Origin of the sequence: Acinetobacter sp. Q186-3 (genome assembly GCF_013420655.1) — a bacterium.
Classification (GTDB): Bacteria; Pseudomonadota; Gammaproteobacteria; order Pseudomonadales; family Moraxellaceae; genus Acinetobacter; species Acinetobacter indicus.
The window spans coordinates 1-115,343 of the sequence record NZ_VOXS01000008.1 but is presented as its reverse complement, the minus strand read 5'-3'; the positions used below and the strand labels follow the sequence as shown (position 1 = coordinate 115,343).

General features: G+C 46.4%; 102 protein-coding genes, 6 tRNA genes, 1 other RNA gene and 2 pseudogenes. 60 read left to right on the top strand and 51 right to left on the bottom strand.

Annotated features, from left to right (window positions below; genetic code table 11):
• Window positions 1-80: 80 nt before the first annotated feature.
• Entirely contained in the window at window positions 81-986 is a 906-nt protein-coding gene (locus FTT64_RS09250) for a neutral zinc metallopeptidase (protein WP_016659937.1), read from the bottom strand.
• Between the two features lie 47 nt (window positions 987-1,033).
• Window positions 1,034-1,960, bottom strand: coding sequence for a DUF808 domain-containing protein (locus FTT64_RS09245; protein WP_104487924.1), 927 nt, complete (start codon window positions 1,958-1,960; stop codon window positions 1,034-1,036).
• Window positions 1,961-2,163: 203 nt separating this feature from the next.
• On the opposite strand from FTT64_RS09245, the gene trpS reads away from it, so the two are divergent.
• The 3 genes from trpS to FTT64_RS09230 all read left to right on the top strand — a co-directional run bounded on the left by trpS (window position 2,164) and on the right by FTT64_RS09230 (window position 5,986).
• The gene (trpS, locus tag FTT64_RS09240) at window positions 2,164-3,177 is read left to right on the top strand and encodes a tryptophan--tRNA ligase (RefSeq protein ID WP_180182293.1); all 1,014 of its coding nucleotides are present in this window, start codon (window positions 2,164-2,166) and stop codon (window positions 3,175-3,177) included.
• A gap of 405 nt (window positions 3,178-3,582) precedes the next feature.
• Window positions 3,583-4,230: a YqiJ family protein gene (locus FTT64_RS09235; RefSeq protein WP_180182294.1), complete on the top strand. Its 648-nt coding sequence runs from the start codon at window positions 3,583-3,585 to the stop codon at window positions 4,228-4,230.
• A 25-nt stretch (window positions 4,231-4,255) separates the two neighbouring features.
• Window positions 4,256-5,986 (top strand): flotillin family protein, encoded by a 1,731-nt coding sequence (locus FTT64_RS09230; protein ID WP_127798958.1) that lies wholly within the window; start codon window positions 4,256-4,258, stop codon window positions 5,984-5,986.
• A gap of 62 nt (window positions 5,987-6,048) precedes the next feature.
• Here the strand turns inward: FTT64_RS09230 and pgaD are convergent, their stop codons facing one another.
• The 14 genes from pgaD to sdhC all read right to left on the bottom strand — a co-directional run bounded on the left by pgaD (window position 6,049) and on the right by sdhC (window position 24,322).
• A complete protein-coding gene (pgaD, locus tag FTT64_RS09225; protein WP_168396323.1) occupies window positions 6,049-6,534 on the bottom strand; it encodes a poly-beta-1,6-N-acetyl-D-glucosamine biosynthesis protein PgaD in 486 nt (161 codons plus the stop codon).
• Window positions 6,527-7,795, bottom strand: a complete 1,269-nt coding sequence (gene pgaC, locus FTT64_RS09220; RefSeq protein WP_171260915.1) for a poly-beta-1,6-N-acetyl-D-glucosamine synthase — start codon at window positions 7,793-7,795, stop codon at window positions 6,527-6,529. Before pgaC ends, pgaD begins: the two co-directional genes overlap by 8 nt.
• The gene (gene pgaB, locus FTT64_RS09215; protein ID WP_180182295.1) at window positions 7,795-9,645 is read right to left on the bottom strand and encodes a poly-beta-1,6-N-acetyl-D-glucosamine N-deacetylase PgaB; all 1,851 of its coding nucleotides are present in this window, start codon (window positions 9,643-9,645) and stop codon (window positions 7,795-7,797) included. Before pgaB ends, pgaC begins: the two co-directional genes overlap by 1 nt.
• A complete protein-coding gene (gene pgaA / locus FTT64_RS09210) occupies window positions 9,645-11,873 on the bottom strand; it encodes a poly-beta-1,6 N-acetyl-D-glucosamine export porin PgaA (RefSeq protein ID WP_227554586.1) in 2,229 nt (742 codons plus the stop codon). The genes pgaB and pgaA overlap by 1 nt, the downstream gene beginning before the upstream one ends.
• Window positions 11,824-12,093 carry a hypothetical protein gene (locus tag FTT64_RS14455; RefSeq protein WP_227554587.1) on the bottom strand — a complete coding sequence of 90 codons (270 nt, stop codon included), beginning with the start codon at window positions 12,091-12,093 and terminating at the stop codon, window positions 11,824-11,826. Before FTT64_RS14455 ends, pgaA begins: the two co-directional genes overlap by 50 nt.
• A 188-nt stretch (window positions 12,094-12,281) precedes the next feature.
• Window positions 12,282-13,172 (bottom strand): succinate--CoA ligase subunit alpha, encoded by an 891-nt coding sequence (sucD, locus tag FTT64_RS09205; protein ID WP_104471739.1) that lies wholly within the window; start codon window positions 13,170-13,172, stop codon window positions 12,282-12,284.
• An 11-nt stretch (window positions 13,173-13,183) separates the two neighbouring features.
• The gene (gene sucC / locus FTT64_RS09200) at window positions 13,184-14,350 is read right to left on the bottom strand and encodes an ADP-forming succinate--CoA ligase subunit beta (protein WP_005176263.1); all 1,167 of its coding nucleotides are present in this window, start codon (window positions 14,348-14,350) and stop codon (window positions 13,184-13,186) included.
• A gap of 170 nt (window positions 14,351-14,520) precedes the next feature.
• The gene (gene lpdA, locus FTT64_RS09195; RefSeq protein ID WP_180182296.1) at window positions 14,521-15,954 is read right to left on the bottom strand and encodes a dihydrolipoyl dehydrogenase; all 1,434 of its coding nucleotides are present in this window, start codon (window positions 15,952-15,954) and stop codon (window positions 14,521-14,523) included.
• 99 nt (window positions 15,955-16,053) lie between these two features.
• Complete coding sequence (odhB, locus tag FTT64_RS09190) at window positions 16,054-17,262, bottom strand: 2-oxoglutarate dehydrogenase complex dihydrolipoyllysine-residue succinyltransferase (RefSeq protein ID WP_005176259.1); 1,209 nt, start codon at window positions 17,260-17,262, stop codon at window positions 16,054-16,056.
• Window positions 17,263-17,278: 16 nt separating this feature from the next.
• The gene (locus FTT64_RS09185; protein ID WP_005176258.1) at window positions 17,279-20,104 is read right to left on the bottom strand and encodes a 2-oxoglutarate dehydrogenase E1 component; all 2,826 of its coding nucleotides are present in this window, start codon (window positions 20,102-20,104) and stop codon (window positions 17,279-17,281) included.
• An 818-nt stretch (window positions 20,105-20,922) separates the two neighbouring features.
• Window positions 20,923-21,633, bottom strand: coding sequence for a succinate dehydrogenase iron-sulfur subunit (locus FTT64_RS09180; protein ID WP_005176256.1), 711 nt, complete (start codon window positions 21,631-21,633; stop codon window positions 20,923-20,925).
• Window positions 21,634-21,647: 14 nt separating this feature from the next.
• Entirely contained in the window at window positions 21,648-23,546 is a 1,899-nt protein-coding gene (locus FTT64_RS09175) for an FAD-binding protein (RefSeq protein WP_005176254.1), read from the bottom strand.
• Between the two features lie 12 nt (window positions 23,547-23,558).
• Entirely contained in the window at window positions 23,559-23,924 is a 366-nt protein-coding gene (gene sdhD / locus FTT64_RS09170) for a succinate dehydrogenase, hydrophobic membrane anchor protein (protein WP_005176252.1), read from the bottom strand.
• Window positions 23,924-24,322 (bottom strand): succinate dehydrogenase, cytochrome b556 subunit, encoded by a 399-nt coding sequence (gene sdhC / locus FTT64_RS09165; RefSeq protein ID WP_005176242.1) that lies wholly within the window; start codon window positions 24,320-24,322, stop codon window positions 23,924-23,926. The genes sdhD and sdhC overlap by 1 nt, the downstream gene beginning before the upstream one ends.
• Before the next feature lie 1,020 nt (window positions 24,323-25,342).
• Here sdhC and gltA point away from each other — a divergent pair.
• A complete protein-coding gene (gene gltA / locus FTT64_RS09160) occupies window positions 25,343-26,617 on the top strand; it encodes a citrate synthase (RefSeq protein ID WP_005176240.1) in 1,275 nt (424 codons plus the stop codon).
• A 119-nt stretch (window positions 26,618-26,736) separates the two neighbouring features.
• On the opposite strand, the gene FTT64_RS09155 is transcribed toward gltA, so the two are convergent.
• From FTT64_RS09155 to FTT64_RS09135, 5 genes are all read right to left on the bottom strand, one after another.
• Window positions 26,737-28,191, bottom strand: coding sequence for an NAD(P)/FAD-dependent oxidoreductase (locus FTT64_RS09155; RefSeq protein ID WP_164844939.1), 1,455 nt, complete (start codon window positions 28,189-28,191; stop codon window positions 26,737-26,739).
• 174 nt (window positions 28,192-28,365) lie between these two features.
• Entirely contained in the window at window positions 28,366-29,217 is an 852-nt protein-coding gene (locus tag FTT64_RS09150) for an SDR family oxidoreductase (RefSeq protein WP_180104071.1), read from the bottom strand.
• 15 nt (window positions 29,218-29,232) lie between these two features.
• Window positions 29,233-30,189: a metal-dependent hydrolase gene (locus FTT64_RS09145; protein WP_016659915.1), complete on the bottom strand. Its 957-nt coding sequence runs from the start codon at window positions 30,187-30,189 to the stop codon at window positions 29,233-29,235.
• A gap of 209 nt (window positions 30,190-30,398) precedes the next feature.
• Window positions 30,399-31,862, bottom strand: a complete 1,464-nt coding sequence (locus FTT64_RS09140) for a VWA domain-containing protein (protein WP_180104063.1) — start codon at window positions 31,860-31,862, stop codon at window positions 30,399-30,401.
• Complete coding sequence (locus FTT64_RS09135) at window positions 31,850-33,352, bottom strand: AAA family ATPase (protein WP_180104064.1); 1,503 nt, start codon at window positions 33,350-33,352, stop codon at window positions 31,850-31,852. The genes FTT64_RS09140 and FTT64_RS09135 overlap by 13 nt, the downstream gene beginning before the upstream one ends.
• Window positions 33,353-33,506: 154 nt before the next feature.
• Between FTT64_RS09135 and FTT64_RS09130 the strand changes: the two genes are divergently transcribed.
• The 3 genes from FTT64_RS09130 (at window position 33,507) to FTT64_RS09120 (ending at window position 36,533) form a co-directional block, all read left to right on the top strand.
• A complete protein-coding gene (locus FTT64_RS09130; protein ID WP_016659914.1) occupies window positions 33,507-34,007 on the top strand; it encodes a hypothetical protein in 501 nt (166 codons plus the stop codon).
• 374 nt (window positions 34,008-34,381) lie between these two features.
• Window positions 34,382-36,007: an NAD+ synthase gene (locus FTT64_RS09125; RefSeq protein WP_005176221.1), complete on the top strand. Its 1,626-nt coding sequence runs from the start codon at window positions 34,382-34,384 to the stop codon at window positions 36,005-36,007.
• Between the two features lie 253 nt (window positions 36,008-36,260).
• Window positions 36,261-36,533, top strand: coding sequence for a hypothetical protein (locus FTT64_RS09120; RefSeq protein ID WP_016659913.1), 273 nt, complete (start codon window positions 36,261-36,263; stop codon window positions 36,531-36,533).
• Window positions 36,534-36,649: 116 nt separating this feature from the next.
• Here FTT64_RS09120 and FTT64_RS09115 read toward each other — a convergent pair.
• Window positions 36,650-36,726, bottom strand: a tRNA-Met gene (locus FTT64_RS09115).
• A gap of 186 nt (window positions 36,727-36,912) precedes the next feature.
• On the opposite strand from FTT64_RS09115, the gene FTT64_RS09110 reads away from it, so the two are divergent.
• The gene (locus tag FTT64_RS09110) at window positions 36,913-37,326 is read left to right on the top strand and encodes a hypothetical protein (protein ID WP_227554588.1); all 414 of its coding nucleotides are present in this window, start codon (window positions 36,913-36,915) and stop codon (window positions 37,324-37,326) included.
• Between the two features lie 41 nt (window positions 37,327-37,367).
• On the opposite strand, the gene FTT64_RS09105 is transcribed toward FTT64_RS09110, so the two are convergent.
• From FTT64_RS09105 to coaD, 4 genes are all read right to left on the bottom strand, one after another.
• Window positions 37,368-37,444: transfer RNA gene (locus tag FTT64_RS09105), tRNA-Met, on the bottom strand.
• Window positions 37,445-37,517: 73 nt separating this feature from the next.
• An RNA gene (gene rnpB / locus FTT64_RS09100) (RNase P RNA component class A) lies at window positions 37,518-37,896 on the bottom strand.
• Window positions 37,897-37,923: 27 nt separating this feature from the next.
• Window positions 37,924-38,187, bottom strand: a complete 264-nt coding sequence (locus FTT64_RS09095) for a YfhL family 4Fe-4S dicluster ferredoxin (protein ID WP_034597403.1) — start codon at window positions 38,185-38,187, stop codon at window positions 37,924-37,926.
• A gap of 1 nt (window position 38,188) precedes the next feature.
• Window positions 38,189-38,680: a pantetheine-phosphate adenylyltransferase gene (gene coaD / locus FTT64_RS09090; RefSeq protein ID WP_005176208.1), complete on the bottom strand. Its 492-nt coding sequence runs from the start codon at window positions 38,678-38,680 to the stop codon at window positions 38,189-38,191.
• Window positions 38,681-38,861: 181 nt separating this feature from the next.
• Here coaD and smpB point away from each other — a divergent pair, with 181 nt between their 5' ends.
• On the top strand, window positions 38,862-39,338 hold the full coding sequence (gene smpB, locus FTT64_RS09085) for an SsrA-binding protein SmpB (RefSeq protein ID WP_005176206.1): 477 nt from the start codon (window positions 38,862-38,864) through the stop codon (window positions 39,336-39,338).
• 80 nt (window positions 39,339-39,418) lie between these two features.
• On the opposite strand, the gene FTT64_RS09080 is transcribed toward smpB, so the two are convergent.
• The 3 genes from FTT64_RS09080 to rluD all read right to left on the bottom strand — a co-directional run bounded on the left by FTT64_RS09080 (window position 39,419) and on the right by rluD (window position 41,882).
• Window positions 39,419-39,982: a flavodoxin family protein gene (locus tag FTT64_RS09080; RefSeq protein ID WP_104500249.1), complete on the bottom strand. Its 564-nt coding sequence runs from the start codon at window positions 39,980-39,982 to the stop codon at window positions 39,419-39,421.
• Between the two features lie 33 nt (window positions 39,983-40,015).
• Window positions 40,016-40,765: a peptidoglycan editing factor PgeF gene (pgeF, locus tag FTT64_RS09075; protein ID WP_168383258.1), complete on the bottom strand. Its 750-nt coding sequence runs from the start codon at window positions 40,763-40,765 to the stop codon at window positions 40,016-40,018.
• A gap of 64 nt (window positions 40,766-40,829) precedes the next feature.
• The gene (gene rluD, locus FTT64_RS09070) at window positions 40,830-41,882 is read right to left on the bottom strand and encodes a 23S rRNA pseudouridine(1911/1915/1917) synthase RluD (RefSeq protein WP_045796449.1); all 1,053 of its coding nucleotides are present in this window, start codon (window positions 41,880-41,882) and stop codon (window positions 40,830-40,832) included.
• A gap of 71 nt (window positions 41,883-41,953) precedes the next feature.
• Between rluD and FTT64_RS09065 the strand changes: the two genes are divergently transcribed.
• Together FTT64_RS09065 and FTT64_RS09060 are read left to right on the top strand one after the other, a co-directional pair.
• Window positions 41,954-42,937, top strand: a complete 984-nt coding sequence (locus tag FTT64_RS09065) for an outer membrane protein assembly factor BamD (RefSeq protein ID WP_005176190.1) — start codon at window positions 41,954-41,956, stop codon at window positions 42,935-42,937.
• 460 nt (window positions 42,938-43,397) lie between these two features.
• Window positions 43,398-45,296 carry a DNA primase gene (locus FTT64_RS09060; protein WP_180103918.1) on the top strand — a complete coding sequence of 633 codons (1,899 nt, stop codon included), beginning with the start codon at window positions 43,398-43,400 and terminating at the stop codon, window positions 45,294-45,296.
• 36 nt (window positions 45,297-45,332) lie between these two features.
• Here FTT64_RS09060 and hemA read toward each other — a convergent pair whose 3' ends face one another.
• Entirely contained in the window at window positions 45,333-46,616 is a 1,284-nt protein-coding gene (hemA, locus tag FTT64_RS09055) for a glutamyl-tRNA reductase (protein ID WP_168396332.1), read from the bottom strand.
• Between the two features lie 78 nt (window positions 46,617-46,694).
• Between hemA and FTT64_RS09050 the strand changes: the two genes are divergently transcribed.
• From FTT64_RS09050 to panD, 11 genes are all read left to right on the top strand, one after another.
• A complete protein-coding gene (locus FTT64_RS09050; RefSeq protein ID WP_180103919.1) occupies window positions 46,695-48,407 on the top strand; it encodes a tetratricopeptide repeat protein in 1,713 nt (570 codons plus the stop codon).
• 5 nt (window positions 48,408-48,412) lie between these two features.
• Window positions 48,413-48,991 (top strand): lipoprotein insertase outer membrane protein LolB, encoded by a 579-nt coding sequence (gene lolB / locus FTT64_RS09045; protein WP_016659907.1) that lies wholly within the window; start codon window positions 48,413-48,415, stop codon window positions 48,989-48,991.
• Between the two features lie 12 nt (window positions 48,992-49,003).
• Window positions 49,004-49,834 (top strand): 4-(cytidine 5'-diphospho)-2-C-methyl-D-erythritol kinase, encoded by an 831-nt coding sequence (gene ispE, locus FTT64_RS09040; protein ID WP_180103920.1) that lies wholly within the window; start codon window positions 49,004-49,006, stop codon window positions 49,832-49,834.
• Window positions 49,833-49,907 (top strand) — tRNA-Gln (locus FTT64_RS09035). The genes ispE and FTT64_RS09035 overlap by 2 nt, the downstream gene beginning before the upstream one ends.
• 26 nt (window positions 49,908-49,933) lie before the next feature.
• Window positions 49,934-50,008: transfer RNA gene (locus FTT64_RS09030), tRNA-Gln, on the top strand.
• A 19-nt stretch (window positions 50,009-50,027) separates the two neighbouring features.
• Window positions 50,028-50,102: transfer RNA gene (locus FTT64_RS09025), tRNA-Gln, on the top strand.
• A 91-nt stretch (window positions 50,103-50,193) separates the two neighbouring features.
• Window positions 50,194-50,268: transfer RNA gene (locus FTT64_RS09020), tRNA-Gln, on the top strand.
• A 36-nt stretch (window positions 50,269-50,304) separates the two neighbouring features.
• Window positions 50,305-51,258: a ribose-phosphate pyrophosphokinase gene (locus tag FTT64_RS09015; protein WP_005176171.1), complete on the top strand. Its 954-nt coding sequence runs from the start codon at window positions 50,305-50,307 to the stop codon at window positions 51,256-51,258.
• Window positions 51,259-51,357: 99 nt separating this feature from the next.
• Window positions 51,358-51,654, top strand: a complete 297-nt coding sequence (gene rplY, locus FTT64_RS09010; protein ID WP_005176167.1) for a 50S ribosomal protein L25 — start codon at window positions 51,358-51,360, stop codon at window positions 51,652-51,654.
• A gap of 19 nt (window positions 51,655-51,673) precedes the next feature.
• On the top strand, window positions 51,674-52,258 hold the full coding sequence (pth, locus tag FTT64_RS09005; RefSeq protein ID WP_016659905.1) for an aminoacyl-tRNA hydrolase: 585 nt from the start codon (window positions 51,674-51,676) through the stop codon (window positions 52,256-52,258).
• A 134-nt stretch (window positions 52,259-52,392) separates the two neighbouring features.
• Window positions 52,393-52,773, top strand: a complete 381-nt coding sequence (panD, locus tag FTT64_RS09000) for an aspartate 1-decarboxylase (protein WP_005176160.1) — start codon at window positions 52,393-52,395, stop codon at window positions 52,771-52,773.
• A 74-nt stretch (window positions 52,774-52,847) separates the two neighbouring features.
• On the opposite strand, the gene FTT64_RS08995 is transcribed toward panD, so the two are convergent.
• Together FTT64_RS08995 and FTT64_RS08990 are read right to left on the bottom strand one after the other, a co-directional pair.
• Window positions 52,848-53,465, bottom strand: coding sequence for a LysE family translocator (locus FTT64_RS08995; RefSeq protein ID WP_171521967.1), 618 nt, complete (start codon window positions 53,463-53,465; stop codon window positions 52,848-52,850).
• 49 nt (window positions 53,466-53,514) lie between these two features.
• A complete protein-coding gene (locus tag FTT64_RS08990; protein WP_160241541.1) occupies window positions 53,515-54,006 on the bottom strand; it encodes a DUF1289 domain-containing protein in 492 nt (163 codons plus the stop codon).
• 199 nt (window positions 54,007-54,205) lie between these two features.
• Between FTT64_RS08990 and FTT64_RS08985 the strand changes: the two genes are divergently transcribed.
• The 5 genes from FTT64_RS08985 to FTT64_RS08965 all read left to right on the top strand — a co-directional run bounded on the left by FTT64_RS08985 (window position 54,206) and on the right by FTT64_RS08965 (window position 57,629).
• Complete coding sequence (locus FTT64_RS08985; RefSeq protein WP_005176153.1) at window positions 54,206-55,138, top strand: rhodanese-related sulfurtransferase; 933 nt, start codon at window positions 54,206-54,208, stop codon at window positions 55,136-55,138.
• Between the two features lie 209 nt (window positions 55,139-55,347).
• The gene (locus FTT64_RS08980) at window positions 55,348-55,650 is read left to right on the top strand and encodes a hypothetical protein (protein ID WP_005176151.1); all 303 of its coding nucleotides are present in this window, start codon (window positions 55,348-55,350) and stop codon (window positions 55,648-55,650) included.
• A 74-nt stretch (window positions 55,651-55,724) separates the two neighbouring features.
• The gene (locus tag FTT64_RS08975) at window positions 55,725-56,339 is read left to right on the top strand and encodes a DedA family protein (protein ID WP_005176142.1); all 615 of its coding nucleotides are present in this window, start codon (window positions 55,725-55,727) and stop codon (window positions 56,337-56,339) included.
• Between the two features lie 39 nt (window positions 56,340-56,378).
• Entirely contained in the window at window positions 56,379-56,786 is a 408-nt protein-coding gene (locus FTT64_RS08970; RefSeq protein WP_180103921.1) for an ABZJ_00895 family protein, read from the top strand.
• Window positions 56,787-57,068: 282 nt separating this feature from the next.
• Window positions 57,069-57,629, top strand: coding sequence for a glycine zipper domain-containing protein (locus tag FTT64_RS08965; protein ID WP_168397297.1), 561 nt, complete (start codon window positions 57,069-57,071; stop codon window positions 57,627-57,629).
• A gap of 60 nt (window positions 57,630-57,689) precedes the next feature.
• Here FTT64_RS08965 and FTT64_RS08960 read toward each other — a convergent pair whose 3' ends face one another.
• Window positions 57,690-58,214, bottom strand: a complete 525-nt coding sequence (locus FTT64_RS08960) for a YecA family protein (protein ID WP_005176137.1) — start codon at window positions 58,212-58,214, stop codon at window positions 57,690-57,692.
• Between the two features lie 69 nt (window positions 58,215-58,283).
• The gene (locus tag FTT64_RS08955) at window positions 58,284-58,490 is read right to left on the bottom strand and encodes a PA3496 family putative envelope integrity protein (RefSeq protein ID WP_005176134.1); all 207 of its coding nucleotides are present in this window, start codon (window positions 58,488-58,490) and stop codon (window positions 58,284-58,286) included.
• Between the two features lie 374 nt (window positions 58,491-58,864).
• Here FTT64_RS08955 and rpoD point away from each other — a divergent pair, with 374 nt between their 5' ends.
• The 6 genes from rpoD (at window position 58,865) to FTT64_RS08925 (ending at window position 65,405) form a co-directional block, all read left to right on the top strand.
• Entirely contained in the window at window positions 58,865-60,751 is a 1,887-nt protein-coding gene (gene rpoD / locus FTT64_RS08950; protein ID WP_163142590.1) for an RNA polymerase sigma factor RpoD, read from the top strand.
• Window positions 60,752-60,849: 98 nt separating this feature from the next.
• Window positions 60,850-61,137, top strand: coding sequence for a YbeD family protein (locus FTT64_RS08945; protein WP_180182297.1), 288 nt, complete (start codon window positions 60,850-60,852; stop codon window positions 61,135-61,137).
• Between the two features lie 139 nt (window positions 61,138-61,276).
• Window positions 61,277-61,936 carry a lipoyl(octanoyl) transferase LipB gene (lipB, locus tag FTT64_RS08940; protein ID WP_005176127.1) on the top strand — a complete coding sequence of 220 codons (660 nt, stop codon included), beginning with the start codon at window positions 61,277-61,279 and terminating at the stop codon, window positions 61,934-61,936.
• A gap of 81 nt (window positions 61,937-62,017) precedes the next feature.
• Complete coding sequence (locus FTT64_RS08935; protein ID WP_160241544.1) at window positions 62,018-62,551, top strand: hypothetical protein; 534 nt, start codon at window positions 62,018-62,020, stop codon at window positions 62,549-62,551.
• A gap of 1 nt (window position 62,552) precedes the next feature.
• Window positions 62,553-63,737, top strand: coding sequence for an iron-containing alcohol dehydrogenase (locus tag FTT64_RS08930; RefSeq protein ID WP_005176121.1), 1,185 nt, complete (start codon window positions 62,553-62,555; stop codon window positions 63,735-63,737).
• Between the two features lie 270 nt (window positions 63,738-64,007).
• Complete coding sequence (locus FTT64_RS08925; protein WP_160243474.1) at window positions 64,008-65,405, top strand: APC family permease; 1,398 nt, start codon at window positions 64,008-64,010, stop codon at window positions 65,403-65,405.
• A 154-nt stretch (window positions 65,406-65,559) separates the two neighbouring features.
• Here FTT64_RS08925 and FTT64_RS08920 read toward each other — a convergent pair whose 3' ends face one another.
• The 7 genes from FTT64_RS08920 to rplU all read right to left on the bottom strand — a co-directional run bounded on the left by FTT64_RS08920 (window position 65,560) and on the right by rplU (window position 72,075).
• Window positions 65,560-66,039 carry a tRNA (cytidine(34)-2'-O)-methyltransferase gene (locus FTT64_RS08920; RefSeq protein ID WP_045796434.1) on the bottom strand — a complete coding sequence of 160 codons (480 nt, stop codon included), beginning with the start codon at window positions 66,037-66,039 and terminating at the stop codon, window positions 65,560-65,562.
• Window positions 66,040-66,337: 298 nt separating this feature from the next.
• On the bottom strand, window positions 66,338-67,720 hold the full coding sequence (gene cysG / locus FTT64_RS08915) for a siroheme synthase CysG (protein WP_168396339.1): 1,383 nt from the start codon (window positions 67,718-67,720) through the stop codon (window positions 66,338-66,340).
• Window positions 67,721-67,801: 81 nt separating this feature from the next.
• Complete coding sequence (gene serS / locus FTT64_RS08910; protein ID WP_016659896.1) at window positions 67,802-69,073, bottom strand: serine--tRNA ligase; 1,272 nt, start codon at window positions 69,071-69,073, stop codon at window positions 67,802-67,804.
• A 119-nt stretch (window positions 69,074-69,192) separates the two neighbouring features.
• Entirely contained in the window at window positions 69,193-70,002 is an 810-nt protein-coding gene (locus tag FTT64_RS08905; protein WP_168396340.1) for a DUF3298 domain-containing protein, read from the bottom strand.
• Between the two features lie 579 nt (window positions 70,003-70,581).
• On the bottom strand, window positions 70,582-71,274 hold the full coding sequence (lolA, locus tag FTT64_RS08900; RefSeq protein WP_168381633.1) for an outer membrane lipoprotein chaperone LolA: 693 nt from the start codon (window positions 71,272-71,274) through the stop codon (window positions 70,582-70,584).
• 218 nt (window positions 71,275-71,492) lie between these two features.
• Complete coding sequence (rpmA, locus tag FTT64_RS08895) at window positions 71,493-71,744, bottom strand: 50S ribosomal protein L27 (RefSeq protein ID WP_005176106.1); 252 nt, start codon at window positions 71,742-71,744, stop codon at window positions 71,493-71,495.
• A 19-nt stretch (window positions 71,745-71,763) separates the two neighbouring features.
• Window positions 71,764-72,075 (bottom strand): 50S ribosomal protein L21, encoded by a 312-nt coding sequence (gene rplU, locus FTT64_RS08890; protein ID WP_005176105.1) that lies wholly within the window; start codon window positions 72,073-72,075, stop codon window positions 71,764-71,766.
• A 443-nt stretch (window positions 72,076-72,518) separates the two neighbouring features.
• Here rplU and sdsA point away from each other — a divergent pair, with 443 nt between their 5' ends.
• The 6 genes from sdsA to adeK all read left to right on the top strand — a co-directional run bounded on the left by sdsA (window position 72,519) and on the right by adeK (window position 82,277).
• A complete protein-coding gene (gene sdsA / locus FTT64_RS08885) occupies window positions 72,519-73,496 on the top strand; it encodes an All-trans-nonaprenyl-diphosphate synthase (protein WP_168381632.1) in 978 nt (325 codons plus the stop codon).
• An 18-nt stretch (window positions 73,497-73,514) separates the two neighbouring features.
• Window positions 73,515-75,566 carry a site-specific recombinase gene (locus tag FTT64_RS08880; protein WP_168396341.1) on the top strand — a complete coding sequence of 684 codons (2,052 nt, stop codon included), beginning with the start codon at window positions 73,515-73,517 and terminating at the stop codon, window positions 75,564-75,566.
• Between the two features lie 152 nt (window positions 75,567-75,718).
• Complete coding sequence (locus FTT64_RS08875) at window positions 75,719-76,333, top strand: phosphatase PAP2 family protein (RefSeq protein ID WP_127799652.1); 615 nt, start codon at window positions 75,719-75,721, stop codon at window positions 76,331-76,333.
• A gap of 28 nt (window positions 76,334-76,361) precedes the next feature.
• A complete protein-coding gene (locus FTT64_RS08870; RefSeq protein ID WP_005176086.1) occupies window positions 76,362-77,627 on the top strand; it encodes an efflux RND transporter periplasmic adaptor subunit in 1,266 nt (421 codons plus the stop codon).
• 13 nt (window positions 77,628-77,640) lie between these two features.
• Window positions 77,641-80,820 carry an efflux RND transporter permease subunit gene (locus FTT64_RS08865; protein ID WP_168396342.1) on the top strand — a complete coding sequence of 1,060 codons (3,180 nt, stop codon included), beginning with the start codon at window positions 77,641-77,643 and terminating at the stop codon, window positions 80,818-80,820.
• Window positions 80,820-82,277: a multidrug efflux RND transporter AdeIJK outer membrane channel subunit AdeK gene (adeK, locus tag FTT64_RS08860; protein ID WP_005176082.1), complete on the top strand. Its 1,458-nt coding sequence runs from the start codon at window positions 80,820-80,822 to the stop codon at window positions 82,275-82,277. Before FTT64_RS08865 ends, adeK begins: the two co-directional genes overlap by 1 nt.
• Before the next feature lie 26 nt (window positions 82,278-82,303).
• Here adeK and FTT64_RS08855 read toward each other — a convergent pair whose 3' ends face one another.
• Window positions 82,304-82,576: a hypothetical protein gene (locus FTT64_RS08855; RefSeq protein WP_168396343.1), complete on the bottom strand. Its 273-nt coding sequence runs from the start codon at window positions 82,574-82,576 to the stop codon at window positions 82,304-82,306.
• Between the two features lie 3 nt (window positions 82,577-82,579).
• On the opposite strand from FTT64_RS08855, the gene FTT64_RS08850 reads away from it, so the two are divergent.
• Both FTT64_RS08850 and FTT64_RS08845 read left to right on the top strand, forming a co-directional pair.
• The gene (locus tag FTT64_RS08850) at window positions 82,580-82,936 is read left to right on the top strand and encodes a YbjQ family protein (RefSeq protein WP_005176080.1); all 357 of its coding nucleotides are present in this window, start codon (window positions 82,580-82,582) and stop codon (window positions 82,934-82,936) included.
• A gap of 3 nt (window positions 82,937-82,939) precedes the next feature.
• Window positions 82,940-83,374 (top strand): YbjQ family protein, encoded by a 435-nt coding sequence (locus FTT64_RS08845; protein ID WP_005176078.1) that lies wholly within the window; start codon window positions 82,940-82,942, stop codon window positions 83,372-83,374.
• 47 nt (window positions 83,375-83,421) lie between these two features.
• Here FTT64_RS08845 and FTT64_RS08840 read toward each other — a convergent pair whose 3' ends face one another.
• Together FTT64_RS08840 and FTT64_RS08835 are read right to left on the bottom strand one after the other, a co-directional pair.
• Window positions 83,422-84,225 (bottom strand): SDR family NAD(P)-dependent oxidoreductase, encoded by an 804-nt coding sequence (locus FTT64_RS08840; RefSeq protein ID WP_168396344.1) that lies wholly within the window; start codon window positions 84,223-84,225, stop codon window positions 83,422-83,424.
• Window positions 84,226-84,245: 20 nt separating this feature from the next.
• On the bottom strand, window positions 84,246-84,941 hold the full coding sequence (locus tag FTT64_RS08835) for a hypothetical protein (protein ID WP_005176074.1): 696 nt from the start codon (window positions 84,939-84,941) through the stop codon (window positions 84,246-84,248).
• Window positions 84,942-85,125: 184 nt separating this feature from the next.
• On the opposite strand from FTT64_RS08835, the gene FTT64_RS08830 reads away from it, so the two are divergent.
• From FTT64_RS08830 to FTT64_RS08820, 3 genes are all read left to right on the top strand, one after another.
• Window positions 85,126-88,020 carry a valine--tRNA ligase gene (locus tag FTT64_RS08830; RefSeq protein WP_168396345.1) on the top strand — a complete coding sequence of 965 codons (2,895 nt, stop codon included), beginning with the start codon at window positions 85,126-85,128 and terminating at the stop codon, window positions 88,018-88,020.
• 241 nt (window positions 88,021-88,261) lie between these two features.
• Entirely contained in the window at window positions 88,262-89,086 is an 825-nt protein-coding gene (locus FTT64_RS08825) for a PAAR domain-containing protein (protein ID WP_127799662.1), read from the top strand.
• A 7-nt stretch (window positions 89,087-89,093) separates the two neighbouring features.
• Complete coding sequence (locus FTT64_RS08820; RefSeq protein ID WP_127799664.1) at window positions 89,094-89,777, top strand: hypothetical protein; 684 nt, start codon at window positions 89,094-89,096, stop codon at window positions 89,775-89,777.
• A gap of 45 nt (window positions 89,778-89,822) precedes the next feature.
• On the opposite strand, the pseudogene FTT64_RS08815 reads toward FTT64_RS08820, so the two are convergent.
• The 3 genes and pseudogenes from FTT64_RS08815 to FTT64_RS08805 form a co-directional block, all read right to left on the bottom strand.
• Window positions 89,823-89,927, bottom strand: a pseudogene (locus tag FTT64_RS08815) (DUF559 domain-containing protein); the annotation flags it as partial.
• A gap of 71 nt (window positions 89,928-89,998) precedes the next feature.
• Complete coding sequence (locus tag FTT64_RS08810) at window positions 89,999-91,132, bottom strand: molecular chaperone DnaJ (protein WP_168396346.1); 1,134 nt, start codon at window positions 91,130-91,132, stop codon at window positions 89,999-90,001.
• Between the two features lie 93 nt (window positions 91,133-91,225).
• Complete coding sequence (locus FTT64_RS08805; RefSeq protein WP_168396347.1) at window positions 91,226-92,257, bottom strand: molecular chaperone DnaJ; 1,032 nt, start codon at window positions 92,255-92,257, stop codon at window positions 91,226-91,228.
• A 254-nt stretch (window positions 92,258-92,511) separates the two neighbouring features.
• Between FTT64_RS08805 and FTT64_RS08800 the strand changes: the two genes are divergently transcribed.
• The 5 genes from FTT64_RS08800 (at window position 92,512) to FTT64_RS08780 (ending at window position 96,725) form a co-directional block, all read left to right on the top strand.
• Window positions 92,512-93,189 carry a DUF421 domain-containing protein gene (locus FTT64_RS08800; protein WP_005176055.1) on the top strand — a complete coding sequence of 226 codons (678 nt, stop codon included), beginning with the start codon at window positions 92,512-92,514 and terminating at the stop codon, window positions 93,187-93,189.
• Window positions 93,190-93,550: 361 nt separating this feature from the next.
• The gene (locus tag FTT64_RS08795; RefSeq protein ID WP_016659882.1) at window positions 93,551-94,495 is read left to right on the top strand and encodes a transporter substrate-binding domain-containing protein; all 945 of its coding nucleotides are present in this window, start codon (window positions 93,551-93,553) and stop codon (window positions 94,493-94,495) included.
• A 63-nt stretch (window positions 94,496-94,558) separates the two neighbouring features.
• The gene (locus FTT64_RS08790) at window positions 94,559-95,302 is read left to right on the top strand and encodes an amino acid ABC transporter permease (RefSeq protein WP_005176049.1); all 744 of its coding nucleotides are present in this window, start codon (window positions 94,559-94,561) and stop codon (window positions 95,300-95,302) included.
• Window positions 95,302-95,985 (top strand): ABC transporter permease subunit, encoded by a 684-nt coding sequence (locus FTT64_RS08785; protein WP_005176046.1) that lies wholly within the window; start codon window positions 95,302-95,304, stop codon window positions 95,983-95,985. The genes FTT64_RS08790 and FTT64_RS08785 overlap by 1 nt, the downstream gene beginning before the upstream one ends.
• Window positions 95,986-95,999: 14 nt before the next feature.
• Complete coding sequence (locus tag FTT64_RS08780) at window positions 96,000-96,725, top strand: amino acid ABC transporter ATP-binding protein (protein WP_171457064.1); 726 nt, start codon at window positions 96,000-96,002, stop codon at window positions 96,723-96,725.
• A gap of 65 nt (window positions 96,726-96,790) precedes the next feature.
• Here the strand turns inward: FTT64_RS08780 and FTT64_RS08775 are convergent, their stop codons facing one another.
• A complete protein-coding gene (locus FTT64_RS08775; protein WP_127798721.1) occupies window positions 96,791-97,528 on the bottom strand; it encodes a carbonic anhydrase in 738 nt (245 codons plus the stop codon).
• Window positions 97,529-98,450: 922 nt separating this feature from the next.
• The gene (locus tag FTT64_RS08770) at window positions 98,451-99,707 is read right to left on the bottom strand and encodes an MFS transporter (RefSeq protein ID WP_180182298.1); all 1,257 of its coding nucleotides are present in this window, start codon (window positions 99,705-99,707) and stop codon (window positions 98,451-98,453) included.
• A 153-nt stretch (window positions 99,708-99,860) separates the two neighbouring features.
• On the opposite strand from FTT64_RS08770, the gene FTT64_RS08765 reads away from it, so the two are divergent.
• From FTT64_RS08765 to putP, 5 genes are all read left to right on the top strand, one after another.
• The gene (locus tag FTT64_RS08765) at window positions 99,861-100,487 is read left to right on the top strand and encodes a lysophospholipid acyltransferase family protein (RefSeq protein WP_163146071.1); all 627 of its coding nucleotides are present in this window, start codon (window positions 99,861-99,863) and stop codon (window positions 100,485-100,487) included.
• Window positions 100,488-100,550: 63 nt separating this feature from the next.
• Window positions 100,551-101,468, top strand: a complete 918-nt coding sequence (locus tag FTT64_RS08760; RefSeq protein WP_168396349.1) for a patatin-like phospholipase family protein — start codon at window positions 100,551-100,553, stop codon at window positions 101,466-101,468.
• Between the two features lie 110 nt (window positions 101,469-101,578).
• On the top strand, window positions 101,579-102,058 hold the full coding sequence (locus tag FTT64_RS08755; RefSeq protein WP_005176030.1) for an NfeD family protein: 480 nt from the start codon (window positions 101,579-101,581) through the stop codon (window positions 102,056-102,058).
• A gap of 10 nt (window positions 102,059-102,068) precedes the next feature.
• Entirely contained in the window at window positions 102,069-102,923 is an 855-nt protein-coding gene (locus tag FTT64_RS08750) for an SPFH domain-containing protein (RefSeq protein ID WP_005176027.1), read from the top strand.
• A gap of 204 nt (window positions 102,924-103,127) precedes the next feature.
• Window positions 103,128-104,621, top strand: a complete 1,494-nt coding sequence (putP, locus tag FTT64_RS08745; RefSeq protein WP_075167564.1) for a sodium/proline symporter PutP — start codon at window positions 103,128-103,130, stop codon at window positions 104,619-104,621.
• Window positions 104,622-104,828: 207 nt separating this feature from the next.
• Here the strand turns inward: putP and bfmS are convergent, their stop codons facing one another.
• Together bfmS and bfmR are read right to left on the bottom strand one after the other, a co-directional pair.
• Window positions 104,829-106,484, bottom strand: coding sequence for a sensor histidine kinase BfmS (bfmS, locus tag FTT64_RS08740; RefSeq protein WP_163146073.1), 1,656 nt, complete (start codon window positions 106,482-106,484; stop codon window positions 104,829-104,831).
• A 33-nt stretch (window positions 106,485-106,517) separates the two neighbouring features.
• Entirely contained in the window at window positions 106,518-107,234 is a 717-nt protein-coding gene (gene bfmR / locus FTT64_RS08735) for a response regulator transcription factor BfmR (RefSeq protein WP_005176018.1), read from the bottom strand.
• A 595-nt stretch (window positions 107,235-107,829) separates the two neighbouring features.
• Here bfmR and FTT64_RS08730 point away from each other — a divergent pair.
• From FTT64_RS08730 to FTT64_RS08715, 6 genes and pseudogenes are all read left to right on the top strand, one after another.
• Complete coding sequence (locus FTT64_RS08730; protein ID WP_016659875.1) at window positions 107,830-110,664, top strand: ribonucleoside-diphosphate reductase subunit alpha; 2,835 nt, start codon at window positions 107,830-107,832, stop codon at window positions 110,662-110,664.
• A 148-nt stretch (window positions 110,665-110,812) separates the two neighbouring features.
• Window positions 110,813-110,944 carry a preprotein translocase subunit YajC gene (locus FTT64_RS14445; protein ID WP_081407111.1) on the top strand — a complete coding sequence of 44 codons (132 nt, stop codon included), beginning with the start codon at window positions 110,813-110,815 and terminating at the stop codon, window positions 110,942-110,944.
• Between the two features lie 141 nt (window positions 110,945-111,085).
• A complete protein-coding gene (locus tag FTT64_RS08725; protein ID WP_005175999.1) occupies window positions 111,086-112,369 on the top strand; it encodes a ribonucleotide-diphosphate reductase subunit beta in 1,284 nt (427 codons plus the stop codon).
• A 227-nt stretch (window positions 112,370-112,596) separates the two neighbouring features.
• Window positions 112,597-114,303 carry a P-loop NTPase fold protein gene (locus FTT64_RS08720; RefSeq protein WP_227554589.1) on the top strand — a complete coding sequence of 569 codons (1,707 nt, stop codon included), beginning with the start codon at window positions 112,597-112,599 and terminating at the stop codon, window positions 114,301-114,303.
• A gap of 30 nt (window positions 114,304-114,333) precedes the next feature.
• Window positions 114,334-114,888, top strand: coding sequence for a hypothetical protein (locus tag FTT64_RS14440; RefSeq protein WP_227554590.1), 555 nt, complete (start codon window positions 114,334-114,336; stop codon window positions 114,886-114,888).
• Between the two features lie 66 nt (window positions 114,889-114,954).
• A pseudogene (locus FTT64_RS08715) lies at window positions 114,955-115,343 on the top strand (transposase); the annotation flags it as partial.

Genomic DNA, 115,343 nt, shown 5'->3' with positions numbered 1-115,343 from the left:
AGCTAGGCTTAAAAAACTAGAGGACATGCAGTTGCACATCCTCCTGTATTCACCTTGAGTTAAAAAGCGGATGCAACGCTTTAGATGGCTTGTCCAAAGGTATCGCAATCATTCATATTGCCCGACTTCAGACCAGTATTAAACCATTGCACGCGCTGGGCACTGGTACCATGGGTAAAGCTATCCGGCACTACTTGTCCACTCGAACGTTTCTGCAAATAGTCATCACCAATTTTATGTGCGGCATCCATCGCTTCCTGTACATCGCCCTGTTCCAGGAATTGAGTACGCTGATGGTTATGATGCGCCCAGACACCGGCCAGACAATCGGCCTGAAGTTCCTGACGAACCGATAACTGGTTGCCTTCGACCTGACTGGCACGCTGACGCATCTGCTGTACCTGTCCGGAAATCCCCAGAATGGTCTGAATATGATGGCCGACTTCATGTGCAATCACATAAGCCTGGGCAAAATCTCCAGCCTGATCCTGACGCGATAATTCGGTCTGGTTCTGCTCGCCGGAAATTCCCATCTGGGTGCGCATATCTTTAAAGAAACCAGTATCTAAATAGACTTTCTGATCGGCCGGGCAATAAAACGGCCCCATGGCAGCGCTGGCATTGCCACAGGCGGAACTGACCGCGCCATTAAACATCACCAGTTTGGGCGGCACATATTGCTGATTCAGCTGCTCGGCAAACACCTGCGTCCAGGTATCTTCGGTATCGGCCAGAATAGTGCCAATAAACTCCATCGATTCCTGCTGCTCCGGCGTCGGATTTTCCAGACCTCGTGTTTCCGCGCTCTGCCCCTGATTGGTCACCTGCTTGGTGGCCTGATAGGCTGTTTGCGGATCGACCCCAAAAAACTTCCAGGCCACAAAAGCCACCACCAGACCCAGAATACTGATCCCGCCGGCTTTGGCACCGCCACCACCGCGACGATCTTCTACATTGCTACTGACGCGACGACCTTTCCAACGCATAGCAATCTCCTTATTATCTTTATCTCTTGGCTAGAATTTTACATAGTTTAAGAGGCTTTGGAACGTGGCCAGACCTTTTTCACCAGACCAATTAGCGCCACCACAATCAAACCGGCAATAAAGCCCACAGCAAAATTGATCAAGGTTGGAGTAAGCGCACCAAAAATACTGCCGATATTGGGAATTTCCTGCACGTATTCCACACTGTCTTCGGTAAAGTGATGTACCAATGGAATAGCGTGGTTGATAATCCCGCCGCCCACCAGGAACATGGCCAGAGTCCCGACAATCGACAGGATTTTCATCAAGATTGGCGCAAAGGCCAACAAGCCGCGCCCGACCGACTGTTTAAAATTAGAAGCCTGTTCCGAGAGATGCAGCCCAATATCATCAATCTTGACAATAAATGCCACTAACCCATAGACCCCAATGGTCATGGCGATGGCAATAATACTCAGCACTGTGACTTTTACACCAAAGGCCGCGGTAGCTACAGTACCCAAGGAAATGACAATAATCTCTGCCGAGAGAATAAAGTCGGTCCGGACTGCCCCTTTGATTTTTTCAGTTTCAAACGTGGCCAGATCGGTTTCGGTTTTAATTAATTCCTGCTGCGCTTCTTCGGCAGTTTTGGCTTTTTTCTTGTGCAAGGAATGCAGGACTTTTTCAACCCCTTCATAACATAAGAATAAACCGCCCACGACCAGTAACGGGTTAATCAGCCACGGCGCCACCACGCTAATCAGTAGAGCTAGAGGCACCAGAATCAGTTTATTGACAAAAGAACCTTTGGCCACGCGCCAGACCACCGGCAGTTCCCGCTCCGAACGTACACCGCTGACCTGCTGGGCATTCAGGGCCAGATCATCACCGAGTACACCGGCCGTTTTCTTTGCGGCCATTTTACTCATGACCGCCACATCATCTAAAACAGTGGCAATATCATCTAATAATAGTAATAAGCTACTCGCCATAATTTTTATCCTTATCGTGTTCTAGGCTTATTCTAAGGAGAAATCTTCCAAAACTCTGTATTTACTTCATTAATAAATCTTTAAAATTTCCAGACAATTGTTGATTCTGTTCGGCTTATCCCGTGACATTCAAAAATATTATGCCGTACAATGTAGCCCAATCATCGGTATAGAAATGTCGTAACAACGACTTGGAAGAGATAATGAGTAATCAAGATAATCGTCCTGTTATTTTGACTGGCGACCGTCCAACCGGACAACTTCACCTCGGTCATTTTGTAGGTTCTTTACGTTCACGTGTAGGTTTACAGGATTCTCACCATCAACATCTTTTACTTGCCGATGCTCAAGCCCTGACTGATAACGCCGACAACTTTGAAAAAGTACGTCGTAATATTATTGAAGTGGCGACCGATTACCTGGCCGTGGGCATTGACCCGACCAAAACCACCATTTGTGTTCAGTCTTGCCTGCCGGCCTTGAATGAACTGACCATGCTGTATTTAAACTTTGTCACTGTGGCACGTTTAGAGCGCAACCCGACCATTAAATCTGAAATTCAGATGCGTGGTTTTGAACGTGATATTCCAGCTGGTTTCCTGTGCTATCCAGTTGCCCAAGCGGCCGATATTACCGCGTTTAAAGCGACTGTAGTGCCCGTGGGTGAAGATCAGATTCCTATGATCGAACAGACCAACGAAATTGTACGCCGCATTAACCGTCAGGTAGGTCAGGACCTGCTGCCTGAATGTAAAGCACTGCTGTCGAATGTTGGCCGTTTACCTGGTTTTGATGGTAAAGCCAAAATGTCAAAATCATTGGGCAATACCATTGTGCTCGATGCTACTGACAAAGACATTAAAAAAGCAGTAAATGCCATGTACACCGACCCGAACCACCTCCGCATTGAAGATCCGGGCCAGGTTGAAGGCAACGTGGTATTTACCTACCTAGATGCTTTCGATCCGAACAAAGAAGAACTGGAAGAATTAAAAGCCCATTATCGCCGTGGTGGTCTGGGTGATGGTACCGTGAAAAAACGTCTGGAAGTCATTTTAAAAGAGCTGATTGGTCCAATCCGTGAACGCCGTTTAGAACTGGCCAAAGATCCGGATTACATCATGGATATCTTAAAGACCGGTACCGATAAGTGCCGTGACATTACTCAAGCCACTTTAGATGAAGTTAAAGCCGGTTTAGGGGTGTTCCGCTTCTAAGCCCCATGCTGATCTTGAAAAGCCTTTCCTCGCGAAAGGCTTTTTTATGCTACGTTTACAATGATGGAGAAAATATGGAGAGAAATGTCACACAATTTTTATAGAAGCAACAATCTTTAACATGAATTTACCTGAACGCTGCTGAACCCTGCCTCATGCCGGCGTATTCTAGTCATATGTTCTAGGAGCAATCCTAATTCATAACATTTCTCCTTTACCGAAACTGTGCAAGCAGATTCGTTGTTCTACGCAATGATCACCCCAATCATTGCGTATTTTTTTACCTAAAATATGCAGGTTTTTTAGACAAAAACGCGGCCTAATGCTATGCTAGGCGCATTCAATAATAATATATATTTTGAATATCAATAATTTAAACACAACAGAACAATAGAGTATTCAGTTATGTGGGATTTGCTCACTCACCCTTCCAATCTGATTTTTAGTGTCTGTATCTGCCTGCTGTTTTTCTTTGCCCTGCTGGAAGTGTTTCTGTTACTGGCTGGTGGCAGCAGTCAGGGCATTCTGGATCAGTTTCTGCCGGATGACTTAATTCCGCATAAAGATGTAGAAGTGAATATTGATGGTTCTAGTGGCCTGTTGGTCCAGTTTCTGGACTGGCTGTACATTGGCCGGGTACCGCTGCTGATCTGGCTGATTATTTTCCTGACCTTATATGGTCTGTCTGGCCTGATTTTACAATCGGTACTGTTTCAATGGACTGGACAATATATTACAGCCTGGATAATGGCACCGGCCTGTCTGTTTCTGAGCATGCCCCTAGTGCGTTATAGCGCCATGCTGATTGCCCGCATTTTACCGCAAGATGAAACCACCGCCATTTATAGTGACGAGCTGATTGGCCGCACAGCCACCATTATTTTAGGTGTGGCTACTCCCAATTCTCCGGCAGAAGCCAAAGTGCAGGATCAGCATGGTCTGACCCACTATATTCTGGTAGAACCGGAACAGGACGAAAGTTTTCAACAGGGTCAATCCGTAATTTTAACGGGGAGAACCAAAATTGGCTTTTATGCCATGCATTTAAATTAACAACTGAAAAACACAAGAGATAACAATGTTAAGTTCAAATATGTATAACGTCTTGATTATTGCCGGAATTATTTTCCTGGCCTTATTTGTGATTGGTTTAATCCTGGCCCGCCTGTATCGCCGCTCTAGCAAGGAAATTTCCTTTGTACGTACCGGTTTTGGCGGTGAGCATGTCATTCTCGGCGGGGGGGCGATTGTGTTACCGGTGCTGCATGAAATTATTCCGGTCAATATGAATACCCTGCGTCTGGAAGTGCGCCGTGCTGAAGATCAGGCCCTGATTACCCGCGACCGTATGCGTGTCGATGTCATGGCCGAATTTTATGTGCGGGTTAAACCGACCGCTGAATCTATTGCCACCGCAGCACAAACGCTGGGGCAAAAAACCATGTCACCGAATGAATTAAAAAATCTGGTCGAAGGTAAATTTGTTGATTCGTTACGTGCCGTAGCCGCAGAAATGGCGATGGAAGAACTACATGAAAAACGCGTCGACTTCGTGCAGAAAGTGCAGCAGGTGGTATCGGAAGATCTGTTTAAAAACGGTCTGGAACTGGAAACTGTATCTTTAACCGGACTGGATCAGACCAGTTTCCGCTACTTTAACCCGCAAAATGCTTTCGATGCCGAAGGTCTGACCAAACTGACCGAAACCATTGAAGACCGTCGTCGTAAACGTAACGACATTGAACAGGATGCCGACTTAGCCATTAAAGCCAAAAACCTGGAAGCCGAACAGGCGCGCCTGCAAATTCTACGTGAAGAAGAATATGCCAAGTTACAGCAAGAACGTGAAATTTCAGTACGCCGTGCTGAACAGTTGGCTGAAATTGCAGCGCAGGAAGCAGCTAAAAAACGTGAAGCGGAAGAAGCCCGAATTGCTGCTGAACGTGAAATTGAACTGAAACGGATTGGTTCGGCACGTGATGTCGCCAATGAGAATATTTTAAAAGAACAGCTGGTTCAAAAAGCTCAGGTTGAACAGAAGAAAACCATTGAACTGGCCGAACAGGACCGCGCCATTGCCATTGCGGAAAAATCCCGTGCCGAATCTGAAGCCAAAGCGCAGGCCGATTTAGCCCGTGCTCAAGCGGTAAAAGCAGAAGAAGAAGTGATTACCGTACGTGAAACCCAGCGCGCAGAACGTGCCAAGGCAGTCGAGCTGGTGGCTGCCAAGCAGGCCGCTGAAAAAGATGCGATTGCCATTACCGTTGCTGCTGAAGCCGGCAAACAGGCGGCGGTCGATGAAGCGGAAGCGGTGCGGATTACCGCAGAAGCCAATGCAGAACAGCTGCGTTTAAAAGCGCGTGGTGAAGCCGATGCCAAAGTCCTGCTGGCACAAGCGATGGAAAAACAGTATCAGGTTGATGCTGAAGGTACCCGTGCAGTCAACGAAGCCAATAACATCCTGTCGACGGAACAGGTCGAAATGCAGGTACGTCTGGCCATGCTGAAATACCTGCCAGAAATTATCCGTGAAAGCGTCAAGCCAATGGAAAATATTGATGACATCAAGATTCTGCACGTCAATGGTTTAAATGGGATGGGCAGCGCACATGTCGATGGCAGCGAACACGGTCATGGTCAGGTGGCCTTGTCCGATCAGGTGGTGAACAGTGCCCTGCGCTATCGTTCGCAAGCGCCGTTAATTGACAGCCTGATGAGTGAATTGGGTATTCACGGTGGTGATATTAACGGTCTGACCCAAAGCCTGAAATCTCAGCCGAAAATCAATCAGGAAACTTCATCAACTTAAATAAGGTGAATAAAAAAACGCAGCTAAGGCTGCGTTTTTTATGGCTGTTTTTCAATACTCAACTATGAAGATAACGGCTGATGAACTTCAAATTTTTCCAGCTGTCCATCTTCATCATAATGTAAGGTCAAATTTTTAGCCTGCTGCAAATGTGCCATTTCAGTTGTGTCGACCTGAAAACTTTCCGCCAGCTGCTCAGTCTGAATATGCTCCGGAAAAGCCCGGCGCTCATTATCACGAAAACGTAACCAGTTATACACAGCCCAGATCAGCAGAATCAGAATAAACACCATAATCGCCAGCCCCAGATAAAACAGGCTGAACGAGCTTTGCGGTGCCGACATCACAAACAGCTGCTCATACACGGTATAGCCCTGAAACAGCCACAACAATACGGTGATCAGAGGCAGGAATAACCAGATCCAGGCCAACCAGCCCAGAAAGAATAGTCCATAGCCTGCGGCCTTGTTGCGTACATAGCGCGGCTCATCAATATATTCCGGCAGCTCCAGCTGAGCTTCATCCTCAATCATTTTAAATTTAGCCATGCTCGTGCTCCTTGGTAAAACCACGGTCCGGACTGACCCAGCGTGCCCGTTTCTGCTTTTTCAGCAAAGTTTTTGGTACAGACACCACCGTGGTCAGCGCGGTAATCAGCCAGAAAAACAGCGGATACCAGATCACCCAGAAATAGGTTCTCAAGGTACGGTTTTTATCATATTGATGATCAATCATTAAGCTGACCAAAAACTGCAGCAAACAGGTCAGGCCCAAAATCACCCCGTACCACTGCGGCAGAATCGATTGAATTGCCCACTCGCCCGGCAAGGGGAAAAACAGCCCATAAAAATACAGCACAAATATGCCCATAATCACATAGGCCCACAGCACGCTGATGATCGATTCAATTACAATCGGCCACATCCGTCTAAGGCGCCATTTAAACAGTTTTGGCACATAGGCAATCAGCACTTCAATCCCGCCTTGTGCCCAGCGCAAGCGCTGTTTCCAGAGACCTTTAAACGTTTCCGGCATATAGATATAACACAGGGCTTTGGGCACATACTGCAAATCCCAGTGATCGAACTGCAAACGCCACGAAACATCAATATCTTCAGTAATCATGTCATCACGCCAGTAGCCAATCCGGTCCAGCGCAGTTTTACGAAAACCGGCAATCGCACCTGATACGGTAAAAATCCGGCCATAGGTGCGCTGCGCGCGTTTAATCAGTCCAATAATCGAGGAAAACTCACCAACCTGAATTTTGCCCAGCACGCTAGAACGGTTAATAATCCGTGGATTACCGGTAACCGCCCCGACACGCGGAAAGCTGGTCAGCTGATGCATCATCCAGAATACTGCGTGTGGATGCAGCAGCGCATCACCATCAATACAGACCAGAAATTCATAGCGACTAACCATTGCCCCGGCTCTTAAGGCATAGGCTTTGCCCTGGTTTTCTGCCAGATGGACCACCCGTAGCTTCGGATATTGCGTGGCCAGCTCATCCAGAATTGCTGCAGTCCGGTCCTGACTGCCATCATTGACTGCAATCACTTCAAATTCCGGATACTGGCTTTGCATGGCAAACTTGATGGTACGTCTGACCTGCTCTTCTTCATTGAAGCAAGGAATGATAATACTGCAGCCTTCATCGCTCGGTTCAGGGAAATGATCCTGACGGTATTCCCGTTTAAAATAAAACCAGATCCCGCCTGCAATCCACAGCCAGGCCATCAGCAAGGGATATAAAAATGCAAAACCAAAATAAAAATCGTTAAAACTCAATTTCGAGAACACTTCCATCATTGCGGCTCTCCCTGTTCCAGGACATAGGGATCACGATAACTCAGCGGACTTGCATTCAGGCTCAACGCCCGGTACAGGTGCTGATGCACGGCCTGCCCATGGGTCGGCTGATAATTATCAATACCAATTTTTTGAATGCCCTGACGTCTCAGCTGCTGATATATTTGCTGATAATGTCGCCAGTCTGTTGCAGTGCTATCCGAATTGATCTGCAAGTTAATCATCAAATGCTGCTTTTCACGATCATTTAACTGGTTTAAAGCCTGATGCAGATTTTTGATGGCTTGGGGGGATGCCAACGGATCGACAGCCAGATACAGGAAATCGGCATGATCCGGCAGTTGCTGCAGCAGTTTTTTCAGTCCGTCAAGTGGCTGATTCTGAATCTCCAGCTTTAATGCAATCTGATAGTTGTTACTGATATTGGCATAGTATTTACCCTGGCTTTTGGTCCGGTTCTTGATGCTCAATACCTGTTGCAGCTGTGCCTGACAGCTTGCATTCCATTCGGCCTGAAATACGGCGCAATGTAACGCATCGCCGGTTTCAATCATCAGCCCTTCAATCGAGCTGTTGTTTTTCACCAGATCTGCGGTCAATTCTGCCAGATCATAACCTTGCCGGGTTTCCAGACTCAGCGGCATTTCTGCATATACCCGATTAGCAATCCGGGTCCGGGCCTGCCATACCACCCGGTTCAGCAAATCCTGAGCCACTGGCAAGCTTCGATTCGGAAAATAAGCTACATCAATTTTGCCATCGGCATTCTGATCGGCCACCGCATTCAGGACCAGCGTATTGGATTGAAAGGCATTGACCTGATTGAGCAGCTGGCTCAGATGTGCTTCTGATGCGGTGATATTGCTCCCCGCCAGATCTGCCAGGTTAATGCGTAATAAACTTTTACGCTGCTTATGCGGCGCCCGGCTATTCATTAAGAAGTCTTTAATTTCACCAAACACTTCTTCAGGTGATGGGTTTTCCGTAATCAGGGCACGCTGATAGGTGGTATCGGCATCGGCCAATGTCAGTACGCTGCCCAGACTAAACGACATTGGTAGACCGGCTTCACGGGCCAGCGCTTCAGTTTCCTTGGTCACCGCACCATACGGCCAGAAAATAGCACGGGTATTAATTCCTAATTCACGATCTAGAATCTGCTTCGATTGACGTAAATCTTTCACCACCCGCGTCGCATAGGCGCGATCAGATTCATAACGCTGCTGGGCCGGGAAATATTCACGGGTAATCGCGGCCGGCTGCTGGTTCAGCTGCGGATTGGCAATAATCCCGTGATGCAGGTCATCACTATGTGAGGCAAACTCGACCAGACCGGATTGCTGCATTTCACGCATCTGCGGCCAGTTCATCAGGTTGCCCTCTCCATAGGCTTCATAGGCATCTTTGGTATTGCCATTAATCCAGCTGGTCGGAATAGCAAAAACAGCCGGAACCTGATGCAGTTTTAATAAGGGGAAAATATGGCTATAGCTGCTGAGCGCGCCATCATCAATAGTTATTAATACTGCTTTTTCCGGTAAGGCTGTCTTATGCTGACGGGCCTGCCAGACATCTTCTAACCGAATAGGCTGCCAGCCATGTTCCCTGATCCATTGCAGGAACTGGGCAAAGTTATGGGTGCTGATGGCGTATAGATCACGGTCACCCTGTTTGGCAACGTCATCACGCACATCATGAAAAGTTAAGGTAACAAATTCATAGGCCTGCGCATCAAGCGGCGCTGTAGTTGCTGCTGGCGCTGTGCTGGTCTCGGCCTGCACGGTCAAAGGAGAATAAACACATGCAGCGATACAGGCACTCAGGAGTAAAGCGGGTTTCATTTGCATTAGAATCGTCCTTCAAAGCCGAATACTGCATAGGTTTTTTCTTCTGTTTTGCCATCGTACGGATGGCTGCCCCAACCAATGCCATAGTGCAGTTTCCAGGTTCGTGACACACGCCAGTCATGGCGATAAAACAGGTTATATATCGGCTCATTGGAATAATCTTTCTGTCCAAATGTGCCCAGCGTCAGTTCAAAATGCTGATTAAAATGTTGCTCATAACGACGCCAGGTCATCCAGTCATGTTCCAGTTTCAGCTCTAAACTATGGCTGGATTCAGGATTAAAATAATCCACGGCGACGGGCTTATTTTTTCCATAATAGCCGCTGAGCGTGGCACGACTCAGATGATGCGGGGCCTGATAAAACTGCTGGCTAAAATAGGCCTGATATTCCTGACGGGTGTTGCCATCATCAATATCGGTCAATTGAAATTGTGCACCGGCTTTACGCGACTCGTTGGCCTGCCAGTTGAGGCCAGCCCGATACGACTGTCCTTCATGTGCTTTGGCCACTGCCTGCAACGGAATATCGGCCTGGGTATTCACCGCCAGATGATATTGCCAATGGTCATTTAACCAGTGCGACCAGTCCAGTGCAGCACCTACACGGTCTTCATCTAAAGATTGAGACAGCAACAGGCTGGCATACTTGCGATCTTTGGACCAGGCCACACCCAGACCTAAACGCGGATCATCCAGGGTGCCATCTTCATAACGCCCCTGCCGATGCTGATGGTCAATAAAAACCTGATAATGCTCATTTAGCCACGGGCTGTTAAGACGGGTCCAATGGGTACGCTCTTCTGAACCTTTTAAACGGTTCAGCAACTGTTCCTGATCGGAACGACTTTCAGAAAAATAACTTTCATGCTGAATGCTGAAATGATCGCGATCCTTTAATTCTTTGCGGCTTAATTGCACACCGGTATCATCTGCAGCCGTCTGTAACAAGGCCTGATTCAGCTGACGCCAGCCCCTAATATCATTCAGGGCTTGGGCATTTTGCATCTGGTTAATCTGGGTGATTTGACTGACCTGATCCAGGCCATTCCACTGCTCCAGCGTTTGTTGGGAAGTCAGTGGTTTTTCACGCCAGCGCTGAATTTGTGCCAGATTGTTCTGATAGGCCAGATTATTCGGTGCAATTGAAACCAGGGTTTCAAAATACTGCTCGGCTTTGGCATGTTCGTTGCGGTAGGCATAGTTCAGCCCTTTTAAAGCCAGATACTGCTCCCGGTCTTCATGGGTACTGCGGTCCACGCCTTTGGCCTCGCTATAACGATAACGCGGTAACTGACGGTCCATGTCCTGAATCAGCTGATCAGCCTGCTTGAATTTTTCCTGGTCGATATAGGCATAATACAAACCGGCATACACCGTATAGTCTGCATAGTTCTTTTCCTGAAACAGGCTTAAATACACCGGTTCAGCCAGTTCCGGTTGTCGGGTGGCCAGATAGGCATCGGCAATGGCATGGCGTACATAAGCCGGCCAGTTTGCAATTGGCTGATGCTGCTGTTGCACAATTTTCAAGACCTGCTGATGACGCTTACGCTGTCCCAAGGCATACAGATAATCGGCATAGAATGCGCGCTGCAGTTCGGCGTCAGCTGCCACCTGTGGTTCATGTGCAGCCATATCGGCCAGTACCGCATCCAGCTCGGTATAGGCTGTTGCATATTCACTGCGCAGTTGTGCCGTTTTATAGGCCTGTACTGCATTCTGAATCCGGGTAGAAAACTGGTGCTGTTTGACTTGCAATAATAAACGAGTATGGCTCTGTGCTAACTGTTGTTGCAGCAGATAGTTCTCTGCTGCATGATGCTTGCCATTAAGCATCAGCGACAGTACATATTGTTCATGGCCTGCAATGCTGCTTTGCTTTTTTAATCCGGCTTCGGCTGCCTGCAAGGCTTGTACCGGCATATTCAGGATACGATAGGTATAAGACAATAAAATCAGGTCATCGGCACTAAGCTGTTGCCATTGCAGGTTTTTCAGCAACGTTTTAGCGGCTGCTGCCTGACCCGACTCGGCTTCCAGTACCGCGTGCCAGACTTTGCCGCTGGCCTGGGTATTTAAAGGCTGAAACCGGGCCAGATACGCTTTGGCCTGAGCGTACTGCTTGGCATCACGGAGCACCTTGATAGCGCTGACCTGGGCATAGGCAGGAAAGGTTTTAGGTTGAATCTGCTGCGTTAGGCGGTATAAATCCTGTGGATGTACCACAGGCCAAAACTAGATAATCCGCAATTAACTTTTGATCTGTGGGAAATTGAGCTAATAACGCCTGCAAGCGATTGAGTCCAGAGACCACCTGCCCGGACCGAACCATCTCCACCGCGTGCTCACGTTGCTGATCAAGCGTATTGGCATGAGCAGAAGAAAAAAATAAAAAAGAGCAAAGCGACAGACACTGAATCGGCATGATCGTTGTTATTTTGATCATATAAATTCTCAAGTTTCTGATAATTATTGTTCGATATTCTATTAAAGTGTGATGTAAATCACAATTACTAAAACAATCATTTTATTTGTTTTGTATGCTTTACTTTTTCCTCAATAGAAGCGTCATCATTATCTATATTCTTTGCCATAAAAAACCCCAAGAACTGGGGTTTTTTAGTCAGGTAGGTTTTACACCAAACCTTTGGCCTGCAATACTTTCAGCATGGTTGAACCGAGCTCGGCCGGGCTACGGGTATAAGCCATTCCGGCACGTTCAAAGGCAGCAAATTTCTCCTCTGCGGTTCCTTTACCACCAGAAATAATCGCGCCAGCATGGCCCATGCGTTTGCCTTTTGGTGCGGTTACACCGGCAATATAGCCCACCACAGGCTTGGTCACATGCGCCTGAATGTATTCGGCTGCTTCTTCTTCGGCTGTGCCGCCAATCTCACCAATCATGATAATGGCTTCAGTTTGAGGATCGTCCTGGAACAGCTTCAGACAGTCAATCTGGTTCATGCCCGGAATCGGATCACCGCCGATGCCGATACAGGTCGACTGGCCCAGACCCAATTTGGTGGTTTGCGCAACCGCTTCATAAGTCAGCGTTCCTGAACGCGAGATAATCCCGATTTTCCCTGGCTGATGAATATGACCTGGCATAATCCCGATCTTACATTCGCCCGGGGTGATAATACCCGGACAGTTCGGGCCAATCAGGCGTGTACCATTACCATTGGTTTCCAGATAGCGTTTGGCTTTTAGCATATCTAGGGTCGGTACACCTTCAGTAATTACTACAATCAGTTCAATACCGGCATCGACCGCTTCAACAATCGAGTCCAGTACAAAAGGTGCGGGTACATAAATCACCGAAGCGTCAGCCTGAGTTTCACGGACCGCCTGCTTCATGGTGTTAAATACTGGCAGGTCTAAATGGGTTTGACCACCTTTACCTGGAGTTACACCGCCGACAACACGCGTGCCATAATCCAGCGCCTGGGCCGAATGGAAGGTTCCGTTTTTACCGGTGAAGCCCTGAACCAATACTTTTGTGTCTTTATTTACTAATACGCTCATGATGCATCTCCTTAAGCTTTTACCGCAGCAACAATTTTTTCTGCAGCATCGGCCAGGCCATTTGCAGAAATTAAGGTCAGGCCAGATTCATCTAGTAATTTAGCCCCCAGCTCAGCATTGTTTCCTTCCAGACGTACCACCACCGGCACGCTGACATTGACTTCCTGAACTGCTGCAATAATCGCTTCCGCAATCATGTCACAACGTACAATCCCACCAAAAATATTGATTAATACTCCCTGAACCGAATTGTCGGCCAGAATAATTTTAAATGCTTCAATCACGCGCTCTTTGGTTGCACCGCCACCGACATCAAGGAAGTTGGCCGGTTGACCACCATACAATTTGATGATGTCCATGGTTGCCATGGCAAGACCGGCACCATTGACCATACAGCCAATATTGCCTTCTAGCGCTACATAGTTCAGATCGAACTCAGAGGCTTTCAGTTCGCGCTCATTTTCCTGGCTCTTGTCACGCAGTGCCGCCACTTCCGGCAAACGGTACAGCGCATTGGAATCAATGCCAACTTTGGCATCGACACATAAAATTTCGCCGTTTTCACGTACAGACAGCGGGTTAATTTCAAACAGGGCAAAATCATTTTCAATAAAGGCCTGATACGCCGCAGTCATGATTTTAACAAACTGGTTGATTTGTCCATCTTTTAAGTTCAGGGCAAACGCAACTTCACGTGCCTGAAATGGCAATAAGCCGACTAGTGGATCAACTTCGACTTTAATAATTTTTTCTGGGGTTTCTTCTGCGACTTTTTCAATTTCGACCCCACCTTCGGTTGAGGCCATAAAAGTGACGCGACGGCTAGAACGATCCACCACGGCACCCAAATATAATTCGCGCTCTACCGGATAGACATCCTGGGCCACCAGAATACTGTTCACCGGCTGGCCATTGGCATCGGTCTGATAAGTGACCAGTCGAGTACCGATCAGCTGATTGGCATACTCTGCCGCTTCTTCAGCCGATTTCACCACTTTCACACCACCCGCCTTACCACGGCCACCCGCATGCACCTGGGCTTTCATGACAGCGAATTTGCCACCGAGCTGTTCAAATGCCTGTACTGCTTCATCTGCATTGGTTGCAAGCAGACCTTCCTGCACCGGCATACCATATTTTTTTAATAGCGCTTTGGCTTGGTACTCATGTAGATTCATTTATTTACCTTTTACTACTTTTCACGTTTTTTTATGACTCGCTAAAACTCCAACATCCATCGTCGTGAGTATTAACATTTATACAGTTTTATCGTTTTAGTTTTAGATGATTATTCAAACAAAAACAACCACCAAATGAAAAAGAGCGGTCGAAACCGCTCTTTTTTTATTTATTTACGCTTACGCTGAATCGCGTGGATGGCACGTCCATCGACGGCCAGTGCCGCTTCGTGCACCACCTCAGAGAAGGTTGGGTGACCGAATGTCATTAATTGTAAATCTTCAACTGAAGATACAAATTCAAGCGCGATCATACCTTGGTGAACAATGTCAGACGCCGCAGGTCCAATCACGTGCATACCCAGTAAACGATCTGTTTTAGCATCGGCAACGAACTTCACGAAACCAGCACCTTCACCGGCAGCTAAAGCCCGGCCGTTGACTGCGAAACCGAATTGACCGGTTTTCACTTCATGACCTTTTTCTTTGGCCTGCTCTTCTGTTAAACCTACCCACGCCGCTTCAGGGTGTGTATAGATGACAGAGATGATGGTGTCATAGTTCACTTGAGCAGCATGACCGTGAATACGTTCAACTGCCATTACGCCTTCTTCCATGGCTTTGTGTGCCAGCATTGGACCGCGTACCAAGTCACCAATTGCGTATACGCCTTCAACAGAAGTCGCACACCAGTCGTTCACTTCAACCAGACCACGTTCAGTCAGTTTGATACCGCAGTCATCTGCCAATAAACCTTCAGCATAAGCACGACGACCTACACAAACGATCAATTTATCGAAAGTTTGTTCTTTGTCTTCGCCGCCTTGGGTATATTTAACAGTCACTTCACGACCATTAACTTCAGTACCTGAAACTTTCGCACCGATACGGATATCCATACCTTGCTTGGTCAATAGTTTTTGGTAGTCTTTTGCCAAAGCTTTGTCAGCCATTGGTAAGAATGCATCCATTGCTTCAAATACAACAACTTCAGCACCTAGACGACGCCATACTGAACCAAGCTCCAGACCGATCACGCCGGCACCAATCACACCTAAACGCTTCGGTACTTCAGGGAACTCAAGCGCGCCAGTAGAATCAACAATAATGTCTTGATCAACAGGAGCAACCGGAATGTTCACAGGTACAGAACCAGACGCAAGAATTACATATTTTGGTTCTAGAATCTGAGTTTCACCTTCGTGAGGAACAAACTCAACTTTCTTACCCGCCAGTAATTTACCAGTACCTTTTAACCATTCGATACCATTGCCTTTCAGCAACTGGTCAATACCGCCAGTCAACTGGTCAACAATCTTGTCTTTACGTGCCAGTAATTTAGACAGGTCAAAGTTTACTTCACCTGTCGTAATACCATGATCAGCCAGGTGATGAACGGTATCTTCATAACGGTGTGAAGAATCAAGCAGTGCTTTAGACGGGATACAGCCCACGTTTAAGCAGGTACCACCTAAAGATGGTTTACCTTTGTGGATGCGTTTTTCGATACATGCCACTTTAAAACCAAGCTGAGCCGCACGAATGGCTGCTTCATAACCGCCTGGACCACCGCCAATAACAACTAAATCAAATTGTTGAGACATTTTTATCTCCAATCAATCTCTCTAAATCCCCCCTTTTGCTCAAGAGGGAACCTTTCCCCTCTTTTTTAGAGGGGTTAGGAGAGATTTTTAATTAATAAATTATAAGTCAAGGATAAGTTTAGCTGGCTCTTCTAACAATTCTTTGATTGTTACAAGGAAACCTACCGCTTCTTTACCATCGATTAAACGGTGGTCATAAGACAGCGCTAAATACATCATTGGCAAGATTTCAACCTGACCATTGACTGCCATAGGACGTTCCTGGATTTTGTGCATACCCAGAATAGCCGTTTGTGGTGTATTCAGAATTGGCGTAGACAGCAGTGAACCGAAAGTACCACCGTTAGTAATGGTGAATGTACCGCCAGTCATGTCTTCAATCGCAAGTTTGCCTTCACGCGCTTTCGCAGCATAAGCACCAATGCCAGATTCAACTTCAGCGTAGTTCATACGGTCTGTATCACGTAATACAGGAACCACCAGACCACGGTCAGAAGATACAGCTACACCGATGTCATAGTAACCGTGATAAACGATATCGTCGCCATCAATTGATGCATTTACTGCTGGGTAGCGTTTTAGCGCTTCAGTCGCAGCTTTTACGAAGAATGACATGAAGCCAAGACGCGCACCGTGGCGTTTTTCAAATGCGTCTTTATATTGCTTACGCATTTCCATGATTGGTTTCATGTTCACTTCGTTGAACGTCGTCAACATTGCAGTTTCTTGAGTCGCTGCAAGTAAACGTTCAGCTACACGCTTACGTAAACGCGTCATAGGAACACGTTTCTCGATACGCTCGCCTACTGCTGCAGTTAAAGGCGCAGCTGCTGGTTTCGCCTGGTGGTTGGCCACATCTTCTTTAGTGATGCGACCGCCACGGCCTGTACCTTGTACGTCAGCAGCGTTGATACCGGTTTCAGTCAATGCTTTACGCACTGCTGGTGCCTGGTCCGCAACAGGTTGAGCACGCTCAACTACAGGTGCTGCACCTGCTTCAGTTTTCGCAGCCGCCTGTTCAACTTTCTCTTCAGACTGAACTGCTTGAGTTTGCGCAGCGCCAGATGCAGCACCTTCTTCAAACTGTGCAATCACTTCATTTGAAAGTACAGTATCGCCTTCATTTTTAATGATTTGAGCAATCGTACCGTCTGCAGGAGCTACAACTTCCAGAACAACTTTGTCAGTTTCGATGTCACAGATCACTTCATCACGTGATACTGCTTCACCTGGTTGTTTGTGCCAAGTCGCGATTGTTCCATCTGCAACTGACTCTGGAAATACCGGTGCTTTAATTTCGGTTGCCATTACTTCGAATCTCCTGTTATTCAGCTACGATCGCAAGCGCGTCATTGATGAGCTGAGCTTGTTGTTTTGCATGCAAATATGGTGAACCACACGCTGGAGCGGCAGAAGCCTCACGACCAGCAAAGCTGATACGAACCTGTTTACCAGCTTTCATCACGTCATCATATAGACGCGGCGCGATGAACAACCAAGCACCTTGGTTCTTCGGTTCTTCCTGAGTCCAAACCAGTTCTTTCACGTTTGGATAAGCTTCAAGAATTTCCGCAATGCGTTGTTCTGGGTATGGATACAACTGTTCAATACGAACAATTGCCGTGTTGTTCAATTCTTTTTCACGACGTTTTTCAAGCAGGTCGTAATACACTTTACCACCACAAAGTACCAGACGGGTCACGTCGGCCTTGTTGATGTTGCTGTCGATTTCGTCAATCACAGTCTGGAAAGTACCAGTTGCCAGCTCATCAAGAGATGAAGTTGCCAGTTTGTGACGCAGCAATGATTTCGGTGACATCACAATCATTGGCTTACGGATTGGACGAATTGCCTGACGACGTAAAGCGTGGAAAATCTGTGCTGGTGTAGTCGGAGTAATCACTTGCATGTTATCTTCAGCACACAGCTGTAAGAAACGTTCTAAACGTGCAGATGAGTGTTCCGGACCCTGACCTTCAAAGCCGTGTGGCAGCAACATGGTTAAACCACATACACGTTCCCACTTGGTTTCACCTGAGGCGATGAACTGGTCAATCACCACTTGCGCACAGTTAGCGAAGTCACCAAATTGTGCTTCCCAAATGATCAGACCGTGTGGAATCGTGGTCGCATAACCATATTCAAATGCCAGTACCGCCATTTCAGACAATAGCGAGTCATATAAAGCAAAACGCGGCTGGTTTTCTTTCACATGGCACAATGGAATATAAGTTTCGCCATCAACCTGGTTATGCAGTTTGGCATGACGGTGCGAGAAGGTACCACGACCTACGTCTTCACCAGTAATACGTACCAGGTAACCCTGATCTAGCAGTGTTGCATAGGCTAGAGTTTCAGCAGCACCCCAGTTCAGCGGCATTTCGCCGGTCTGCATTTTCAGACGTTCGTCAATCACTTTAGACACCTGACGCTGCATCACGAAACCTTCTGGAAGTTTACGCATGCCTTCACCAAGCTCTTTTAAGCGCTCAGCCGGGAAAGTGGTATCCCATTCGTCAGTGTATTCATGGCCCAGGTACGGCGTCCAGTCCACAAACATTTTCTTATTCGGTTCAAGAACCAGCGCATTGGCAACGTGATTACCTGCTTCAAGATCGGCACGGTAGTCTTCAACCATTTGGTCTGCAGCAGCGCGATCTAATACGCCCTGTTGTACCAGTTGGTCTGCATACAAAGTACGTGTAGTGGCTTTCTTGTTGATCACCTGATACATTAGTGGCTGGGTTGCAGATGGCTCATCCGCTTCGTTGTGACCACGACGACGGTAACAGAACAGGTCAATCACTACGTCTTTACGGAAAGTATGACGGAAGTCGTGTGCCAATTGCGTTACGAAGATTACCGCTTCAGGATCATCACCATTCACGTGGAATACTGGCGCCTGAACCATTTTCGCGATGTCGGTACAGTATTCTGTAGAACGCGCATCACGTGGATCAGAGGTAGTGAAACCAACCTGGTTGTTAATTACGATGTGCACAGTACCACCCACGGTATAACCGCGTGTTTGTGACATCTGGAAAGTTTCCTGGTTCACGCCCTGACCTGCAAATGCAGCATCACCGTGTACGATTAATGGCAATACGTCATCGCCACCAATGTCTTTACGACGTACTTGACGGGCACGTACCGAACCTTCAACCACAGGTCCAACAATTTCAAGGTGCGACGGGTTAAACGCCAATGCCAAGTGAACTTCGCCACCTGGGGTCATTACGTTAGATGAGAAACCTTGGTGGTACTTAACGTCACCCGAACCTTTCTTGTGTAAAGATTTACCTTCGAACTCGCCAAACAGGTCAGCCGGGTTTTTACCCATGATGTTAACCAGCAAGTTCAGACGGCCACGGTGTGGCATACCAATCACGACTTCTTTACAACCAACCGCACCGGCCCGTTGAATTAGTTCGTTAACCATTGGAATGAAAGATTCACCACCTTCCACACCAAAGCGTTTTGCACCAACGTATTTATTACCTAAATATTTTTCCAGACCTTCAGCGGCAGTTAAACGCTCAAGGAAGTGTTTTTTCTGTTCTGCATTGAAGCCATACTGACCACGAGCACTTTCAAGGCGCTGTTGAATCCAGCGTTTCTCTTTGGTGTCAACAATGTGCATGTACTCTGCACCAATTGAACCGCAGTAAGTTGCTTCCATCGCTTCAACCATTTCGCCCAGCGTGGTATCTGTTTTACCAATCGCCAGGTTGCCTGTGTTGAATACGGTATCTAAATCAGATTTGGTTAAACCGTGCGCAGCAAGATCAAGATCTGGCACTTCTTCGCGTTTTGCCAAACCTAGCGGATCTAATTTTGCTTTTTGGTGACCACGATTACGATACGCTGCGATCAGTTGCAGGACGCCTATTTGACGACGTTCATGCTCAGAGCTTACCGCGCTTTGAGCCACAGACTGAATACGATTTGAGTTGCGACCCAATAAAAGGAATTGCTCACGTACATTGCTATGAGGTTGATCACCTTTTGGGAATTTATCGAAGTACACTCTCCAGTCTTCACCAACTGACTCTGGAGACGTTAAATACTGCTCATAAAGTTCTTCAATATACGCTGCACTATCAGCGGAAAGTTCAGTGTCAAGACGCAGAGCGTCAGCAACTTCTTGCATTTGTGGACCCATTTCCTATTGCAAAAACATTTTTCAGGATGCTTTTTAAGCAAAACCCATGATTGATAATGTCAAATTGGTAACATGACATTCGTCCCCATTCGACAACTGTCATGAGGCGTTATCACTACATTAGGACTACCCAATGTGAATAATGAATCATAACGCCCTGATTGGCATCATCACTCATTTTATACTCGGCCAAAACCGAGCAATTTTTTTGCAAATCGACTTAGAAAAATTAATTCGGCAAATTAGCTTTTCTAAATAGGTTTACTCTAATTTCTGGCTTTCTACATCTCTTTAAATGTTGAAAAAATGTACATAAATTCAACCTCAATTTTTAAATATAGAAGTTTATTAATCGTAACATGATCTCCAACTCTCAATTGATTTTTTTGACGTATACCTCCTATAAATTGGCGAAATACAAGAAACATATTTTGCTCTAACATATGGTGCTTTATTTAATAATTAGAAGCAATTAAGACCAAAGTCCAACGGCTTCTTTATTCCATAAAACAAAAGAGAGCACATCTTTCAATCTGCCCTCTTCAACTTGCGTTATATAATAACATCTTGCACCACTTTTTGCAGTCTCATGCCCCATTTCTGGGCGTATTAAAACAAAATACCATCACTCTATTACACTTTTGTAGAGGATTGATTTAAAACTATTCACCTGCACTTTTCATACCCAGTTTGTATGCAGCAATGCATCTCATCAGACCAACCCCACTCAAGTGTTCAATAAAGCAGCATAAAAAAAAGCACATCCGGAGATGTGCTTTTTTGAGTTCACCAAACTGGCGTTCAGATTAACCTGCAGTATCCAGAAGCATGTTACGGATGTGACCGATTGCTTTGGTTGGGTTCAGACCTTTCGGACAAACTGACACACAGTTCATGATGCCTTTACAACGGAACAGCGAGAACGGGTCGTCAAGACGCGCCAGACGCTCTTGAGTTGCAGTATCACGTGAATCGATGATGAAGCGGTAAGCATTCAACAGCGCTGAAGGACCCAGGAATTTGTCCGGGTTCCACCAGAATGATGGGCATGAAGTTGAACAGCATGCACATAAAATACATTCATACAGGCCATCCAGGTGCTCACGGTCTTCCTGAGACTGTAAACGCTCTTTTGGTGGCGCAGGCTGGTTGTTGATCAAGAATGGCTGAATCTTGTTGTACTGGTCGTAGAACTGATTCATATCAACAACCAGGTCTTTGATCACTGGCAGACCTGGTAATGGACGAATGGTGATTTCATTTGGTAAATCGTTCAGGTTCCAAAGACACGCCAAACCGTTTTTACCATTGATGTTTACACCATCAGAACCACAAATACCTTCGCGGCAAGAACGACGGAACGTTAAAGTTTCGTCTTGTACTTTCAACGCCAAAAGTGCGTCAAGCAACATACGATGCTTATCAGTCAATTCCAGCTTGAATGTTTGCATGTACGGTGCTTTATCCTTATCAGGATCATAGCGGTAGATATGAAATGTACGAGTACCTCTACTCATCTTGTTTCTCCTGATTAGAATGTACGTGGTTTAGGTGGAATAGCTGCAACAGAAAGCGGCTTGTAACGTACTGGTTTGTACTCAAGACGGTTGTCTGCAGAGAACCACAGAGTGTGCTTCATCCACTCATCATCACGACGACCATAAGAATAAGTCGGGTGATCTGGTGGTAATTCAAAGTCTACAACAGTGTGCGCACCACGACACTCTTTACGCGCAGCAGCAGAAATCAAGGTTGCTTTTGCGACTTCGTATAGGTTTTCAACTTCTAATGCTTCTACACGTGCAGTGTTAAAGACTTTAGATTTGTCTTTCAGGTGGATATTGCGAACACGTGGTTCAAGCGCAAGAATCTGTTTCACACCTTCTTCAAGCAATGCTGAAGTACGGAATACACCTGCGTGATCCTGAACGATGTTACGAATTGCATCCGCAACTTCTTGAGCGTTTTCACCTGAAGTTGATTCGTCAAGTTTACGAATACGGTTCAGCGTGTTTTCAAGTACAGTTGTAGGTAGTGGTTCGTACTCGCCATCGTGCTGTTTAGTTACATACTCAATGATATGTTGACCAGCCGCTTTACCAAATACCACCAGGTCAAGCAGTGAGTTAGTACCTAAACGGTTTGCACCGTGTACAGATACACATGAACATTCACCAATTGCATAGAAACCTTTTACAGGTTTCGCAAAGTCACGGCCTTCTGCATTTGTAGAATATGTGTCAGTGTCTTTGTCGTAGTTGGCAACCAGTGGAGTCGTTTCACGAGATTCTGGAACAACAACCTGACCATGAATGTTGGTCGGAATACCACCCATTTGGTAATGGATTGTTGGTACAACCGGAATTGGCTCTTTAGTACAGTCAACGTTCGCGAATTTCTTGCCAATCTCGAATACAGATGGCAGACGTTTCATGATCGTGTCAGCACCCAGGTGCGTCATATCCAGCAAGATGTAGTCTTTGTTCGGACCACAACCACGGCCTTCTTTAATTTCCTGGTCCATAGAACGTGATACGAAGTCACGTGGCGCCAAGTCTTTTAAAGTTGGAGCATAACGTTCCATGAACGGTTCGCCAGAATCGTTACGAAGGATACCACCCTCACCACGACAGCCTTCCGTTAACAATACGCCTGCGCCCGCAACACCTGTTGGGTGGAATTGCCAGAATTCCATATCCTGTAATGGAATACCTGCACGAGCAGCCATACCAAGACCGTCACCCGTGTTGATATACGCGTTAGTAGAGGCACGGTAAACACGACCTGCACCACCAGTAGCGAATAGCGTCGCTTTAGCTTGGAATACCGCAATTTTACCTGTTTCCTGGTCAATTGCAGTTACACCCAGTACGTCGCCTGCTTCGTTACGGATTAAGTCAAGTGCAATCCATTCAACGAAAAATTGAGTCCCCATTTTCACGTTGCTTTGATAAAGCGTGTGAAGCAGCGCGTGGCCTGTACGGTCAGCAGCAGCACATGCACGTGGCACAGCTTTTTCACCGTAGTTTGCAGAGTGACCACCGAATGGACGCTGGTAAATTGTACCGTCTGCGTTACGGTCAAATGGCATACCCAAGTGTTCTAATTCATAAACCACTTGTGGCGCTTCACGCGTCATGAATTCGATCGCGTCTTGGTCGCCTAACCAGTCAGAACCTTTAACCGTGTCATAGAAGTGGTAGTGCCAGTTATCTTCTTGCATGTTACCAAGAGATGCACCAATACCACCTTGCGCCGCAACCGTGTGCGAACGTGTTGGGAATACTTTGGTCAGTACTGCAACTTTCAAACCCGCTTGAGCAAGTTGGTAAGATGCACGCATACCTGAACCACCACCACCAACGATGACTGCGTCAAAAAATTGGTGTGGAATGTTTGAATAATCTTCTTTAGGGTTAATCGCGCCCATGATATCTTCCTATCAATTCGCCCAGAAAATCTGGATTGCCCAGATTGCATATGCAAAAACAGCAATAATCACTGCTGAAGTCAGCACTAGGCGTAAACCTGAAGCTGAAGGACCCATCTGACGAGTAGTCACGTAATCTGTGAATACCTGCCACATACCAATCCATGCGTGTGCAACAAGAGATAAGACTGCCAATAAAGATAAAATCTTCATTGGTAATGTCATCATAAAGCCGTACCACTGTTCAAAGTTAAATCCGCCATTCAGCAGAATCCAACCAAATACCACAACGGTATAAACAGCAAGAACAACAGCACTTACGCGTTGGATAAACCAGTCGCGAGAACCTGAACCCGTTAAACCTGTAGCACTTTTCATTAGAGAACAATCCATACAAAGGCTGCGAGAATACCAATCGCAGACAAGACTAATGCGATAGTAGCTGCAACACGACCACTTTGCAGTTCCTCTGCAACACCAAGGTCAGCAAGTAAATGCTTGACACCAGCGATGAAGTGATAGATTAATCCGGCTACAAATACCCATACGATAAAGCGGACAAAGAAACCGTTAAAGATTTCCTGTACTTCTGCAAAACCTTCTGGCGAAGACAAAGACTTGTCTAATAACCAAAGAAGTACCGGTACGAGTAAAAATACGATGACACCTGAAAGACGGTGTAAAATTGATGCAATAGCCACAGGTGATTTTAAGTTTACTGATAAAACTTGACCCATGGACAAATTGACAGGTCTGTTGCTTTTCACAGCGGGCATCCTGTAAGTAAAAACTCCATCCGGAGTTTGTTGGAATTAATTCGAAGGAAAGCTGGCATTGCTAGGCATTCGAATGCCTATATTCAAAACGACACTGAATTATAAAACGTCAACTATTAAAATACAAACAACCGCACTGGGCTTTTTGAACAAAAAATCCTTAAATAAGAATCATTAACAAATAGGTAATTAATGAAACACATCACCCGGATACATCTTTAAGGCATCATCTCACTGTTTTTTATTAATTTATTTTATATTTCTACTATTGGTTTTAGCTATAATTGCAATTTTCACCGGACTGAAATATTTAGACTAAAGCAGCACAGTAAATGTCTAGACACTATATTATTGAATCTTTTCACTTTATCTTTGGGTGCCTGAATATTTTTTCCTTGAATATTTGCTATCAGGCAAACAACATGAAATATTTTCAGCGCCCTGCCCGTGCTTCCCGCTTCAGGCCGGCATTTGGATTTTGAGTCTTGCAAAAGCTGACAGATTGCTCTGACTTTACTTGCAATTTCAGCGCATCAGAACAAGTTAACTGGCTGAATGGCTGATTTAATCAGCTATTTTTTAACCAGTTAAACCTAAAAAAATGACAGACTTAGCGCTTTTATTTATGAATAACAAAGCAGCAGCAGAACCGGCAAAGCCCAGCTAAGTTATGAAAAACAGATACATTTCGGAAAGCTTAAAATTCCAGCATCCTGGCTTTTCAAGAGCTTTTAACGCTAAAAAATTGCTTACAATTAAAGCATTCCTATTATTTTTTTCTGCACCTGTCCGGGAATTTGACTTATTATAGCGCGTCGGTGCTGTGATTTTACTCAGTTTTTCATACGAATATTTTTTGACTAAGCTGCTGTGTCAGCGTCACTTTTTATCCATAAGTATAATTGACAAAATTTCAGTACACACTAATCTTATAGCAAATTTTCGATCCGTCTGATTCGCGCATTAAAAGATTGATACTACGAGTCAGATCAACATTCACCAGGACAGGAGATCTATTGAATGTCTGAAGCAACTGGCAAGAAAGCCGTTTTACAGCTTGATGGCAAAGAAATTGAATTACCAATTTACAGCGGCACATTGGGCCCAGATGTAATTGACGTTAAGGATGTGTTGGCTGCAGGTCACTTTACTTTTGATCCTGGTTTTATGGCGACAGCTTCTTGTGAATCTAAGATCACATTCATTGACGGTAACAAAGGTGTTCTGTTACACCGCGGTTACCCGATTGATCAATTGGCGACTAAAGCTGATTACCTGGAAACTTGCTACCTGTTATTAAACGGCGAGCTTCCAACAGCTGAGCAAAAAGAAGAGTTTGACGCGAAAGTTCGTAACCACACCATGGTTCACGACCAAGTTAGCCGCTTCTATAACGGTTTCCGTCGTGATGCGCATCCTATGGCGATCATGGTTGGTGTTGTGGGTGCATTATCTGCGTTCTATCACAACAACCTGGACATCGAAGATGTTAACCACCGTGAAATCACTGCGATCCGTTTAATCGCGAAGATTCCTACTTTAGCGGCTTGGAGCTACAAGTACACTGTGGGTCAACCATTCGTTTACCCACGTAACGACTTAAGCTACGCTGAAAACTTCCTGTACATGATGTTTGCTACGCCTGCAGACCGTGACTACAAAGTGAACCCGATTCTTGCCAAAGCAATGGACCGTATCTTCACTCTTCACGCTGACCACGAGCAAAACGCGTCTACGTCTACAGTACGTTTAGCGGGTTCTACCGGTGCTAACCCTTATGCTTGTATCGCTGCGGGTATCTCTGCACTTTGGGGTCCTGCGCACGGTGGTGCGAACGAAGCAGTTCTTAAGATGCTGGATGAAATCGGCACTGTAGAAAACGTTGCTGGCTTCATGGAAAAAGTGAAGACTAAAGAAGTTAAACTGATGGGCTTCGGTCACCGTGTTTACAAAAACTTCGACCCACGCGCGAAAGTAATGAAAGAGACTTGCGACGAAGTTCTTGGTGCATTAGGTATCAACGATCCACAATTAGCGTTAGCAATGGAACTTGAGCGTATCGCGCTTTCTGACGAATACTTCATCAAGCGTAACCTGTATCCAAACGTAGACTTCTACTCTGGTATCATCCTGAAAGCGATTGGTATTCCGACAGAAATGTTTACTGTGATCTTCGCGCTTGCACGTACAGTTGGTTGGATCAGCCACTGGTTAGAAATGCACAGCGGTCCTTACAAGATCGGTCGTCCTCGTCAGCTTTACACTGGCGAAGTTCAACGCGACATCAACCGTTAATCCGGTTCGCGTTCAACGACGAAAAAACCACCCGTTTGGGTGGTTTTTTTATGGACATTCAAACTAAATGCGCGTTTCGACCAGACCGAGGCAACGCCAATATTTAGCGCAAAAGTACGTTAAGCTACCTGATAATGCTCCAGATCTAGGCGCTGTAAACGTCGCTTTAACTCGGCCAGTGACCACGGCCAGGCGGCAAAGTTGCGACCATTCTGGTCCAGATAATAACTTTGACAGCCGCCACGGTTAAACACAGTTTTCTGCACATGAGTCTGTACTTTGGCATTGTGGTATTTCAGCACATCCGGCTTGATTTCAATGCGCTTTAAGCCCTTGGCTTTCATTTGCAATAAACCACTGACAATATAGTCCAGTTGCGCTTCGGCAATGCCAATAAAGGAATCATAGACCAGAATATTCGGCCCGAGCACCAAAAAGGCATTGGGTAAATGCTGGATACTGGTGCCCAAAAAGGCTTCGGGTGAACTGCTCTGCCACAGCTCAGAAAGTCGTTGGCCTTGGGCATTCTGCACACGGCGACCAATCGGTGGATGTGACACCTCAAAGCCCGTTCCCCAGATAATCACATCGACCTCATGCCGGTCACCATTGGCGGAAATCACCGTATTGCCTTCAATTTCCACCAAGCCATGCGGAATTAAAGTGCTATTCGGGGCCTGCAAGGCCGGATAATAATCATTGGCAAACAGTAAACGCTTACAGCCGACCGAAAAATTGGGGGTAACCGCCTGACGTAAAGCCGGATCTTTGACCTGTAATTTTAACAGCTGCCGGCTGAGTACATTCACGAGCTCCAACAAAGGTGGATGACGCAGGCCAAAATTAATCAGATTCAAAGATTGCGATACCGCACCGCGCCAACGCTGCTGGATGACCGGAAACTTGGCCAGTGTACTTTTCATCACCTGATTCAGGGGCAGATCAGGCTTTGGCAGGACCCACGGCGCTGTACGCTGGAAAATATATAACTCTTTGGCCAGAGGCTGAATTTTCGGAATAAACTGAATGGCCGAGGCGCCGGTGCCAATGACCGCAATGCGTTTACCACGCAGGTCATAGGCATGGTTCCAGCGTGCCGAATGGAACATTTCGCCCTTAAAACTGTCGATGCCTTTAATTTTCGGCAGTTGCGGCTCGGTAATCGGGCCGGTAGAGAAAATCACGGTTCTGGCCCGATATCGCCCTTTGCTGGTGTTGAGCTCCCACATCTGTTCAGTCTCATTCCAGCGTGCATCTTGCAGTTCATTATGAAATTCAATCTTGGCATATAGCTGAAAACGGGTCGCCACATCTTCCAGATAACGCAGGATTTCCGGCTGCTTGGCAAATAAATGACTCCAGCCATGACTTGGCGCAAAGGAAAAAGAATATAAGGCCGAGGGCACATCACAACCACAACCCGGATAGGTATTGTCCCGCCAGGTGCCTCCTACCCGGCCGGCTTTTTCCAGCACCAGATAATCCTGATAGCCAGCCTGATTCAGTTTATAGGCCGCTGCCAGACCGGAAATACCCGCCCCAATAATAATGGTGTCATAGATCCGGCTTGGCATAGTAGTTGATCTACCGCGCTGCTCAGTTGTTTGAGAATTTGGCTGATTGGCCCCTGCCCTTGCTGATGCTGCACTGGCACTTTTGGCTTTTCGACTAGGCTTTTTGAGCACAAGATCGGCCGGCTCAGCGACCGTTTGCAACGTGACTTGATCATCTTGTTTCATTTTTTCTACTCAGGATTTTTGTACATATTTATTGAACAGTGGATAACCCACACCCAGCAGCTTGGTATATAAACGCGGCGCGGCACGCTTGAACCACCAGAACAGTTTGGCGTCTGGCTGTGGAATGGTATACAGCTCGCCCCGGTCTAAATTGTTTAAGGTCTGCGCTACCACCTGCTCACAGCTGACAAAGGCATGATGGGTCAGCAAATGATCTGCCAGTCCCGAATAATGCGCAGGCAAACGGCTATTTTTCATGATATTGGTCGGCACCAGCGTTGGGCATAACACATTGATGCGAATATTGGCGCCACGTAACTCGGCAGACAGGGTTTCAGACAAGGCCAGTACGCTGGACTTGCTGACGTTATAGGCGGTCATTTCCGGCGCTGCGGTATAACCAGCAGCCGAAGCGACATTAATAATCGCACCACCACCCTGCTGTTTCAGTTTCGGTACGAAATAATGACAACCGTGGATCACGCCCCATAAGTTGACCTGCATACACCATTGCCAGTCGGCCAGGCTGACTTCATCAAACTTGCCACCCAGCCCCACACCGGCATTATTGATCAGCAAAGTCACCGGATGGCCCAACAGCTGTTCAGACTGTTCAGCCAGTTGCTGCACCTGCTCGGCCACACCCACATCACATTGCAACGCAAAGGCCGCAGTCGCAAACTGGTGTTCAATCTGCTTGGCGGTTGCTTGAGCCGCCGCCAGATTGATATCGGCACAGATCACGCTGCCACCACGCCTGGCCAGTTCCAGCGCAAAACTGCGTCCAATCCCACTGCCTGCACCGGTCACCACCGCATAGGCCTGCTGGCTCAGTCGCACTTTTTTTGCAAATAATCCCATCATCCTTCTTCATCCTTACACTTTGAGCGCCGGGGTAAATTCCTTGACGAAATACGGCGTTAACACCCCGCTTTCCGGATGCAGCAAACGTTCCTTGTAATAGGCTAAAAAGGCCGAAGTATCATGGTCATTCGGATGAAAACCGGGACGCAGATAATCCAGAATATGCGCCCAGCTACTGCCATACACGCCATCTTGCAGACCAAAAATCAGCTTGATGCTACGCGGCAGGTCTTTCCAGTAACTCAGGCTAAACAAATTAGACGGTTTGCGATAAAACGGCACCAGCAGCGAGGCAATGGAAATCAGCACCAGGATGGTGATGAGCGCCGGGAAGAAACCGGCAATGCGCAAGCCATAACTGTTGGATAAAGACTGGAACACATCATAGGCAATGTCTTTGTGTTCCGATTCTTCCAGCATGTGCCACATCCAGATGGCACGCTGCTTTTCATCATGCGACTGGAAGAAAATTTCCTCATGATTCATCATGTACTCGGCCAGCACCGCGGTGAAATGTTCAATGCCAGCCATCAGCGACAGTTTCATCGGCTGTGGCAAACGGTTAAAGCCGTGATCAAAGACAAATCTGGCCCAGGAACGGAACAGCTCAACCGGCAGATCGGCATCCCGAAAGGCATCATTCAGCTCTTCATGCAATCTGGAATGTAGCGCCTCCTGGCCAATTAGGGAGGTGACCCGCTGTTTTAGCACGGGATCATTTAACAGCTCACGATGATAACGCGCGGTGTCAATCACCAGATCTTCGCCATAGGTCAGGAAAATCGACAGCGAGGCAAAATAGGCACTGGCCAGTTCGGCATTCAAGTAAAATTTGGGATCTATTTCTTCGGCCTTAAAGTCGAATTTCATATGCCGGATTGGGAGGGCAGCCGACTGTTTCTCGGCATCAAAAGGTGTCGCGCTGAAAAAATGGCGAACAGGCTGAGGTAAAAACTGAGCAATCTGCATGGCTATTCTCTTTGTTTTGTCCATTTGAGCCAGGTCAAGACACCGTGGTCATCGACCTGAATGAGACCAAAACTAAGCCAGCCCTGCATTGAAACCAGTTGCCAAAATCGTCATAAAATTGGCAAATCGTGACTTTAAAAAATATTGTCTGACAATTTGCTCACACTTTTTTCCGCAGAGCTCATTTCCTTGTCAATTGGGGTCAGCGCCTATTTGGACACTCTGTCACTGCGGTTACTGGGCAGATAACGCACTTTGCGTTCTTTGGACTGATAAATCCACTGATGATCGAACAGGCCCTGATTCAGATGTTCAAAACGGAAGTTACCAATCGCTACCGCATAAAAACCGGTGCCCTGCTGTTTCTGCTGCTCGACTTGGGCCATCAGTTCTGTCGGTAACTGCCCCATGATGAAATCGGACACCACCAGCACATCGGCATTGTGAAAATTTGGCTGGGCCAGCATCGACAGGGCATGTTCGATGGCGGGAATAACATCGGTGCCGCCATGAAAAGACTGGCTAAGAAAGTGAATCAGATCATCCAGCGAATAGCCTTCGAGTAAATTCAGGCTGGTCAGCTGGGTCGAGAAGTTAATCAGATACATCGGACGTTTGGCTTTCATGGCCTGAATCGCCAGATACAAACTCATGGCTTTGGCAATCAGCTCCGGCTGGCCGTGCATGGAACCGCTGGTGTCCAGACACAAAATCATCGGGCCTTTTTGCCCCAGACGCTTATGCCGTGCTGTTTGATCCTGAATTACCCGACTGCTGTGCTGACCTTGCAGGTTAAAGCTCATCAGGTTGGATTCCAGATATTTCAGGTCAAATAAAAGCGCCAGATCGGGATCGGCCAGTAAGGCCAGCTCGCTCGGCAGCGCCAGATTCAAATCCTGCGCCAGCTGAATACCGGTAATTTCTTCATGCCAGTGCTGCTCCAGCAATTCCAGCTCCTGCTCTGGCCGATGCTGCTGCACGGCCTGGCGCGGATAATGTGCAGGCTGGACAGAACCGATTTTCTGGCACAAGGCTTGCAGCTCACGATCCTCCTGCAAATAGCTGGCCCATTGCTCAAACTGCTGGATATCCTGTGGTTGTAACTGGCCTCTGGAATAGTCAATAAAAATACCGGTTTCGATGCCGGTGGCATCTTTGTATTTGGCCAGTCGCTGCATCTGGCTGAGAAAATCGCGAATCTCATCCAGAAAAGCATCCCGCTGCAAGGCCAGCTGCTCAAATTCCCAATGAGCAATGGCTTCGGTCAGTTTACGTTGCCATTTTTCTGTTAATAACTGTGCCTGTAGCTCGCGCTGTCCGGCAGAGAAAGTAGCGCTTTGAGTCCAAAACGGGCTTAAATCAGGCAGCCCCAGCTGAGCCTGAAAATCCTGATATTGCACCTGCATCTGCTGAAACTCGGCGCTATTGATGGAGGGCTGCGCCAGCCAGTGTTCCAGTTGCTGCTGCACTTCCCTATAAGGATGCTGCCGATCGAGACTGGATTTGGCCTGATAGGCCCAGGCCCGGACTTTATCATCCAGATGCTGACTGACTTTCTGATCATCCAGCCAGTGTTTTAAGGAGGAGTCGGCTAGTTCCTGATACAGCTGTCCGGTCAACTGCTCTAACGCTGTATGCTGACGCTGATGCTGCTGCAGGTCTAGCCTTGACATAGCTGTTCCAGCCGCGCGCAGTCTTGCAGTTGCAGCTGATAGCGCTGTAACTGCTGCTGCACATGCTGTTGTAACTGGGCACTATCGGCGGCGGCAACAAAGACTGAAGCAAAATGTGCTGACTGGGCATCAAAACGCTGCTGTAACAGGGCTAAATCTTCGCTCAGTGCATTTTGTAGCTGGGCAAGCTCTCCCCGCAACTGCTGCACCAACTTTTCATCAATGACACGGCGTGCGCTGCCTTTCGGGTATTTAATATACGGTGTGACCACTTCTTCCAGCCCATAATAGCCGCCTTTTAAGGTACAGACCCGGCCGCCATTAAAGTTACACACGATGCCGCGAATTTCCTCACCGGAAGCATCCACAGCAAAGAAATCCTGTTTGCTGTCCATTTTATTTAATAACAGATACAGCACTTTATCCTGATAATGATGATCCAGGTGAGTCACTGCTCTTAAGTATTCCTTGTCCTGAATCAGATAGCTTTCATAGACATCATCGGTATAGTAAAAGACGTTCAGCATCTGCTGTTCCAGCTCGTCTTTGTGCTGAATTAGTGACTCCAATTGCAAATCGGCATGCAAGCCAATCTCCAGAATGGCCTGATCAATCAGCTTGTGCATCTCCCGAATATCTTCCAGCTGATTCCACAGGCAGGATTTCAGAAGATACAGATCACTGACCAAGACCTGCGGCCGGCCATTTAAAAATGCCGCAGCTTTGAGCAGATAGGCTACACGTTGCCAGCGCCGGTCCGAAATATAGACCGACAAGCCATCGACATGCTGCTGTAAATACTGGCGAATCAGATCAATCACCTGTAATACCAAAGCCGGCAGCTCAATTTCATGAATCTGTTCGCGCCATTCGGCCAGCTCGGCCTGGGTAATTTTAAGTGATTCATCAAGCTGTAAATGAGCACTGCCCGGTTTGGCTTGTAGCAGCTGATGAAAATTGCCGGCCTGCTGAATGGGTTCGACCACCAGACGCAAAATAAAACGGTCATACAGCGCATCCAGTCCCTGATTCGGTTCAGGAATTTCATTGGATGCACCAATCAGCACACTTAAGGGCACCTGCTGCAGCTGCTCGCCATTTTTAAAGACTTTTTCATTCACCAAAGTCAGCAAGGTATTTAAAATGGCCGGGCTGGCCTTCCAGATTTCATCCAGAAAAGCAAAATCGGCACAGGGCAAATAATGCTCGGTTTTACGGATATAGTGATCTTCTTTTAGGGCTTTAATTGACACCGGGCCAAAAATTTCTTCGGGTGTACTAAAACGGTTCATCAAATATTCAAAATAGGCATCGACCTCAAAAGCGGCTGCAACCCGTCTGGAAATCAGGCTTTTGGCCGTGCCCGGCAAGCCGTATAAAAAGGTATGACTGCCAGCCACAGCAGCCAGCAAGGTTTGTGCGATCACCTGTTCACGTTCATACATCTGCTGGGACATTTGCGAAATAAGTGTATGAATACGTGCTTTCATCGAATACCTGAACCTGCGCGAAAAACTGCATTGTAACGGTTTGCGGAAATGAAGAAAAACCGGCAAGCCACCGCAGATGAAATTTTTGCTACATATCTGCCTGCCAGTTTTGTTATAACTGGGAAAATTGAATGGCCCGACCTGATCTTTCACCATGCTGTTATTGAAACTGTTACCGCTGCTACTGCGCCTGCTTAAACTGGAGCAGTTTCGCTGCCGGGCTTTAACCCCGGGCGAAATTGCGTTGTGCCAGCGCGTATTCGGGCAGCTGATTGATTACAGCCGGGTCAGCATCATGAATCATCCTTATTTGCCCTGGCAACCGGCGCATATTCTGATGGCGCCGCAAGGTTATATTCATGTGCGTGATCCATTGTACCGGGAAGATTATAGCCAGGCACCGCTTGCCTTTCAGGCGGTGCTGATTCATGAAATGACACATATTTACCAGCATCAGCAGCAGATTAATGTGCTGCTGAAAGGTGCGCTGCTGCAAACCGCTTTTTATCTGTCTGCCGGGCGGTATAATCCCTACCGTTACCAGCTAATTCCCGGTAAGCCGTTTTTTGCCTACAACATTGAACAGCAAGGCGATATTGCCCGCGATATTTTTTTAAACAAGATTGACAATATTATTCTGCATCCACCGGCCTAAACTGCGCTGCAATAGCGCTTTCATGTTGCAAGCTGCCGGTTTTTTGTGCCATCAGGCCCGATTCACCGAACCCATGCTTTTGTTACTCAAGCTTACTAAATAAAGCATTATGCGCCTTCTCTCACGGCGCGAATTGCCGCTACTATGCAATTATCCTGAATATGCTATAGCATCTGAATTAATTTAAGATAAAATAAACCCGTCTGATTTTTTGCATTGCAAAATAAGATTTTATCAAGTCGTATGCGTATTACTTTTTATACTTGAGCCAGTCGGCAGTACTTTTTAGTATCAGAATGCACCGCTGCCCGATCACCATAATTACAAGCGGCAGCCCGTGTATTCAAAACCCTATAGGAATAGGACGTAAATTAATGAAATCTTTTAAAATTGCCCTTGCACAGTTCTCTCCATACATTGGCAATCTCGAAGCAAATGCGCAAAAAATGCTTGAACAAGCAAATGAAGCGAAAAAACAACAGGCTGACCTGATCATTTTCCCAGAGCTTTCTCTGATTGGTTATCCAGCAGAAGATTTGCTGTTACGCCCAAGCCTCAAAAAACGCACGCAAAAAGCGTTTGAACAGCTCAGCCAGATTAAAGACATCGTTGTGGTATTTGGTTTTGTCAATGAAACTGAAGATGGCCAGCGTTATAACTCGGCTGCGGTAATGAAAGATGGCCAGATTCTGGGTATTTATAACAAGCAGAATTTACCGAATTACGGCGTGTTTGATGAAAAACGTTATTTTAACGAAGGTCATCAACATCTGGTCTTTGAATACTTGGGGCATAAATTTGGCGTACTGATTTGTGAAGATGTCTGGTCTTTAGCCACTGTACAGCAACTGGCCCAGCTGAATGTAGAAACCGTGCTGGTGCTGAATTCATCGCCATACGAAGTTGGTAAACCACAGCACCGTATTGATACCATGACTGCGCTGGCCAAACAGCTGAATCTGAACCTGGCCTATGTCAATCAGGTTGGTGGTCAGGATGATCTGATCTTTGATGGCACCAGCTTCCTGATCAGCAAAGACGGTGAACTGGCTTTACGTGCGCCAACCTATCAGGAAGGCCTGTTTGTGGTGGAGTATGAAGCCGAACAGCAGCGCTATAAAACGGGCGAACAGGCGGCAGCCCTCGACACCATGGCTGAAATTTATCAGGGTCTGGTGCTGGCAACACGTGACTATGTACAACGTTCAGGTTTCCCAGGCGTGATTCTGGGTTTATCTGGCGGGATTGACTCTGCACTAACCTTGGCCATTGCGGTTGATGCCCTGGGTGCAGACAAAGTACAAGCGGTGATGATGCCGTATACCTATACCGCGCAAATTAGTGTAGAAGATGCTGCACAGCAAGCCAAAACCATGGGTGTGACCTTTGGCATTGCCGAAATTCACTCGATTGTGAACAGCTTTATGCAAACCCTGTATCCATTCTTTGGCAATAGCCCGGTTGATACCACCGAAGAAAACCTGCAGGCCCGTGCCCGCGGTACGTTGCTAATGGGCTTATCCAATAAATTTGGCAACCTGGTCCTGTCGACTGGTAACAAATCTGAACTGTCAGTCGGTTACTGCACCCTGTATGGCGATATGGTTGGTGGTTATGCAGTTCTCAAAGATGTCTACAAAACCATCGTGTTTGAACTGGCCAAATACCGGAACAGTATAAGCGAACAGCCGGTGATTCCGGAGCGTGTAATTAGCCGTCCGCCATCAGCTGAACTGAGCCCGGACCAGAAAGATCAGGACTCTTTGCCACCGTATGATGTGCTAGATGCGATCCTGTATGCCTATATTGAAGAAGACCTGAGCCAGGACGATATTATTGCCAAAGGCTTTGATCAGGCTGTGGTTGAAAAAGTGGTGCGTCTGGTTGACCGCAATGAATACAAACGCCGTCAGGGCGCAATTGGTCCACGCATTACATCACGTTCTTTTAGCCGTGAACGCCGTTATCCATTAGTCAATGGCTGGAAACCGGGCCTATAAGCTCCTGATCTGATCCATCCTAAAAACCTCAAGCCAGTCTTGGGGTTTTTTATTGTCTGCTGGAATGAGGCTACTTAGAATACGCATCTTCCCCTGCCATCTAAACCGATCCTATATTTTTGAGTTCTACGTCATTCAAAAAAACCAATATCAATGAATCGTCTAGGTTGACTAAAAACAGATAGACAACGGTCTATGTTTAACCCTATGTTCAAGATATGCATGAGCTAAAATTGGATGCAATGGATTTCATATGACACTAAGAAATACCCTGCAGACTTTAGAACAGATTTATCATTATTTAACTGAACGTCCGCATTTTCATCGCTATAGCCAGTATGAGCGCCTGAACGCGTTTTTCGCCGAAATCCATGATACAGGCAGTATCGAGTTTGAAGCTGGGCAGTCTTATCTGTTTAAAGGTATATTTAATGGCAAGCCTAAAGTGATTGATGGTTCTAAAGCGCCGGCCCTTGCGCATAAACAGGAATTCTTAAGCTGGGTACAGCAACAGCTGAATTCCTAAGCCAGCATTTTATTCATCGCTGGTATCTAAATTGCGCGGAGAGTTTGCACAACATTTTTTTGGACTTTTTGAACAGACAAAAAAAGAGACCAAGCTGAGAGCTTGGTCTTTTAAAATGGTGGCTATGACGGGACTTGAACCTGTGACCCCCGCATTATGAGTGCGGTGCTCTAACCAACTGAGCTACATAGCCGTAAACTGTGTGCGCATTATCTAAAGTTCGGACTTTATCGTCAAGATATTTATCTACTCAAATGAACACTGTTTAAGCAAAACATGACGTTTTTATTAATTTTTAACCGGATTTGCAATTTTTTACTTGGGTCAAACCCTTTCGCTGACTATGATGAAACTTTCCAGGATCAATCATTTGAACACAATGCAGTTAAAAATATGGATCAGTAGTCTGCTAGTTGCGACATTATCGGGCTGTCAGCTGGTTGCCCCACTCATGGTGGACTATAACGGGGTACGCCGCGATGTCGCAGAATTTATTAATGGTCATCTCTGGTTCACCATTCCGCAAAAACGCATTCTGGTCGAGTATGCCAAAGGCCAGCAGAAGATTTTAACCGCAGATCGCCTAAGTCCTGAAGCACAACAGGCGCTTGCACAGGAACGCTATGAAGGCCGTTATTGTGCTGCACAAAAAATTACCGTGTCCAAACTGGATAAGGTCGATGAGAAAATTTTTGTCTATGCCGACCAGCAGCAACGCTGGCAACAGATTCAACAGCTACAGCAGACGCTGAAGCTGGATGTGCAGCAGCTCAACTGCGAGCACAGATTTTAAAGACAAAAAAAAAGATCACATAAGGATGTGATCTTTAAAAATGGTGGCTATGACGAGACTTGAACTTGTGACCCCCGCATTATGAGTGCGGTGCTCTAACCAACTGAGCTACATAGCCGTAAACTGTGCGCGCATTATCTGCTGTAATGTTTATAACGTCAAGCCCTTCTACAGGCTAATTGTACAAAATTTGGTGAAGTGAACCGATAAGCCGGGTTCTGTCGAGAACGATCATTCCTCTAGGCGTACAATCACTCATACGCTCAAGCGACCTACCCGAATCCAGTACGGGCCGTACCTCAGGATTCCTATTTGGTCTTGCTTCTGGTGGGGTTTACCATGCCATGAACTGTTACCAGTCATGCGGTGCGCTCTTACCGCACCCTTTCACCCTTACCTTCGATTTCTTCCGAAAAAGAAACCTGAATGAAGGCGGTCTACTCTCTGCTGCACTTTCCGTCGGCTCACGCCGCCCAGGCGTTACCTGGCACCCTGCCCTATGAAGCCCGGACTTTCCTCCCCTGCTTTAGTCACGGAGACCTCCACAGCAGCGATCGTCTGGTTCACTTCGAGGGCGCATCTTAACAAATAAATGCACTAATTGCTCGTGCTTTTTTGATCAATCAGTTTTTGATACTTTTCCAGTAATTGTTCCTGGGTTTCGACATGATGGGGATCATGCGGAATACAGTCCACCGGACAGAATAACTGACACTGCGGTTTATCATGATGCCCGACACATTCGGTACACAGCGCCGGGTTGATTTCATAAATCAGCTCGCCCATGAAAATAGCCTCATTCGGGCACACAGGTTCACAGACATCGCAGTTAATGCATTCATCGGTAATATATAAAGACACGCTACCAACCTTGTTGATGTTTGCGTTCAAAGGCTTCGACCACGGTTTGCGGTACAAACTTGGTCACATCTCCTTTTAAACGCGCAATTTCACGCACCAGCGTGGATGAAATAAACGAATATTGCTCTGACGGCGTTAAAAATACCGCTTCAAAATTGGTATCCAGCTGACGGTTCATATTGGCCAGCTGAAACTCGTATTCAAAGTCAGACACTGCACGTAAACCACGCAGTACCGCCGTGGCCTGCTGTTCGCGGAAGAAATTCACCAGCAGGCCATCAAAGCCGACAAATTCCACATTGGGTAAATGGCTGAGTGAGGTTTTGGCCAGTTCTACCCGCTCATCTAGAGTAAACACCGGATTTTTATGATGACCAATGGCAATTGCGACCACCACTTCATCAAACATTCTGGCCGCCCGTGTTACTAAATCGATATGACCATTGGTGATTGGATCAAAGGTCCCCGGATAAATCACGCGAGTTTTAGACATCCATTTTTACTCTAGTTGGTTTTGTAGAGCCATATTTTAGCAAAAACTTGATTTATTGGTGAATAAACTCGGCCAATTTCACAAAAATCCTGCGATAGTGCTGCAATTCAGCGCTGATTTTGGAATTGTCAGCATGCCTGTGTTTGGGGCACAATAGGCCTAACGTTGGAAGTGACTCATTATGGCGAAAGCAACTGTAGTTAAAAAAAATACCAGTGGCACGATTGCACAGAACAAACGTGCACGCCACGATTATTTTATTGAAGAAAAATTTGAAGCCGGACTGTCCCTGCAAGGCTGGGAAGTCAAGTCTTTGCGTGCCGGTCGTATGAGCCTGACCGAAAGCTATATCACCTTTAAAAATGGTGAAGCCTTCTTATTTGGCGCCCAAATTCAACCTTTACTGTCGGCTTCGACCCATGTGGTGCCTGAAGCGACCCGTACCCGCAAGCTGTTACTGAACCGCAAAGAAATTGCCAAACTGCTCGGTGCGGTGAACCAGAAAGGTTATTCCTGTGTGCCGCTGGTCTGTTACTGGAAAGGTCCGCTGGCCAAACTGGAAATTGCCCTGGTGAAAGGGAAACAGCTGCATGATAAACGTGCCACTGAAAAAGACCGTGACTGGCAGCGTGATAAAGCCCGTTTAATGCATAAATAAGCACGTTTGAACACAAGTACTTGATGTAAAAATGCCTCCAACATGGGAGGCATTTTTTATTGCATCATTGGAAAGCAAACTTATTTCTGTTTTAAGCCCACCAGATAAGCGCCAAACTTCACCGCTGTTTCCAGGTCACCTTCTGGCGGGGTAACGTCAACGCTGGCATTGTCAGACTGGGTCATTAAGCCCAGAAAGCTCGACATCCGGTTAATATCATGCGGACTACGGCCTGTTGGCATAAACGGCAAGCCCGACCATAACATGCCATGCTGCATGGCAAATAAATTGATCTGCTGTAACACCGCCAGCTTGTCACCGCTTAAACCGCCGCCATTGGTAAAGCCAGCAGCAATTTTGCCCTGCCAGCTTCGCGCTAGCCAGCGTTTTGAAGATTGTTCCATAAACTGTTTCAGTGCCGAAGTCAGACTGCCCATATAGGTTGGACAGCCCATGACCAGAATATCGCTCTGATCCAGCACATCCCAATCGACCTCGCTCACTGCCATTAAATGTACTTCAGCTCCGGCTTTTTCGGCGCCCTGCACAATATGCTGTGCCACCTTGGCGGTATGGCCATAGGGACTATGATACACAACACAGACTTTTACTTGCGACACAGATGTTTGATCAGTAACAGACATGGAAACTTTAAAAACCCAATAATTCAGTCAAGTTTAGCATTGATCAGCGATAAAAACGAATGTTGCCATGCGTCCGGTTTTGGCCTGACGACGATAAGAATAATACTCCTCGGCCTCCCGATAGGTACACTGATCACCACCTAAAATGGTGGTTACCCCCTGCTCGGTCAGGATATAGCGGGCAATCGCATATAAATCGGCATAGAATTTTCCGGCCTGTTTCCCTGCCTGAAAGGCGCTGCTTAATGCGGGATATTTCTCGCAAAATACCTGCTTTACTTCGGCCCCTACCTCAAAACACGGCTGGCTAATGGCCGCGCCTAACCAGGCCCAGGTCGGTGGGTGCTGCATGGCGGCAATGGTATTTTCAACAATACCATGGGCTAAACCTTTCCAGCCGGCATGTAAATTGGCCACTTCCGTGCCCGCCTGATTGCCCAGCACAATGGGCAGGCAGTCGGCGGTCATCATCATTAAGGCATGGCCTTTGCGCTGCGTGACCAGTCCATCGCCTTCCGGTGCATTAAAATGCAGCTCATCATTTATCACATGACACAAGGTGCTGTGGGTCTGGTTCATCCAGCTGATTGTATTAACACCGTATTCGGCCAGCTGTTCCAGTAACAGCATACGATGCTGCTGCACCCGTTCCGCTGCATCCTGCACATGCAAGGCCAGGTTAAAACCGGCCAGTTCCGGTACTTGCGCTGGCAAGGCCTGCTGATGCTGAATCCGCGTTTGCGCCACATAAACCTGTGCCGGTAATCCCTGAATAAATTGCATCTCAGCTCCTGTGTTCACTTAAAAGCGGCGTTGAGATCATACTTTCTCAACGCCGCAGAACGGTTTAATAGGCAGCGTTTTCGCTACGCAACACATCCACCAGCTGGCTGAAATCTTCCGGCCACGGCGCTTCAAACATCATGTCCTGTTTGGTACGTGGATGCACCAGCCCCAGTTTGGCCGCGTGCAGTGCCTGACGTTTAAAACCGCGCAAAGTTTCATTGAGCAGCTCGGAGGCTCCAGCCGGCACACGCACACGTGGCATATACACCGGATCGCCAATCAGACCATGACCAATATAGCTGAAATGAACCCGGATCTGATGGGTACGGCCGGTTTCCAGACGCGCCTGAACCCGGGTGAAATGCTGGAAACGCTCTTTCACGTTATAGTGCGTCACGGCATCTTTCCCGCCCGGCAATACCGTCATTTTAATCCGGTCCACCGGATGGCGCTTGATCGGCTCATCAATGGTGCCACCGGCAATAATATTGCCATACACCACCACATCATAAATCCGGTACACCGACTTGTTGGCCAGCTGCTTGCTCAGGTCAAACTGTGCCTCCAGATTTTTCGCCACCACCAGCAAACCGCTGGTGTCTTTATCAATACGATGTACCAGCCCGGCACGTGACAATTCTGCCGATTTTGGATAATGGAACAGCAAGGCATTGACCAGTGTGCCGGTAATATTGCCCGCACCAGGATGCACCACCATGCCAACCGGTTTATTAATCACTAAAATATCATCATCTTCATAGACAATATCGAGAGGGATATTTTCAGGCTGACTGTTGGTCTGTGCTTCAAGTTCAACATTTAAACTTAACAGTTCATTGCCTTCGCACTTGTACTTTGGTTTGACAGTGTTACCATTCACCAACAAATGGCCATCTTTTAGCCACTGTTTCAGTTTTTCACGTGAAAAATCACTCCAGATGAGGGCTGCAACCTGGTCGATACGTTGCCCCAGATAGCTTTCATCCAGTTGAAATTGCAACGATAAACGTGTTGCAGTTGGGTCTGAAGTATGATTATCTGCATCCTCAGAATCATCAAGTAAATTGAAGTCAGTTTCAGGGATGTTGGAATTGGAAGATTGTGCTTGAGACATTTGATCATTCAGACAAAAGTGGTTTAATAGCGCAATTGTAGCTCATTGCCCGTAATAACAGAGGAATTTTTATGTCGCTACCACGTTATAAAATTACCATGCTAGCTCTTTCACTTGGCGTTGCATCTGCAATCGTGGGCTGTAGCAGTAATCCAAAAAAAGAAGTGGTCGATACAGGTCCGCAATCTAGCGAACAAGTTTATATTCAAAAAGCAGAACGAGCACTGGAACGCGGGCAATATACCGATGCTATCCAGCATCTTGAAGCATTAGAAACCTATTATCCTACCGGTGAATATGCCCAGCAGGCACAACTTGAACTGCTGTATGCAAAATTCCAGCAAAAAGATTATGAAGGTGCAGTCGCACTGGCCGACCGTTTTATCCGGATGAACCCGCAGCATCCAAATGCTGACTATGCCTACTATGTGCGCGGCGTGGCCAATATGGAACAGAACTATGATGGTTTAATCCGTTATACCTCGTTAAAACAGGCGCATCGTGATGTCAGCTATTTAAAAGTGGCTTATCAGAACTTTGTCGATTTCATTCGCCGTTATCCATCAAGCACCTATGCTGTGGATGCTGCACAACGTATGCAGTTTATCGGGCAAGAGCTGGCAGAAGCGGAAATGAATGCGGCACGTTTTAATATTAAACGTAAGGCCTGGGTCGCCGCGGTGGAACGTTCACTCTGGGTAATCGAACATTATCCGCAAACCCCACAGATTCCGGAAGCAATTGCCACCGCAGCCTATGGTTATACCCAACTGGGTGACCGTGCCACTGCACAACAGTATATTGACCTGTTAAAACTGAACTATCCAAATCTGGTTAAAGCCGATGGCTCTGTAAACCTGCGTGCTGCACGGAATGAAGGTAGCTGGCTAAACCGTGCGACTTTGGGTATTTTTGGTCGTGAAGCACAGGCCACCACCGAACAGCAGCAAAAACTGGCCAACCAGCAGGAAGAACCACGTAGCTGGACCAACCGTTTAAGTTTTGGTTTGCTGGACCGTCCTGAAAAACAGGAAAACAGTGAAGCGGCCGAGTAAACATAATTAACATCCATGACTGTCTTAAATTTGATTTAAACATTCCATTGGATACGCAGATGTGGCAGGGATGCCACACGTTCCCCATCACAACAAGGATGTTGTGTATGGGGAACAAAGACTTTTGCCTACTTTGGGTCTTTCCAAAGTAGGAAGTTCTCCATACAAAGCCCTTAACAGGCCGAATGAAAATAGAGGCCCAACACACTTAAAATAAAATTTGTCTCTTCCTTTTATTGTCCTAACATAAGTACAGCTTTGAAAAATAGCGAGTAAGGATAGAGCTTTTAACCTGTTTTTCAATTTTGCAAAATATAAAGCATACGTTACTATACTTGCCCTTTTATCTTGGCCACTTGCCTGAACACGCAAAACCGGATAGAAAGGAAACAATACACTGTAATCTCTATACCCTGTCGATCTGTTCGACCTACCGCTTAACCGACCCGATAAAAACAGTATGGCTATTCCTCAACACACGATTGATCAGATTCTGGATCGGACCGACATTGTCGATCTGATTGGTCAGCGCGTGAAACTGAAAAAAACCGGGCGGACCTATTCGGGCTGTTGTCCATTTCATCAGGAAAAAACCCCGTCTTTCCACGTTTATCGCGACAAACAGTATTATCACTGCTTTGGCTGTCAGGCCAACGGCAATGCAATTCGCTTTTTAATGGATATCGACAGCCGTAACTTTGTCGATGTCATGAAAGATCTGGCTAGTCAGACCGGTATCGAGCTGCCAAAAGACAATCAGGACAGCAAAAAACTGGTCTATAAACGCGAGGTCAAAAAACCGGCGCCACCGGCCAAAACTGCACCCGCGCCAGCAACACCCACACCGACCGAAACTGATCAAGTCCCTGCTGCACATTTTGATCCTTTTGAGCAGTTCCAGCCAGCAGATGATCCCTTTGCCGGTTTTGAACAATATCCGGATTTTGATCAGGAGCCGATACAGGAAGGCAACCTGTTTGATCTGCTGGAAAATGTGGCGCAGTTTTATGAACAGCAGTTACCGCACAGCCAGTCGGCACAGCAATATTTTCGCCAGCGCGGTTTAAGCGCACAGACCATCCAGTTCTGGCGTTTGGGCTATGCACCGGAAGACTGGCAGCATCTGGAAAAAGCATTTCCACAAGATATTGAAGGTTTAAAACTGCTGGGGCTAATTCGTACCAGCGATTCCGGCCGTGATTTTGACCTGCTACGTGACCGGGTGATTTTCCCGATCCGCGATCACAAAGGGCGTGTGGTCGGTTTTGGTGGCCGTGCGCTCAATGATGAAATCAAGCCGAAATATATCAACTCGCCCGATTCGGAAGTCTTCCATAAAAACCAGCTGCTGTATGGCCTATACGAAGGCCGCAAGCAGAAAGCCCAGGACTGGCTGATGGTGGAAGGCTATATGGATGTGATTGCGCTGCAGCAATATGGCATTTATGGCGCCGTGGCAACGCTGGGGACTGCCAGTAATACCGAACACCTGAATATTCTGTTTAAGCAGAACTCACGCATTACCATTGCCTTTGATGGTGATGCCGCAGGTCAGAAAGCAGCACGACGTACGCTGGAAATTGCCCTGCCCCTGCTGAATGATGGCCGTGAACTGAAGTTTTTTGTGCTGCCGGATGATCATGACCCAGACTCGCTGATCCGCCGTGAAGGCATTGAAAATTTCCGCCGCCTGCTCGATCAGGCGCCGCTACTGTCTGATTTTGTGTTTGCGCATTTAAGTCAAAACCATGATATCAGCAAGCCCGAAGGCAAAAGTCAGGTGATGGGCGAGTTAAAACAGCTGACTGAACTGTTACCGAAAACCGGCTCTTACCGTTATCTGCTGCAACAGTTTTTCCGCGAGAAGCTCGGCTTTAACCGCAAATGGCAGCCACATACCAATAATGATGCCTCACTCAGCTTTAGCACCAAGGTTGATGCCGAAGAATATGTGGTGGCGATTCTAATCAACCATCCGTATTTATATATTCATTTTGAGCCGTTACGCGCACTGATTCCGACCGATCAGTTACTGGCCAAAATCCTGCAAATCTTTAACGGAATTTTTGATGAATTACCGGATGATCCGGAACTGGCCAAATACTATGTGCTAGGCGCCTGTGCGGCTTATCATTACGAATTGCAGCGCATTTTACAGCAGGCCAATGTCGGGGATTACACCACTTCACCAGAAAAAGCTGACAAGCTGGCCGAAGATTTTTCCATTAAACTGCAATACCATTTCTTGCAGCAGAAAATCCGCTCGAAGAAATTTAGCAGTATTGAAGAAATGCGTAATCTGAAACATCAGATTTATCAGATTGATAAAAAACGTTCCCTGACCTTACTGGAAGAATAAGCGGCATTAAACACCATGCTAAACCATCACAATGGCTTAGCGTTTAGATTTACGCCGTTTGACACTGACCTGCTGCAGTTCGTTTTGCAGCATTTCAAAGTATTCCGGATCTTCGGCTTTGGCCGCCTGACGCAGCACAATCGAGGTGGGATGCAGCAATTTCTGAGTCAAACGGTAAGAAAATTCCTGTAACACCTGTGCCGCATTTTCACCTTTGGCAATTCGTGCCATCGCCAGCTGCAGTTCTTCCTGACGTAACGTTTCACCCTGCTCACGATAAGCCTGAATGGTACTGCCGGCACTTTTGACCTTTTGCTGGGTTACCAGTTCGGTCGCCAGCTGATTCACCATCACCTCGGCTTCTACCGCGGCCTGACGACGCTGTGCCAGATTCTCGTCAATCACGCTTTGCAGGTCATCAACGCCGTATAGATACACACCATCTAGCGATTCCACTTTCGGGTCGATATCACGCGGAACAGCCAGATCGACCAGCAACATCTGCTGGTAACGACGCTTTTTCAGCGCGGCTTTGACTTCTTTATAGCCAATCACCTGATGCAGGCTGCCGGTACAGCTGGAGATCACATCGGCGCGATGCAAATGTTCTGCCAGCTGTTCAAATTCAATAATTTCAACTTCTACCCGATGGGCAATTTCCTGGGCCAGATTTTCAGCACGGGCACGGGTGCGGTTGCAGATCATGACCTTGGCCACGCCCATTTCCGCCAGATGCTTGGCCACCAGACTGTTCATTTCACCTGCCGCCACCACCAGCACGGTCAGCTTGTCCGGATGGCTAAACACCTGTAGCGCCAACTGTGCTACTGCATAGCCCATGGACACCGCATGACTGCCGACTGCCGTTTCAGAACGCACCCGTTTGGCCGCATAAAAGGCGTATTCAAAAATATGGTTTAAATCTTGCGAAACGGTGTGGGCATCTTTGGCCAAAGATAAGGCCGATTTGACCTGCCCCAGAATTTGCGGTTCACCGAGCATTAAGGAATCGAGGCCGCTGGCAACGCGCATTAAGTGGGTGACAGCCTGCGCATTTTCATAGCGATAAACGTGATTTTGTAGTTGTTTGACATCCAGACCATTTACCTGGGCGAGCCAGCCCAGCACCGTGTCTGCATGGTCAGACATGGCGTACACTTCAGTTCGGTTACATGTAGAAACCACCACCATGTCATTTAACAGGTGACTCTGGCTTTGTTCGGCAAGTAATTGAGTTAACTTTTCAGGGTTAAAAGCAATTTGCTCACGCAATTCTACAGAGGCGGTTTGATGGTTGACACCCAATGCAAAGAAAGACATATCAGATCATCATTTCGCTAAATTTATGCTATTGTGCAATAACGGTGTCATAAAAAGCATTACTTGGATCAAGAAAAATTGCGTCAAACAACCAGCCGGCTTAGCGGCGCGACAATTAAGCAATATTCTACCACACTCTTACTCGTGGGTAGCATGGCTTCTAGTGCTCATATTAGAGCATCTGGAGATTTTTTCCATGCACCTACAAATCTGAACGCCATAAAACAAAGCATGGTGGCGGAATTTGCCCTCGCCTCGAATGACGTGGCTACCGCCTTACATAACTATACTGTACTGGCAATTAAAAGTAATTCAACCAGTATTAAACAGCGCGCACTGAATATTGCACTGGAACACAATGACTTAAATGCAGCTTTGGACATTGCCACCCACTGGGTGATTCAGGAACCGGAAGATGTTCCAGCCCTGTTTTATCTGGCGCATATTGCCCTGAAAGCGCATGAATATGACCTGGCCGCTGAAACCCTGGACAAGATTCTGGCCATTGATGCCACTGCCGATTTAGAACAGATTCTGGCCGGTATTGCCCCGGAGTCGCCAGAAGATCGTGAGTTTCTGATTCAGGCACTACGCACCAGCAAAGAAAAAGATAATCCCTCAATTCTGATTCTGATTGCCGGTTTAAAAGCCCAGAATGGCCAGTTAGAAGAAGCGCTGGAAACGGTCAACCGGGTGCTACGCAAACGTCCGAAAGTGACCGGTTATATCCTGCTCAAAGCCAGCCTGCTAAGTGCGCTGCAAGACTCGAAAGCTGCCCAGGAATGGTATGCCAAATCCAGCCGCAAACATAAAAACAATCTGGAAGTACGTCTGGCTGAAGCCAAATATCTGTTAAAAACCAATCAGCCGGAATTGGCCCTGACCAAACTGGAAGCGATGCTGGAAAAATGGCCAAAGGAAGATGAAGCCCTGTTTCTGGCTGGTCTGACCAGTATTGACTTGAAGCAGTATGAAAAGGCCGAGAAATATCTGGTCGAGTTGCGTTATTCCAACCAGTATCAAAATGAAGCCTATTACTATCTGGCGGTCAATGCCGAGCGTAAACAGCATTTTGAAACCGCCAAAGCCTATTACCGTCTGGTCGATGGCAGCCTGTATACCGTTTCGCGGCGCAGCATGATCAATATTTATAGCCAGCAAAGCCGCCAGCATGAAGCCTTACGCTTTTTGACCCAGGAACGGGTCAATTATCCGCAGCACGCCAGTTTTTTATATCAGGCTCAGGCGGAAATTCTAAAGCGCATGAACAACAAGACTGCCGCCTTAAGACTGCTGGATGAAGCCATCCGCAATTTACCCGATGATCCGGAACTGCTGTATTCGGAAGTGTTGCTGCTAGACCCTTATCAGGACAAAGACAAACTGGACCGCTTGCTGAAAAAACTGTTACAGGTCGAGCCGAACAGTCCGACTTATTTAAATGCCTATGCCTATACCCTGGCGCTACAAAACCGCCGGCTGGATGAAGCACGCCAGTATGTGGAACAGGCGCTGGAATTTGCTCCGGAACAGGCCTCAATTCTGGATACTTTAGGCCTGATCAGCTATCTGCAAAATGATTTTGACACCTCTGCCCAGGTGCTGGAAAAGGCTTTTGCCTTAAGTGCAACAGTCAAAATTGGGGTCCGTTATGCCAAGGCGCTGTATATGCAGGGCAATTTGACAAAATTTAGTCAAGTTTTACAACAACTCCAACAAAAATATCCAAATGATCCGCAATTAGAACAGCTTCATTCGCTATTGTTACCGCAACACAGCCCTCAGAGTTAATACGCATGCAACTTATTTCCAAACTCAGTCTTAGTCTTGTCACGGTCAGCACCCTGGTGCTGGGTGGTTGTCAGCAGTTCACCCAACCGCAAACACCCGCAAGCCCAATGGTTGAGGCAGAAAATCAGTTTCATCTGCAAGGAAAAATCGGGGTACGCACACCACAGCAGTCAGGCAGCGCCTTTTTTAACTGGCTGCAACAGCAGGAACAGTTTGATATTGAACTAAGCGGCATTTTAGGCGTCGGTAAAACACAGATTTCCGGCCAGCCGGGACAAGTCACACTGAATAGCGCCAAAACCGGCACTATTCAGGCAGCAACAGCCGAAGAACTGCTGCAGCGGGCCACCGGCTGGCAAGCGCCAATCAGTCATATCATTGACTGGGTGCAGGCACGTCCGGCCACTACACAGGCCAAAGTCGCTTACGATAGCCAGCGTCGTCCAACCCAGTTTCTAGAAGATGGCTGGACCGTTGATTTAAGCTATAACGAACAGGCGCGTTTGCCAAACCGTTTAATTTTAAAGCAAACATTTGAATCCGGTCAGGAGAACCGTATTACAATGGTGATCCAAAACCGTTAATTTTGTGCTGTCATGATTCGTGTTCCCTCACCTGCCAAACTGAACCTGTTTTTGCATATTACTGGCCGCCGTGAAAATGGCTATCATGAACTGCAAAGCATTTTCCAGCTGATCGATCTCTACGACTGGCTTGAATTTGAGCCATTGGATACAGCCGAGATTCAGATCGACGGTTTAAATTCAGTCGATCTGGAACAGAACCTGATTTATCGGGCGGCGCAGATCTTAAAACCTTTTACCCAAGCGCCGACCGGTTTAAAAATCCGGCTGGACAAACAGATTCCTATGGGTGCCGGACTTGGTGGTGGCTCATCCAATGCCGCCACCACCCTCATTGTGCTGAACCAACTGTGGCAATGTGGACTCAATTCTGAGCAGCTGGCCGATTTAGGGGTGCAACTGGGCGCCGATGTGCCGATTTTTGTCCATGGCCGCAATGCCTGGGCAGAAGGTATTGGTGAACACTTAACATTCATAGACTTAGAACAAAAACAGTACATAGTGCTAAAACCTGACTGTTTTATCAGCACTCAACTGCTTTTTTCACAAAAAACGTTGACAAGAGATACGAAGCCATCTAAATTTTGCGCCTATCAGTTGAAGCCATCTGATTTCGGAAACAACTTTGAGCCACTGGCCAGAGCCTTATATCCTGAAGTCGATGAAGCCATGCAATATCTAGATCAGTTCGGAGTTGCCAAGCTTACAGGTACAGGTGCCTGTGTTTTTATTGAAGTGACTTCAGAAATGAAGATTGATGAGATTCTGGCTCAGGCACCATGTAAAGCTTACCTGGTCCACAGTTTAGCCGAATCACCATTAATTCATTTCAAAGTTGAATAGGGGTATCGCCAAGTGGTAAGGCAGCGGGTTTTGATCCCGCCATCCGTTGGTTCGAATCCAGCTACCCCTGCCATTTTTCACCTGTAGATGTACTGTATTAGGGGTATCGCCAAGTGGTAAGGCAGCGGGTTTTGATCCCGCCATCCGTTGGTTCGAATCCAGCTACCCCTGCCATCTTACAGTCATCAAATTTAGGGGTATCGCCAAGTGGTAAGGCAGCGGGTTTTGATCCCGCCATTCGTTGGTTCGAATCCAGCTACCCCTGCCATTTTCTCGAAAAAGACAGAGCATTGGTTTGCTGTTCTGCTGTTAATTTACCTTGACATCGACCAGCAAAAATATTAAAGTTCTGCCGCATTAGGGGTATCGCCAAGTGGTAAGGCAGCGGGTTTTGATCCCGCCATTCGTTGGTTCGAATCCAGCTACCCCTGCCATCTATTTCCATACATTCCAACCGCCAAGGGTGCTTCATGCCCAATCTTGTCGTTTTTAGTGGAACTGCGCATCCACAATTCGCCCAAAAAGTCGTAAGCCATCTTCACATTCCTTTAGGTGCTGCCTCAGTCGGTCAATTTTCTGACGGTGAAATTGCTGTAGAAATTACCGAGAATGTACGTGGTAAAGACGTTTTCATCGTTCAGCCTACTTGTGCCCCAACCAATGATAACCTGATGGAAATCCTGGTGATGGCAGATGCATTGCGTCGTGCAAGTGCTGGCCGTATCACTGCCGTGATTCCTTATTTCGGTTATGCCCGTCAAGATCGTCGTCCTCGTTCAAGCCGTGTGCCAATTACTGCAAAAGTGGTTGCAGATATGTTGACCACTGTCGGTATTGACCGCGTGGTGATGATTGACCTGCACGCTGACCAGATTCAAGGTTTCTTCGATATTCCTGTAGACAACATTTACGGTACGCCAGCGCTGCTTGCTGACTTACGCCAGCAGTCACACGACAACCTGATGGTGGTTTCACCTGACGTGGGTGGTGTCGTACGTGCCCGTGCTGTTGCCAAGCAAATGGGGGATATCGACCTTGCGATCATTGATAAACGTCGTCAAAAAGCCAATGAATCACAAGTGATGCATTTGATTGGTGATGTGAAAGATCGTGACTGCGTCATCGTGGATGACATGGTCGATACCGCAGGTACCCTGTGTAAAGCAGCAGATGCACTCAAAACTTTTGGTGCGCGTAAAGTGGTTGCTTATGCTACTCACCCGGTGCTGTCTGGTAAAGCGATTGAGAACTTAAAGAATTCTGTGATTGATGAACTGGTTGTTACTGACACCATTCCATTATCAGAAGAAGCTCAAAACCTTGGCAAGATTCGTCAGGTTTCAGTCGCAAGCATGGTTGCTGAAACAATTCGTCGTATTAACAACGAAGAATCTATTAGCGCAATGTTCGATTCTTATCTATAATAGTGCGCTAAATTTTCAAAAGCCCTGCTTTATGCAGGGCTTTCTATCACCAGATCGGTCGCAGGTCTGGTTTATTTAACCTGAAATAGGATGTCTATCATGGCAAACTTCGTATTAAACGCTCAAGCGCGTGAAGCAGCTAACCAAGGGAAAGGTGCGAGCCGCCGCCTTCGTCACGCTGCTCAAGTTCCAGCTATCATTTATGGTGGCGACGCTGAGCCAGTAGCAGTAACTTTAGAACTTCGTGAGCTTGTAAAAGCTTTAGAAAGCAATGCTTTCTTTGAAGAAGTTGTAGAAATCAAAGTAGGCGACAAAGTTGAAAACGTGAAAATCCAAGCGTTACAACGTCACCCTGCTAAAAACACACCAATGCACGCTGACTTCAAACGCGCATAAGTGTTAATGGTGTAAATTAGTGTCAAATATTTCACTGATTGTTGGTTTGGGCAACCCAGGTGCTGAGTATGCCCAAACCCGCCATAATGCAGGCTTCTGGTTTGTTGAACGCCTTGCAGATCAATATGGCATCTCTTTAAAAGCTGATCCGAAATTCAAAGGCATCAGCGGTCGCGGTAATATTGAAGGTCAGGACGTTCGTCTGCTATTACCAACAACCTTTATGAACCGTTCCGGTCAAAGTGTTGTGCCCTTCGCCAAATTCTATCAAATCGCCCCTGAAGCCATGCTGATTGCCCATGATGAACTGGATATGAATCCGGGGATTATTCGCCTGAAAACTGGCGGCGGTCATGGTGGTCATAATGGTTTACGTGACATCGTTCCGCACACCGGTCCAAATTTCCACCGTTTACGCATTGGTATTGGTCATCCGGGGTCTAAAGAACGTGTTTCCGGTCATGTGCTCAGCAAAGCCCCAAGCCAGGAACAAGGCTTAATGGATGATGCTCTCAGCCACGCGCTGTCTCGCATGAAATTACTGGTCAATGGTGAGATTCAGCAAGCCATGAACCAGATCAATGCCTATAAACCCAACGAATAACCTAATAATTGTTGAACAATCCTGCTTGCCATCTGGCAAAATTGGGCGCAAAATGCGCTCGTCGGCTGATTCGGTCGCAGTGATTGATTCAACCATAAGATAAAGATCTTAGGTCCACTAAGGAGACGCTAGCCATGCTATCTCGTTTATTAAAATGCAAAATTCACCGTGCTTTCGTGACACATGCGGAACTTCATTATGAAGGTTCATGTGCAATTGATGGCAAACTTATGGATTTAGCTGGCATTCGCGAATACGAAGAAATTCACGTCTGGAACGTAACCAATGGCAAACGCTTTACCACTTATGCGATTCGTGGTGAAGACAATTCAGGCATCATTTCAGTCAATGGTGGCGCAGCACATCAGGCAGATGTCGGCGATATCATCATTATTGCGACTTTCGGTGATTTCACTGAAGTAGAAGCCAATGCGCATAAACCACGCCTGGTATATGCCAACCCGGACAACACCGTGAGCCACACCGCCAACTGTATTCCGGTACAAGTCGCTTAAGACCTAAGATCATCCTACGAAAAAGCCCGCACATTGCGGGCTTTTTTATGGCAGAAATATAAGTCATGGGTTACTTAAAACAGATACTGCCCTGCTGTGCTGATTAGTCCATACAGCGCAATCAGAATTAAAAGAGCACCACACAGCGCCAGTACCGGCCGATAACCGCGTGACAGCGTTAAACGGTAAAAACCCAAATACAACAAAGACAAAGTCAGAAAATCCAGTACAATCCAGCTGGCGGTCAGCAGGATTAAGCTGTTATTAAAATGATCGGTGACCTGAATAAATTGCGGGAAAAAGGCACTAAAAAACAGAATATCTTTCGGATTGGAAATCCCGACCAGAAAACCCTGCCGAAATCCGCCTACAGCGCTGGCCGTCTCCTGTTTCGGTCCGGCCGCTGCCCGGCTTTCCTTGAGAATGTCCACCCCCAAATAGGCAATATAGACACAGCCTAGCAGCTTAATTAAATCCAGCCAGAAGGCCTGAATATTGAAGATGCCTTTTAAAATCAGCACCGAGCAGGCAATTAACAGCAAAGAAGCTAAATTAGTCCCGACAATGGTCTGAAACGCCCGCCGGTAACCACCTTTGAGTCCGGCACCAATCACCAGCATCATCACCGGGCCTGGGGTGGCAATCATGATCACCACCGCCAGACAGTACAACAGATATTCAGCCATATTGATCATCTGTGGTACTCCTGCGCTACTCTTGCTTAAACCTTAGGATGAAAAACTAGTCATCCTCTTCCAGACTGACTTTTAATAAATGCTGGCTAATGCCATCGGCACGTAAAAATGCCAGGTCATAACTCGCAGTCGCCAGTGCCAGTACCCGACGCTCAAATTCCTGCCACAGTGGTTTAACCTGCGCGGCCTGAATACCAAGACCACTGTCATCGGCCAGATGCTTGTTTTTTTCACATAATTTGAGCGCATGATATAACTTGCGGCCTGCGCTGGCATCGGGACGTAAACGCACCCGCTTCGACAGCACAAAATGCTCTACCTGCGGCAAACGGGAAAATGGCAACATTGGTACCAGAATCTGGTCCAGCTGGGCATCCAGACGCTGCCAGACAGCCGTTTGCTGTTCGGAGGTATAACCATTCCAGCGTATCACTTCATGATTAAAACGACGACAACCACGACACACTGAATCACCAAATACCGTAGAGCAGCGGCCTGCACACGGGGTCAATGAGGCGATTCGACGATCCGTACTCAAAATATACTCCAGAAAAGCGCAGTAATGCCGGCCTGAATGCAGCCGTATTACTTTTGGTAAAATCATAGGCGAGGATAGGCATCATAGCCGACTCTATCGCAGATTTAAAACCATATTTCTGTTCTGGATTTCTCGCTATCTGGGCACTTTCACGCTAAAATATGCCCCTCAAATTTTTTATATCACATTGGAGTACTCCATGAACGCTACTGTAGAACAGCTTGCACCTGTAGAACAGCAAGCGACCTCTGGTTGGGTTGTTGCCGCACTTTATCAATTCAAAGAAGTTCAAGATCCTGCGGATCTACAACAACGTCTTTTAGATTTGGTAAACAGCATCAACCTGTGCGGTACTCTCATTGTGGCGGGTGAAGGGATTAATGGTACGGTGGCGGGTGACCGTGAAGCCATTGATCAGGTGCATCAGTTTCTTTTAAACGAAGGCTTTAGCGCGATGGAATATAAAGAATCGCACAGCGCCGACAAGCCTTTCCGTAAAATGAAAATTAAGCTGAAAAAAGAAATTGTGACTTTGGGTGTAGAGGTCAAACCACGTGATCTGGTCGGCCATTATCTGGACCCGAAAGAATGGAATGAACTAATTGCACGTGATGACGTGATTTTAATTGATACCCGTAATGACTATGAATACAAGGCCGGGACTTTTAAAGGCGCGATTGATCCGCAAACTGAAACCTTCCGTGAATTTCCAGACTATGTGAAAAAAGAACTGGAACAGCACAAAGACAAGAAAATTGCCATGTTCTGTACCGGTGGGATTCGCTGTGAAAAATCCACTTCGTTATTGCTGCAAGAGGGCTTCCAGGAAGTCTATCACCTGAAAGGTGGTATTTTGAAATACCTCGAAGAAACCCCGGCAGAAGAAAGCTTGTGGGAAGGTGAATGTTTCGTATTTGATGGCCGTACTGCGGTTACGCATGGTGTGGAAGAAGGTCAAAATACCAAGTGTCATGCCTGTGGTTGGCCTTTACTGCCAGAAGAAGTGGCAGAACCAAGCTATGAACACGGCGTATCTTGTAAATACTGTATTGATAAAACCACAGAAAAACAGAAAGCTGGCTTCCGTATGCGTCAATCTCAGATTGCAGCGGCAAAACGCAAACGTCTGTAATAATGTAAACCAGTACAAATAATTTTACAAAAAGCCCTATTTATAGGGCTTTTTTTACGTCTATTCACATACCAGAATCAATTCAATACCAAAGCACCCTCTGGTACTAACAGAAGCCAGTCATGCTTAGGCTAAACTCCAAATCACAACAAAAACAATGCAGTTTTATTTTGACGTACAGATTCTCACCCATGGACAAGGATTGACTTATGCAAAGAACGATAACAACACGCTATAAACACCAATTCCGTACTGCCTTACTGCAACGAGCGCATCAGCAGCAAGATCTGCAATTGCACCACCTGAAACAGCAGCTTGAACAGCGTTCACACTTGTTTATTGTGGGGTTTGGCACCGTGCTCGGCGCGATTCTGGCAATGTTTATTGCCTATCACCTTTCCAATATCTGGAGTGGTTACCTGATTGTCGCTGTCTTGCCGCTGCTGGTGGCGTATGGGCTTCGAAAAGTCTATGTGCACACCCTGTCGCATACCGCTGAGGAAGATTTTTAGTTACGTTTCAGCTCTTTACTGAAAAACCAATCCTCTTTAGCATGAAGGTCTAATTTTTAGGCCTTCTTGACTTTATGAACCTGACCGAATGGATTATTTCCATTATGGAACAGCTGGGTTACTTCGGTATTGCCCTGCTTATGTTTCTGGACAACGTATTCCCCCCTATTCCTTCCGAAATTATTATGCCTTCTGCTGGTTATTCGGCCTCACAAGGTGAATTACTGTTTGTTGGTGTCGTGGTTGCCGGCTGTTTCGGTTCGCTACTGGCCGCGGCCTTGCTGTACTGGGTCGGCTATAAATTCGAACATGATGCGATTTTCCGCTTTGTCGACCGCTACGGAAAATACCTGTTCCTAAAATCGGCCGATGTCAAAAAATCACTGGACTGGTTCGAGCAGTATGGGCATCGCATTGTCTTTGCCGGACGCATGATTCCGGCGGTACGCTCTTTAATTAGTATTCCCGCCGGCATGAGCCGGATGCCCTTCTGGAAATTCATGTTCTACAGCAGCCTCGGCACCATCATCTGGACCACTTTTCTGGCTGCGGTCGGGTTTTATTTTGGCGAAAATCAGGCGCTGATGCAGAAAATTTTTAGCCAGGTCGGCTATGTCATTATTGCAATTGTGATTGCGATTATCGGCTGGATTCTATACCGTAGGTATATGCGTAAACGCGCTTCGTGATGTGCATTGGCCGAGCTACAGGCCAAACTTGGGGATTCAATGAAACACTATTTGCTGCATTTGGCTGCAGTCTACAGCATTGCGCTGGTCCTGCTGACCATGGTTCTAGTTTATGGTTTAAATCTTGGGGTATTAACCCTTTTTCCAACACTGGTGGTGGTCGCGCTGATCAATGCCAAACATTTTGTAAAACGTGAAAAACGCCTGCCGACCTCAGATGAAAGAATTCAGCTGATTTGGGGCAGCAGTGCCGTGGCCATCATCATTGGCAGCCTGTTTATCTTTTTTATGGTGCTGATGAACCCCTATGCAGAGCAGATTATTCAATCGGCTGAGAAAATGGGACTGGCCCTCATGGCAGTGTTGATGCTATGTATGGTCGCCATCCATGGTGCAGTATTTTATGCCGCCTATGTCTGGTATGCCGCTTATTGCTCCAAACAGTAGTTAGCAATTTCAAACACTAATCAAATATGCTTTAGAAATTCTGTTGTGCAGATGGGTGGCTTCCGGACAGCGCATCTGCACGGAAAATTTAACTGTATGTAAGTAAGCCCTGCTTTTCGTCACCAGAAACCGACATAAGTTATTTATCTTAACGTGAAAGGTGCAATTCTCCTGCCCGCGCCGGGTCCTGTCTGATCTAAGTTAAAACTCAAGAGATCCGCTTGATCTTAATTTTTTGATTCATTTTACTTAGATCATCATCAGCCCCAAGAGGATACAGACATGACGAATCCAGAAATAGAAACCCAGCGCCAGCAGGAACAAAAACGCGAACAGGTCAAACAGCTACCGAAACAGCAGCAGCAACAGCTGAATGCCAACCCGAAAACAGGTGAAACCGGCACCCATCCGGTGGGTACCAGTGTCGGTGCGGTCGGTGGTGCAGCCACAGGTGCCGCAGTCGGGGCCACCACCGGCCCGATTGGCGCAGTGGTCGGAGGTACCATTGGTGCCGTGGTGGGCGGTCTGGTTGGTAAAACCGCTGCAGAAGCCGAAAACCCGACCGAAGGTGATGAAGATATTTACTGGCATGAACACAGCCAGAGCCAGCCTTACTATACCAGCCTGCAAAACACACATCCGGACTTAAGCTATGAGCGTGATTATCAGGCTGCCTACCGGGTCGGTTATGCCCAGCGTTCACGCTATGAACCGGGTACACGCTTTGAAGATGTAGAACCCGATTTACGCAGCGAATGGGAGTCCACCAAGGGCGATACCCGTTTGGCCTGGGAAGATGCCAAACATGCGGTGCGTGATGCCTGGAACCGTATGACCCGCTAATGTAATCCGGCTATAAAAAAACACCTCCGAGGAGGTGTTTTTTTATTTATTCGGTTTGCATCAGTTTGGAGTGTGATACATCAAATACAGTTCATTAAGGTTGTCCGGAATTTCTTCCGCCAGCTCATCCATTAACTGACCATTACGACGGAAGCTTTCCATTTGCGGGTCTTCTTCATCAATGCCGCTAAACACCATGATTGGTAAAGTCAGATCTACCAGCTGTTCTTCAAATTCTGGCGTGAACCAGGCTTCTTCATTCAGGAACATGGCATCCACAAAGCCCACACTCCAGTCGCCCAAGCTTGATTCTACATCTGCTTCTTCAATTTCGAATGGAAATTCGATGCCTTCTTCATTGGCCAGGTTTTGACGAATGGATTCGAGCCAGGTTTTCACCTGCGCTACGATTTCTGCCGGCACTTTTTTCTGGTTGCCTTCAAACAGTTCATCCAGCCATTGGTCAAATTGCGGGCCAACTGCAATGGCACACAAAAAACCATGAGTGGCAGCAAAATCTAGACCGTATTCGTTCTGGTCACCATCTAGATATTCACTTAACAGGTCTAAATCTAAAGCACTCATCTTAAATCCAAAAATCGTCTATACAAGGTATAGCATAGCATTTTCCGAAGACTTTACTGAACCCAAATTTCAGTCATCTTCGTCGTCAAAATCATCTTCGTCGAAGTCATAATCAAAATCCTTGAGATCACGCTCCAGTCGACGCTGTGCCAGCAGATCATCAATCAAGCGACGTTTTTCTAACGATTCTTTCGCACTGATTTTACCTGCCGCTTCATCGAAGCTGACATCATCATCACCGTAGTTATCATCTAGTTCAAAATCTGTTGAAGACACTAAAACTACCTCAGAATGAAAAAATGTGAATGGGTTTAGCCGCTATTTATCTGCCTTTGAAAAAGTTGTCAAGTTTTATTTATATTTTTTGTTTTTCCCGACTATTTTTGGCTTGTATTTCGCGCTAAAATTTGTGTATTTATGAAGACCTTATCTGCATAAGTATAGTTTAAAGCATATGACAAGAATATTTCGCGGACAAAACGGATGCCAGACTTGAAAACCGGGCAAGATGCCCCATATTCCTATTCAGTTTTGCTTTCAAACATTTTTATAAAATCATGCTTGATTGATCAAATCAGAAACTTTTACAGCAAATTGTGCTATCATGCACGGTTTTTCACTGCCACAGATTCAACGAAGAGTAAGCAAAGATGAGCGATATGACTTCCCCTACTTCGCAAGTAGCGGCTCTGATTAGCCGAGGCAAAGAGCAAGGTTACCTAACTTATGCCGAGGTTAACGATCATCTCCCAGACTCAATCACGGAAAGCGAACAGATTGAAGACATCATCCAGATGCTTCAGGACGTGGGTATTCCTGTGCATGAACGTGCACCTGAATCTGATGATGCGATGTTCGAAGACACCACAGAAGCTGCAGATGAAGTCGCTGAAGAAGAAGCAGCGGCAGTACTGGCTTCTGTAGAAAATGAGCCTGGCCGTACCACGGACCCTGTGCGTATGTATATGCGTGAAATGGGGACCGTTGAGCTGTTAACGCGAGAAGGCGAAATTAGTATCGCGAAACGTATTGAAGAAGGCATCCGTGATGTGCTGCATTCAATTGCGTACTGGCCAAATGCCGTTGAAGTGGTTCTACAAGAATACAAAGATTATGAAAATGGCGAACGCCGCCTGGCCGATCTGCTTTCAGGTTACTTAGATCCGGAAACCGATGAAGAAATTCCGGAAGTACAGGAAGATGAAGCCGTGCTCGACGATGAAGAAGAATCGAGCAGCAAGAGCACCAAAGATGTCAAACTTGATGACGACGATGAAGAAGAAGAGTCAGAATCGGATGATGATTCTGAAGCAGATTCTGGTCCGGACCCTGAAATTGCCAAAGTGCGTTTTGCCGAGCTGACTGAAGCCTGGAAAAACACCAAAGACGTCATTGCAAAGCATGGCCGTAACAGCAAAGAAGCGGAAGCTGCGTTACAGGCTCTGGCCAGCGTGTTCATGATGTTCAAGTTTGCGCCGCGCCTGTTTGATATTATTTCAGAAATGATTCGTGGCACGCATGACCAGATTCGTGCAGCAGAACGTGAAGTGATGCGTTATGCAGTACGTCGTGGCCGTATGGACCGTACCCAGTTCCGTACGACTTTCCCGGGTCAGGAATCTAATCCGGCATGGTTAGACGAACAGATTGCCAAAGCTCCTGCAGAGATGAAAGGCTACCTGGAAAAAGTGCGTCCTGACGTACTGGCTTTCCAGCAAAAAATTGCCGACATCGAAAAAGAGCTGGGTCTGAATGTTAAAGACATTAAAGACATTGCCAAACGTATGGCGGTGGGTGAAGCCAAAGCACGTCGTGCCAAGAAAGAAATGGTCGAAGCCAACTTGCGTCTGGTGATCTCGATTGCCAAGAAATACACCAACCGCGGCTTGCAGTTCCTGGATCTGATTCAGGAAGGTAACATCGGTCTGATGAAAGCGGTAGACAAGTTTGAATACCGTCGTGGTTACAAGTTCTCGACTTATGCGACTTGGTGGATTCGTCAGGCGATTACCCGTTCGATTGCCGATCAGGCACGTACCATCCGTATTCCGGTACACATGATTGAAACCATTAACAAGATTAACCGTGTTTCTCGTCAGTTGCTGCAGGAAATGGGCCGCGAACCGACACCGGAAGAACTCGGTGAACGTCTGGAAATGGACGAAGTGAAGGTACGTAAAGTCCTGAAAATTGCCAAAGAGCCGATTTCCATGGAAACGCCAATTGGTGATGATGAAGATTCGCATTTGGGTGACTTCATTGAAGACAGTAACATCACCTCACCGGTCGACGCGGCAACTTCAGAAGGCTTAAAAGAAGCAACACGTGAAGTGCTGGAAAACCTGACTGAACGTGAAGCCAAAGTCCTGAAAATGCGTTTTGGTATTGATATGCCAACCGATCATACTCTGGAAGAAGTCGGTAAGCAGTTTGATGTAACCCGTGAACGGATCCGTCAGATTGAAGCCAAAGCCTTACGTAAATTACGCCACCCTTCCCGCTCTGAACACCTGCGTTCATTCCTGGAAAATGACTAAGTCAGCAGCGGCTTGAATTGGGATCAATCCATCCCCATTTAAGTAGCAATGCCAAAACGCCTGCGCCTTGCAGGCGTTTTCAATCTTTTGAGGTAATTATGATTGACCGCACTCCCTCTCGTGAATTACAAGAGCATCTTTGGGTTTTTCCGATGGATTACCCGATTAAACTGATTGGTCTGGCCGGTGCAGAGCTGCGTCAAGCGGTGAACGATATTTTCGTAAAACACTTCCCGGACTTTGATAGCGACAAAATGACCGTGACCCCATCGCGTACCGGTAAATACCACTCGATTACTGCACAGCTGCGTTTCGAAGAGCTGGAACAGGTACATGCGGTCTATGCCGATTTAGCTGCCTGCCCGCTGATTAAAACCGCGCTTTAAGTTTCAAAAAAACACGCTTCATGCGTGTTTTTTTATGGCGTACCGTGCAAGCGCAGTAATTTAAAGCAGGCACACTCCTATTCCTATTCTGAATCATTATAATTCACATCAGCAGATTTCATTTTTAAGGACGCAGCCTGTGACCGATGCGCTTCAAAAACCGACCCTCATTATTCGCCAGTATTCGCAATTAACACCGTATCAAGACCGCTTTTTAGAGATGAAGCAGTTGACTGAACAGCGTGATGCCAATACCCCCGATGAGCTCTGGATTTTGCAGCATCATGAGGTGCTGACCCAAGGTCAGGCCGGCAAGGCAGAACATATTCTGATTCCCAGCCATATTCCGGTGGTACAAACCGACCGTGGTGGACAGGTGACCTGGCATGGTCCGGGCCAGCTGGTGGCGTATTTCCTGTTTGACCTGAACCGTTTGGGCTGGAATGTCCGCACGCTGGTATCGTATGCCGAAAACCTGATGATTGCGCTGCTCAAAAAATATGGTATTGAAGCTTATGCCAAAGCAGATGCGCCGGGTGTCTATGTCGCGGAGCGTAAAATTGGCTCATTGGGCTTTAAAATCCGCAAAGGCCGTAGTTACCATGGACTAGCGCTGAATATTGACTGTGATTTGAGTGGTTTTCAAACCATTAACCCCTGTGGGTATGCCGGTCTGGAAATGGTGCGCATTCAGGATTTAGTCCCAGACTATCCATCGTTTGAAACTTTATGCCGAGATATCATTGAAACTTTAGAGCACAGTGGTTACTTTAGTGAGGTTCAAACCATTCAAGCCTAAATGACTTTACTTTTGAATAAGAAATAAATTAGAGTATTTACTCTAAACCCAATAATAGATGTTAACAAAGGGACTCAGCGAGTGATTTCAAGCAAAACCGTGAAGCCCGCTTTGCAACAGGCCTATGTCAAACTCATGATGGATGTGATTGGCAGAGGTCTGGTGATGGCAAGCCAGGTCGATCAAGAAATAAAACAGGAAGTTGCAAAGTTTCCCGCAAATTTTATCCTGTCCATGAAAGTGTTTCCCAATGGACCTGCGTTCATTGCCCGGGTGACTGAAGATCATCAGCTCGAACTGCTGCCTGAACTGGATGGCAAACCCGATCTGGTCATTACCTTCAAGCATCTGACCCATGCCTTTTTGGTGTTCTCGTTTCAGGAAAGTACGGCACAGGCCTTTGCCCATGACCGCATGATTGCCGATGGTGACCTGTCTTATGCGATTCGTCTGGTGCGTTGCCTGAACAAAATGGAAGCCCTGATTTTGCCTAAACTGCTGGCAGAGCTGGCCGTCAAACAATACCCATCCGAACTTAACTTAAAAGAAAAACTCAGCGGAGCTGCCCATATTTACCTGAAAGTGGCTCAGTCCTATTTCCAACGGAGTGCATAACATGGCGAAGCCTTATTACGAATTTTTTTGTCCAGTCAAAGTCATTGCCGGCAATGCCGCACTGGAACACATTCCGTTTGAATTGGTGACTTTAGGTGCGAAACGCCCGCTGATCATTACCGACAAAGGCGTCCGTGGTAACAACCTGCTGGCCCCGGTTGAAGCGGCTTTTGAATCGACCGATGCTGAAATTGGCTATATTTTTGATGATGTACCACAGGATTCAAGTCTGGACACGGTACGTAAAGCGGCGCAGCTGTATCGTGACCACAACTGTGATGCCATTATTGCTGTCGGCGGCGGTTCGGTGATTGACACCTCTAAAGCTACCAATATTCTGGTGACGGAAGGCGGCGATGACCTGCTGAAATATTCAGGTGCGCACAACCTGCCAAAACCGTTAAAGCCCTTCTTCGTGATTCCGACCACCTCAGGCACCGGTTCAGAAGTCACCATGGTCGCCGTGGTGTCAGATACTGAAAAGAATGTCAAAATGCCATTCGCTTCTTATTACCTGATGCCACATGCCGCGATTCTGGACCCGCGCATGACCCAGACCCTGCCACCGCATTTAACGGCAATGACAGCTATGGATGCCATGACCCATGCGGTTGAAGCCTATAGCTGCATGGCCTCGAATCCGATTTCGGATGCCTATGCCACCGCCGCGATCAAGAAAATCAGCAATAACCTGTTTAAAGTGCTGGATAATCCAAGTGATGCCTATGGCCGTCTGGAACTGGCGCAGGCCTCGACCATGGCTGGTATTGCCTTCTCCAATTCGATGGTGGGTCTGGTGCACTCTCTCGGTCATGCCTTAGGTGCAGTGGCGCATCTGCCGCATGGACTGTGCATGAACCTGTTCTTACCCTATGTGCTGGAATACAACAAAGATGTCAATGGCGACAAAATTGCCGAACTGCTGCTGCCATTGGCCGGCCCGGATATTTATGCCCAGACTCCGGCGCATCTGCGTGCCGATAAAGCCATTGCTACCCTGCTGACCATGCGCGACCGTCTGTATGCCATGACCAAATTGCCACGCACCTTGAGTGAAACCGGCAAGGTTACAGAAGCACAGCTGGATGAAGTGGCCGAAAAAGCCCTAAACGATGGCTCGATCATTTACAACCCGAAAGAAGCCAGTCTGGAAGATTTGAAATCTATCTTAAAAAAGGCTTGGTAATTTCCAGCAAATAGGCGAATATAGCCAAAATTTCTAGAAGCCTGATGTTTTTTTAAGCATCAGGCTTTTACTATACCCAAGAAAAAGTTCTTATTTATTCAGATGATTGGCATATTTTCTGCTAAAAATTTCTGAAAAAGTTACTGACAAAAGCAACCATTTTGGAGTAGATTGGCGGACTTTTGTTTTATTGATAGGGGGGATCGTTCGTCTCAAACGATCCTTAGGAACATGACTGATCCTTGATCAACGATTAAGAGGATAACGCCGTTGACAAATATCTCTGGGACTCAATCGGCAGCTAAACTGCAAAAAACGCTAGGGCTCTGGCACATCATTATTATTGGTTTAGCATATATTCAGCCAATGACCTTATTTGACACTTTCGGTTTAGTATCGGAAGAAAGTCATTTTCATGTACCCACCTCGTATATTTTTGCCTTGGTTGCAATCTTGCTGACCTCGTTAAGCTATGGTCACATGATTCGCCGCTACCCATCTTCGGGTTCTGCCTATACTTATGCGCAGAAATCCATTCACCCCAATGTTGGCTTTATGGTGGGCTGGTCGTCCTGGCTCGACTACCTGCTGTCGCCAATGGTGAATATTATTCTGGCCGTGATTTATCTGGAAGCGCTGTTCCCGGATGTCAATCATTGGGTCTGGGTCATTGTGCTGACCGCGTTTATGACCGGCATCAACCTGCGCGGTGCGCGTTTTGTCGCCAACTTCAACAGCCTGATTGTATTTATCCAGCTCCTGGTCATCGCGATCTTTACCTGGATGGTATTTACCAAACTACAGGCCGGTTTTAATGCCGATGGCCCGATTAGTGCTGAACAGCGTTATCAGCTCTGGAGCCTTGAACCGTTCTGGAATGAGCTGACCTCAGTCGGTGCGCTGATTACTGGTGCTACCTTACTGTGCTTCTCCTTCACCGGTTTTGACTCCTTAAGCTCGCTGGCAGAAGAAACCAAAGATACCGAAAAGACCCTGCCAAAAGCGATTTTCCTGACCGCGTTAATTGCCGGGATTATCTTTATTGTCAGCACCTACTTCATGCAGATTTACTTCCCGAATGAACCGGGCAGCTACTTCAAGAATATTGCTGAAACTCAGCCAGAAATTCTGATGCTGGTGGGTGGTTCACTGTTCCAGTCCTATGTACTGACCTTCGCAATTGTAACTGTGATGGCTTCGGGTATTTCTGCACATGCCGGTGTATCCCGTTTGATGTATGTGATGGGCCGTGATGGCGTGATCAACAAGAAAATCTTTGGTCATATCAGCCCACGTAACTTCACACCGTCTTACAACATTCTGATTGTCGGTGCGGTGGCTTTAACTGCAGGCTTTATGGATCTGGATTTCGTGATTTCCCTGATCAGCTTTGGTGCCCTGACTGCATTCAGTTTCGTCAACCTGTCAGTCATTTCACGCTATGCGCTGCGTGATGGGCGTACCCGCAACCTTAAAGACATTCTGAACTTTGTGGTGGTGCCGCTCTGTGGTTTTATCGCGGTGTTTGCACTGTGGCTTGAAGTTGATGAAACATCATTGAAATATGGTTTATGGTGGGCAATGGCCGGTATTTTATACCTGGGTTATAAAACCAAAGGCTTTAAACACCCTGCGCCACAACACAATGAATTTGACGATAAACTCTAAGTTTAAGTCATTCAAAAAGGTGCTTCGGCACCTTTTTTGTTTCCACATTTCAGGTCAAGTTTTGACGGCTTGATCCTGCTCACTGAAAAAATAAATAGCGATAAAAAAACCAAGATCAGTGATCCTGGTTTTTTATTCTTCGCGATGATCTGCCCTAGCTTAAAGGCTGGAAACCCTGCTGACGCCAAGCTTCATAGACAATGACCGCTGTGGCATTCGACAGGTTTAAACTGCGAGAATTTTCTGCCATCGGCAAGCGAATCCAGTGCTCTTGTGGGAACATCAAACGCACATGCTCAGGCAAACCGCGGGTTTCTGGTCCCATCAACAAGGCCACAGGACGGTTTAAATCCGAAGTATGCGGGGTTTCTGTCCCCTTGGTGGTTAATGGATACACCGCATCCACACCTACGCCTTTACTGGCCAAATCGGCCAGACAGTCTTCAATTGAATCCCACAGTTGCATCCGCGCCCATTCGTGGTAATCCAGACCGGCACGTTTCAGCTTTTTATCATCCAGCTCAAAACCCAGGGGCTTGACCAGATGTAACTGAGCACCGGTATTGGCACAAAGCCGGATAATATTACCGGTATTGGCAGGAATTTCAGGCTCATATAACACAACGTGGATCACTTTTTACTCACTATCTGGTTGATTTAAGCAATTAAACTTTCTTGATGGGACAAGGATGCTGTCAGGGTTAAAGCGCTACGCAGTATTGCCCTTTTGCATCTCCGGCAACCATGATTCAACATAGCTGCCACTTGACAGGCGTAGCCTTCGTCTTGCGCTCGGGCAACACGTTGTGTTGCTTTATCCTCTTTACTCAGGCATAGCCTTCGTCTTGCGCTCGGGCAACACGTTGTGTTGCTTTATCCTCTTTACTCAGGCGCAGCCTTCGCCTTGCGCTCGGGCAACGCAGTGCGTTGCTTTATCCTCGCTCATGCCATTGCAGTTGTTCGCGCAGCTTCACCACTTCACCAATAATGGTCAGGGTGGGTGCCTGAATTTGATGTTCAGTAACTTTAGATGCAATATCCGCCAAAGTCCCGACCACCACTTTCTGCTCCGGTGTGGTGCCTTTAGACACCAAGGCCACTGGCATATCCGGACGCTGGCCGTGGGCAATCAGTTTCTGGCAGATTTTTTCCAGTCCCACCAGTCCCATATACAGCACCAGAGTCTGGTTTTCATAGACCAGCTCGCTCCACGGCAGTTCCGGTGAACCTTCTTTTAAATGCCCGGTCAGGAAACGTACGCTTTGCGCATAGTTGCGATGGGTTAAAGGAATACCGGTATAAGCTGAACAGCCCGATGCTGCGGTAATGCCCGGCACCACCTGAAAAGCCACGCCTGCAGCAAACAGCTCTTCAATTTCTTCACCGCCACGGCCAAAAATAAACGGATCACCGCCTTTTAAACGACAAACACGTTTACCTTCCTGCGCATACTTGACTAGCAAGGCATTAATGCCCTCTTGTGGCACAGCATGGTTGGAACGTGCTTTCCCAACATAAATTTTTTCAGCATCACGGCGGCACAATTCCATAATCGGATCGGACACCAGACGATCATAAATCACCACATCGGCCTGCTGCATCAAGCGCAGTGCTTTTAAGGTCAACAGCTCCGGATCACCCGGACCGGCACCGACCAGATACACTTCGCCTTTTGGCGTGGTCCATTCCTGCAAGGCCTGCTCAATCAAACGATTAGCTTCTTGCAGATTGTCATTAAAGACCTGCTCTTTAAGCGGACTGGCATACAGGTTTTCCCAGAAAATCCGGCGTTCATCCGGATTCTGGATTTTGGCCTTAACCGCAGCACGCCATTGACCGGAAAAACTCGCCAGTTTGCCCATGCCATGCGGAATACTGGTTTCCAATTGGGTGCGAATCTGGCGCGACAACACCGGCGATGCACCATTCGTGGCCACTGAAATCAGCAAAGGCGAACGGTCGACAATGGCCGGCACCATAAAGCGGCAATGTGGCGGATCATCGACACTGTTAACCAGCACATTTTCAGCTTCACAAGCCTCAAACACCTGACGGTTGATTGCTGCATCATCAGTGGCGGCAATCACCAGACGATACTGGCGCAGCGGAATTTCAGTATTGAAGGCAGCAGCCTCATAATGCCCCTGGCTCTGCTGAACCAGTTCCAGTAAAGCGGCATCAATGTCCGGCGCCACCACATCAATAATAGCGCCTGCTTTTTGCAGTAAACCGGCTTTACGGTAGGCAATATGGCCGCCACCGACAATCAGACAGCGTTGCTGTTGCAACTTTAACGAGATTGGAAAAATATCCACACACTACCTCAGTAATTTAGTTCTGATTGTCTTAAGCAAATTTTGTGCACAAATTGGTGCATTCTGTACATCAACATGAATTTAGTCGATATATTCTGCACCACCCATGTACGGACGTAGCACTTCAGGCACTTCAATTGAGCCATCCGCGCGCTGATAGTTTTCCATCACGGCCAATAAGGTGCGTCCAACCGCCAGACCTGAACCATTCAAGGTATGTACAAATTCAGTTTTCTTCTGGTCCGCACGATAACGCGCTTTCATACGACGCGCCTGGAAATCACCCATGTTGGAACACGAAGAAATTTCACGATAGGTATTCTGACTTGGCACCCACACTTCCAGGTCATAGGTTTTGGTCGCACCAAAGCCCATATCACCACCACACAGGATGATTTTACGGTACGGCAAACCTAATGCCTGTAAAATGCCTTCTGCATGACCGGTCAACTCTTCCAGTGCCTGCATAGAATCTTCAGGTTTAACGATTTGCACCATTTCTACTTTATCAAACTGATGCTGACGGATTAAACCACGCGTATCACGGCCATAAGAACCGGCTTCACTGCGGAAACATGGGGTATGCGCAGCATATTTCAGCGGTAAACGGTCCGCATCAATAATTTCGTCACGGACAAAGTTGGTGACTGGCACTTCCGCGGTTGGAATTAAATAGAACTCTTTTTCGCCCTGCAGCTTAAACAGGTCTTCTTCAAATTTTGGTAATTGACCGGTACCACGTAAAGAATCGGCATTGACCAGGTACGGTACATAGGCTTCGGTATAGCCATTTTTCAGGGTATGCGTATCCAGCATAAACTGGGTTAAAGCACGTTGCAGACGCGCCAATGGCCCTTTTAAAACGCTAAAGCGAGAACCGGTCAGTTTGGTCGCGGTTTCAAATTCCAGACCACCCATCCATTCGCCTAAGTCGGTATGATCTTTGATTTCAAAATCAAATTCGCGCGGTGTGCCCCAAGTCAGGATTTCCACGTTATCGGCTTCATCTTTACCTTCCGGCACAGATTCATGTGGCAGGTTAGGAATAGTCAGTGATTTGGTTTCAATTTCCGCCTGTAATTCATTTAAAGCCACTTCGGCTGCTTTAATTTCATCACCAATGGCTGACATACGTGCCATGATTTCTGAAGCATCACCACCGGCTTTTTTAATCTGACCGACCTGTTTAGCACCGGCATTACGCTCGGCCTGTAGAGCTTCCGTTTTGGACTGGATTTCTTTACGGCGAGCTTCCAATGATGCCCATTCTTCTACATTGAGTTGCACACCACGTTTTGCCAAGGCTAAATTTACAGCCTCAATATTATTTCTGAGTAATTTCGGGTCGATCATAGCCAATCTTTTGTAAAGAAAAAAACTGGCTATAGTGTAAGCGCTTCGGGTTAAAAAATACAGTAATCCGCTTCACGGCTGGGGCTTATTACAGCAATCCGGCGCAGTTTTTTCACAATTTACTGGGCCGGATACTTCGGCAAACTTGGCAGATATTCAGCTTTAATCAGTTTGTCCACCGCATAATACGGCAGCTCCAGTTCCGGCATGCCTTCTGCATAGGAAGCCAGCTCATACAATGGATAGACAAACACCAGACCATTGGCACCATAATAGAAATTGTCACTCAGTCGCAGTTTGTCACGCTGGATGTCGTGCTCATTCAGCCAGTTGTAATTATGGTTAAACAGTTCTTGTACCAGTTTGGCTTCATCACTATTCGGCAGCAGAATATCCTGCAAGGCCAGACGCTTCTTGCTGTTTAAATCAAAGGTCACAAACTCCTGATGATGCATGCCATGCGCTGCTCCGGCCGGATAACTATAACTTTGCATGCTAAAGGTAGCCAGACGGCCATGCTGGCCAATATAACGCACATAGGTAGAACTCAGACTAAGACGGTTAGGCTCCTCTGTGCTATTGGCCTCTGATGCTGACGATGCTGACACAGTAGAAGCAGCATCTTCACTAAATGCAATCGGGTCGGCCTTTTTAATCCGCTGCATAAAATACGCATTAATCCACGGCACATTGGTATTGACCGTCTGAATATCGTATTCGGTACAGCCCTCTTCATCACAGCGCTGCTGCTGTTTCAGTTCCACCGGCACCACTTTGGCCTGAATCACGGGAATAGCAGCCGCCTGAGTCTGACTTTGCTCGGCCTCCACCTGAGGTGCGGCATCCTGCTTCGGCTGACAGGCACTTAACATTAATGCCGTGGTCAGTGCGATTGTCGTGGTGAGCAGATTTGATTTCAGATGTTGCATTGTATTTCCCCTATTTTCATGCTGCAATTTTCAGCAGTTTTCACCCCGCTAAGGCGTTGTATACGCACAATTTAGCCGTTTACCACTATATAAAACTCCTGCTGTTCGATCCTAGAGCAGTTCTGTAACCTGCGATAAAAAATGAAAAATCAACCAAAAACCGCCCACAGCAGTACATCCCAAAATTTATAATATTCCATTAAAATTCATAATGATAATTTTAAAATAAAATTAAATCCTGACTGCACCCTAATCGTGCATCTGCAGCCCATTCAATGGGAAAAATAAATTATCCCAATATTTATCCACAGAAATTGTGGATTCTTTCACAGGGCAAAAGCAGACAGATCAGCCGTGATTCTGGTTAATCCTTATTTTTGATTAATTTTTAACCATTTTCAGAGGGCAATTTTTATTGCCATTTCGTGCATGTCCGCATGACCTAAGTCGCTCAATTGACTTTCCGTACACTCCTGCCATTGGGCGATTATTCACCTAAAAATAAAGGAGCCATTAAAATGGCTCCTTTATGTTTTGCTTTCACAGATAAAATCTTTTTTAAGAAATGATCAGCACCCCTTATTGATCAATAATATCTGTGCCTTTTGGTGGGGTGAAATTAAAGGTCGAGTTGGCAATGTTCGGGTTCACCTTCACATTGTTAAAACGTACATAGGTGGTTTGACCTAAAGAATCTTCCAGAATCATCAGGCTTGGTGCTTTGTTGGCACCGAAACTAATGGTCAGACTCTGGAAAGCACCGTCATCACTTTTTGGATACAGGGTGTAATAGGTTTTGCCTTTGTTTGGCTGGGTCACCCGGTATGACTGCATAATCTGGTTGGTATTGCCCGATAATAACAGTGCTGGCGTATTGGCAACCTGCTCATCCAGGTTTTGACGCACGGCCTGCTGCAAGTCCGGGTCATAAATCCAGACAGTTTTCCCTGAGGTCACAATGGTCTGTTTGGCCGGACTGGTGGTTTCCCAATAGAATTTACCCGGGCGCGCCACTTTCATTACGCCTTTAAATTCCTGATTCATATGCTGGGCAGTCAGGCCCTTGTTTTTAGGCGCTTTGCCACTGGTTTTGGTGGTCTGCTCGAAGTTGGCGGTCATACTTTTAATATGACTCAATTGTTTGACCAGATTGGCAGTGGCTTGCTGCTCCGATGCTGCCACAGGCGCAGCATACACAGTCGTACTCATCACTGGTGCCAGCGTTGCAGCACCTAATGCCATAGCACACACGGTTTGACGAAGCATTTTCATAGATTCACCTTTTATTGTTGCATATCGCAATGTATTCATGGACTCATCTTAAACCAAATAAAGTGCCTAAATTTAGAGAAAATAAGAAGTTTTGTATGTTTATTAATATCAAATGTTCTTTTTTATCCATCATCATGAAGATCAGGGTTGCTCTCTTTACCGATGCGACATGCATAAAAAAACCCACAGAAAACTGTGGGTTTTTGTTCTATTGAATCTTATTCAACAGATACGTAGCGACGGCCAAATTGACCTTTCACTTCGAATTTTACTACGCCGTCAGCAGTAGCAAATAAAGTATGGTCACGGCCCATACCTACATTTGCACCAGCGTGGAATTCTGTACCACGTTGACGAACGATGATGTTACCTGCAGTTACAGTTTGACCACCGTAAACTTTAACACCTAACATCTTAGGATTCGAATCACGACCGTTCTTAGTAGAACCACCGGCTTTTTTAGATGCCATGTCTCATTACTCCTAGTGATTAGCCTGAAATACCAGTAATTTTCAACTCGGTGAACCATTGACGGTGACCTTGTTGCTTACGGTAGTGCTTACGACGACGCATTTTGATGATGCGGATTTTGTCGTGACGGCCATGGCCAACCACTTCTGCAGTTACTTTAGCGCCAGCTACAACTGGAGCACCGATTTGAATGCTATCACCGTTTACAAGCATTAATACGTCATCAAACGTAATAGTTGCGCCAGTTTCAGCTTTCAATAATTCAACTTTAAGGGTTTCACCCTCAACTACACGGTGCTGTTTACCACCGCTTTGGATTACTGCGTACATAATGTACTCCAAACATGCCCGTGTCGTCGTGCCGGTAAAGGGATATACCGATCTTAAAACGAACGCCACTGGGGTTATACAAGGGCAGAGATTTTAAGGGATAACGCTGCAAACAACAAGAGATTTAGCCAAAATATTGCATCAGCCGGCTGTTTATTTTATAAACATGCAACGAAAAGCAACAAAAATGTTCAAAACCCTACATTTTTCATTGATCTAATCAAATTGCTTGTTAGAATCGAAAACGCCAGCATGCTGATGCTATCACCGCTGCCTGTCACCGGGAGGCCATCAGCGCCAGCACGAACAGGAAAGCAGACCATTGCCTCGTACTTCATAACGATAACCACAATGGCCGCACCGCAGATTGCAGATTTCCTGTCCAGACGTTTTTCATTGTTACACTATCGTTGTTACTTGACACAATTGAGGTTCTCCTTCACATGACCATCGACTTTAAGCAAGATATTCTCGCGCCTGTTGCTTCCGATTTTGCCGCGATGGATCAGTTTATTAATGAAGGCATTACCTCAAAAGTCGCACTAGTTATGGCAGTCAGCAAGCATGTGGTGGAAGCCGGCGGCAAACGTATGCGTCCGATTATGTGCTTACTGGCGGCCAAAGCCTGCGGCGCAGAAGATTTGGAACAGGCACGCAGACTGGCGGCGATTATTGAAATGCTGCATACCGCAACCCTGGTGCATGATGATGTGGTCGATGAATCTGGCTTGCGTCGTGGTCGTCCAACCGCCAATGCCACCTGGAATAACCAGACCGCCGTATTGGTCGGTGATTTTCTGATTTCTCGCGCCTTTGACCTGCTGGTCGATTTAAACAACATGACCTTGCTGAAAGATTTCTCGACCGGTACCTGTGAAATTGCCGAAGGTGAAGTACTACAGTTGCAATCACAGCATCAACCGGACACCACCGAACAGACTTATTTAGATATTATTCACGGCAAAACCTCGCGCCTGTTTGAATTGGCCACCGAAGGTGCCGCCATTTTAACCGGCAAGCCGGAATACCGTGAACCGTTACGTGTCTTTGCCGGCCATTTTGGCAATGCCTTCCAGATCATTGACGATATTCTGGATTACACCTCAGATGCCGAAACCCTGGGTAAAAATATCGGGGATGACCTAATGGAAGGTAAACCGACCTTGCCTTTAATTGCCGCCCTGAAAAATACCAGTGGTGCGCAACATGAAATTATCCGCCGCAGTATTGCCACCGGCGGAACCTCCGACTTGGTGCAGGTTATCGAGATTGTACAGACCTCTGGTGCGCTGGATTATTGCCAGCAGCGTGCCACGGAAGAAACCGAAACTGCAATTGCGGCCTTAAATGCCTTGCCAGATACAATATATCGTCAGGCCCTGGTCAATCTGGCCAAGCTGGCCCTGCACCGAATTCAATAAATAGCTTTATCCTTGCCTATGCATATAAAATTTTATGACCTATTCCTGAACATGCAGGATCAGCTGGAAACCACGCCCGCTGATCTTGACGAGCAACTGCTCATTGAGCTGGTCAACCGCATTCGACCAGCCAACACCGAAAATAGCGAAGAAATACAAGAAAAGTTTCAGGCTTTTTTACATGCCCTGCTGATTACGCCCAATGCCGCCAATACCTTACAAAGTTTTGTGCTCTGCTTAATTAGCCAGTACAAACAGACCAGCCTGTATGCCGATACTGGCATCCTGTCTTTAGATGGTTTCTGGAGCCAGCTGTTCCAGCGCCTAGGAGCGCATTTTTTACCGCTGATTAATGATCAGAGCCAGCTGCAGGACTTGCTGCGCCGCATTTTCCATCAGCGCAGCGATAAATACTGGCTGGATGATATTGAAGATCAGCAGTGGCAGCAGCTGTTTCGCCTGCTCAATCAGGGCCATCGTAATCAGGATGATAAAAAACTGATTCGTCAGGAAATCATTAAAGCCATTACTGTACTGTCCTATCGGGTCAGCGGAATTGGTTTATACCCGGAATTTATTAATGCCCATCCGGAACTGACCGAATACGAATCGCCATTTTTAGTGCAGAACCGTGAAATCAACGATTTCATTGTGCAGTATAAAAACCTGCATCAAAGTGCCGACAAATTTGAAGCAGTAATTCCACCAGATGCGTCACAGGCGCTGGTGATGATTGACCAGTGCCGTGACGTCAGCCATAAAATTCGCCGGGCCACCAAACGGATTGGGGTCAGTGTCAGCCTGACCTATTTACTGTCTTTACTGGAACAGTGTCTGGACCGGATTGAACTGCTGCTGAACCTGATTGTTGAAGAAGATGATGTGCGTTATAGCGCCATGGGCGAGTTGCTGGTCGATATTACCACCGCGCTGTATAGCGAACGCAGTGTCCGCTCCCTGCTGGCCACCAACAGTGAATTGATGGCCTTGCAGGTGACTGAAAATGCAAGCAAAACCGGTGAACATTATGTAAGTACCGACAAGGCCGGCTTTCTGGAAATGTATAAATCGGCTGCCGGTGCCGGGGTCATTATTGCCACCATGGCCACCCTCAAGGTGCTGGCGGCACGTTTAACCCTGGCGCCGCTGATGCACGCCTTTATTAACAGCATGAACTACTCGCTGGGTTTTATGCTGATTCATGTGCTGCACTTTACTGTGGCCACCAAACAGCCGGCGATGACCGCTGCCGCACTGGCCTCGACCGTACAGCATCGCAAAGGCTCGAAAATGGCGCAAATTGCCGAGCTGGCTGCGCTGATTATCAATATTATCCGGACCCAGTTTATTGCCATTCTGGGCAATATCTCGATTGCCATTCCGGTGGCCGCCCTAATTGCCTTTATGTGGGATGCGGCGTTGCATGAGCCTTTAATGAATCATGCCAAAGCCAGTAAAATGCTGCATGACCTGAATCCGTTTACCTCCCTGGCAATTCCACACGCGGCCATTGCCGGGGTATGTCTGTTTTTATCGGGCCTGATTGCCGGTTACTTCGATAACATGGCGGTGTATCGCAAAGTCGGGCCACGGCTACAGGCGCATGCCAAACTGAAAAAATGGATGAGTCAGGAACGGCTGGACCGTTTTGCCGCCTATATTGAACGGAACTTGGGTGCACTGGCCGGTAATTTCCTGTTCGGGATTATGCTCGGCAGTATGGGCACAATTGGTTATATTCTGGGTCTGCCTTTAGATATCCGGCATATTGCCTTTGCCTCGGCCAACTTTATTCAGGGCTTGATGAACGTCAACGGCAGTCCAGAAATTGGCCTGATTATTGTGTCTTTCCTGGGTGTGCTGTTAATTGGCCTGACCAACTTATTTGTCAGCTTCACCCTCACCATTATTGTGGCCCTGCGCGCACGTCGGGTACGTTTTGAACAGTGGAAGCCATTGGCCAAACTGGTCATGACCCATTTCTTGACCCGACCAAGTGACTTTTTCTGGCCACCCAAGCAACCTGTTGAAGTTGAAGAGCAATCTGGCCCGGCCAAGGGTCATCATTAAGGAATTTGTTAATTTATTTTGTCATGTGTTAAAAAGAATTGAAAAAGAAATTAGCATAATTTATACAGGCTTGAAATGAAGTGTACTGGCGAGTACACTTTAATCCATTACCGGACTGCGCTCGGATCAGCTAAACTAACCAGGATTTCGGCATGCCTAATTTTTTGCTTTATCTCGGTGGTTTGTTGTGTTTTTTCAGCGTGTTAATGCTTTATGTTCCAGCGCTCACTGCCCTTGATTCGGCAATTGTAGACTGGTTCAGCCAGCACCGTAACGAGATGTTGAACTCACTAATGACGGGGTTATCTGTCATTGGTGGCATGCCATTTGTATTATTTTTATCCAGTCTTTGGTGCCTGTATCTGGCCAGGCAGAAGGAATATGCAAATATCGTGTTGGTCAGCATTGGACTGATGGGGAGTTTTGCCATTGCCTGGATGCTCAAGTATCTGATTGCAAGAGAGCGCCCACCAGAAATGTATCATCTGGTCAATAGCTATGGTGCCTCATTTCCCAGCGCACACAGTTTTTATGCCGCAACGCTGGGCTGTCTTGCAATTTATGTGTCAATGCAACATCCCGCACATAAAGCCATTGTAATATGTGCTGTTATGTGGATGTTGCTGATGGGAATTTCAAGAGTGTATCTTGGCGTACATTTTCCCTCAGATGTCCTGTCAGGCTGGAGCATAAGTTTTATCTGGATCACGCTGCTCTATCTGATCTTGATCAAGTACAGCCAGCGCAAACCAATGAATAATTTTTAGATAGATAAAATCTAATTGAGGTGGAAGAATGATGTCTGCAAAGCTTTGGGCCCCTGCCCTCACTGCTTGCGCATTGGCCACAAGCATCGCGCTTGTGGGTTGTAGCAAAGATCCAAATGATGCGCAGCAAGCTGCAGCCCAGCAGCAAATGCCTCCAACAGAAGTTGGGGTTATTGTTGTACAGCCACAAAGTGTCGAGCAGTCTGTTGAACTTTCCGGCCGTACCACTGCCTTTGAAATTTCTGAAGTTCGCCCGCAAACCAGCGGTGTGGTGCAGAAACGTCTGTTTACCGAAGGCAGTTATGTACGTGAAGGTCAGGCCTTATACGAAATTGATTCACGGACCAACCGTGCATCGGTAGATAGTGCCCGTGCAGCATTGGCACGTCAGCAGGCTAATCTGAACGTCTTACGTGTCAAAGAAGGCCGTTATCGTCAATTGGTGGGCAGCAATGCCATTTCCAAACAGGAATATGATGACATTGTGGCGCAGGTGAAACTGGCTGAAGCAGATGTCGCGGCCACCCGTGCCGAACTGCGCAATGCAGAAATTAACCTGGGTTATTCAACCGTACGTGCACCAATTTCAGGTCAGACCAACCGTTCTACCGTGACGGCAGGTGCGTTAGTGACTGCCAGCCAGCAGGAACCGCTGGTGACGATTCAGCGTCTGGACCCGATTTATGTGGATATCAACCAGTCGAGTGCTGAACTGCTACGTTTACGCCAGCAGCTGAGTAAAGGTGATTTAAACAGCAGTAACAACACCACAGTCAAGCTGAAACTGGAAGATGGCAGCTATTATCCGGTTGAAGGCCGTCTGGCATTCTCTGATGCCAGCGTTAATCCGGACACGGGTACCGTGACTTTACGTGCGGTATTCCCGAATCCAAACCATCTGTTATTGCCAGGCATGTTTGCCACTGCACAGATTGTGCAAGGGGTAATTCCAAATGCTGTGCTGATTCCACAAGCTGCCATTACCCGCACCCCAACCGGTCAGGCCATGGCGATGCTGGTCAATGCCAAAGGTGTGGTTGAACCACGTCCAGTGACCACTGCCGGTATTCAGGGTAAAGACTGGATTGTGACTGAAGGTCTGCAAACCGGTGACAAAGTTATTGTAGAAGGCATTGCCAAAGTCAAGCCGGAACAGAAAGTGGTAGCCAAACCATATCAACCGCAAGCTGCCGCGCCACAAGGTGCCCAGCAACCTGCTGCATCAGATAAGGCAAAACAACCGGCAGATCAGGCGGATGCTCAGGCTGAACAAAAAGCTACTTCAAATACATAAGGGGTAGACTTCAATGGCTCAATTTTTTATTCATCGCCCGATTTTTGCATGGGTGATTGCACTGGTGATCATGTTGGCGGGTATTCTGACCCTGTCCAATATGCCCATTGCCCAGTATCCGACCATTGCGCCGCCAACGGTCACCATTTCTGCGACTTATCCGGGTGCTTCGGCTGAAACAGTTGAAAACACAGTGACCCAGATTATTGAACAGCAGATGAATGGTCTCGATGGCTTGCGTTATATTTCATCGAACAGTGCCGGTAACGGTTCTGCATCTATTGCGCTGAACTTTGAACAAGGCGTCGATCCTGACATCGCCCAGGTTCAGGTACAGAACAAATTACAGTCTGCTACTGCCCTGCTGCCGGAAGATGTCCAGCGTCAAGGGGTACGGGTCACTAAATCAGGCGCCAGCTTCCTGCAAGTTCTGGCCTTCTATTCGCCTGATGGCAGCATGTCAGCAAATGACATTAAAGACTATGTTAACTCCAATATTTCTGAACCCTTAAGCCGTGTGGCGGGGGTCGGTGAAGTTCAGGTGTTTGGTGGTTCCTATGCAATGCGCATCTGGCTGGACCCAGCCAAAATGGCCAGCCTGCAAGTCACCCCAAGTGATATTGCCACAGCCATTCGTACCCAGAATGCCCAGGTCGCTGTCGGTCAGTTAGGTGGTGCACCCGCCATAGAAGGTCAGGTGCTCAACGCAACCGTGACGGCACAAAGCCTGCTGCAAACCCCAGAACAGTTCAGCAATATCTTCCTGAAAAATACTGCTTCAGGTGCACAGGTGCGTCTGGGTGATGTAGCTCGTGTAGAACTCGGTGCAGACAACTATCAGTTTGATTCCAAATTCAACGGCAAACCTGCCGGTGGTGTTGCGATTAAACTGGCAACTGGTGCCAACGCGCTGGATACCGCCCAAGCCGTTGAAGAGCGCTTAAAGCTGTTACGTCCAAACTACCCGCAAGGGATGGTCGATCAGCTGGCCTTTGACACCACACCATTTATTGAATTGTCGATTAAGAGTGTGGTTAAAACCTTAATTGAAGCGATTATTCTGGTATTCCTGGTGATGTTCCTGTTCCTGCAGAACTGGCGCGCTACCATTATTCCAACCATGGCTGTACCGGTGGTGGTCTTGGGGACCTTTGCCGTCATCAACATGTTCGGCTTCTCGATTAACACCCTGACCATGTTTGCGATGGTTCTGGCGATTGGTCTGCTGGTCGATGACGCGATTGTCGTGGTGGAAAACGTGGAACGTGTCATGGTCGAAGAACATCTCGACCCTGTGGCAGCCACTGAAAAGTCAATGAAACAGATTTCCGGTGCGTTAATCGGGATTACCTCGGTGCTGTCTGCGGTATTCGTACCAATGGCATTCTTCGGTGGTACGACCGGGGTGATTTATCGTCAGTTCTCGGTGACCCTGGTCACCGCGATGGTACTGTCGCTGATTGTAGCCTTAACCTTTACCCCAGCCCTGTGTGCGACCATGCTGAAACAGCATGATCCGAACAAGCCGGAAAGCAACGGTCTGTTTGCGCGTTTCTTCCGGTGGTTTAACCGCAGCTTTGACAAGATGTCGGTGAAATATCAGGGCGGTGTGAACCGTATGACCCACAGCAAGATTTTCTCCGGACTTATTTACGGTGCAGTGCTGGTTGTGATTGTGCTGTTATTCCAGAAACTGCCATCTTCATTCCTGCCGGATGAAGACCAAGGTGTGGTGATGACCTTGGTGCAATTGCCACCAAATGCCAGTCTGGAACGGACCGACAAAGTCGTCAGCACCATGACCAACTACTTCCTGAAAAATGAGAAAGAGCATGTCGAGTCTGTGTTTAGTGTGGCCGGCTTCTCCTTCACCGGGGTTGGACAAAACGCAGGTCTGGCCTTCATTAAACTGAAAGACTGGTCAGAACGTACTTCACCAGAATCTCAGGTCGGTGCGATTATCCAGCGTGGTATGGCACTGAACATGATTGTTAAAGATGCCTCTTACATCATGCCGCTGCAATTGCCTGCCATGCCTGAACTGGGCGTGAGTGCTGGCTTTAACCTGCAGCTGAAAGATGCCAGCGGTCAAGGTCATGAAAAACTGACCATGGCACGTAACATCATTTTAGGTGAAGCAGCCAAAGATCCACGTCTGGCCGGGGTGCGTCCAAATGGTCAGGAAGATACACCACAGTACCGCGTGATTGTAGACCATGCGCAGGCCGGTGCCTTGGGTGTGAGTATTGCTGAAATTAACAGCACCATGGGCATGGCCTGGGGTGGTTCGTACATCAATGACTTTATCGACCGCGGTCGTGTCAAGAAAGTCTATGTTCAGGGTGAAGCAGGCTCACGTATGATGCCGGAAGACCTTGATCAATGGTATGTACGTAATAACCGCGGCGAAATGGTACCGTTCTCGGCCTTTGCAACCGGTGAATGGACCTATGGTTCACCACGTTTAGAGCGTTATAACGGCGTATCCTCCATGAACATTCAGGGTACACCAGCGCCTGGCGTCAGCTCGGGTGATGCGATGGTGGCCATGGAAGAAATTATTGCCAAGCTGCCAGACATGGGCTTGCAAGGTTTCGACTATGAATGGACCGGTCTGTCACTGGAAGAACGTGAATCGGGTGATCAGGCACCATTCCTGTATGCCCTGTCGCTGTTAATCGTCTTCCTGTGTCTGGCAGCGCTGTATGAAAGCTGGTCAATTCCGTTCTCGGTATTACTGGTCGTACCATTAGGTATTGTCGGTGCCCTGTTCCTGACCTTCAGCGGGATGGTGCTGTTCCAGAACCCGAACCTGTCGAATAACATCTACTTCCAGGTGGCGATTATTGCGGTGATTGGTCTGTCTGCGAAAAACGCGATCCTGATTGTCGAATTCGCCAAAGAGTTGCAGGAAAAAGGTGAAGACCTGTTTGAAGCCACTTTACATGCGGCAAAAATGCGTTTACGTCCAATTATCATGACCACTTTAGCCTTCGGTTTTGGTGTACTGCCGCTGGCCCTGTCTTCAGGTGCAGGTGCAGGTAGCCAGCACTCGGTCGGTTATGGTGTTCTGGGCGGCGTAATCAGTTCGACCTTGTTGGGTATCTTCTTTATCCCGGTATTCTACGTGTGGATTCGAAGTATTTTTAAATACAAACCAAAACAACAAAATCATCAGGAGCATGTATCGTGATGCAAAACTTATGGTCTCTCACAGGCCGTGGTATTGCGGTTTCTGCCCTTGCGCTTGCTTTGACAGCCTGTCAGAGCATGCGCGGGCCAGAGCCGGTTGCTCAGGCGAATATTCCGAGCAGCTATAGCAATGCTTCCGGAAGCTCTGTTGCAGAACAGGGTTATAAAGATTTCTTTGCCGATCAGCGCCTGTTACAGGTGCTGGATCTGGCCTTGACCAATAACCGTGATTTGCGTACTGCGGCGTTGAACATCCAGCGTGCCCAGCAACAGTACCAGATTACTGAAAATAACCAGTTACCCACCATTGGTGCCAGTGGCAGCGTGTTACGTCAGGACACCATGAGCAATCAGGGTCGTGGCCCAAGCACCTCCTATAACGTTGGTTTAGGGGTCACCGCCTATGAACTGGATTTCTGGGGTCGGGTCCGCAGCCTGCGTGACAATGCGCTGGATAATTTCCTGGCCACCCAGAGCGCCCGTGATGCCACGCAAATTGCCCTGATTGGTCAGGTGTCTCAGGCCTGGCTCAGCTATTCCTTTGCCAATGCCAACCTGAAACTGGCCGAGCAAACTTTAAAGGCCCAGCTTGAATCGTATAACCTGAACAAAAAACGTTTTGACGTTGGCATCGACAGCGAACTGCCGGTACGTCAGGCGCAAATTTCAGTCGAAACCGCACGTAATGATGTGGCCAACTATAAGACTCAGGTGGCGCAGGCACAAAACCTGCTGAATCTGCTGGTGGGTCAACCGGTTCCGGCCAATCTGCTGCCGGCACAGCGTATTACCCGCATTACCTCCAATACTGCAATTGGTGCCGGCTTACCAAGTGATCTGCTGGTAAACCGTCCCGATGTTCGTGCAGCAGAATACCGTCTGTCTGCCGCAGGTGCCAATATTGCCGCAGCGCGTGCCCGTCTGTTCCCGACCATCAGCCTGACCGGTTCCGCCGGTTATGCCTCGGCCGATTTAAGTGACCTGTTCAAATCAGGTAACTTTGTCTGGTCAATTGGTCCAAGTCTGGATATTCCAATCTTTGACTGGGGCACACGTCAGGCCAATATCCGCATTTCAGAAACCGATCAGCAGATTGCGCTGTCAGATTATGAAAAGTCGATTCAGACCGCTTTCCGTGAAGTGAATGATGCCTTGGCAGTGCGTGAAAATATTGGTGACCGGATTGCCGCACAGCGCCGTCTGGTTGAAGCCACCAATACCACCTATCGTCTGTCGGAAGCCCGTTTCCGCGCCGGCATTGACAGCTATCTGACCGTACTGGATGCACAGCGTGCCTCTTATGCAGCCGAGCAAGGGCTGTTATTGCTGGAACAGGCCAATCTGAACAATCAGGTGGAACTGTACAAAACCTTGGGTGGCGGCCTGAAAGCCAACACTTCAGATCAAGTGACCCAGCAGCCGTCTGTGGCAGAACAACGCCGCGCTGCTCAGCAATAAGATTGTCTGAGTTGCAGCGTCAAGCATCAGGGTGATTTCATTCTTATCGCTTGATAATCAAGCCAGTGAGCCTCGCGCTGACTGGCTTTTTCTTTGCCTGATGATGTGCCTGGATCATCCATTAAATAAAAGTAGCTCGATAGAGTGATGAGCAAAGCTAAGAAATCATGTTTTGCTTGTAGTGACTCGCCAAAAGATTTAATACACATCTGCCCGTATAAAACTGTAAAAGAGATGTTTTGATTGCATTTTGCCCGCAGTTTTTCTATCTTCATCAGCAATCTATTGTTATTGGTCATCACATGTTACTGAGTAATTTGGAATCTGTACCCGGACACACCATTCGCCAGCAAATTGATGTGGTATATGGCAGTACGGTACGCAGCAAGCATGTCGGCCGTGACCTGCTGGCCGGACTGAAAAATATTGTCGGTGGTGAGCTGACAGCCTATACCGAACTGCTGGAAGAATCGCGTCAGGAAGCCATGAACCGAATGATCGACAAAGCGCGCAGCATGGGTGCCAATGCGATTGTCGGAATCCGTTTTTCCACCTCCAACATTGCCCAGGGTGCATCTGAACTGTTCGTTTATGGCACGGCGGTGATTGTCGATCCGATCATGCCGAAACTGCCTGACCCCTTCCCTGCACAGGACTAAGTCATGGATGGATTGCTCCTGCAGCTGCTGATTTTTGCAGTACTGTTTGCCGTTGGCTTTGGTTTTGGCCGTTATAACGAACGCAAGCATTTTCAATATCTGGCCGAACAGGAACAGCGACTGGCCTATATCCAGCTCGACAGCAGCCGCTTTAAAAGCACTGACCTACCCGGCCAACTGGTCAGCAGCAATGTGGTGATTTCACATGATTACTTTAAATATGCAATTGCCAATGTGCAGAATTTACTCGGTGGCCGTCTGACCAGTTATGAAAGTGTGGTGGAACGTGCGCGCCGTGAAGCAATTGTACGCTTAAAGCTGGAAGCCGAGAAAATGGGTGCTACCCAGATTTTAGGCCTGCGTTTAAGCACCACCGAACTGGGGATGCAAGGTGGGATGGTGGAAGTGTTTGCCTATGGGACGGCCATCAAGAAATAAGCTGATGGCCTGATCTGTCTTCATCTCGTCAAATGCTCTGGAACGTATTACTTCACCTTCATTTTACGGATCATTTTATACAGCGTACTTGGCGATAAACGCGACACCCAAACCCCCAGTTTTTCCTTGGCGCCACCAACCACAATATATTCCTCTCCCGCCAGCAAGGCACTGACCGTGGTCTGGGCAAACAGGTCCGGCTCCAGACCATTTTCAATTGCTTCATCCTGATGGCCCTGCGGTTTGCCTTCGCCATTTAAGGCATTAAAGGACACATTGGTTTTGACAAAGCCGGGGAAAATCACCGAAACCTCGACGCCATCTTGCGCCACTTCCGCACGCAAACTGTTGGCCCACATATGAATTGCGGCTTTGGCCGCCGAATAAGAGGCACGGTACTGGGTGCCGAGCAAACCGGCGACACTAGAGACAAAGGCAATCCGTCCCGATTTCTGGGCAATAAAGGTCGGTAACACGGTTTTGGTCAGGAACACCTGCGAGAAATAATCGACTTCCATAATGGCACGTTCTGTCTGCATGGTGGTGTCCTGAATCAGCGCGCGCTGGCTGAGCCCGGCATTGTTAATCAGCCAGTCTATCCGGCCTTTGGCCGCTAACATCTGCGCATAAGCATGCCGTACCTGTGATTCATCGGTAATATCGGCACAAACTGACACATGGCGTTCCGGGTTCAGTAAAGTCACGCGCACCTTTTCCAGTTCTTCATAACGGCGTGCGGTCAGAATGACGTCGGCACCTTGCAAGGCACATTCTTTGGCCAAGGCTTTGCCCAATCCGGAAGATGCCCCGGTAATCCACACCACTTTTCCTGTTAAATCCTGCTTGGCCATGAATCTGTCCCTCTATACGTTCATTTGTTGTGATGAATATCAGTGTAACCGCGCTCTGGCTGCGGGTCATTGCCCACAAAGCCCAGAAAATGATTGAAATACTGTTCCGTTATGCGGGTATCAAACTGGGTGCCGAGTTTTTCCAGCCGCTTATAGCCAAGCTGGGTGGTCAGCTGAATCACCCCGGTCAGGGTTTTATCGACCATAAAATTAAACTTCAGCATTTTCTTTGGCTCGCGGACCAGACTGGTCACGCCCTGATCGACAATCTGGGTAAAAGCCCGAAAGGCTGGCTGGATATAGGCACTATTGCCCTGCCGGATTTGTTCGACACAACCCAAGGTTTCTTTAATCAGCACATTATCGACCGGATAGGCCACATAGGCCTGCCCCTCTTTTTCATAGGTTTTCTGTTGCAGATAATTCACCATCGGCACCAGACGGTCATTGCCAAAAAATGACACCGACCATGGCATATATTTTTGCACGGTATCCATCACCTGCTGCACAATCTTTTCCGATTCACGGTCGGGCGAGCTGCTGGTCCGGGCAATTTCACCAAACACCTGATCGACAATTTCACAGGAAATATGTGACAGCACCTCGCCTAAAGGCTTGGCCAGACTGTGCGGATTACCCTGGTTAAACTGTTGATGTAACTGCTGAAAACGCTGATAGGTAGCTGGGCTTAATTTTAGTGCGATTGAATAGGTCATTGTTGTTCTCGCTTTTTTTCGTCGTTGTTCTGCGAACTTTGCGCATTGTTATTTGCCTACATCATACGACGAGTAAGTGCAGATGCCAATTGCTTAAACAAGCCAATGATTCAGGCTGCCTAAGTCGCCATTTTTTTTGCTACAATAGATGCAATTTTTTATCTACTTTTGATCTGTTCGAACTATGACTGATTCAGCGCAAAATATTGCTACAACTTACGATCCGACCGAGATCGAGAAAAAATGGTACCAAACCTGGGAAGAGCGCGGTTACTTCAAGCCGTCTGAAAAAGGCGAGTCTTTCTGTATCATGATTCCGCCACCAAACGTCACCGGTAGCTTGCACATGGGTCATGGTTTTAACAATGCCATCATGGATGCCTTAACCCGTTATAACCGTATGTCAGGTAAAAATACCTTATGGCAACCGGGGACTGACCACGCAGGTATTGCAACGCAAATGGTTGTCGAGCGTCAGTTGGGTGCGCAAGGCATTAGCCGTCATGATCTTGGTCGTGAAAAATTCCTAGAAAAAGTATGGGAATGGAAAGAACAATCTGGCGGTAACATTACCCGTCAAATCCGTCGTTTAGGTTCTTCTGTGGACTGGTCACGTGAACGCTTCACCATGGATGAAGGTTTATCCAACGCAGTGAAAGAAGTGTTTGTGAAACTGCACGAAGAAGGTTTGATTTACCGCGGTAAACGCCTGGTGAACTGGGACCCTAAACTGCAAACTGCTCTATCTGACCTAGAAGTTGAGTCTGATAAAGAAGAACAAGGTTCACTTTGGCACTTCAAATATTTCTTTGAAGATAAGTCACTTCGCACGCACGATGGTAAAGATCACATCGTGGTTGCAACCACGCGTCCTGAAACATTGTTGGGTGATACAGCGGTTGCGGTTGCCCTTGATGATGAACGTTATGCGCACTTGGTCGGTCAAAATATCATCCTGCCAATTACTGGTCGTGCGGTTCCAATCGTTAAAGATGAATATGTCGACAAAGAATTCGGTACCGGCTGTGTAAAAATTACCCCTGCGCATGACTTCAATGACTATGAAGTCGGTAAACGCTGCGAATTGCCAATCATCAACATCTTCAACAAAAATGCTGAAGTGTTGGCTGAGTTTGAATACATCGCGAAAGCGGGCGAGCAAATTTCTAAAACCATTCCTGCCCCTGCAGACTACATTGGTTTAGAGCGTTTTGAAGCACGTAAAAAGTTAGTCGAACAAGCAGAAGCTGAAGGCTGGTTAGACCAAATTCAACCATACACCTTGAAACCACCTCGCGGTGACCGTTCAGGTGTCATCGTTGAACCGTTATTGACGGATCAATGGTATGTAAAAATTGCACCGCTTGCGAAACCTGCGATTGAAGCGGTTCAAGACGGTCGTATCAAATTCGTGCCTGAGCAGTACAGCAACATGTACATGGCGTGGATGAATAATATTCAAGACTGGTGTATCTCGCGTCAATTGTGGTGGGGTCACCGTATCCCTGCTTGGTACGATGCAGAAGGTAATGTTTACGTGGGTCGTAACGAAGAAGAAGTTCGTGCGAAAAACGGTATTGCCCCTGAAGTTGAATTGAACCAAGACGAAGACGTATTGGATACATGGTTCTCTTCTGGTCTTTGGACATTCTCAACTTTAGGTTGGACAGGTGACGAAGCGAAAGACAAAGAAAACTATTTCTTAAATACTTTCCACCCGACTGATGTATTGGTGACAGGTTTTGACATCATCTTCTTCTGGGTTGCTCGTATGATCATGCTTACGATGCACTTCATGAAAAATGAAGATGGCACGCCACAAGTACCATTCAAAACTGTGTATGTACACGGTTTGGTACGTGATGGCGAAGGTCAGAAGATGTCTAAATCTAAAGGTAACGTGCTTGACCCATTAGATTTGATTGATGGTGTTGATCTTGAAACTTTAGTACAAAAACGTACCACAGGTTTGATGAACCCGAAACAAGCGGCGAAGATTGAAAAATCGACCCGTAAAGAATTCCCTGAAGGGATTCAGTCTTACGGTACAGATGCGGTTCGTTTCACATTCTGTGCGCTTGCCAACACCGGTCGTGACATCAAGTTCGACATGAAGCGTGTTGAAGGTTACCGTAACTTCGCCAACAAAATCTGGAACGCAACCCGTTTCGTAATGATGAACTGCGAAGATCAAGTAATTGGTCAAGAGGTTCGTCAAGACCTTTGGGAATTGCCTGAGCAGTGGATTGTCAGCCGTCTACAAAAAGCGGAAGCTGCGGTTCAACAAGCCTTTGCGACCTATCGTTTAGACTTGGCTGCACAAGCGATTTACGAGTTCATTTGGAATGAATACTGTGACTGGTATGTTGAATTAACCAAACCGGTTCTGAACGATGAAAATGTGTCTGAAGAGCGTAAAGCTGAAGTACGTCGTGTATTGCTCGCGGTCATGGAAGCGTCTTTACGTTTGGCTCATCCGTTGATGCCTTACCTGACTGAAGAAATCTGGCAAACCCTTGCGCCGAAACTGAACATTGTTGGCGAAACGATTATGTTGGCGCAATACCCTGTTGCTGACCAAGCGCTTATCAATGACCAAGCCGAAGCAGATATGCAATGGCTTCAAGGTTTGATTGGTGCGGTACGTAACATTCGTGGTGAAATGGGCCTAGGGAATGCTCGCTTATTGCCTGTTCTTCTTCAAAACACCACTGATGCAGAAAAAGCGCAGATTGCTCGTATTGAACCATTGTTTAAAGCTTTGGCGAAAGTTGAAAGCATTACGTTCCTTGCAGATGCTGAACAACCGCCATTGTCTTCATCAAGTGTTGTCGGTCATGTATCTGTATTCGTTCCAATGAAGGGCTTAATTGACCCTAAAGCGGAATTGGGTCGTCTACAAAAAGACTTAGACAAGGTTCAAAAACAGCATGACCAAATTGCAACTAAACTTGCAAATGAAGGTTTTGTGGCAAAAGCACCTGCCGCTGTGGTTGAAGGCGAGAAAGTAAAACTTGCTGAATTTGCTAATCAGTTAGCGAAGATTAAAGCGAATATGGAGCAAATTGCAGCGCTTTGATTTAAGGGTTATGATTTAATCTAAAGAAAGGGAAGCGCAATGTAGCTTCCCTTTTTATTAAAATAAATTAATTACTTTTATTCTAGTTTGATAAAACTATGCTCAGTTAGACATGATTGATCTTCAATCATTCGATAAATTAAATCTTGTAACTTACAAGTTACAAATATACATCATAATAACAATCCTTTTACAGATAACATTAATTTTGTCAATAGTTTAATCAAATCTGAGTTATTAAATGCAAGCAACAATAACAATAGGTGATAAAACAACTCATGGTGGAGTGGTAACCGAAGTTGATAATACTTTTGTAGTTCAAGGTAAACCTGCTCATCTTCAAGGTATGAAACACTACTGCCCTAAATGCAAAACAATGGTTTCAGCTATAGCAGCTAATAGTTTGGTACTCATTAATGGTAAAGCAATGATTGTGGCCGGTGATAAAACTACCTGTGGAGCCACTTTTATTCCTGGACAAAACTTAGCTGGAAAGGCTCAAGGAGCAGGGTCAAGTTCAATTAGTAATAGTTTGGTTAGTTCAGGCTCATCTAACTTAATTAATGATAATCTTTATAGCAATTTAAATAGTCAAAAAGATAAAACTAAAATATTCTATGTTGAAAGAAACCAAACCAATGTATTCATAAGTCACAGAGCTATCATCATGCCATTTGATGAGGGAGTTCAAGGGCTTTCTGGAGCTGTTAGTTATTTTCTTAATTATGTTTTAACTGGTAGAGATCTCTTTATAAGTGTAATGATGGATCCCAATCCAATTATACATAGTGCTAAAATTTACCCCTACGGAAAAGCAACAATTAAAAGACAAGGTGAAAATTTCGGAACAACTAGACTTCAAGTAGGTTCAGGTGTTTGGGATACTGAGAAAGGAAAGATTCCATTAGGTAGTTGTACTATAAAGCTACCAGAGCCTAATATTAGCTTAGTTGAGGTTGAGCTTGAGCTAGGTTATACCGCTCGACCTAATGACAGTGTGGGATTTGTAACCCCTATCCCTCCATACAAAAAATATACGTTCACTCTAACTTCTTTTGCTAGATAAATACCCTATGAAAAAAATTCTTATTCCAGTATTAGTATCTTTTACAACACTAGGCTTAGCAACCGCATGTAACAGCTCAACTAACAATGCAGTAGAGAATTCTAAGAATACAGATATAACAGCGGAATTGAATATTGAAAGCAAAAAAGTAATAGAAGAGTACAACTCGCTTATTTTAGAATTTCAAAATTCAGATGATGAGAAAAAAACCACTCAAAAGCTTAAATCTTTAATTCCTAGACTTGAGCAAATTAATAGTGATAAAGAGCGTAATCGTATTCTGATTAATACATATTTACGCATTGGAGAAATTGATCGAGCTTATGAGTTCATAGAAGAAATTCTAAGCAAAGACAAACGACCAAATTTGAAAAATTTTCAATGCATGCTTATGGAGTCTTTGAACAAATCACCTTCTTTAATACAAGATTGTTATTTAGCAGCGGCGTCTCTTTATAAAAATAAATTAGATAAGTTAGATCCATCAGAAGCTATGTACACTAAGATATTATGGGGATATAACGTAAATATGTTGCACGCAGGTAATAGAGAATATATCAATCAACTTAAAAAAATTGTGAATGACCAAAAAAGTGAGCAAGATAAAATGATGTACGAGAGCCTATTTGAACTAGAGACAAATATTGAACAACGACAACAGCTATTAACTACTATAGCTTCAAGTATATAATTTTATCACTCTTATATAAGCACTTGATAAGTTGTATCACATAAGACGATGAAATTTAAGATTCATAAATCGCTTGGCGCGTAGAAGTTGCCACATTAAATGTTCTGCATCGGTGGCAGTGTGACGCATGGATTTGGCGAAGGCGAATAATCAGCGGGTTAAAGTGCATAAAAAAGCATCGTCAAAATGACGATGCTCTGAATGACAATCAATGCTAAAAATTACTCAAATGACCAACTAAATGCTCTGCTTTTCAGTAAAATTTTTAAGTAATCAAAATCCTTATAATCATTTAAACGCTTTTCATCTCTTAACAGTTTTGCTTGAATATCTGCTAAATCGCGTTGATATTTTTTTATCAAATCAACAGGTTTAAAACGCTGTTTGTAAAAACCAGAGCCGATCCAATCAAATGAATAAATAATATCATCTATTTCAAATTGCAATTTCTCTACTTGCTCTTCCAACAATAAATTATAAGATTTCAAATGCTCATTCGCGATTTTTGTTGCCTGTTCCTGATCACCTTGCGCTGTAAAAACACGCAATTTCAAAAGAGTAAGCAAATCTTTTTCCTCTAATGCAGCATTTGCTTGCTGTAATAATTCGGTTTTTTCAATGCGCTTTTGTTCATCTTGCTCTCGATCAGGGTGAATTAAGGCAGCAATTTTTGAATAAATGCTTTTTAGAGATTGCCCTGCCATTTTTTTCGCTTCTTCAAGCTGTGTTTGCTTCTTTAAAATTTTCTTTTTTTCCTTTTCAGCAAACTTTTGATATTCATCACGCTCATCTTCATTAAGCTGATTTTGAATAAAATTTGCTTCTTCTCGATCTAATTTATCTTTTACTTTTTCCATAAACGCGTCGAGATTATTGAGATCCAAATCAAAGTCAAGCCAAGCTACGGGTACCCCGATTTGGTCTGCTATCATTTCTTTTATGGCTTGTTTTTGCATCATTTCATCAGCATCAGCACTTTCTTCTATCAGCTCATAATGTTGAGCAATGATAAGCGTCAACTCATGTTGTTGTTCAGAAAGATTCGGATTATTAAGCAGCTGACTCGCTAAAATTGAAATTTTTTCATCTAAACGCACTAAATATGTTTTTGCGATTTTATGCGTATTTTTATATTGCCAAAGCGTCTCTAATTGAGCGAACAAAACGTGGTGCCACTGACGATATAAAGGTAATAGCTCATCTCTTGCATCCTCTTGAACTTGTTTTTGCGCTTGTTGCCAGTCCGCCAATACCATTTGTAATTGCTCAATTTTCTCAAGCAATCGATTAAACTTTTTTTGTTGTGCCGATAATTTTTCACTTGTTTGATAAATGCTTAAATCTAAATTGCTCATTCACTGACTTCAACGCTAATCTCAATTTCTGTAATATTTTAGCATAATGAATAGTATACAAACTTTTTGCTTAGTTCAAAAAAACTATATTCTTTACAAAACCCCATGCTCCAACAACATCCCTAGCCCACTCTCTTTCCCCATAAAACTCAGCCGTTGCTTCTCCGCTTTTAACTGATGCTTCATGTTCGAAACATCCGCATCAATCTGTTTATACAACTGCTCAATATTGAGTTGCCCTTTGGACTTTTGCACCGCAATTTTGGCTTTATTTGACCATACAAGCGAGTTAATCAATTCCTGCATCTGCTGTTTTAAGGACTGGCTTTGTGCTTCTAACGCCTGTTGGTAAAACTTGAATTGTTCTGTGCTTAAACCTTTGTTTGAACCGTTTTTACTTTGCTCAACTTCAAGCTGAAGTTTCAGTAAAAAGAATAAATCTTCCTGTTCGTATGCTTCATTGGCACGTTGTAAAAGCTCGGTCTTTTCCTCTTTTTTAGCTTCATCGGACTCACGATCAGGGTGAATGATGGAAGCAATCTTGAGATACACAGTTTTGAGTGATTGATTCACCATCTTTTCAGCTTGCGCTTGTTTTTCTTGCTGACGTTTTAACTTGGCTTGCTCACGTGCTTGTTGGTATTGATCATTATTCCAATCTTCAAATACATCATCGGCTTGGACTGTTTCAGTTTCAGGCTCATCAAAAGTGTCTATATTTTTATTCTTGTTTTTTTTCTTGCTGTATTCATCTGCCTGCTGATAATAGACATGCATTTTTTCCACTTCATCTAACTGCTTTTGACTCAGCAAATGTGAACCTTGTAGTAACCGCGCTAAAGTTTGGATTTTATCTTCCACCAATGCTGTATTTGATTTCGTGAAACTATAACTACTTAGACCATTCCAAAGTGTCTTCATCTGTTCATACAAAGTGCTATATAACTCACGATACGCAGGCATCAGCGCCTTTTGACTATAGGCACGAATGTCATCTTGGGCATGTTGCCATGCAAGCAATAACTGTTTCTGCTGTTCAATCTCATCAATTAAACGGTTCAGCTTCTGATGCTGTGGTAAGACTTCAAGCACCATGTTTGGCGTGGTTTTCAGCGCAAAAGGCATAGGGAAGATAAAGCAAAAGAGAAATTATACCTGATTTATGTGAAAGTATTTTTTGACTCATCTCAGTAAAACTGAAGCAAAGCAAAATCCTGAGCAAATAAGCCTTAACATTACGTGGCTTCAGATCAGGTAATTTTTTGAATTAACCAAGTCACTCAAATCATTGCTGTTCATTACGCAACTATAAACATTCAGCCGCCGCAATTCATGCATAGTATCAACAAAGACCAACAGATTATAAAAAGGACATTCACATGGATTGGGCCAGTATTTTTATTCATGACACCACCTGGGCTTTTGCTGCTGAAATTAGCGTGCGTGCCATCCTCATGTTCAGCATGATCATTATCTTTTTACGTCTGACTGGAAAACGTGGTGTGCGCCAGCTGTCAATTTTTGAACTGGCGATTATTCTATCGCTGGGTTCAATTGCCGGCGACCCGATGTTCACCGAAGATCTGCCGCTGATTCAGGCCCTGCTAATCATGAGCATCGTGATTTTCCTGTATCGTCTGGTGACCTGGTTAATGATGAAATACCAACCCTTTGAAGATCTGCTGGAAGGCAAGTCACTGTATATTGTCGAAGATGGTGAGCTGGTCTTAGAAAAGATTAAACGCGGTAAAATGTCGCATGATGAATTCTTTGCCGAAATGCGCCAGCAAGGGGTCGAACATCTGGGACAGGTACGGGTCGGTTTACTCGAAAATGATGGCAAGTTTAGCATCCTGTTTTTCTCCAATGATCAGGTGCGGTACGGTTTACCCCTGTTTCCCAAAGCCTGTCAGGAAATCACCGACGTTAAACCGCATACCCATTACGCCTGCGTATACTGTGGCTATACCGATTTTTTGCAAAGTGCCGAGCAGATCTGCCCGCGTTGTGACAGCTGTCACTGGACTGAAGCCATCAATACCCTGCGGGTAGATTAATCGCGTGATTTAAATCTCTGTGCCGGTTCATCCACCTTCGCCCAACCGTTTTATCTCAACTTTGGTCATATCTTGGTCTTTAATGGCCCAAGACTGGCACAGTTTCTGCTGTATTTTATTCATGCTTTTTGCTGCTATTTATCTAAAAAGTGGTTATTTCATAACGATTTATCATTAACAAAACGGTTAAAAATTTCGCTTGAGCAATGCTGGAAATCTCGCTTAAGATGAAGCTATGCCGTTGTGCAGAGATAATTAAAACAATCTCATTTGCTTCATTACCTGATAAATCAGTTCCAGGATTGGAATTGCCATGAATAACAGCAAATGACCAATAATCAATACAAAAGGAGTTTTGTACATGACCTCTAAACGCACCCTCACCTCCCTGTTTTGTGCCAGCGCATTCATGCTTGGCCTCAGTGCTTGTAGTGACAATAAAGCTCCAGCTGATGCCAATAGCAACACCAATGCCGCTGCCTCGAGTTCAGGCACCTTAGAGAAAATCAAAAAGTCCGGCACCATTGTGCTGGGTTATCGTGACTCATCCATTCCCTTCTCCTATATTGCCGATACGCCAAATCAGCCAGTCGGTTATGCACATGATCTGCAACTAAAAGTAGTGGAAGCGCTAAAACAGAAACTGGAGATGCCAGATCTGAAAATCCGCTACAACCTGGTCACCAGCCAGAACCGGATTCCACTGGTTTCTAACGGGACTGTCGATTTAGAGTGTGGCTCGACCACCAACAATCAGGAACGCCAGCAGCAAGTCGCTTTCTCGGTCGGTTTCTTCCAGGTGGGTTCACGTTTACTGACGGCCAAAGATTCCGGCATTCAGGATTTTGCTGACTTAAAAGGCAAAAAACTGGTCACCACCGCTGGCACCACCTCTGAACGTTATATCCGCCAGCATGAAAAAGAACTCGGTATTGGCGAAATTATTTCAGCCAAAGACCATGCCGAATCGTTCCTGATGCTACAAAGTGGCCGTGCCGCTGCCTTTATGATGGATGATATTCTGCTGGCCGGTGAAAAATCCAAAGCCACCGATCCAGACAAATGGGTAATTGTCGGCACGGCACCAATTCAGGAAATTTACGGCTGTATGCTGCGTAAAGGCGATACTGAATTTAAACAGGTGGTGGATGATGCCATTAAAGCCACCTATAGCTCGGGTGAAATCAACCAGATGTATAACAAATGGTTCCAGCAGCCAATTCCACCGAAGAACATCAACCTGAACTTTGAAATGTCCGATCAGCTGAAAGACCTGATTGCCAATCCGCACGATCGTGATCAGTAACACTCCAACATAAACCGGCTCAGGTAAACACGGATGCTTTACCTGAGTTTTTGAGGAGGACGTATGAATTATAGTTGGAACTGGGGTGTCCTGTTTCAGTCTACCGGCATTGGCGACAGTACCTATCTGCACTGGATTCTCGCCGGTCTGGGCTGGCTGCTGGTGATTGCCATTGTGGCCTGGAGTATTGCCATGCTACTGGGCAGCATTTTGGGGATTATGCGAACCCTGCCCAGCAAAACCGCCCGCACGATTGGCACCGCCTATGTCACCATTTTCCGTAATGTACCGCTGCTGATCCAGCTGTTCATCTGGTTCTATGTGGTGCCCAATTTCCTGCCAGCGCCCATCAAAAGCTGGTGGATGAATGATCTAGGCGCGCATACTTCAGCGCTGATTTCAGCCAGTATCGGGCTGGGACTGTTTACCGCGGCACGGGTCTGTGAACAGGTGCGCACCGGTATTGAAGCCCTGCCACGTGGACAGATCAATGCCGGCTATGCCATGGGTTTTAGTACCGCGCAGTTATATCGCTATGTAATTTTGCCGCAGTCATTTCGCACCATTTTGCCGCCGTTAAGCTCGGAGCTGACCAACTGCGTTAAAAACACCTCAGTCGCCTCTCTGGTCGGGGTGGCTGAAATTATCTCGCAAATGAAAACCATCAGTGAGTACACGCAAAACACCATTGAAATTTATACCATTGTCACCGTTATTTTTATTGTGATTAATATTTGCCTGATTCAGGGCATGAACCTGCTGGAAAAACGTTTACGTGTTCCCGGCCTGATTGCAGGAGAAAAATAATGGAATGGCTCACTGCATTTTTAAATGATTTACAACTGTCCGGGCCGGCGCTCTGGCATGGTTTTACCATTACCTTAAAAGTGCTGGTCATGGCGACCATTGGCGGTATTCTAATTGGCACCCTGCTGGCGTTAATGCGCCTGTCTTCTATTCGCGTACTGAATCTGTTTGCACAAGGCTATGTCAATCTGTTCCGCTCGATTCCCTTGCTGCTCGTGCTAATGTGGTTCTATTTTGCAGTACCGTTTTTCTACACCGCCCTCACCGGGAATTACCTGACCATTGATACCGCGCTGGTGTCGAGTATCGTGGCCTTTATGCTATTTGAGGCGGCCTACTTTTCTGAAATTGTCCGTGCCGGGATTCAGTCCATTCCCAAAGGTCAGACTGCGGCTGCCTATGCGCTGGGCATGACTTATGGCCAGTCGATGCGGCTGATTATTTTGCCGCAGGCCTTTCGCAAAATGACCCCGCTGCTGTTACAGCAGACCATCATCCTGTTTCAGGACTCCACCATGGTTTATGCCATTGGCCTGCTGGATTTCTTCCGTACCAATTATGTCCGCGGCGATTTAATGGCGCTGCTGACCCAATATATTCTATTTGCCGGGCTGGTGTATTTTAGCGTGAGTTTAATCGCCACCTATGCAGTGAAAAAACTACAAAGGAGGCTGACGGTATGACCGAACCCAAGATTATGATTGACCTCCAGAATGTCAGCAAATGGTATAAGGATTTTCAAGTCCTGGCCGATTGCAGCACCCAGATTCGTCAAGGGGAAGTGGTGGTAGTATGTGGACCATCGGGTTCGGGAAAATCGACCTTGATTAAAACCGTAAATGGTCTGGAGCCGTTTCAAAAAGGCCAGATTCTGGTTGATGGGATTTCAATTAGCGATCCGAAAACCAATCTGAACAAACTGCGCAGTCGCGTCGGCATGGTGTTCCAGCATTTCGAGCTGTTTCCGCATTTAAGCATTACCGAAAACCTGACCATTGCCCAGATCAAAGTACTGGGCCGCTCGGAAACTGAAGCCAAACAGAAAGGGCTGGCCTATCTGGATCGGGTTGGTTTAAGTTCGCAGGCGAACAAATTTCCGGCGCAACTCTCTGGTGGGCAGCAGCAGCGGGTTGCCATTGCCCGCGCCTTAAGTATGGACCCGATTGCCATGCTGTTTGATGAACCAACCTCGGCGCTGGACCCGGAAATGATTACCGAAGTACTGGACGTAATGGTCGAGCTGGCGCGTGAAGGCATGACCATGATGTGTGTGACCCATGAAATGGGCTTTGCCCGCCAGGTCGCCAACCGGGTGATTTTTATGGATCAGGGTAAAATTGTCGAAGACTGCACCAAAGATGAATTCTTTAATACCCAGCGCGGTGAACGTGCCCAGCAGTTCCTAGATAAAATCCTGCATTAATCCGTACAACCAAACATCCCAAATTAAGAAGCAGATCAGATGATCTGCTTTTTTTTCGTATTCGATTACTCCAGCACCAGACGCGCATTGGTCGGCTGTACCGGCCAGTTATTCGGATGTTCCATCAGCTGTGAAAAAGCCTGAATCTGCTGTCTCGAGGCCTGCTGAATCTGTTTGAAGACAATCCAGCGCACGCCTTCGGTACACGGCGGCGTGGTTAAAGAGCCGTTAAAACGATAATAATCCCGTTGCTCCGGTAAAAATGCCGCGGCTACATCCTGATGGTTTAAAATAATGGCCTCACCGGGTTGCTGCGGTAATTCCTGCCACAGCTGTTTCAGCTTCGGATTTTCCTGACCTTCCTGAAACATAATTGCCAGCACCGCCAGTTCACCCGCAGGTGTGGCATGTACCAGATGCATCTCCATCGCAAAACTTTGCCCCTGAATGGTGTTTTCACTTGGACTATGCAAATGGAACTGCTTGAGCTCAAAGACTTTCTGGTCCAGTTCCAAATGATTCCCCTGTTCAAAATTGACCTGAACCGTGCGCTGGTTATTCACAATGGTTTTAGCCTTGGCCGCATAGTTCAGTTTTAACGGCGGCAACTGTGCCGGTGTGGTCTGGGCAATATTAATGGGCGCCTGATTCATGCCCGCGCAGGCCTGATATTCCGGTTTTAACTGGCTCCATTTATCCGGCGCAGTCTGTGCCGCATAGCTCCAGTCAAAATGACTGCCCTCGGCAGCAAAAGCCATATTCATACTCAAAAGTGCAGTCGCTGCAAAAATACTCCGTTTCATTCTTCAACCTTGAAAACACATCATCAAAAGAGCCTTGATCATCCGTAACCTGCGCCGGCAGGACAAAACCAAATCTTCCAACTGCTTATTGCTTTTGTATCTGATTAAAGCGGTTTTTGAGCGTTATAATTCAGCCTGATGGCCTGATAATGACTTGTCCGGTGCATCGACTTATCAAGTTGTACTGATCAATCACGACGTTGCCGCCCAAACCCACCTTGGTTTCCAGTTCGATGATGATGCTTTTTTATAAGTCCGGTACTAACAGTTTTCTGGCTGCTGGATCAGCGACTTATAAAACTGATGACGCTTTGCTTAAATCAACCGGCAACAACATGAGGTATTGAAGAAGTAGATCAGCGATTCTGCTGGCGCTGGCCGATTTTTTAGCTCAGCTTTAGCATGGAATTTTCGCGGTCTTACTAGGTATGTTAAGTTTTCTACCGGGATGGATTGGCCTCGAATTTTAGCTGCACCAGCATGAAGCATGATTGACGTTGTGATTTAGCCAACGCCACTTGTCATTGACGAGTTGATCACAGGATTCATCACTAAAAATGGAATATCTAAACCAAACCAGCTGATGAGTATCTTGCTTATTCAAAAGTCAGTCTTTCTGATCAGGAGCGTCGATCTATGAATTGATTGAACAGGAATTCGACAGTCTGCACGTCAGCGCCTGCATCTGTCTTAAATATGTCATAAACAGCCACTACACTGCTTGTCATCGGGATCGCACACCACTCCCTGCCCATATTCAGGGTCAATTCCAAGAAAGTGCCCTCCTCACTGCATAACATCAGCACAGCCACTATTCATCCAGCAAACGGCTGTGGGTCAAGGTGGAAGGCCATTATTTTTTATAAACCAGTTACGACTCCAGCGATTCCCTCCAGGATCGCTTTTTTTCTTTTTTAAGGATTTATTTGTGCTGAAGCGCCTCATCTTTTGGCAGGCTTCTGGCCCAGACCAGAATCGGAAGCAGACACAGCAGCGCAATCCCGCTAATCATCATTAAATAGCGTGCATAACCAAGCTGATCGCCCAGTATGCCGCTGAGGCTATACAGCCCACCACTGACGGTAGCCATCAGCGCCACCTGAAAGGTAAAATCGGTACCGGCCAGCTGTTTGCGGCTATAGTGCATCACCAAAGTGAGCATCACCACCAGCAGCATCGCCGAAATACCATCTTCCAGCGCATTAATCAGATAAATCAGCCACAATGCTACCGCCTGCTGCTGTTCATACTGATAGGCCAGCCAGCTATAGGCGGCTAAAGCCAGTACTTTCAACACTGAAAACAACACTAAAGCCCGAGCACGTGACATCACCCTGAGCAATAAGCCGGCCACACCTGCACCGAGTAACGCCGCAAACGCCCCTAGCATGGTCACATAAATACCAATCTGGGAAAAACTTAAGCCCAAATCGACCATTAACGGTTTGAGTAGTGGGCCAGATAAACCATCGGCAATTTTAAAACTGAGCAGCACCCATAACCATAGTGCCAAGCTGCGGCTCTGGCGAAAATAACCCAGATACTGGCGCACAACCTGCCAGGAAAAAGGCGTGGTCTTCTGCGCTGTTTTGGCTGTATGTTGCGGTTCACGATACAGTAAAATTGGCAAGGTATTTAAAAATACCAGCAGTGCCAGTATCAGGAACGTGGCCTGCCAGTGCAGCCAGTCCAGGGCCCAGAGCATGGCGCCCCCACCAACAATAAAGCCCAGCCGTGAACCAATCACCTGAAAGGTATTGCCCCAGTGCTGCTGCTGGCCAGTTAAAATATTCACTGCCAGCCGGTCGGTGGCAATATCCTGCGTGGCTCCGACCAGATTCATCAGCAACAGTCCGACAAAAAAGCCAAACAAATACAGCGGTTCATTCAGGGCCTGAATCGGGATAAATGATAGCCCGATTAACACCACGACACTCAGCAACTGAGTCGGAATAATCCAGGAACGGTAATGGCCCTGGGCGCTCCGGCCAAAACGGTCCACCCACGGCGCCCAGAAAATTTTAATCGACCAGGGCAGCATTAACAGACCAAAACCGCCAATATGTGCCAGTGATACCCCTTGTGCCCGTAAAATCACAGGCAAGGCATGGGTCATAAAGCCTACCGGCAGACCTTGCGCCCAGTACAGGGAAAACAGCAACAGATAAAGATTCGGCATAGCAGCGGACATTCCTTTTTATTTCAGGCCAAGCGGATGACTCTAGGCAAAACTGCTCAAAAGAAAGCGTATTTTGCTCTGCTTACCCATTGAATAAAGTCGCAATATTTTGTAAAACTTGGCTGAGTTTCAGTAGGATAATACATAAAAACAATGACCAAGCAATTTCCTGTTTTACCTGATCAGGTGCCTGGCCGCGGCAGCGCCCTGAGCCGAGGCTTGTTTAAATCGCTCTTTTTGGCCCAAGGCTGGCAGCTGAAAGGCGAATTTCCCAACCTTCCCAAAGCAGTGGCGATTATTTCCCCGCATACCTCCAATATTGATGCCTGGCATGGCTTCGCTGCTCTGCTCGGACTGGGTCTGAAAGTCACCATTTTTGGCAAACATACCCTGTTTAATACACCGTTAAAACCGCTGCTGGAATGGATTGGGGTGGTACCGGTAATTCGCCATGCGCCGCAAGGCCATACCCAGCAGATTATTGAAATTATCCGGCAACGTGAACAGATCTGGGTCGGGATGGCGCCGGAAGGCACGCGCAAACAGGCCGAGCAGATTCGCAGCGGTTTTTATCATATTGCCTATGGCGCACAAATTCCGATTGTGATGTTCTCTTTTGATTATGCGCATAAGACCATTCATATTCTTGGTGTGTTTTATCCGACCGGGCATTATGAACAGGATTTAGACGCGATTTATCAGCATTATGAAGGCAAGTTTTCTGCCAAAAATCCGCACTGGCTGGCCAAGCCGTTACAAAAACGCTGGCCCAAAGACTAGCCAAAACCGTATTTTTTTGCTGAGATGTGCGCATATTTTGTTGAATTAATCTCCTATCGAATCATGAAATTACTGCAATTTTCGACCGCTGGCCTATTGCTACTGGCACTATCCGGCTGTGATCGGGCGGTACAAACGCCAGTGACTCCGACGCCCATTCAGGCGCGTGAACCGGTGGTGGCCATTGCCTTAGGCGGCGGCGGTGCCAAAGGTTTTGCCCATATTGGCGTACTGAAAGTTTTAGAATCACACGGCATTAAACCGAAAATTGTGACCGGCACCAGTGCCGGCAGTTTTGTCGGCAGTCTTTACGCCAGTGGTAAATCACCGTATCAGTTACAGCAACTGGCCCTGAACTTTAAAGAATCTGATATTCGCGATTTAACTCTGAACCGTCAGGGCTTTGTGCTGGGCCAGAAACTGCAGGACTATGTCAATCAGCAGGTCGGTAACAAAGCCATTCAGCAGTTCCCGATTCGTTTTGCTGCGGTCGCCACCCGTCTGGACAATGGCCGTAAAGCCGAGTTTATTAAAGGCAATGCCGGTCAGGCGGTACGTGCCTCCTGCAGTATTCCAAATGTGTTTGTCCCCGCAACTATTGGCGGCACCAAATATGTCGATGGCGGTCTGGTCAGCCCGATTCCGGTCAAAACTGCCAAAGATATGGGCGCTGATCTGGTCATTGCTGTAGATATTTCCGCGCGTCCGACCGGCAATACGCCCATGAATATGTGGGGCCTGCTCGATCAGACCATCAACATTATGGGCCAGCAGAGTATTCATGAAGAGCTACGTCAGGCCAATGTGGTGATTCAGCCTAAAGTTGGTCATATTGGCACACTGGATTTAAAAGCCAGCAACCAGACCATTTTAGAAGGTGAAAAAGCTGCCCAGCTGAAAATCCGCGCCATTGAAAAAGCCATCAGCGATTTTAAAAAATCTCCGGCCGCTTTGGCACCACCACCCAAAGCCAAATTTTAACATCGGGGATTTTTTCATATCCAAGTCGGTTGTCATCTGCTACATTGAACAGCATACAGATTGATCTATATCAATGATTCTTTTTACAATCATTCGCGACGAGTCGATGTATGGAATTTGTTCTTGAACCTTGGCACTGGTTTGTTTTAGGCATTTTGCTGATTCTTTCCGAGCTGCTGCTGCCGGCTTTTGCTGCGCTCTGGTTTGGCGTGGGCGCGCTGATGGTGGGCGTTTTATATCTGCTGTTCCCGATGATGGGCACCACCACGCAGCTGGTGATGTGGATCATTTTATCGGTGCTGTGTACCCTGCTCTGGTTTAAATTTATTAAACCACTGTCGATTGATAAAACCAAAGCCGGCCTGTCACGGGAAGCCACCATCGGCCAGATTGGTATGGTCATCCAGACCAATCTGGAGCATGACGAAGTGAAAGTCCGTTTTCCGATGCCGGTGCTCGGTTCTGATGAATGGAACTGCCGCACTCTAAGTCCGGTGCAGGTCGGTGATCGTGTGCGTGTGGTCGATATTCTTGGCAATGATCTGGTTGTGCAGTTGCATAGCCTGCAGAATGACAACGAAAAACAGTGAGTAATATAAAATGAATGCTGGCTCCATTATTGTTTTAGCCCTGCTGGCCTTTGTGGCCATCACCATTTTTAAAGGGGTGCGTATTGTTCCACAAGGCTATAAATGGATTGTGCAACGTTTGGGTAAATACCACACCACCCTAAGTCCGGGTCTGAACTTCGTAATTCCCTATGTCGATGAAGTGGCCTATAAAGTCACCACCAAAGACATTGTGCTGGACATTCCGTCTCAGGAAGTCATCAGCCGCGATAACGCCGTCCTGCTGATGAACGCGGTGGCCTACATTAACCTGACCACGCCAGAAAAAGCGGTGTACGGGATTGAAAACTATTCTTGGGCCATTCAGAACCTGGTACAAACCTCGTTGCGTTCTATTGTGGGTGAAATGGATCTGGATGATGCGCTGTCCTCACGTGACCATATTAAGGCACGTTTAAAAGCCTCGATTTCAGATGATATTGCGGACTGGGGTATTACCCTTAAAACCGTTGAAATTCAAGATATTAAACCATCCAACACAATGCAGTCAGCAATGGAAGAACAGGCGGCAGCAGAACGTCAGCGTCGTGCCACCGTAACCAAAGCCGATGGTGAAAAACAGGCAGCCATTCTGGAAGCCGAAGGCCGTCTTGAAGCTTCACGCCGTGATGCCGAAGCACAAGTGGTACTGGCCGAAGCTTCGCAACGTGCCATTGAAATGGTCACGACAGCAGTCGGCGATAAAGAAATTCCGGTGGCCTATCTGCTTGGTGAACAATATGTAAAAGCCATGCAGGATATGTCGAAATCGCCAAATGCCAAGACCGTGGTATTACCGGCCGATATTCTGAATACCATTCGTGGGGTCATGGGCCGACAAAACTAAGCGCCTTTTTAGCCAAAAATAGACAGCCTGGATGCTGTCTATTTTTATTGCCTGAAAGAAAAATCAGTATTTCATGCAAAATTATGGTTAAATTTCGCCTTCATTTTTTAATCTTTCAGGACTTGTGAGTATCCATCAAGAATTTGCATGGAACGCATTGAGGCCATAAGTCCTTTACTGTCCAACATACTATATGGATACCGTATGAGCTCCCTAAATCCGACCTTAATCACCTTTCTGTTTTATATTGTCGCCATGATCGCGATTGGTCTGATGGCCTATCGCGCAACCACCAACTTTTCAGACTATATTCTGGGTGGCCGCCGTTTAGGCAGCTTTGTCACGGCCCTGTCTGCTGGCGCATCGGATATGAGTGGCTGGTTATTAATGGGTTTACCGGGAGCAATTTATCTGTCCGGTTTATCTGAGGTGTGGATTGCCATTGGTCTGATTATTGGTGCCTGGCTAAACTGGTTACTGGTCGCAGGCCGCTTACGGGTACATACCGAAGTGCAGCACAATGCCCTGACCTTACCGGATTATTTCTCCAATCGCTTTAATGACCAGAAAAAAGTGCTGCGTATTGTATCGGCCTTTGTGATTCTGATTTTCTTTGCGATTTACTGTGCCTCTGGCATGGTGGCCGGTGCGCGCTTGTTCGAAAGTATGTTTGAAATGTCGTATAGCACGGCCTTATGGATCAGTGCCATTGCCACCATCAGCTATGTTTTTATTGGCGGCTTCTTGGCGGTGTCCTGGACAGACACCATTCAGGCTGGCCTGATGATCTTTGCCTTAATCCTGACGCCTATTGTCACCCTGCTGACCTTTTCTGATTTATCTCAAGTGACGCTGGCACTGGAAGCTGCGCGTCCGCAAGCCATGAATCTGGTCGGTGATTTAAGTATTGTTGCGATTATCTCGTTACTGGCCTGGGGCCTGGGTTATTTCGGTCAGCCGCACATTCTGGTGCGCTTCATGGCGGCAGATTCGGTGAAGTCGATTCCGAATGCACGCCGCATTGGCATGACCTGGATGATCCTGTGTTTAGGTGGTGCGGTGGCGGCCGGTTTCTTTGGTATTGCCTACTTCCAGCAACATCCGGAACTGGCCGGGGTGGTGAATGCCAACCCTGAAACCGTGTTTATGGAACTGACCAAAATCCTGTTTAACCCGTGGGTGGCTGGTATTGTCTTGGCGGCAATTCTGGCTGCGGTGATGAGTACCCTAAGCTGTCAGCTGCTGGTGTGTTCAAGTACCCTGACTGAAGACTTCTATAAATCATTCCTGCGTAAATCTGCCTCACAAAAAGAGCTGGTCTGGGTTGGCCGTTTAATGGTGTTACTGATTGCCCTGCTGGCAATCTGGATGGCCGGTAATCCGGAATCGAAAGTTCTTGGCCTGGTGGCTTATGCCTGGGCAGGTTTTGGTGCCGCCTTTGGTCCACTGATTATTTTGTCTTTATTCTGGAAACGCATGACTTTAAATGGCGCGCTAGCCGGCATGATCGTGGGTGCGGTGATGGTGATTCTCTGGAAAAATGTCTGGGGCGATACCGGTATCTATGAAATTATTCCGGGCTTTGTCTGCTCGTTTATTGCCATTATTGTGGTGAGCTTGCTGGGCAAAGCGCCAAGCAGCAGCATTACTGAGCGTTTTGATGAAGCAGACCGCTTGTACAAACAACAGACTCAATAATTGCTCCATGCAAAAACAAAATAGCCAGTGACATCACTGGCTATTTTTTTAGCAACTTAATTGATCAATTCAAAGACTGGACAGTAAGAGAGTACGCGGACCATTTTGGATGGTGACAATGGCTGACAATCTCTGACCCAACTCTCCCACCAAAGAACAGCAAACGCCCCTTGCTGCTGTTCTTTAGCTGAATCTTTGAAGCAGCGTTTAAGATTCCAGCCCTTCTTTATTACCCTGCTTTTTACGCGACTTGCTAAAGCGCTGCGCCGGCCAGGACATAATAAAACGTGCACCGCCCAAAGTGGTGCTCTGATCCACCTCAATCTTGCCGCCAAACCAGTAGGCAATCCGGCTGACAATCGACAGGCCGAGACCATACCCCCCAGAGGCACGGGTACGGCTATCATCTAAACGGGCAAAGGCTTCAAATACGCGGCTCCGGTCTTCTTCTGGAATGCCCGGCCCATCATCTTCCACACAGACATAAGCCACGCCTTGTGCAGTCACGCCACCGCTGACCAGTACCTTGTGGTCACAATAACGCACCGCATTCCCGACCAAGTTCTGCACCACGCGGTGTAAATAACGGCGCTCGGCATCGACTTCCAGACTGGTCGACATGGTTTGCAGCTGGATGTCCTTACCGGTTTTCAGCGCATTAGTTTCATTGACCACCTGATCCAGCACATCAAACAGCACCACTTTTTCAATTTCTAACGATGGCATGCCCTGCTCCAGTTTGGCATAGGTCATGATCTCGTCAATCAGGGTATTCAGCGCTTCAATGTCTTTATCAATCATGTCCAGCTGCTGAATCCGGTATTCATAATCATCTTCTTCGGCCAGCATTTCCATCCCGAAACGAATCCGCGCCACCGGGGTACGCAGTTCATGCGATACCGCGCGCATCAGCTCGCGCTGGGCTTCAATCAGACGCTGGATATGATCGGACATGCTGTTATAGCTGGAGGCCAGACTAGCCATTTCATCTGAACCGTCAATGGGTAAACGCAGGTTTAAATCGCCGGTTTTCATACGGTTCAAGGCGAAATTTACTTCACGGATTTTGCGCTGCATCGGCAGAATCAGACCATAAATGCCCAGACTCAGAATAAACAGACTCAGCAAGGTAATCCCGGCCGCCAGCTGGAATGGCATCCAGTTAAACAGCGGTACCGGACCAAGTACCAGCACCTCGGACGGTGAGTTCGGCATTGGCGAAATAATGGAGATGGTGGTGCCACGTACGCTGGCATTATCCCGATACAGGATAATGCTGTGGTCCAGCCTTAAACGGCCAATTTGCTCGGAGTCGAGCGGTAAATCGGCAATGTTCTGAATGTCGATAGGATAAGAGAACTGATCCTGGATACGGGCCAGATATTCTTTTTCCTGTCCCGGGAAATAGACCAGATAATCCAGAATAAAGATCGGCAATGCCTTCATTTGCCGTTCGGTAATTTCATCGGCCTTGATATACAGATAATGTTCCGGGTCATTTTTCAGGCCCATAATAATATAGGCTGTGGTCGTTTCTGCATCGTAACGTACCGCAGCCTTGCGCTCTTTAATCCGTTTCAGTTCGGCCCGTGACAGCTCGACCTTATCGGCAGCAATATAATAGATAGGCAGTTCCAGCAAATCTGAGGCATCTGAAATCCAGTCCTGCTTTTGCTGCTCATTGGGTTGTCGCGCCACCCCTTCACTAATGATATAAGCCATACCATCGGTCAGGGATTCACGATATTCTTGCGCGCGCTGATAGTTAATGATCTGAACCAGCAGATAGCCAAACACGGCCACCAATGCCACCAGAATCACCAATCCTGCATAAATCCGCAAGAATATGCTGTGTTTGAACACGAAAAACCGTCCTATATCAGATACGCGCGACGATTATATACCATTCGTTTCTTTGACAAATAAGTATCCTTTGCTGCGTACAGTTTTAATACGCTTTGGATTTTCCGGGTCATCGCCAATTTTTGGACGGATGCGCGAAATACGTACGTCAATTGAACGGTCCTGACCGTCATATTCAATCCCGCGCAGGCGCTCGAAAATATCTTCACGCGACAGGATACGGCCAGCATTCGAAGCCAGTAACCAGAGCAGGTCATATTCTGCGCTGGTGAAATCGACCAGTTCACCATTCAAGGTTACTGAGCGGCCACCATTGTCGATGACCAGGTCATCAAATTCGATACGCTGTGCCACTTCATCTTCAGGGGCTTTGTCAGTACGGCGCAGCAAGGCACGAATACGCGCCAGCAGAACACGTGGCTGAACCGGCTTGGCGACATAGTCATCTGCACCCATTTCCAGACCCAGAACCTGGTCCATATCTTCGGTACGTGCAGTGAGCATCAGAATCGGTTGATGATAATGTGGACGAACCTCGCGGCAAATGGTCAAACCGTCTGCACCCGGCAGCATTACATCCAGCACCACTAAATCTGGCTGCTCCGCGATAATACGGCGGATGGCACGGTTACCATCTGGCTCGACACCCACTTCCAGTCCGTTACGGATCAGGTATTCCTGGGTTAAACGTGCCAGACGCTCATCATCTTCAACAATTAAAATTTTTGGTAACTTTTCTTCTTGGCTCATGAACTGCCCCTTTATTTGATTAAACGTATTCTATCCTTTTAAAATCCGGGAGATACGTCGAAATATATTCTGCAATATACACACGTTTACATTGTAAACAAGATGCTATTCACTAAACTGATACATCAAAGTAGCTTTTTGTTATATTTTTATTAATTATTGAATTCCTTATACTTTTCTCTTTTTAACTGAATTCCATGAATTCAACAACATAAATCTTTTTAAAATGTACAATTTTTTTGCAGCTTTTGGCCATTGATCAGAATGTGACTGACTGTTCAAAGAGATTTTTAGTTATCCACAAGTTTATCTATAAGCAGATTATACCGGCTTTGTTATGCTATGCCCTTGTCCGATAAGGCTTATAGCCGAATGGACAAATCGGGGATTTTTTTGCAAAAGATTTTATCCAAAAAACGCCAAAAATTTTAAAGAAAAGTCAATATTGATCTACCCTAAAATTTCCCGTATCTTGTGTTCAATTCAATTTTAAACCACTAAGTCTTGTGTTTATTCCTCAAACACTGTGGCCTATTTTTTGCCCGGTTCAATGGTCTATAAACATAACAATAGATGACAATGGAGCTATGCTGACATGAGCGTAATCACATCCACACCCGGTCAACTTCAGGTGATTAAACGCACCGGTGAAGTGGCCCCTTTCGATGCAGAAAAAATCTCTGTAGCGATTGGTAAAGCTTTCCTGGCGGTTGAAGGTCAGCAAAGCGCCGATTCCAGCCGTATTCATGACCGTATCGAACAACTGACTGAAATGGTTCTGAACACGTTTAAGCGTCGTTTACCATCAGGCGGCACCATTCACATTGAAGAAATTCAGGACCAGGTTGAACTTGCGCTTATGCGTACTGGCGAACAGAAAGTTGCTCGTGCTTATGTCATCTATCGCGAACAACGTTCTGAAGCACGTAAGCAGATGGGTGCCAACCATCATCCGACCTTACAGATCACTGACAGCCAGGGCCAGTTAAAGCCACTGGATTTAAGTGCATTGACAGCAACCGTCACCACTGCAGCTGAAGGTCTTGAAGGCATTGATGTTCAGGCCATTGTCGATGAAACCGTGAAAAACCTGTACAACGGCGTAAAAGAGTCAGACATCTCAACCACCATGATGATGGCGACGCGTACCCGTATTGAACAGGAACCAAACTATACTTACGTTACTGCGCGCCTGCTGTGTAATGACTTAGTGGCAACAGGCCTGGAGTTCCTGGGTCTACCAGTAGAAACCCCTGAAGGCGAAGCTCTGGAAACCTTCCTGAAAAAAGGTATCGAGCTGGAGCTGCTGTCAGAAGACCTGCTGAACTTTGATCTGGCAAAACTGGCCGCTGCCATTCAGCCAGAACGTTCTAACCAGTTTACGTATCTTGGTTTACAGACGTTATTCGACCGTTACTTCATCCATAAAGATGGTATCCGTTTCGAATTGCCGCAATTGTTCTTCATGCGCGTTTCTATGGGTCTGGCGCTGAACGAAGACAACAAAGAAGAACGTGCAATTGAGTTCTATAACTTGTTGTCGAGCTTCGACTACATGGCTTCTACGCCGACCCTGTTTAACTCAGGTACGCTACGTCCTCAGTTATCTAGCTGTTACCTCACTACCATTGGTGATGACCTGTACGATATTTATGGCGCAATGCGTGACAATGCGATGCTGTCTAAATGGGCAGGCGGTTTAGGTAATGACTGGACTCCAGTTCGTGCCCTGAACTCTTACATCAAAGGGACCAACGGTAAATCACAAGGTGTGGTACCGTTCCTGAAAGTCGCAAACGATACTGCGGTTGCGGTGAACCAGGGTGGTAAGCGTAAAGGTGCGGTGTGTGCCTACCTTGAAACCTGGCACTTAGACATTGAAGAATTCCTGGAACTGCGTAAGAACACCGGTGATGACCGTCGTCGTACCCATGACATGAACACAGCCAACTGGGTTCCTGACTTATTCATGCAACGTGTGTTTGAAGATGCAGAATGGACCCTGTTCACGCCATCTGAAACACCAGACCTGCATGATCTGACTGGTCAGGCCTTCACTGAACGCTATACGCATTACGAAGCGGTAGCGAAAGAACAGAACCTGCTGCACAAGAAAGTACGTGCCAAAGACTTATGGCGCAAAATGCTGTCGATGCTGTTCGAAACCGGCCATCCTTGGATCACATTCAAAGACGTATGTAACCTGCGTTCACCACAACAACACGTAGGCGTGGTGCATTCATCTAACTTGTGTACAGAAATTACCCTGAACACCAGCAAAGATGAAATCGCGGTCTGTAACCTAGGCTCAATTAACCTGGTACAGCACGTTCAAGGCGGCAAACTGGATCATGAAAAACTGGCACGTACCATCAAAACTGCGGTACGTATGCTCGACAACGTGATCGACATCAACTACTACGCGGTACCACAGGCGAAAAACTCGAACCTGCGTCACCGTCCGGTGGGTATGGGGATCATGGGCTTCCAGGATGCACTGTACGAAATGGGTATTGCTTACGGTTCTGATGCAGCAGTTGATTTTGCTGATGAATCAATGGAGGTGATTTCTTACTACGCAATTCAAACTTCAAGTGATCTGGCGGTTGAGCGTGGTACCTATGAAACCTTCAAAGGTTCATTATGGGATCAGGGTATTTTACCAATCGACTCTTTAGAGCTGGTGGCGAAAACCCGTCCTGAGCGCATGTTTGAAGTTGATCGTACCCAACGTCTGGACTGGGACACTTTACGTGCCAAAGTTCAAAAAGACGGTATGCGTAACTCGAACGTGATGGCCATTGCACCAACAGCAACTATTTCTAACATCTGTGGCGTGTCTCAATCGATTGAGCCAACCTTCCAGAACCTGTATGTGAAATCGAACCTGTCTGGTGAGTTCACTGTGATCAACCCTTACCTGGTACGTGCATTGAAAGAACGCGGCCTATGGGATGCGGTAATGGTCAACGACCTGAAACATTTCGAAGGTTCTGTTCAGAAGATTTCTCGTATTCCTGAAGAATTAAAAGCGATCTTTGCGACTGCGTTTGAAGTTGAGCCACGCTGGATCGTAGATGCTGCTTCTCGTCGTCAAAAATGGATCGACCAAGCGCAGTCTCTGAACCTTTACATCTCTGGTGCAAATGGTAAGAAACTGGACATCACCTATAAGATGGCTTGGTTACGTGGTCTGAAAACGACGTATTATCTGCGTGCTTTGGGTGCAACATCGGCTGAGAAATCAACCATTAATACTGGTGCATTGAATGCAGTTAAACCTGCAACCGTTGCGGCTCCTGTAGTTGCAGCGCCAGTGGTTGAAGAGAAAAAACCTGAAGCGCCTGTAGAGGAAGAAGGTTTCACTCAAGCAGCACCAGTGCCACAAGCATGTTCAATTGATAATCCTGATTGTGAAGCTTGCCAGTAAGCCTCGCTTGATAAAAATCCCCCTAAATCCCCCTTTTCCAAAGGGGGACTTCCCAAAATCAGATTCGATATGCGGGAAGGCCTTTCTTTATTAAAGGAGGGGTGTGGGGAGGATTGCAAAGTATTTGAAAATAACACAGGAAAAGACCATGCCTCATATGACTCATAACTATATGTTAGGACTCGCGGTTCTGGTCTTTTCCTTTATTTTCTTTTACACGCCGATGGTCTATGCCTTTTTGGCCATTCGCAAACAGAAGCGAAAGCAAAATAAGTCTTGAGGATCGTGTTCTACGTACATTTTTAGAACAAGCATCGGCAAAACTTAATTTTGCTTTCACAAATTAAGCGTATAGTAAGACATCTCCCCTTCGTCGTGAGATGTCCAATAAAAGATATAAAGCAACGAAGAGAGAATTGATATGTCTATCCTAAGTTGGGACGATTTCGAAGATGATTCGCAAAAACCGGCTGCTCCTGAACACCAGCCTACGCCCGTCGAACCGCAAAAAGCGGCTAATCCGCAAGTGGTACCTGCTGCAGAGCAACCACAGACGCATGTGGCAGCTGCACAACCCGCTGCAACCCCTCGAAGCGGATCAGCAAATTCAACCGATTCGCTGGCAAGAGCATCTGCTTCCCTAGAACAGCTTGACGTGGCGCCTGGCCTGGAAGAGCTGGAAATGGGTGCAGGACGTGTACAGGTTGATGACAAACGTATGATCAACTGCCGCGCTGACTTAAACCAGCTGGTGCCGTTCAAATACGAATGGGCTTGGCAAAAATATCTGGATGGTTGTGCCAACCACTGGATGCCACAAGAAATCAACATGAACCACGACATTGCGTTGTGGAAGTCTGAAAATGGCTTGACTGAAGATGAACGTACCATCGTGATGCGTTCACTGGGCTTCTTCTCGACTGCTGACTCACTGGTGGCCAATAACCTGGTTCTGGCGATCTACCGTCACATCACTAACCCGGAATGCCGTCAGTACATCTTGCGTCAATCATTTGAAGAAGCGATTCACACGCATGCTTATCAGTACTGTATCGAATCTTTAGGCATGGATGAAGGTGAAGTCTTCAATATGTACCGTGAAGTACCATCAGTCGCACGTAAAGCAGCTTGGGGCCTGAAATACACCCAATCTTTAAGCGACCCAACCTTCAAAACCGGTACGCCTGAAAACGACCAGATTTTGCTGCGTAACCTGATTGCATTCTACTGTGTACTTGAAGGTATTTTCTTCTACTGTGGTTTCACACAAATCCTGTCAATGGGCCGTCGTAACAAGATGAATGGTGTGGCGGAACAGTTCCAGTACATCCTGCGTGATGAATCAATGCACTTGAACTTCGGTATTGATATGATCAACCAGATCAAGATCGAGAACCCACATCTGTGGACTGCTGAATTCCAGCAAGAAGTGATTCAAATGATTCTTGAAGGCACCATGCTTGAGATTGAATATGCACGTGATACTATGCCACGTGGCGTATTGGGCATGAACGCTGGCATGATGGAAGAATATCTGAAGTTCATCTGTAACCGCCGTTTAAGCCAGTTGGGCTTACCTGAGCAGTTTAGCGGTGTGACCAACCCGTTTGCCTGGATGTCTGAGATGATGGACCTGCGTAAAGAGAAGAATTTCTTCGAGACGCGTGTGACGGATTATCAGACGGGCGGCGCGTTGAGCTGGTAAGCGAAAGATTTCGTCACGCGACACATAAGTTGTCATTTGCGACACATAAAATGTCATTGCGCGACACATAAGTTGTCATTGATCAAAAAACCGCCATAAATTGGCGGTTTTTTAAAATATACGATCTAGTCTTTAATTAAATATTTATATTACACATAAATGTTAAAACAATGAAAAGGCTAAAATACTTGCAAAATTAAATATGTATTAGGGACGAGACTATTTAAATGTCAAAAGAAAAGCGCCAAAAAATTTGGAATGAATTAAAAATAACTTTTGCAAAAATTAAAGAAATTCATTCAGCTCCTCAAATAACATCAACAAATCAATATTTATCTTTAACACCAATTACTAGCGCAGATCAAGATAACGCGTATTCCGATATGCTGAAATTCGCATTATCACAGAATAAAACGAACAATATTGCTATAACTGGGCCATATGGTTCAGGTAAGAGTAGTGTTTTACAAACTTTTCAAAAAAAGCATCCACAATGGAAATACTTAAATATATCGTTAGCAACATTTAAAGATGAATTAGAAGTGGGAAACGCTAATAGTAAAGAAATTGAAATTGAAGCTATAGAAAAAAGCATACTACAACAACTCTTTTATTCAGTCGATCAAAAAACATTACCTCGCTCTCGACTAAAGCGCATCGTAACTGTTAAAACTAGAGAGCTAATTGCCAATACACTTTTTATTTTCCTCTGGGCTTTTCTAGCACTATTTGTATTTTTTCCACAAAGTATTTTTTTTGAAAAGCTTAGTATATTGGCTAGTTCAGACCAACTACCTACAACAACTGCTTCATTATTATTCTTATTATTTTGCATAGTTGGATTATTTACTGGAATAAAATATATTGAAAAGCTAAAAGAACTTAAGTTGAAGTTTCAAGATACTGAAATCACATTAAATAATGAAAAATCAGAATCAATACTGAACAAACACCTAGATGAGATTTTATATTTTTTTGAAAGAACAAAATTTGACGTTATCATAATTGAAGATCTAGATCGTTTTGAAAATTCAGAAATTTTTATTCGACTAAGGGAGCTCAATACCCTTATCAACAACTCAAAGCAAGTAAACCGTCCTATAGTATTTTTATACGCTATTAGAGATAACATGTTCAAAGATAAAGATCGATCTAAGTTTTTCGATTTTATCATCCCAATTATTCCTGTCATAAACCCCACAAATGCTTATGATTTGATTCGAAAAAACTATATTAACAAACAAAGTGATAGTCAACTACACGATGAAATAGAAGATGTTTTCCTACATCAGGTCTCACTTTATTTTGATGATATGAGACTGGTAACAAATATTTTTAATGAATTTAAACTCTATGTAAAGAAACTTAACAACCCAAATCTAAATAAAAACAAATTATTAGCTTTAATAATTTATAAAAACTACTACCCTGCCGAATTTGCAAATCTACACTCTAATCAAGGTGAAATATATGAAATTTTTACAATTAAAAAGAAAAAAATTATTTCAAATCAATTAGAAAAAATTAAACATGAAATTGTCGCTTTGGATGAGAAAATTCAAGCATCCCAATTAGAAAAAATTCAAACCATCACTGAATTAAGAAAATTATATATTTATGAAATTCTTAGCAGAATGCCTATTGTCACAAATTTTCATCGTTCTGGCCACAGTATACAGCATAACCAAATTTCTTATTTAATAAAGTTAAAAGCTGACAGCTTGGATCTTGATCACCAAAATCTCACAAATGATGAAAGTTTCGAAGTTATTCAGAATTCCAAAAAACTTGAATGGATTGTTGAAATTCAAAACAATGATCGATATATGCGCTGTGAAATTATAAATATTGAAGATACTAAATTTACTTTCCAAATAATTGAAAATATAGTTAACACTACGCTTTCATATAAAGAAAGAGAAAATAGAATTTAAAATAGTGAAACAACGAATCGTGGAAAATTATTGGAGGAAAAGCAAGGTTTAGTTAATCAAAGAAATTATCTTAAGCAAAATACATTAAAAGAGTTACTCACTATAAACTCAAGTGAAGAATTCTTTGAATCTGATATACATCCACCTCTACTTCAATTTTTAGTTAGAGAAGGTTACATAGACGAGCACTATTCTGACTATATTTCATTCTTTATTGACAGTGTAATAAATATTACTGAAAGAGACTATGCTCAAAGTGTTATAAACCATATAAACTCAGATTTTGATATAACTTTAACTAATGTGGAAAAAGTATTAGAAAAATACTTAACCCCTAGACAATTTTTACATACAAGCATTCTTAATTTTTGTTTAGTCGACTATATACTTGAGAACTATACTAAATTCAAAGATCATTACAACAACTTATTTGAGCTATTATCAAATCAGGATGAACGTTCAATCCAGTTCATTTTCGAATATATAGATAGAGGAGAGAATTTATCCATATTCATTAATAAAATAGTTAAAAGTTGGCATAATATTTTTGAGCATATTCATAGGTCAATGGCAGATGAAGGGTAATCCCCCCTAAAAATAATAGGATCTAAAAGTAGAATTTTCTCTTAAGATACGAGCAGGAGATTCTGCATGAAAACATCTAAATTTACTGACAGCCAGATCATGTCCATTTTAAAACAGGCAGAATCTGGCACACCTGTAGCGACCCTTTGCCGTGAACACGGCATGAGTAATGCTACCTTTTATAAATGGCGTGCCAAATATGGTGGTATGGATACATCATTAATGGCTCGACTGAAAGAGCTAGAAGCCGAAAATACCAGACTTAAAAAGATGTATGCGGAAGAGCGATTAAAGGCCGAAATCATCCAGGAAGCGATGGCAAAAAAGTGGTAAAGCCATCTTGCCGGCGTAAGATGGCACAACAGGCAGTTGCCCAGCATGCCATTAGTATTCGTTTGGCTTGTAAAGCATTTGGCATTAGTGAAACCTGCTACCGCTATCAAGCCAAACTCAGC

What these genes read in the sequence shown, in the direction of transcription:
- FTT64_RS09250 (WP_016659937.1), bottom strand. Translation starts at nt 986, where the DNA reads ATGCGTTGGAAAGGTCGTCGCGTCAGTAGCAATGTAGAAGATCGTCGC.
- FTT64_RS09245 (WP_104487924.1), bottom strand. Translation starts at nt 1,960, where the DNA reads ATGGCGAGTAGCTTATTACTATTATTAGATGATATTGCCACTGTTTTA.
- trpS (WP_180182293.1), top strand. Translation starts at nt 2,164, where the DNA reads ATGAGTAATCAAGATAATCGTCCTGTTATTTTGACTGGCGACCGTCCA.
- FTT64_RS09235 (WP_180182294.1), top strand. Translation starts at nt 3,583, where the DNA reads ATGTGGGATTTGCTCACTCACCCTTCCAATCTGATTTTTAGTGTCTGT.
- FTT64_RS09230 (WP_127798958.1), top strand. Translation starts at nt 4,256, where the DNA reads ATGTTAAGTTCAAATATGTATAACGTCTTGATTATTGCCGGAATTATT.
- pgaD (WP_168396323.1), bottom strand. Translation starts at nt 6,534, where the DNA reads ATGGCTAAATTTAAAATGATTGAGGATGAAGCTCAGCTGGAGCTGCCG.
- pgaC (WP_171260915.1), bottom strand. Translation starts at nt 7,795, where the DNA reads ATGGAAGTGTTCTCGAAATTGAGTTTTAACGATTTTTATTTTGGTTTT.
- pgaB (WP_180182295.1), bottom strand. Translation starts at nt 9,645, where the DNA reads ATGCAAATGAAACCCGCTTTACTCCTGAGTGCCTGTATCGCTGCATGT.
- FTT64_RS14455 (WP_227554587.1), bottom strand. Translation starts at nt 12,093, where the DNA reads ATGATCAAAATAACAACGATCATGCCGATTCAGTGTCTGTCGCTTTGC.
- sucD (WP_104471739.1), bottom strand. Translation starts at nt 13,172, where the DNA reads ATGAGCGTATTAGTAAATAAAGACACAAAAGTATTGGTTCAGGGCTTC.
- sucC (WP_005176263.1), bottom strand. Translation starts at nt 14,350, where the DNA reads ATGAATCTACATGAGTACCAAGCCAAAGCGCTATTAAAAAAATATGGT.
- lpdA (WP_180182296.1), bottom strand. Translation starts at nt 15,954, where the DNA reads ATGTCTCAACAATTTGATTTAGTTGTTATTGGCGGTGGTCCAGGCGGT.
- odhB (WP_005176259.1), bottom strand. Translation starts at nt 17,262, where the DNA reads ATGGCAACCGAAATTAAAGCACCGGTATTTCCAGAGTCAGTTGCAGAT.
- FTT64_RS09185 (WP_005176258.1), bottom strand. Translation starts at nt 20,104, where the DNA reads ATGCAAGAAGTTGCTGACGCTCTGCGTCTTGACACTGAACTTTCCGCT.
- FTT64_RS09180 (WP_005176256.1), bottom strand. Translation starts at nt 21,633, where the DNA reads ATGAGTAGAGGTACTCGTACATTTCATATCTACCGCTATGATCCTGAT.
- FTT64_RS09175 (WP_005176254.1), bottom strand. Translation starts at nt 23,546, where the DNA reads ATGGGCGCGATTAACCCTAAAGAAGATTATTCAAACATTCCACACCAA.
- sdhD (WP_005176252.1), bottom strand. Translation starts at nt 23,924, where the DNA reads ATGAAAAGTGCTACAGGTTTAACGGGTTCAGGTTCTCGCGACTGGTTT.
- sdhC (WP_005176242.1), bottom strand. Translation starts at nt 24,322, where the DNA reads ATGCCCGCTGTGAAAAGCAACAGACCTGTCAATTTGTCCATGGGTCAA.
- gltA (WP_005176240.1), top strand. Translation starts at nt 25,343, where the DNA reads ATGTCTGAAGCAACTGGCAAGAAAGCCGTTTTACAGCTTGATGGCAAA.
- FTT64_RS09155 (WP_164844939.1), bottom strand. Translation starts at nt 28,191, where the DNA reads ATGCCAAGCCGGATCTATGACACCATTATTATTGGGGCGGGTATTTCC.
- FTT64_RS09150 (WP_180104071.1), bottom strand. Translation starts at nt 29,217, where the DNA reads ATGGGATTATTTGCAAAAAAAGTGCGACTGAGCCAGCAGGCCTATGCG.
- FTT64_RS09145 (WP_016659915.1), bottom strand. Translation starts at nt 30,189, where the DNA reads ATGCAGATTGCTCAGTTTTTACCTCAGCCTGTTCGCCATTTTTTCAGC.
- FTT64_RS09140 (WP_180104063.1), bottom strand. Translation starts at nt 31,862, where the DNA reads ATGTCAAGGCTAGACCTGCAGCAGCATCAGCGTCAGCATACAGCGTTA.
- FTT64_RS09135 (WP_180104064.1), bottom strand. Translation starts at nt 33,352, where the DNA reads ATGAAAGCACGTATTCATACACTTATTTCGCAAATGTCCCAGCAGATG.
- FTT64_RS09130 (WP_016659914.1), top strand. Translation starts at nt 33,507, where the DNA reads ATGCTGTTATTGAAACTGTTACCGCTGCTACTGCGCCTGCTTAAACTG.
- FTT64_RS09125 (WP_005176221.1), top strand. Translation starts at nt 34,382, where the DNA reads ATGAAATCTTTTAAAATTGCCCTTGCACAGTTCTCTCCATACATTGGC.
- FTT64_RS09120 (WP_016659913.1), top strand. Translation starts at nt 36,261, where the DNA reads ATGACACTAAGAAATACCCTGCAGACTTTAGAACAGATTTATCATTAT.
- FTT64_RS09110 (WP_227554588.1), top strand. Translation starts at nt 36,913, where the DNA reads ATGCAGTTAAAAATATGGATCAGTAGTCTGCTAGTTGCGACATTATCG.
- coaD (WP_005176208.1), bottom strand. Translation starts at nt 38,680, where the DNA reads ATGTCTAAAACTCGCGTGATTTATCCGGGGACCTTTGATCCAATCACC.
- smpB (WP_005176206.1), top strand. Translation starts at nt 38,862, where the DNA reads ATGGCGAAAGCAACTGTAGTTAAAAAAAATACCAGTGGCACGATTGCA.
- FTT64_RS09080 (WP_104500249.1), bottom strand. Translation starts at nt 39,982, where the DNA reads ATGTCTGTTACTGATCAAACATCTGTGTCGCAAGTAAAAGTCTGTGTT.
- pgeF (WP_168383258.1), bottom strand. Translation starts at nt 40,765, where the DNA reads ATGCAATTTATTCAGGGATTACCGGCACAGGTTTATGTGGCGCAAACG.
- rluD (WP_045796449.1), bottom strand. Translation starts at nt 41,882, where the DNA reads ATGTCTCAAGCACAATCTTCCAATTCCAACATCCCTGAAACTGACTTC.
- FTT64_RS09065 (WP_005176190.1), top strand. Translation starts at nt 41,954, where the DNA reads ATGTCGCTACCACGTTATAAAATTACCATGCTAGCTCTTTCACTTGGC.
- FTT64_RS09060 (WP_180103918.1), top strand. Translation starts at nt 43,398, where the DNA reads ATGGCTATTCCTCAACACACGATTGATCAGATTCTGGATCGGACCGAC.
- hemA (WP_168396332.1), bottom strand. Translation starts at nt 46,616, where the DNA reads ATGTCTTTCTTTGCATTGGGTGTCAACCATCAAACCGCCTCTGTAGAA.
- lolB (WP_016659907.1), top strand. Translation starts at nt 48,413, where the DNA reads ATGCAACTTATTTCCAAACTCAGTCTTAGTCTTGTCACGGTCAGCACC.
- ispE (WP_180103920.1), top strand. Translation starts at nt 49,004, where the DNA reads ATGATTCGTGTTCCCTCACCTGCCAAACTGAACCTGTTTTTGCATATT.
- FTT64_RS09015 (WP_005176171.1), top strand. Translation starts at nt 50,305, where the DNA reads ATGCCCAATCTTGTCGTTTTTAGTGGAACTGCGCATCCACAATTCGCC.
- rplY (WP_005176167.1), top strand. Translation starts at nt 51,358, where the DNA reads ATGGCAAACTTCGTATTAAACGCTCAAGCGCGTGAAGCAGCTAACCAA.
- panD (WP_005176160.1), top strand. Translation starts at nt 52,393, where the DNA reads ATGCTATCTCGTTTATTAAAATGCAAAATTCACCGTGCTTTCGTGACA.
- FTT64_RS08985 (WP_005176153.1), top strand. Translation starts at nt 54,206, where the DNA reads ATGAACGCTACTGTAGAACAGCTTGCACCTGTAGAACAGCAAGCGACC.
- FTT64_RS08980 (WP_005176151.1), top strand. Translation starts at nt 55,348, where the DNA reads ATGCAAAGAACGATAACAACACGCTATAAACACCAATTCCGTACTGCC.
- FTT64_RS08975 (WP_005176142.1), top strand. Translation starts at nt 55,725, where the DNA reads ATGAACCTGACCGAATGGATTATTTCCATTATGGAACAGCTGGGTTAC.
- FTT64_RS08970 (WP_180103921.1), top strand. Translation starts at nt 56,379, where the DNA reads ATGAAACACTATTTGCTGCATTTGGCTGCAGTCTACAGCATTGCGCTG.
- FTT64_RS08965 (WP_168397297.1), top strand. Translation starts at nt 57,069, where the DNA reads ATGACGAATCCAGAAATAGAAACCCAGCGCCAGCAGGAACAAAAACGC.
- FTT64_RS08960 (WP_005176137.1), bottom strand. Translation starts at nt 58,214, where the DNA reads ATGAGTGCTTTAGATTTAGACCTGTTAAGTGAATATCTAGATGGTGAC.
- rpoD (WP_163142590.1), top strand. Translation starts at nt 58,865, where the DNA reads ATGAGCGATATGACTTCCCCTACTTCGCAAGTAGCGGCTCTGATTAGC.
- FTT64_RS08945 (WP_180182297.1), top strand. Translation starts at nt 60,850, where the DNA reads ATGATTGACCGCACTCCCTCTCGTGAATTACAAGAGCATCTTTGGGTT.
- FTT64_RS08930 (WP_005176121.1), top strand. Translation starts at nt 62,553, where the DNA reads ATGGCGAAGCCTTATTACGAATTTTTTTGTCCAGTCAAAGTCATTGCC.
- serS (WP_016659896.1), bottom strand. Translation starts at nt 69,073, where the DNA reads ATGATCGACCCGAAATTACTCAGAAATAATATTGAGGCTGTAAATTTA.
- FTT64_RS08905 (WP_168396340.1), bottom strand. Translation starts at nt 70,002, where the DNA reads ATGCAACATCTGAAATCAAATCTGCTCACCACGACAATCGCACTGACC.
- lolA (WP_168381633.1), bottom strand. Translation starts at nt 71,274, where the DNA reads ATGAAAATGCTTCGTCAAACCGTGTGTGCTATGGCATTAGGTGCTGCA.
- rpmA (WP_005176106.1), bottom strand. Translation starts at nt 71,744, where the DNA reads ATGGCATCTAAAAAAGCCGGTGGTTCTACTAAGAACGGTCGTGATTCG.
- rplU (WP_005176105.1), bottom strand. Translation starts at nt 72,075, where the DNA reads ATGTACGCAGTAATCCAAAGCGGTGGTAAACAGCACCGTGTAGTTGAG.
- sdsA (WP_168381632.1), top strand. Translation starts at nt 72,519, where the DNA reads ATGACCATCGACTTTAAGCAAGATATTCTCGCGCCTGTTGCTTCCGAT.
- FTT64_RS08880 (WP_168396341.1), top strand. Translation starts at nt 73,515, where the DNA reads ATGCATATAAAATTTTATGACCTATTCCTGAACATGCAGGATCAGCTG.
- FTT64_RS08875 (WP_127799652.1), top strand. Translation starts at nt 75,719, where the DNA reads ATGCCTAATTTTTTGCTTTATCTCGGTGGTTTGTTGTGTTTTTTCAGC.
- FTT64_RS08870 (WP_005176086.1), top strand. Translation starts at nt 76,362, where the DNA reads ATGATGTCTGCAAAGCTTTGGGCCCCTGCCCTCACTGCTTGCGCATTG.
- FTT64_RS08865 (WP_168396342.1), top strand. Translation starts at nt 77,641, where the DNA reads ATGGCTCAATTTTTTATTCATCGCCCGATTTTTGCATGGGTGATTGCA.
- adeK (WP_005176082.1), top strand. Translation starts at nt 80,820, where the DNA reads ATGCAAAACTTATGGTCTCTCACAGGCCGTGGTATTGCGGTTTCTGCC.
- FTT64_RS08855 (WP_168396343.1), bottom strand. Translation starts at nt 82,576, where the DNA reads ATGACCAATAACAATAGATTGCTGATGAAGATAGAAAAACTGCGGGCA.
- FTT64_RS08850 (WP_005176080.1), top strand. Translation starts at nt 82,580, where the DNA reads ATGTTACTGAGTAATTTGGAATCTGTACCCGGACACACCATTCGCCAG.
- FTT64_RS08845 (WP_005176078.1), top strand. Translation starts at nt 82,940, where the DNA reads ATGGATGGATTGCTCCTGCAGCTGCTGATTTTTGCAGTACTGTTTGCC.
- FTT64_RS08840 (WP_168396344.1), bottom strand. Translation starts at nt 84,225, where the DNA reads ATGGCCAAGCAGGATTTAACAGGAAAAGTGGTGTGGATTACCGGGGCA.
- FTT64_RS08835 (WP_005176074.1), bottom strand. Translation starts at nt 84,941, where the DNA reads ATGACCTATTCAATCGCACTAAAATTAAGCCCAGCTACCTATCAGCGT.
- FTT64_RS08830 (WP_168396345.1), top strand. Translation starts at nt 85,126, where the DNA reads ATGACTGATTCAGCGCAAAATATTGCTACAACTTACGATCCGACCGAG.
- FTT64_RS08825 (WP_127799662.1), top strand. Translation starts at nt 88,262, where the DNA reads ATGCAAGCAACAATAACAATAGGTGATAAAACAACTCATGGTGGAGTG.
- FTT64_RS08820 (WP_127799664.1), top strand. Translation starts at nt 89,094, where the DNA reads ATGAAAAAAATTCTTATTCCAGTATTAGTATCTTTTACAACACTAGGC.
- FTT64_RS08810 (WP_168396346.1), bottom strand. Translation starts at nt 91,132, where the DNA reads ATGAGCAATTTAGATTTAAGCATTTATCAAACAAGTGAAAAATTATCG.
- FTT64_RS08805 (WP_168396347.1), bottom strand. Translation starts at nt 92,257, where the DNA reads ATGCCTTTTGCGCTGAAAACCACGCCAAACATGGTGCTTGAAGTCTTA.
- FTT64_RS08800 (WP_005176055.1), top strand. Translation starts at nt 92,512, where the DNA reads ATGGATTGGGCCAGTATTTTTATTCATGACACCACCTGGGCTTTTGCT.
- FTT64_RS08795 (WP_016659882.1), top strand. Translation starts at nt 93,551, where the DNA reads ATGACCTCTAAACGCACCCTCACCTCCCTGTTTTGTGCCAGCGCATTC.
- FTT64_RS08790 (WP_005176049.1), top strand. Translation starts at nt 94,559, where the DNA reads ATGAATTATAGTTGGAACTGGGGTGTCCTGTTTCAGTCTACCGGCATT.
- FTT64_RS08785 (WP_005176046.1), top strand. Translation starts at nt 95,302, where the DNA reads ATGGAATGGCTCACTGCATTTTTAAATGATTTACAACTGTCCGGGCCG.
- FTT64_RS08780 (WP_171457064.1), top strand. Translation starts at nt 96,000, where the DNA reads ATGATTGACCTCCAGAATGTCAGCAAATGGTATAAGGATTTTCAAGTC.
- FTT64_RS08775 (WP_127798721.1), bottom strand. Translation starts at nt 97,528, where the DNA reads ATGAAACGGAGTATTTTTGCAGCGACTGCACTTTTGAGTATGAATATG.
- FTT64_RS08770 (WP_180182298.1), bottom strand. Translation starts at nt 99,707, where the DNA reads ATGCCGAATCTTTATCTGTTGCTGTTTTCCCTGTACTGGGCGCAAGGT.
- FTT64_RS08765 (WP_163146071.1), top strand. Translation starts at nt 99,861, where the DNA reads ATGACCAAGCAATTTCCTGTTTTACCTGATCAGGTGCCTGGCCGCGGC.
- FTT64_RS08760 (WP_168396349.1), top strand. Translation starts at nt 100,551, where the DNA reads ATGAAATTACTGCAATTTTCGACCGCTGGCCTATTGCTACTGGCACTA.
- FTT64_RS08755 (WP_005176030.1), top strand. Translation starts at nt 101,579, where the DNA reads ATGGAATTTGTTCTTGAACCTTGGCACTGGTTTGTTTTAGGCATTTTG.
- FTT64_RS08750 (WP_005176027.1), top strand. Translation starts at nt 102,069, where the DNA reads ATGAATGCTGGCTCCATTATTGTTTTAGCCCTGCTGGCCTTTGTGGCC.
- putP (WP_075167564.1), top strand. Translation starts at nt 103,128, where the DNA reads ATGAGCTCCCTAAATCCGACCTTAATCACCTTTCTGTTTTATATTGTC.
- bfmR (WP_005176018.1), bottom strand. Translation starts at nt 107,234, where the DNA reads ATGAGCCAAGAAGAAAAGTTACCAAAAATTTTAATTGTTGAAGATGAT.
- FTT64_RS08730 (WP_016659875.1), top strand. Translation starts at nt 107,830, where the DNA reads ATGAGCGTAATCACATCCACACCCGGTCAACTTCAGGTGATTAAACGC.
- FTT64_RS14445 (WP_081407111.1), top strand. Translation starts at nt 110,813, where the DNA reads ATGCCTCATATGACTCATAACTATATGTTAGGACTCGCGGTTCTGGTC.
- FTT64_RS08725 (WP_005175999.1), top strand. Translation starts at nt 111,086, where the DNA reads ATGTCTATCCTAAGTTGGGACGATTTCGAAGATGATTCGCAAAAACCG.
- FTT64_RS08720 (WP_227554589.1), top strand. Translation starts at nt 112,597, where the DNA reads ATGTCAAAAGAAAAGCGCCAAAAAATTTGGAATGAATTAAAAATAACT.